The 91,015-nt window shown below is 74.0% G+C and carries 48 protein-coding genes and 1 pseudogene (1 of these 49 only partly in view); 12 read left to right on the plus strand and 37 right to left on the minus strand.

Going from position 1 to position 91,015, the window contains the following annotated elements; translation table 11 throughout:
• Positions 1–1,555 carry the 3' portion of an Orn/Lys/Arg family decarboxylase gene (locus tag Sri02f_RS19090; RefSeq protein ID WP_109002526.1) on the plus strand. Its footprint begins 863 nt before the window's first position, so the window shows 1,555 of its 2,418 coding nt (coding positions 864–2,418); the start codon falls outside the window, past its left edge; it ends in the stop codon at positions 1,553–1,555.
• A gap of 241 nt (positions 1,556–1,796) precedes the next feature.
• Positions 1,797–4,004, plus strand: coding sequence for an ATP-binding SpoIIE family protein phosphatase (locus tag Sri02f_RS19095; RefSeq protein ID WP_109002527.1), 2,208 nt, complete (start codon positions 1,797–1,799; stop codon positions 4,002–4,004).
• A gap of 54 nt (positions 4,005–4,058) precedes the next feature.
• Here the strand turns inward: Sri02f_RS19095 and Sri02f_RS19100 are convergent, their stop codons facing one another.
• The 7 genes from Sri02f_RS19100 to Sri02f_RS19130 all read right to left on the minus strand — a co-directional run bounded on the left by Sri02f_RS19100 (position 4,059) and on the right by Sri02f_RS19130 (position 12,516).
• Positions 4,059–5,243 carry a beta-ketoacyl-[acyl-carrier-protein] synthase family protein gene (locus Sri02f_RS19100; protein WP_109002528.1) on the minus strand — a complete coding sequence of 395 codons (1,185 nt, stop codon included), beginning with the start codon at positions 5,241–5,243 and terminating at the stop codon, positions 4,059–4,061.
• 347 nt (positions 5,244–5,590) lie between these two features.
• Entirely contained in the window at positions 5,591–5,890 is a 300-nt protein-coding gene (locus tag Sri02f_RS19105) for a hypothetical protein (RefSeq protein ID WP_109002529.1), read from the minus strand.
• A gap of 44 nt (positions 5,891–5,934) precedes the next feature.
• Positions 5,935–8,100, minus strand: a complete 2,166-nt coding sequence (locus tag Sri02f_RS19110; RefSeq protein WP_109002530.1) for an alpha-galactosidase — start codon at positions 8,098–8,100, stop codon at positions 5,935–5,937.
• Positions 8,101–8,228: 128 nt separating this feature from the next.
• Entirely contained in the window at positions 8,229–8,666 is a 438-nt protein-coding gene (locus Sri02f_RS19115; RefSeq protein ID WP_109002531.1) for a glutaredoxin domain-containing protein, read from the minus strand.
• Positions 8,667–8,764: 98 nt separating this feature from the next.
• Positions 8,765–9,391: a class I SAM-dependent methyltransferase gene (locus Sri02f_RS19120; protein WP_109002532.1), complete on the minus strand. Its 627-nt coding sequence runs from the start codon at positions 9,389–9,391 to the stop codon at positions 8,765–8,767.
• A 111-nt stretch (positions 9,392–9,502) separates the two neighbouring features.
• The gene (locus Sri02f_RS19125) at positions 9,503–11,575 is read right to left on the minus strand and encodes a SpoIIE family protein phosphatase (RefSeq protein WP_109002574.1); all 2,073 of its coding nucleotides are present in this window, start codon (positions 11,573–11,575) and stop codon (positions 9,503–9,505) included.
• Between the two features lie 377 nt (positions 11,576–11,952).
• Positions 11,953–12,516, minus strand: coding sequence for a hemerythrin domain-containing protein (locus Sri02f_RS19130; protein ID WP_109002533.1), 564 nt, complete (start codon positions 12,514–12,516; stop codon positions 11,953–11,955).
• Positions 12,517–12,952: 436 nt separating this feature from the next.
• On the opposite strand from Sri02f_RS19130, the gene Sri02f_RS19135 reads away from it, so the two are divergent.
• The gene (locus Sri02f_RS19135) at positions 12,953–14,545 is read left to right on the plus strand and encodes an FAD-dependent oxidoreductase (RefSeq protein WP_109002534.1); all 1,593 of its coding nucleotides are present in this window, start codon (positions 12,953–12,955) and stop codon (positions 14,543–14,545) included.
• Positions 14,546–14,621: 76 nt separating this feature from the next.
• Here the strand turns inward: Sri02f_RS19135 and Sri02f_RS19140 are convergent, their stop codons facing one another.
• Positions 14,622–15,248 (minus strand): TetR/AcrR family transcriptional regulator, encoded by a 627-nt coding sequence (locus Sri02f_RS19140; RefSeq protein WP_109002535.1) that lies wholly within the window; start codon positions 15,246–15,248, stop codon positions 14,622–14,624.
• 172 nt (positions 15,249–15,420) lie between these two features.
• A complete protein-coding gene (locus tag Sri02f_RS43645) occupies positions 15,421–15,546 on the minus strand; it encodes a hypothetical protein (protein ID WP_281261894.1) in 126 nt (41 codons plus the stop codon).
• Between the two features lie 86 nt (positions 15,547–15,632).
• On the opposite strand from Sri02f_RS43645, the pseudogene Sri02f_RS42920 reads away from it, so the two are divergent.
• A pseudogene (locus Sri02f_RS42920) lies at positions 15,633–15,929 on the plus strand (NADPH:quinone reductase); the annotation flags it as partial.
• 164 nt (positions 15,930–16,093) lie between these two features.
• On the opposite strand, the gene Sri02f_RS19150 reads toward Sri02f_RS42920, so the two are convergent.
• Positions 16,094–17,365, minus strand: coding sequence for an alpha/beta hydrolase family protein (locus Sri02f_RS19150; protein WP_109002536.1), 1,272 nt, complete (start codon positions 17,363–17,365; stop codon positions 16,094–16,096).
• A 625-nt stretch (positions 17,366–17,990) separates the two neighbouring features.
• Between Sri02f_RS19150 and Sri02f_RS19155 the strand changes: the two genes are divergently transcribed.
• Positions 17,991–18,680, plus strand: coding sequence for a Crp/Fnr family transcriptional regulator (locus tag Sri02f_RS19155; protein ID WP_109002537.1), 690 nt, complete (start codon positions 17,991–17,993; stop codon positions 18,678–18,680).
• Here Sri02f_RS19155 and Sri02f_RS19160 read toward each other — a convergent pair.
• The 8 genes from Sri02f_RS19160 to Sri02f_RS41265 all read right to left on the minus strand — a co-directional run bounded on the left by Sri02f_RS19160 (position 18,644) and on the right by Sri02f_RS41265 (position 47,757).
• The gene (locus tag Sri02f_RS19160) at positions 18,644–19,951 is read right to left on the minus strand and encodes a MalY/PatB family protein (protein WP_109002538.1); all 1,308 of its coding nucleotides are present in this window, start codon (positions 19,949–19,951) and stop codon (positions 18,644–18,646) included. The two genes, Sri02f_RS19155 and Sri02f_RS19160, sit on opposite strands and share 37 nt — an antisense overlap.
• Positions 19,952–20,031: 80 nt before the next feature.
• A complete protein-coding gene (locus Sri02f_RS19165) occupies positions 20,032–21,273 on the minus strand; it encodes a cytochrome P450 (RefSeq protein ID WP_109002539.1) in 1,242 nt (413 codons plus the stop codon).
• 117 nt (positions 21,274–21,390) lie between these two features.
• The gene (locus Sri02f_RS19170; protein WP_218029885.1) at positions 21,391–22,692 is read right to left on the minus strand and encodes a beta-ketoacyl synthase N-terminal-like domain-containing protein; all 1,302 of its coding nucleotides are present in this window, start codon (positions 22,690–22,692) and stop codon (positions 21,391–21,393) included.
• A complete protein-coding gene (locus Sri02f_RS19175; RefSeq protein ID WP_109002540.1) occupies positions 22,689–22,964 on the minus strand; it encodes a phosphopantetheine-binding protein in 276 nt (91 codons plus the stop codon). The genes Sri02f_RS19170 and Sri02f_RS19175 overlap by 4 nt, the downstream gene beginning before the upstream one ends.
• Positions 22,965–22,983: 19 nt before the next feature.
• Positions 22,984–24,234 carry a hydroxymethylglutaryl-CoA synthase family protein gene (locus tag Sri02f_RS19180; RefSeq protein ID WP_109002541.1) on the minus strand — a complete coding sequence of 417 codons (1,251 nt, stop codon included), beginning with the start codon at positions 24,232–24,234 and terminating at the stop codon, positions 22,984–22,986.
• A complete protein-coding gene (locus tag Sri02f_RS19185) occupies positions 24,231–45,881 on the minus strand; it encodes an SDR family NAD(P)-dependent oxidoreductase (RefSeq protein WP_109002542.1) in 21,651 nt (7,216 codons plus the stop codon). Before Sri02f_RS19185 ends, Sri02f_RS19180 begins: the two co-directional genes overlap by 4 nt.
• Entirely contained in the window at positions 45,878–47,506 is a 1,629-nt protein-coding gene (locus Sri02f_RS19190; RefSeq protein ID WP_109002543.1) for an AMP-binding protein, read from the minus strand. Before Sri02f_RS19190 ends, Sri02f_RS19185 begins: the two co-directional genes overlap by 4 nt.
• The gene (locus Sri02f_RS41265; RefSeq protein ID WP_159106744.1) at positions 47,503–47,757 is read right to left on the minus strand and encodes an acyl carrier protein; all 255 of its coding nucleotides are present in this window, start codon (positions 47,755–47,757) and stop codon (positions 47,503–47,505) included. Before Sri02f_RS41265 ends, Sri02f_RS19190 begins: the two co-directional genes overlap by 4 nt.
• A gap of 318 nt (positions 47,758–48,075) precedes the next feature.
• Here Sri02f_RS41265 and Sri02f_RS19200 point away from each other — a divergent pair, with 318 nt between their 5' ends.
• Complete coding sequence (locus tag Sri02f_RS19200) at positions 48,076–50,454, plus strand: alpha/beta fold hydrolase (RefSeq protein WP_109002545.1); 2,379 nt, start codon at positions 48,076–48,078, stop codon at positions 50,452–50,454.
• Entirely contained in the window at positions 50,451–51,197 is a 747-nt protein-coding gene (locus tag Sri02f_RS19205; RefSeq protein WP_109002546.1) for a class I SAM-dependent methyltransferase, read from the plus strand. The genes Sri02f_RS19200 and Sri02f_RS19205 overlap by 4 nt, the downstream gene beginning before the upstream one ends.
• A gap of 140 nt (positions 51,198–51,337) precedes the next feature.
• Here Sri02f_RS19205 and Sri02f_RS19210 read toward each other — a convergent pair whose 3' ends face one another.
• Complete coding sequence (locus Sri02f_RS19210) at positions 51,338–52,054, minus strand: PIG-L deacetylase family protein (protein WP_109002547.1); 717 nt, start codon at positions 52,052–52,054, stop codon at positions 51,338–51,340.
• 248 nt (positions 52,055–52,302) lie between these two features.
• Here Sri02f_RS19210 and Sri02f_RS19215 point away from each other — a divergent pair, with 248 nt between their 5' ends.
• Together Sri02f_RS19215 and Sri02f_RS19220 are read left to right on the plus strand one after the other, a co-directional pair.
• The gene (locus Sri02f_RS19215) at positions 52,303–52,710 is read left to right on the plus strand and encodes a DUF3224 domain-containing protein (RefSeq protein WP_109002548.1); all 408 of its coding nucleotides are present in this window, start codon (positions 52,303–52,305) and stop codon (positions 52,708–52,710) included.
• A gap of 114 nt (positions 52,711–52,824) precedes the next feature.
• Positions 52,825–53,190 (plus strand): VOC family protein, encoded by a 366-nt coding sequence (locus Sri02f_RS19220; protein WP_109002549.1) that lies wholly within the window; start codon positions 52,825–52,827, stop codon positions 53,188–53,190.
• 74 nt (positions 53,191–53,264) lie between these two features.
• On the opposite strand, the gene Sri02f_RS19225 is transcribed toward Sri02f_RS19220, so the two are convergent.
• The 8 genes from Sri02f_RS19225 to Sri02f_RS19260 form a co-directional block, all read right to left on the minus strand.
• Positions 53,265–54,197, minus strand: coding sequence for a DUF6039 family protein (locus Sri02f_RS19225; protein ID WP_109002550.1), 933 nt, complete (start codon positions 54,195–54,197; stop codon positions 53,265–53,267).
• A gap of 20 nt (positions 54,198–54,217) precedes the next feature.
• Positions 54,218–56,608 (minus strand): ACP S-malonyltransferase, encoded by a 2,391-nt coding sequence (fabD, locus tag Sri02f_RS19230; protein WP_109002551.1) that lies wholly within the window; start codon positions 56,606–56,608, stop codon positions 54,218–54,220.
• Positions 56,605–57,504 (minus strand): DUF6039 family protein, encoded by a 900-nt coding sequence (locus tag Sri02f_RS19235; RefSeq protein WP_109002552.1) that lies wholly within the window; start codon positions 57,502–57,504, stop codon positions 56,605–56,607. The genes fabD and Sri02f_RS19235 overlap by 4 nt, the downstream gene beginning before the upstream one ends.
• A gap of 137 nt (positions 57,505–57,641) precedes the next feature.
• On the minus strand, positions 57,642–59,201 hold the full coding sequence (locus Sri02f_RS19240) for an MDR family MFS transporter (RefSeq protein WP_245970687.1): 1,560 nt from the start codon (positions 59,199–59,201) through the stop codon (positions 57,642–57,644).
• Positions 59,202–59,245: 44 nt separating this feature from the next.
• The gene (locus Sri02f_RS19245) at positions 59,246–65,536 is read right to left on the minus strand and encodes a beta-ketoacyl synthase N-terminal-like domain-containing protein (protein ID WP_109002553.1); all 6,291 of its coding nucleotides are present in this window, start codon (positions 65,534–65,536) and stop codon (positions 59,246–59,248) included.
• Between the two features lie 136 nt (positions 65,537–65,672).
• Positions 65,673–68,084 (minus strand): acyltransferase domain-containing protein, encoded by a 2,412-nt coding sequence (locus Sri02f_RS19250; protein WP_109002554.1) that lies wholly within the window; start codon positions 68,082–68,084, stop codon positions 65,673–65,675.
• Positions 68,085–68,136: 52 nt separating this feature from the next.
• A complete protein-coding gene (locus Sri02f_RS19255; RefSeq protein ID WP_109002555.1) occupies positions 68,137–68,928 on the minus strand; it encodes an enoyl-CoA hydratase-related protein in 792 nt (263 codons plus the stop codon).
• Positions 68,929–68,935: 7 nt separating this feature from the next.
• Entirely contained in the window at positions 68,936–70,168 is a 1,233-nt protein-coding gene (locus Sri02f_RS19260; RefSeq protein ID WP_109002556.1) for a hydroxymethylglutaryl-CoA synthase family protein, read from the minus strand.
• A 171-nt stretch (positions 70,169–70,339) separates the two neighbouring features.
• On the opposite strand from Sri02f_RS19260, the gene Sri02f_RS19265 reads away from it, so the two are divergent.
• On the plus strand, positions 70,340–71,080 hold the full coding sequence (locus Sri02f_RS19265) for a 4'-phosphopantetheinyl transferase family protein (protein ID WP_159106745.1): 741 nt from the start codon (positions 70,340–70,342) through the stop codon (positions 71,078–71,080).
• 6 nt (positions 71,081–71,086) lie between these two features.
• On the opposite strand, the gene Sri02f_RS19270 is transcribed toward Sri02f_RS19265, so the two are convergent.
• The 3 genes from Sri02f_RS19270 to Sri02f_RS19280 all read right to left on the minus strand — a co-directional run bounded on the left by Sri02f_RS19270 (position 71,087) and on the right by Sri02f_RS19280 (position 79,447).
• Positions 71,087–71,845, minus strand: a complete 759-nt coding sequence (locus Sri02f_RS19270; protein ID WP_109002557.1) for a thioesterase II family protein — start codon at positions 71,843–71,845, stop codon at positions 71,087–71,089.
• A 43-nt stretch (positions 71,846–71,888) separates the two neighbouring features.
• Positions 71,889–78,944, minus strand: coding sequence for an amino acid adenylation domain-containing protein (locus tag Sri02f_RS19275; protein WP_218029886.1), 7,056 nt, complete (start codon positions 78,942–78,944; stop codon positions 71,889–71,891).
• A gap of 65 nt (positions 78,945–79,009) precedes the next feature.
• Positions 79,010–79,447 (minus strand): group II truncated hemoglobin, encoded by a 438-nt coding sequence (locus Sri02f_RS19280; protein WP_109002558.1) that lies wholly within the window; start codon positions 79,445–79,447, stop codon positions 79,010–79,012.
• Between the two features lie 271 nt (positions 79,448–79,718).
• Between Sri02f_RS19280 and Sri02f_RS19285 the strand changes: the two genes are divergently transcribed.
• Positions 79,719–80,306: a YdeI/OmpD-associated family protein gene (locus tag Sri02f_RS19285; RefSeq protein ID WP_109002559.1), complete on the plus strand. Its 588-nt coding sequence runs from the start codon at positions 79,719–79,721 to the stop codon at positions 80,304–80,306.
• A 187-nt stretch (positions 80,307–80,493) separates the two neighbouring features.
• Here the strand turns inward: Sri02f_RS19285 and Sri02f_RS42070 are convergent, their stop codons facing one another.
• Positions 80,494–81,207, minus strand: a complete 714-nt coding sequence (locus Sri02f_RS42070) for an Lsr2 family DNA-binding protein (RefSeq protein WP_174855667.1) — start codon at positions 81,205–81,207, stop codon at positions 80,494–80,496.
• A gap of 403 nt (positions 81,208–81,610) precedes the next feature.
• The gene (locus Sri02f_RS41270; RefSeq protein WP_159106746.1) at positions 81,611–81,817 is read right to left on the minus strand and encodes a hypothetical protein; all 207 of its coding nucleotides are present in this window, start codon (positions 81,815–81,817) and stop codon (positions 81,611–81,613) included.
• A gap of 806 nt (positions 81,818–82,623) precedes the next feature.
• On the opposite strand from Sri02f_RS41270, the gene modA reads away from it, so the two are divergent.
• Complete coding sequence (modA, locus tag Sri02f_RS19305) at positions 82,624–83,460, plus strand: molybdate ABC transporter substrate-binding protein (RefSeq protein WP_109002561.1); 837 nt, start codon at positions 82,624–82,626, stop codon at positions 83,458–83,460.
• A 100-nt stretch (positions 83,461–83,560) separates the two neighbouring features.
• On the opposite strand, the gene Sri02f_RS19310 is transcribed toward modA, so the two are convergent.
• The 5 genes from Sri02f_RS19310 to Sri02f_RS19330 form a co-directional block, all read right to left on the minus strand.
• Complete coding sequence (locus Sri02f_RS19310; protein WP_245970688.1) at positions 83,561–84,388, minus strand: shikimate dehydrogenase family protein; 828 nt, start codon at positions 84,386–84,388, stop codon at positions 83,561–83,563.
• Between the two features lie 144 nt (positions 84,389–84,532).
• A complete protein-coding gene (locus Sri02f_RS19315) occupies positions 84,533–85,483 on the minus strand; it encodes a class I SAM-dependent methyltransferase (RefSeq protein WP_109002562.1) in 951 nt (316 codons plus the stop codon).
• Between the two features lie 61 nt (positions 85,484–85,544).
• On the minus strand, positions 85,545–87,185 hold the full coding sequence (gene mhpA / locus Sri02f_RS19320) for a bifunctional 3-(3-hydroxy-phenyl)propionate/3-hydroxycinnamic acid hydroxylase MhpA (protein WP_109002563.1): 1,641 nt from the start codon (positions 87,183–87,185) through the stop codon (positions 85,545–85,547).
• 17 nt (positions 87,186–87,202) lie between these two features.
• Complete coding sequence (locus Sri02f_RS19325; protein WP_109002564.1) at positions 87,203–87,985, minus strand: arylamine N-acetyltransferase family protein; 783 nt, start codon at positions 87,983–87,985, stop codon at positions 87,203–87,205.
• A gap of 4 nt (positions 87,986–87,989) precedes the next feature.
• A partial coding sequence (locus Sri02f_RS19330) for an SDR family NAD(P)-dependent oxidoreductase (RefSeq protein WP_159106747.1) occupies positions 87,990–91,015 on the minus strand: 3,026 nt, incomplete at its 5' end.

Raw genomic sequence — 91,015 nt, forward strand, 5'->3', positions numbered from 1 at the left:
GCTGGCCGGGCCGCTGCCCCCGGCGGAGCTGGCGCCCGACTCGGTCGCCGCCCGGATCGCGGCGAACCCGCTGGCGGAACAGGCGCTGTCACCGGACGCCCAGTACGCCGTGTTCACCAACTCCACCTACGACGGCCTGTGTTACGACGCCCTGGCGGCGGCGCGGGCGCTCGCCGCGAGCACGCCCCGGGTGCACTTCGACGAGGCGTGGTTCGCGTACGCCCGCTTCCACCCGCTCTACGCGGGCCGGTACGGCATGTCGGTGGACGAGGACGCCTTCCCGGGCCCGGACCGGCCGACGGTCTTCTCGACGCAGTCCACGCACAAGCTGCTGGCGGCGCTGTCGCAGAGCGCCATGGTCCACGTCAGGCCCGCGCCCCGGGCGCCGGTCGGACACGACCGGTTCAACGAGGCGTTGATGATGCACGGCACCACGTCCCCGCTCTATCCGATGATCGCCTCCCTGGACGTGGCGACCGCGATGATGGACGGGCCGCAGGGCCGCTGGCTCGTCGACGAGGCGGTGACCGAGGCGGTCCGCTTCCGCCAGGAGATGGTCCGCATCCGGCGCCGGGTGGAGGACGCCGGCGACCGGCCGCCGTGGTTCTTCGGCGTGTGGCAGCCCGGGACGGTCACCGACCCGGGCACCGGCGCGCGGCTGCCGTTCGAGGAGGCTCCCGCAGACCTGCTGCGCACCGAGCCGTCGTGCTGGCATCTGGAACCCGGCGCCGACTGGCACGGGTTCCCCGAACTCACCGCCGGCTACTGCATGCTCGACCCGATCAAGGTCACCCTGACCTGCCCGGGGATCGACGCGACGGGACGGACGGCCGCGTGGGGCATCCCGGCACGGGTGCTCACCGCGTATCTGGCCACGCGGAACATCGTCGTGGAGAAGACGGACAGCTACACCACGCTCGTGCTGTTCTCCATGGGCATCACCAAGGGCAAGTGGGGGACGCTCCTCGACGCGCTGATGGACTTCAAGGCCCTCTACGACGAGGACGCCTCCCTCGACCGGGTGCTGCCCGCGCTGGTCGCCGAGCACCCGCGGCGCTACGCCGGGTCGACCCTGCGCGAGCTGTGCCAGGAGATGCACGACCATCTGCGTGCGGCCCGCCTCGTCGACCTGCTGGACACCGCGTTCCGCGAGCTGCCCGAGCCGGTCGCCCCGCCGCAGCTGTGCTACCAGCGGCTGGTGCGGGGCGGCACCCACCGGGTGCGGCCGGCCGACGCGTCCGGGCAGGTGGCCGCCGCCATGGTCACGGTCACCCCGCCCGGGATCCCCGTCCTCATGCCCGGCGAAGGCGTCGGCGGTTCCGACGGCCCGCTGCTGCGCTACCTCGGCGCCCTGGAGGCCTTCGACCGCCGTTTTCCCGGTTTCCGCAGCGAGACGCACGGGGTCACGGTCGACCCGGACACCGGCGACTACCTGATCGAGTGCCTGCGCCCGACGACGGACGGCACGACAGGCCCGGACGCGGGAGGAGGTCACGCCGCGCCACCGGTTCAGCGCGGTGAGACGTCGCAGGGCCCCGCCCTCACCGGTCGCTGAGGCCCGGCAAGGACCTCGCCGGGTCGGTCGCCGGCGGCTGCCTCGGCGCGGGGTTCCCCGGCGTCGTCCTGACGTCGGATGCCGCGCCCCTGCTGCCTCCGGGCACCGTGCGATCCGCTGGTGTGGGCGATGCGACCCCCGGTGTTATTCAATGAGGTGTGCGGTCAGGGATCTCGGGGCCCGGTCGCACGGGTCCGAGTAACGACCCCGGTGCTGTGCCGGGGATTGCCGAGAGAGCCGCATGGACTCCACGCCCTCCTCCTCGCCCTCGTCGCCGTTCGAACTGGTCAGCAGCGCTCTCGGGCGCTACGTCCCGGCCGGCGGATCGGCGGCGGCCGCCGGTCCCGGCGACGCGGGGGGAGACGACGCGCAGGGGGACGAGACGCGGGGAGACGACGCGCGAGGAGACCGCACGACCGGTCGGCCCGTGCCCGACGGCCCGGCAGCCGACCGTCAGGACCAGATCCTCGGCGTGGTCAACCTGGACAGGGATCTGAGGATCACCCGCAGCAATCTGGACGCAGCCGTCTTCGCGGGCCTGGACGCCGTGGCCGGCAGTCCTTTCGCCGATCTCCTGCCCCCCGGTGACGTGCCGACGGTCACCCGGCGGTTGCGGCAGGTCCTGGAGATGGGCGAGGCGCACGTCGCCCGGATCCAGCGCCTGCGGCGCGGCGACGGGTCGGAGCTGGTGGTCTCGATGAGCATCCTGCCGGCCGCGGCCCCCCAGGAGGGCCTGACCGTCTCCTTGATCGCGATGGCCAGAAGGCTGCATCTGTACGCGGCCGAGACCGCGATCGGCACCTCGCTGGACATCGGCGAGACCGCCCAGTCGCTGGCGGAGTCCCTGCTGGCCTGGGGAGACGTGGCCGCCGTCGACCTCGACTTCGCCGTGTGGACGGGCGAGGGAGTCACCGAGCGGGCGCAGGGACGCATCCGGCTGCGGCGGGCGGCCCTGGTCCCGGAGCGGGCGTGGCCCGAGGGCTACGTCACCCCGGGCGGCGACCTTCCGAGCGACGCGAGCCGTCTGCTGGCGCAGGCGGTGCGGCGCAACGACGCCCCGCAGGCCATCGTCATACCGGACCGGAAGTCGGTCGAGCGGCTGCTCGGCAGTCCGCGGGTGATCCGTGCCCTGGTGCCCGGCGACCGGTCGGCGAGCGTGGCGTGCATCCCCCTGGTCCTGGACGGCGAGCCGCCCGTCGTGCTGGGCGTGGCGGAGGTCTGGCGGAGAGCGGACCGCCCCTTCCACGACAGCGACCTGTTCGATCTCCAGGAGCTGGTGGCCAGGACCGCCCACCACGTCGACCTGGCCCGTCAGCACCAGCGCGAGCACACGCAGGTGCTGGCGTTGCAGCGTCGGCTGTTGCCCCGGACCGGCGGCCACACCATCGACATCGCCAGCGTCTACCAGCCCGCCACCCCCGACAGCGCGGGCGTCGGCGGCGACTGGGTGAACAGCTTTCCGCTGCCGGACGGCCGGACCGCCCTGGTGGTGGGCGACGTCGTCGGGCACGGCCTGGGAGCCGCCGCGACCATGGGCCAGCTGAGCATGGAGGCCCGCGCGCTGCTGTCCGCGGGGCTGGCCCCCGACGAGGTGCTGGAGCACCTGGACGAGACCGTCACCCTGCTGGACGACGCGGAGTCCGGGCTCGCGGCCGGATACAGCGCCCTGGGCTCGACCTGCTGCATCGCCCTCTACGACCCGGTCAGCCACCGTGTGACGCTCTCCAGCGCCGGCCACCTCCCTCCGGTCCTGGTGCTTCCGGACGGCGAGGCGGGCCCGCTCGCGCTCCGCCCTCATCCCGGCCTCGGCACCGAGTTCGCGCTGCGGGAGCCGTTCGACGTGCACACGTTCGGCGCGCCCCCGGGCTCCCTGCTCGCCCTCTACACCGACGGCCTGGTGGAGGATCCGGCCCTGTCGATCGACGAGGGCATCGGCAGGCTGGCGAACGTCGTGTCCACGGTGCACCCCTGGGACGCCCTCCAGCAGGCCGCACGGCACGTCGTCTCCACGCTGGCGCCCGCGCGCCAGCGCGACGACGTGACGCTGCTGCTCGCGCGCATGATCGGCTACCGCAAGGGCGACACCGCGACCTGGCGGCTGCCCGCCCGCGACGACGCTCCGGCCCGCGCCCGCGCGCACGTCTCCGCACTGCTGCGGCAATGGCACACCAGGGCCGACACCCGGGACGACGTGCCGCTGCTGGTCAGCGAGCTGGTCACCAACGCGGTGCGCTTCGCCGCCGGCCCCATCACGGTCCGGCTGATCAGGGCCGGTCACGGACTGCTGTGCGAGGTGGGCGACACGGGCAACGGCAGGCCGCGTCTGCGCGCGGGCGGCCTCCTCGACGACGGCGGGCGCGGCCTGCACATCGTGCACCGGCTCACCACCCGGTGGGGGGTGCGGTGGACGGACACCGGCAAGGTGGTGTGGGCGGAAGTCCCGGGGTGACGCCCACGGGACGCAGGGCGCCCCGCTCGCCCGCGGGAGTGGCATGGGCTCGCGCTACAGCCACTCCCCCGCCAGCGCGGTGGCGGTGAGGCCCGGCGCCGCGGCGTACAGGACGGCGCGATCGCCCGACTTCTGCCCGGCGTCGTGCGCCCGCCTCAGGATGTCGAACACGGCCGCGCCTCCGCGGTTGCCGCTCGTGTAGCTGTCCCGGCTGTACTCCAGCAGGCCCGAGGGCCAGGTGTCGGGCATCGTCTGCTCCATGTACTCCAGCACCCGGGTGCCGCCGGGGTGCGCGAGCAGCAGGTCGGGGTGCCAGGCGTCGGGGTCGTCCTGGTACCGGACGCGCAGCCACTCCCACATCGCGGTGACCGTCTCCTGCACGGCGCGCGGCCCGCGCCGGTCCATCACGAAGTGGGTGCCGTCCGCCCGCGTCTCCAGGCGGTGCAGGTCCTGGGTGCCGGGCAGGGTGTGGTGCCAGGCGGCGTCCAGCCGCAGCACCGACTCGCGCCTGGGACGCCCCGTGACCACCGCCGCGACCGCGGTGTCCGCGAACAGCAACCGGACGATCAGGGACTCCAGGGTGTCGTCGGCGGGCTGGTAGGTCGTGCTCAGCGCCTCCGCGATCACGACCAGGACCACCCGGTCGGGGTCCGCGGCCACGAGATCCGCCGCGAGGGCCAGGGAGCGGGTCCCCGCGACGCAGGCCCACTGCGTGGCCGGCAGCAGCATCACGTCGTTGCGCAGAGCGAGCCTGTTGGCGAGGGCGAGGTCCAGACCCGGCAGAGCCGGGGTCGTGGAGTGACTGGTGATCAGACAGTCGACGTCGGCGGCGTCCAGCCCGGCGATCTGCAGGGCCCCGCGCGCCGCACGCTCCCCGTAGGACTGCACGGCCTCCCAGGCCGGGGCGGTGCGCTCCTGCACGGTCTGCGGCGCGGGTATCGCCTCGAGGGCGGCGATGACGCGGTCCACGTCCTGCTGCGCGAACCCGTCGCGGGCCAGCGCCTCTTGGGCGGGCCCGACTCCGACCGCCTGCAGGCCGCCGCCGGCGCCGGGCGCGACGGCGGTCTCCAGCGGGAGCATCCAGCCACGGGTCTCGATGCCCGTGCTGGCCGCGATGCCGTCGACCCGCGACGCCCACGCCGCATGCGGATGCCGGTCGCGCACCTCCGCCACGATCTGGCTGGTCTCCACGGCGTGCTCACCGTGTATCACGGCGGGAGGGCAGAGGTAAGCGGCCATGATGGGCACCTTTCCAGGGGGAGGAAGAACGTCACGAGGGCTCCGCCACGGGCGCTGGGGAACTTCATGCCCGCGCCGACGGGCTCCGCGTCGGGAGCCGCTGTCCGTGGCGTGTCGAGCATGGCCGCCAAAGGGACATTTCCGCTGTGACTCAGACAACTTGGGCGGCACCCGAAAGGGGTGATACGGCACACACCGTCGGAGCGGAGGCCCGCAGAGCGGCTCCGCACGGTGCTGCCTGACGAGGCCTCAGGCGGCCCCGCCGTCGGGCATGCCGGCGGAGGCGGCGGCCGAGGTGTCCGAGGAGGCCTCGTCCATGGCTCCGGCCGAGGGGAGGGGCCGGTCCGTCACGAGGGGTGGAGCACCCGCACGACGATCGCGCCGACGGGCAGGCCGTCCGGGCAGGCGTGGAACATCCGGTCGTGGTCGGGGCCGCCGCCGTCCACCCAACGCCCGTCGAGGGTGAGCAGGGGTGAACCGCTTTTCCAGGGCCGGGTCGGCCCAGTCCCGACCATCCGCGCACAGCGGAGGCCCGCCGGGCCCGGGACGCCCGGCCGGCGTACCACGCCTTCGCCGACGGTCACCCGCCCGCGCTGCCGTTCCACCACGTCGCCGGGCGGTGGGGTGTCGGCGGTCGATGGGTTCATGCGACGGCGACGACGTCCTCGGCCGTGCTGTCGGCCGCGGACGCTCATCCTCTCCGTGACCGGCTCCGCCGCCCGACCGTGGGGGCGGCGGGGCTCAGTTGGAGGAGAACGGCCGTGTTGCCGCGAGGCAGCGAGACGGTGAGTTCTCCCGCCCCGGCGTCCCACTGCGCGCTGCCGTCGCTCGCGGCGGGGTACAGGACGACCGGCGTGAGATGCGTGCCGCGCAGGTGGGGCAGGAGGAGCGTGCGGCGGGTGGCGACGGCGCCGTCCGCCGCGGGGCCTCCGGCAGCGCCCTCCCGTCGCCAGACCGTGAGGAACGTGGAGCGCTCGCCCCGGAGCCCGTGGGCGATCCAGGCGTCCTCCCAGCCGGGCAGACCGATCGGCCAGAAGGGGCGCGCGCCTGGGATGTCCGGCCGGATGTCCTTGTACACGCGGATCGCCGAGCGGACGAGCTCCAGTTGACCGCGGCTCATACGGTCGAGGAAGCCGGAGAGGTGGACGCGGCCCAGCAGCGCTCCGGTGAGGGTGAACGCGATCTCGTCCGGGGCGTGGTGGGGCTGCGGGTAGGCCCACACGGCCGCCTGCTCGGGCGTGGCGGCGGTGGCGGCCGCCGCGGCGATGGGCGGGTAGCGCAGGAAGTCCTGCTGGTCGCTGGTGGACTGGATCTGGGCCACGGACAGTTGCGCGTAGTCCATGCGCAGGCCGCCGGAGCCGCAGTTCTCCAGGATCAGGTCGGGGTGGCGGTCGAGGAGGGCGGCCATCCAGTCGAGGTGGGCGCGGTGATGGCCGAGCAGTCCGGCGCCCGCGCTCTCCGGGCCGTTCTCCGTGCCGGGGCCGATGTTGATGTTGTAGTCGAGCTTGAGATAGCCGACGCCCCAGTCGCCGACGAGCCGGTCCACCACCCGGTCGAGGTGGGCGCGAGCGGCCGGATGGCGCAGGTCCAGGTGATGGCGTCCGTGTTCGGTGACGCGGAGGCCGCCCCGCCGGAAGAACGCCTCGGGCGGGAGGGTGTGCGCCAGCGGGCTGCGCACCCCGACGACTTCGGGTTCGAGCCAGAGTCCCGGGGTCATGCCGTGCCGCCTGATCGCTTGCAGGACCTCCTGGATGCCGCCCGGGAAACGGCGGGGAGCGGCCTCCCACGCGCCGACGGCGTCCCACCAGCCCCGGGCGTCGTCGTCGTACCAGCCCGCGTCGACGACGAACACTTCGGCGCCGGCCGTCCCCGCCGCCTCGACGAGGGGCAGCAGCTTCTCGGTCGTCGGATCGCCCATGAGGGTGTTCATGTAGTCGTTGTAGATCACCGGGAGCCTGCGGTGGTCGGGGTGGTCGCGGCGTATCGCACGGCGGTAGTCGGTGAGTTCGCCGAAGGCGGCGTCCAGACCGCCCGTACCGGTCCGGACGAGGACGGCGGGAACGGACCGGAACTCCTCGCCGGGCGCGAGGAGGTGGCGCCACTGGTGGTGGGCGTCGTCGGGGCCGAGCAGGGCGACGTAGGCCGCGCCCTCGCGTTCGCCCGTCTCGAAACGCCATCCCGCGCTGGACTCGATCTGCCAGAGCCAGGCGCGCCCCTCCCGGTCGGTGAGCGCGCCGACCGGGAGGTGGCGGCCGGTGGACCAGCCGCCCTGCGAGGAACGCTCGAAGCAGCCGCGTCCCTCGTGGCCGTGCGCGCCTCTGCTCAGCGGGACCACCTGCTCGCGCAGCGCGGCGGCACGCCAGCGGCATTCGGCGAGCCAGTCGTTGTCCGCCCAGTGCAGCGTCAGGCCGTCGAGGCCGCCGTCGGAGTCGGTGACGCCGCCGAGGGTGAGGCTGGTGACGCTCTCCAGCAGGAGGGGGGCGGCTCCCTCGTTGACCAGACGCACCGTCGCGCGCAGGAACGCGGCGCCCGGACGCGTCTCCAGGGTCACGCGGGCGGCCAGGCCGGAGACGGGGTCGGCCAGCCGGATCGTCGTCAGCTCCCGGCCGTCGCGCAGGACGGTGTCATGGTCGCGGTAGACCATGCGCTCGCCGACGGCGGTCTCGATGAAGCGTTCACCCGACCACAGACGTCCGTGTCCGGTGGCGGTGACCTCGACGAGGGGGACGAGAGCCGCCCAGTCCCGGTGAGGCTCGCCCAGCCGCACGGAGCCGGCGGCGTCCACCTCGGCGTGCAGCCCGAGCTCGGGGTGCGACCAGAGGCGGGATCTCCCGACCGTTCCGGCGGCAGCGGTCAACGGATTCCCCTTCCGGGACGGTTCGTGCGGCGGTGTTCCTCGCGGGTGCCGGGTTCCTCGTCGCAGCCGGAACGGCCGGAACGGCGGGCCGCCCTGCGCCCCGGAACCGGATACGCCGCCGCTCCCGGTCACGTGCGGCGGGAGAGCTGGCCACGCACCCACGCGGGGTCGGGGTTGGTGTGCGGCCGGCCCCCCACGACGACGGTCGGCACGGTCTCGTCGCCGTCGTTGACCGCTCGCACCGCCGCCGCGCCGGCCGGGTCCCGCCAGATGTCGACCCAGTACAGCTCACGGGCGCTGCGGCCCAGGCGGAGGCGCAGGCGCAGGCAGTACTGGCAGCCCGGCCGCCAGTAGACGACCGGCCGGCCGTCGGCCGTGCTGCGGCGTCGCGCCTCCAGCGCGTCGATCGATCTCGGGAAGACCAGAGGCGAGTTCACGCCGGCGAGCAGCACGAACACCACAAGGAGCGCTACGGCGGCGCCGGGGGCCCCGCCGGACGCCAGCCGGGCCGCGCCGGCCGAGCCGCAGAGCATCAGCAGTACCGGCAGGATCCAGGCGCGGGTCATGAGGACGGAGCCTACCGAGGGGCCGGGAGGCTGCTGGAAGCAGGGCCGCTCCCCACGGGGCGTGTCAGGCGCTGCGGCGTGTCAGGCGGTGGGGCGTGTCAGGCGGTGGGGCGGGCGTGCACGCTCACGGCGTAGCCGCCGCCAGGACGATAGGGCTCGCCGGACCAGGTGGCACAGCGTTGCCGCAACGTCAGTCCGGCCTCGGCGCACCAGTGGTCGAACTCCGGCAGCGTCACCGTCGGTTCCGGCAGCGGCAGATGTTCCGCGTCCAGTCCCATGCCGGTGACCAGCAGTCCGCCGGGGCGCAGTACGGCGGCGAGTTGCCGCACGACGGCCGGTTCGGTCCCGGGCGCCAGCAGGGGGACGACGTTCCCGGCGGCGAGGGCCAGGTCGAACCCGGGTTCCAGGCCGAGGCCGTCCAGGTGCGCCAGGTCCGCGTGGATCCATTCCTGCGTGGGGGTCTCGCGGCGCGCGACGGCCAGCATGGAGCGGTCGACGTCCACGCCCGTGCAGCGGTGCCCCAGTTCGGCGAGTCGGATCGCCACCCGCCCGGTGCCGCAGCCGGCGTCGAGGATCCGGGCGCCGGGCGTCACCAGCGCGTCGCAGAAGGCTGCTTCGCCGTGCACGTCGTGGCCCGACTCGGCGAGCTGCGCGAACCGCCGGGCGTACGCCTCTCCGTCCTGTCCGCCGGTCAGTTCGGCCCAGCGGTCGCGTCGGCTGTTCATGGTCTGCGTGCCTTCCGGTAGTCAGGACGAGGACGGTGCCCTCGGGCATTCTCCTTCCTGGCCGCCTCCGGCGAGGTGAATCGGATCGGACCGGGGCAACGCTCGGGTGGTCTACAGCAAGCGGATGAGGAGCAGTGCGATGTCGTCGCTGTGCGGCGCGGACGGTCCGGCGCGCTGGACCAGATGGTCGGCGAGGTCCTCGATGCCGGCGGTGTCGGCTCGGGCCAGTGTGTCGGCGAGGCGGTGGATGGCGTCCTCGAGGTCGACGCCGGGCGCCTCGACGAGTCCGTCGGTGTACAGCGCGAGCACGGCCCCGGGAGGCAGCACGATCTCGGTGGTGGGGTAGTCGGCCGTGGGGTCGAGGCCGAGCAGGAGCCCGGGCTCGAGGGGGAGGACTTCGGTGCGGCCGTCCGGGTGACGCAGGAGGGGCGGTGGATGGCCCGCGGTGGCCAGGCGGGCGTGGTCGCGGACCGTGTCGAGGGCGATGTAGGTGCAGCTGGTGAACAGGCCGGGGTCGAGGTCGGTGAGCAGGCGGTTGGTGCGGGCGAGGACTTCGCCGGGCGGCGCGCCCGCGGTGGCGTGGACGGCGGTGCGGACCTGCCCCATGAGGGTCGCGGCCTGGACGTTGTGGCCCTGTACGTCGCCGATGGCTGCGGCGGCGGTGGTCTCGTCGAGGCGGATGAAGTCGTAGAAGTCGCCGCCGATGCCCGTGCCGCGGCCGGCGGGGAGGTAGCGGGCCGCCACCTCCAGGCCCGGCACGTGGGGCAGGGCGTGGGGCAGCAGTCCGGCCTGGAGGTTGCGGGCGAGGTGGTGCTCGGCGTCGTAGAGATGGGCGCGGTCCAGGGCCTGGGCGATCAGTCCGGCCAGGGCTGTCAGGACGGAGCGTTCCTGCGGTGGGAACGGATGGGGCCGGTCGTAGGCGAGCACCATGGAGCCCACGGGGCGGCCGGTGGTGATCAGCGGAAGAAACGCCCAGGAGGCCATGCCGTCCTGGAGGACGGCCGGCGGGTGGACCCGTTTCAGCTCCGCGAAATCGGCGAAGAAGCACGGGTTGCCGGTGGTCAGGACGTGGACGGCCGGGGTGTCGGAGGTCAGGGGGACGGCGTCGAAGCGCTCCATGAGGTCGGCGCTGTAGCCGCGGTGGCCGACGATCCGCAGCCGTCCCTCCTGCGCGGTCATCAGGACGAGAGCACGGGCCCCGAACGCGGCCAGGACCTGGTCGGCGACCCGGTCCACCACGTCCGACACGCCCACGGCCTCCGTGAGCCCGACGGCCAGGTGCGTCAGGGCGTACAGCGCGGTGGCCCGGCCCGGTTCGGCGGGCGGCGCCGGGTGGACCAGCCGCGGAGGCCGCGAGGTGTGCGTCGGCTCGGCGGGGACGACGCGCACGCTGATGCCGGTGGCGTCCGGGTACAGGTGGAAGGACAGCCAGTGGTCCGGGGGACGCAGACCGGTGAAGGACGTGGCTTCACGGCTGAGCGCCGCGGACCGGTAGCGGTCCTCGGCGACGGGGGTGTCCAGCCAGGGCAGAGCCTCCCAGGGCCGTGCTCCCAGCAGCTCCGAGACCTCGACCCCCAGGAGGTCGGCGGCGGCGAGGGTGATGAAGGTGATCCGCCCGTCCACGTCCAGCGCGCAGCAGCCGCCGGGGAGACGCTCGGCGAAGCCGACCGCGGCCCGTGCCTCTCCCTCTCCGGCGGTACGGACCGGCCGCGGAGACGGCATCAGCGGCTCGGCGCCGGGCCGTACCCGGCGTCCGCTCTCGGCGGCCCGCCGCAGGATCCTGCCCAGGCGGTCGCAGACGTCCTCGATCGCCGCACGCTCCCGCGGGCTCAGGGCCGGCGGGTGCGAGGCGGGCCAGTGCAGCACGAGGCCGCCCCATACGGTCGGTCCCGTCGTGATCGGGGCGGCGGCCAGGGCGAAGGGGTGGGGCAGGACGAGCGCCATCTTGGGGTAGCGGCGCGCCCGTTCCTCCTCGCTGCCGATCCACACCAGCCGGCGCTCCCGCACGGCGTCGGCGACCGGGGTCGACTTGTCCAGGGCCACCGTCGCCCAGGGGACGGCGATCCGCCATGACACCCCGCTCAGCAGCGCCACCTGCATCACGGGTTCGTCCGGCGTCAGCAGATAGACGGCGATGACGCTGGCGCCGCTCTCCACCGCGAAGTCGAGCGCGACCGACTCCATCGCCTGTGGGCCGAGGCCCGCGGCGGAGTCGGCGGTCGCGCCGTCGGTCACCTTCCCCCCTTCCTCCGCGGGGGGACGACCGCTCGCCGCACGCCTCCACCGCGACACCGCTCGGTTCCGACGCCGGTGACCGCGCCGGCGCCCGTCTGCGCCCGAACGGCCCTGGCGTGCCGGACGGCAGAGGCCGCCTGGCGGATCGTCCGGACGGCCGGTACCGGCAGGTGCGGCGCGGCGGCGCTCGGGCCGCCTGTGCGGTCCTCGTCGGACCCTCGTCGTAGCGGGGCCGCCCTCCGGCACCGCCGAATTTCTCCCATATGCGGACAATATGCGCACCGGGCCGTGATGTCACACGGGTGCCGGCAGCGATTGCGTGCCTGTCAGTCCTGCTTTCCGCGCCCGGTGAGCATGTCGCGCAGGCGGTCGACCAGTCCGGCGCCGGGCGCCAGGAGCTTGTTCGCGGGCGGGGTGTCCGGCGCGGCCGGGTGCGGGCGCGTCGGAGCGTGCCGCTTGGCCGAGCGGACCTTCTCGCCGAGCTCGGCCAGGGCGTCGGCGGAGCAGACGTCGGCCAGCATCGGGAAGAGCCGGTTCTCCTCGTCGTCGACATGGGCCGTGACGGAGTTCTTCAGCCGCAGGATCAGCGCGTCGAAACGCGCGTCGCCGGGCTGGCAGCCTTCGAGCTCCTTGAGCATGTGCTCGACCTCGGCGTGGTCGGCGATCTCCTTGTCGGCGAGGTCGTCTCCGCCGTCGACGTACCGGCGCACCGTCGGGTACAGGTGCTCCTCCTCGGCCACCGAGTGCCGGATCAGCTCCATGGTGAGCCGGTCCGCCAGTTCGCGTCGCTGCCGGTCGGCCCCCGGCAGCGCCTCGATCTGCGCGAAGAGCTCGTCCACCTCCCTGTGGTCCGCGGTCAGTTCCTGGATGACGTTCCCGCCGTGTCCCATGTGTTCTCCACTCCTTGACGCTCCGAGGCCGCCGGGCGACCGGCCCCGTCCAGCGCTTCGCCGACGCGGCCGCCCAGCACCGATACCTGCCACGCGGGCACGGACGACCTCACGCGGGTCGGACACTTCACTCCGGTGGCGGACGGCTTCCGGCCTCTCGCGGGAGCGTCTGGCGCAGTGGCCGCCCGCGGCCGGAGCCGTCCGCCCTCGACGGTTCGTCTGCGCGCGGTCTCCTCGCCCTCGACGGCAGCCGTCGCGCGCCGGGGCCCCGGCGCGCGGACCACCCGGCCCACCCTGTTCCCTTGACACGACGCCTTATCGGTAACACTGTATCCAATATGAGTTCCCGGTCTGAGCCACCACCCGATTCCCGGTTCGTCGCGGCCGACACCACCACGCACGGAGGCCAGGAGGCCCGTTCCATGGAGCTCGACTCATGAGCAGTCCGCAGATCATCGACGTCCTGGTCGTCGGTGCGGGTCCCTCGGGCTCCGCCGCGGCGATCGACCTCGTACGCCGGGGACTCGACGTCCGGATCGTCGACCGGTCTCCCCATGCCTTCGACGGCTCGCGCGCCAAGGGCGTGCAACCCCGCAGCCTCGAAGTCCTCGAAGACCTCGGCGCCCTCGACGACGTGCTGGCCGGCGGCAGCGTCTACCCCAGGCTCGGGCTGCACGCGGGCCCCCTCGCCGTGCCGTGGAAGATGTTCCCCCACAAGGAGGCGACCCCGGACGTCCCCTACCCCAACACCTGGCTCATCCCCCAGTTCCGCACGGACCGCGCCCTGCACGCGCGCCTCGGCGAGCTCGGCCGCGAGATCGAGTTCGGCAGGGAGCTGACCGGGCTGACGCAGGACGAGGACACGGTCGTCGCCGAGGTGGCGGGCGCGGACGGCACGGAGAAGATCGTCGCCCGCTACGTGGTGGGCGCCGACGGCGGTTCCAGCGCCGTGCGCAAACAGCTCGGCGTCGGCTTCGCCGGGACGACGCACGAGAGCGACCGGACGCTCGTCGTCGACGCCTCGGTGACCGGTCTGGCCCGCGACCGGTGGCACATGTGGCCCGGCCGGGGCGGCAGGCTCATCGGCGCCTGTCCGCTGCCCGGCAGCGACATGTTCCAGTGGACGATCCGTCTCACGCCGGACGAGGAACCCCCGTCGGGGAAGGACGACATCCTCCGGCGGATCCACGACCACACCCACGACCGGCGCATCCGGCTGCACGACATCCGCTGGACGTCGGTGTTCCGGCCCAACATCCGCCTGGCGGAGAGTTACGGCCGGGGACGCGTCCTCCTCGCCGGTGACGCCGCGCACGTCCACCCCCCGGCCGGCGCCCAGGGCCTCAACACCGGCATCCAGGACGGCTACAACCTCGGCTGGAAGCTCGCCCAGGTGCTCGCCGGAGCGGATGCGGCCCTGCTGGACACCTACGAGGCCGAGCGGCAGCCGATCGCCGCAGGGGTTCTCGGCCTGTCCAGCGAGAAGTGGGACGGCATCGCCAAGCTCGACCCCTCGAGCATGAAGCGGGGCAAGGACGAGCAGCAGCTCGCCTTGACCTACTACGGCGGCCCGCTCGCACCCGCCGACGGCATGCGCACCGGGACGCTGCGTACGGGCGACCGCGCCCCGGACGCCGAGCTGCGCGGCCCCGACGGCGCCGGGACCCGACTCCTCGACGTCCTGCGCGGACCGCACTTCACCGCCGTCGCCTGTGGCCCCGGCGCCGCCCGGGCCCTCGACGGCCTCGTCTGGCCCACGGCGGGCGCCCGGCTGAAGCGGCTCACCGTGGGACCGGCCGGCGCCGTCGGCCCCGCCTTCTCCGACCCCGGGAACACGCTGCGGCGGGCCTACGGCCTGACCGGCGACACGCTGCTGCTGATCCGTCCCGACGGCTACGTCGGGCACATCGCCACCCGGGACTTCCTCACTTCCACGCAGACGGCCGTGCGGGCGATGACGCCGCAGGCAGGGAGCGACCCCATGTCCCGGCGGAGCCGCGTCCACCCCGGCCCGGGAGACGTAGAATGAGCCGCCTGCCGCTGCGCGGCGCGCAGGTCGTCACGACGGCGCCGGACCGGACCGCGGGCCCGCACCGCCTGCCCGGTCAGACGTCGTCGCGCAGGCGGGCGAGCCCGCTGAGAAGCAGGTCGAGGCCGAAGGAGAACTCGTCCTCGATCGGAACGGGCATCGACCCGGCAACGGCGAGGGTCGCCGGGTACAGGTTCGGATCCACGCTGTGGAAGACCGCGGACGGGTCCGCGTCGCCGAGTGGCCCCGCGCCGCCCTGTCCGTCGGCCTGGATGGCGAATCCGAGGACATAGCGGGCCAGCGTCGCGTACGCGTGCGCGGCCACCGGCGGCGGGAAGCCGCTGCCGAGCAGCACCGCGACGCAGTGCTCGCGCAGTGCCATCGCGTTCGGGCCCAGGGGGACCCGCTCGACCATCAGGCGCGCCGCGTTCCGGTGTCCGGCCAGGGCGTCGAACATGGTGTGCGCGACCGTCCGCAGCGCCTGTTCCCAGCCCGTCGCGAGGAGTTCGCCGTCGTTCAGCTGCACGGCGCCCAACATGCGGTCCACGACATGGGCGACCAGCGCCGCCCGGTTGTCGAAGTGCCGGTACAGCGTCGCCGTGCCCGAGCCCAGACGCTGGGCGAGCGTCCGCATCGAGAGGGCGTCGGCGCCCTCCTCGTCCACGATCCGCAGGGCGGTGGCGACGATGCGCTCCAACGGCACCGGCGGCCGTCCCGGAGAACGCCGAGCCGATCGCGCACCCGCTCGCGCAGGGTCGGCTGCTGCCACGGAACGTCCCACCTCCTCGGCCTGCACCTTGACAGCTACACCGTATCCGGAACGAAGGCCCCCGCCCGGGAAACCCCCGCGGCGCGAAGAGGCGCGAGCCGCACGTTCAGTCGCCCGGCGCCCTGCGCGGATACGGGTCGGTGAAGCGCCGGCCGGGGTCGAGCCGGTCGTGCAGTGCGGTGAACTCGCCGAAGCGGGGGCAGACGCCGGCGAGGCTCTGGACCCTGCCCACGTGTCCGCGTCAGCCGCAGTGCCGGCGGGCACGCAGAGCGGCCCAGTGGCGCAGGCGCTCGGTGATCTGGGCTTCGTAACCGTCAGAGGGCAGGGGCCCTGCGAGCCGCGGGCGTCGACCATCCCCGCGTCGACGACGGGACGATCGCCGACCAGGTGCGCGAGCTGATGCCGGACGGCGTCGACGCCGCACTGGAGCTGGTGGGCTGCTCGATCCTCGCCGACACCCTGCGCACCGTCCGCCGGCACGGCACGGTCTGCTTCACCGGTGCCCTGGCGGGCCAGTGGACGAGCCCCGGCTTCACCCCGTTCATGATCCCGGGCGGGGTGCGGCTGACCTCCTACCGCGGCCAGGCCGACGACCTCCCGGCCGACGTCCAGGCCGCGCACGTCGGACCGGGCGCGCTGCCCGACGCCCGGCTTCGGCGTCGCCGTGTTCCATGGGGCGCGTGGCGGACCGTTTCCATGGCCGTGCACCTTTCCGGGTCGGCCCGGCCGCCGGTCGTGGTCAGGATCCCGGACGGCCCGGGGCCCCTGGCGGGCGCGGGTTACCGGACGAAGGTGATCGGGTACTTCGACGCGCCGCCGTCCAGGAGATGGTCGTCGCGGCCCTTCAGGAACCGGTCGAAGAAGGAGGCCACCAGCGCCCGGTTCGCCGCCACCGCCCGGCGCGAGTCGACCGTCCCCACCGCCGCGGCCAGCGTCGCGGCCGGCACCCGGCCGGCCAGCTGCGGCAGCAGCGCCTCGGCATCGGTGAACGACGCGTGCGCGGAGTCGTCCAGCGTGACATCGGCCTTCCAGCCGCGCTGGTGCTGCCAGAACGACGCCCATGACGGCTCGCGGTGCACGTCGCTGCCGTCGGCCGCGGAGCTGCTGCCCATCAGCAGGAACGGCCGGTCCAGCCCGTGCAGCGCGACCTCGCTCAGGTTGCTGCCGTCGGGCTTGACGGAGTACTCCAGGGTGCCGTCCATGTTGACGCCGGCCTTGATCCGCGGATCGCCGTACATCACGTTCGCCGCCGTGAACCCGCCGCCGGAGTGCCCGAGCATGCCGATCCGGTTCAGGTCCATGACGCCGGTCAGCCGGTGCGGCAGGCTCGCCAGCCGGTCGAGCACGAGCTCGGTGTCGGCCACGCGTGCGCCCATCAGCTTCGTGAAGAACGCCAGGGTCGTGCCGTTCTCGAACGCCTGGGTCCAGGCCGCCGTCAGCGGCCCGTTGCCGACCAGGTGACCGTCCGGGAACTGCACCGCCGGCGCCTCCCCGGTGTGGTCGACGGTGACCACCACGAAGCCGCGCGAAGCGAGGTCCTCGACCAGCGACACGTTCCAGTCCCGCGGGTCCCCGGCGCCGGGCGAGTACAGGACGACCGGGAAACGGCCCGGCGCCGCCTCGGCGTCCTTCACCGAGTGCGTCCCGGTCGCGGCCCAGTCCACCAGACCCGCGGGCAGCTCATCGCCCTCCTCGACCGCCGCACCGACCGCCGCGGCCACCGCCGGCGGGAACTGCTTCGTGAACGGCCGGCCCCCGGTGTGCGCCGCCGGATAGAAGACGCTGATCATCAGCTCGCGGTAGGACCTGTCGGGCGCCCACGGGTCCGCCCGCTCGTCGTCGACGAGCCGGAAGACCGACTCACCGGTGGCATGGCGGCCGCGGGGCGCGGGGAGCGTGAGCGTCCGCCCCTTCGCGGGGTCCGACGACACGGACGGCTCGGGCGCGGCGTGCGAGGAGGGGCCGGCCGAAGCCGGGAGCGCGGTCGAGACGGCGAGACCGGCGACGACGACCCCGACCAGAGAAACGGCGACGAGACGAGAGCTGCGCATGGGAGGTTCCTTCAGGTGCGGCGCTGCGGTGTGCGGACCCGTCGACCTTCGCAACGCACTCCCCCGTGCGCCATCGTGCTGCCAGGCGTTTCACCCCTGGGGAAAGCCGTACCGCCACAGGGCGAAACCGCTTCCGGCCGACCGCGCCCGTCCGGCCGGAAGCGGTTTCGCCTCCGACCGGGGCGCGGATCCCATGTCGCGCGCACTCCACGGGACCGCGCGTCCACGGCGCGCCTCGAAGGATCTTTCCTGAACGATCGCATCGCGCCAGGGAGCCAAAAGTGACGCAAACTCGTGTACGCCTTTCGCGAATAATCTGACACAAAGCGACATCAACGCGACCGAGCGTCCCCGCGTGCACCCCCGACGCCACCGTGTTTACCAGTCATTTCAGCGGACGGCCCACCCCTTGCGCCCCACCGGACACAAATCGGAATTACTAATTCCAGCGAATCCACCGCGCCGCGCGGCAACGTCCCAACAGGTTACGGTCAATTGCAGCCAACATGGCCCGCAGCCCTACCACTGTCCGGGTCCCATGTCTTAGATTCGGCGCAGGAATTCGATCACGGCTGACGGTTTTCACCAGGAGCTTTGCCGACCGAAGTCGATCACCGGGAGCAGAATGGAATCCTTCTGTAACGCCGAACGCAGCCTGGCCGAAGCACTTCAGGAAGCGGCCAGGAGAGGAACCCTCAGAGGGACACGGATTCATGTCGGCCGACGAGAACACGTCTATAATCTGGGGCAGCCCGACGCGCACGTCTATCTCGTCGAGAGCGGCCAGATCAAAACACTGACGCACACCCGCGACGGCAAACAGTGCCTGCTGTCCATACACGGACCCGGTGACGTGTTCGGAGAGTCCAGCGTACTGGCCGCCAACCGCACCGAAACCGCACAGGCCATGCAGGTCACGGTCTTGATCCAGGTCCGCGTCGCGCAGATCGTGAACGACTGCGACCCGCCGCTGCGCGAGGCGTTGATCCGACACATGGCCAACCGCCTGCTGGAGCAGCAGCAGGTAATTGCGAATTTGGTGACGATGGACAGCGAACACCGGCTGGCGGCACTTCTGGTGAACCTCGGGAAAAAATTCGGGAGCCGCAGGGCCCAGACCGCACTGATTCGCGACCGAATAACCCAGGAGGAGCTGGCGGAAATGGTCGGGACGACTCGTTCCCGCGTCGGTTACTTCCTCAAGAGGTTTTCCGTGGCCGGTGTGGTGCATCGCACCGAGGACGCGCATCTATGCATTCACATAGCCGAGTTGACGGACTATCTGGAGAATTCCTCGCTGTCCGCCGGCCTATAGGAGCCGCACACCGGCGCGGGGTATCCCGGAACACTTCGCGGTGGCGCCCCACCGGCGCCACCTGGATCCGGGGCCTCCTCCCGCACCGCTTTCTCCATGCGGCGCACCATTTCCTCCAGCAAGCGCTGGGACGTGCCGAAGTTGAGCCGGATGAAGCCCTCGCTCCCGTACTCCCGGCCGTCACTGAGGGCGACCTTCCCCCGGGTGAGGAAGAACCCCGCGAGGTCGCCGCTGCCCAGCCGGTCCGCCAGCCGCCGGCCGTCGAGCCACGCCAGGTAGCTCGCCTCGGGCGGCACCAGCACCAGGTCGGGACCGAAGGACTCGAACAGCTCGACGAGCATGCGCGAGCTGCCGTGAAGATAGTGACGTACCGTGCGCAGCCAGGGATCGCCCCGGGTGAAGGCGGCCTCGCTCGCGCTCACGCCCAGGATGCCGACGCCGTCCCGTTCCCTGGGCCGCATCTCCATGAGCCGCTCGTGGTCCCGGGGCCGGCCGGCCACCGCCATCGCGCACTTCAGACCGGACAGGTTCCAGCCCTTGCTCGCCGAGGCGGCCGTCACCGTGGCCACCCGGGCCGCCTCGGGCAGCGAGCCGAGCGGCACATGCCGGCGCCCCGGGTGGGCGAGCGGGGCGTGCACCTCGTCGGAGATCACCGCGACGTCGAACTCGGCCGCCAGCGCCAGCACCTCGCGCAGCTCCTGGACGGTCAGGACGCGCCCGGTGGGATTGTGCGGATTGCACAGGAAGTACGCGGCGGCCCCGGACCGGAAGGAGCGGGCCAGCCCCTCCAGGTCGAGCCGCCAACGGCCCCCTCGCAGCCGCATCGGCTGGGCGACCACCTGGCGGCCGGCCGCGGAGATGGCCTCGAAGTAGGGCGGGTAGGCCGGCACGTCGACCACGACGCCGTCGCCCGGCTCGGTGAACCGCTCCAGCGCCACTTCCATCACCCGCATGGTGTCCGGGAACAGCACCACGTTCCGCGGTTCCACGCGCCAGCCGTGATGCGCCCACGCCCAGGCCGCGAACGCCCGCTGCACGCAGGCGTCGGTGGTGTAGGCGTAGGCGTAGCCGAGATCGCCGCCCTCGACGAGGTGCGCGCGGACGGCGTCGATCACCGGTTCGGCGACGGGGAAGTCCATCTCGGCGATGAAGGCCGGGAGGATGTCGGGCGGGTAGCGCCGCCACTTCTCGCTGCGCCGCGTGGACAGCGAGGCCGCGCGCAGCCCGTCGAACCGGTGGAGAAGCTCCTGCTGTGCCTGTACCTGCGACAACGACTCCTCCTGCGTCGGTTGGACGGGGCCCTCGGATGCGCCGTGGCCGCCCGGCGCAGCGGGCGGCGGACGACGCGGGTTCACCAGGTGACGGGCAGTTCCCTGACTCCGTGGATGCCGAACAGGTGATGCCAGAACGGGACGTCGGCGGCGGGGACGGCGAGTCGCAGGGCGGGCAGCCGGGTGAACAGCCGCGCCAGGGTGACCTGGAGCTCGACCCGGGCCAGGGACTGGCCGGGGCACTGGTGGGGGCCGTGGCCGAAGGCCAGGTGGCCGCGGGCGGTGCGGGTGACGTCGAAGCGGTCGGGGCCGGGGAAGACGTCGGCGTCCCGGTTGGCGGACGCCAGCTGGCACACCACGCCCTCCCCCGCGCGTACCGTCTCGTCACCGATGGCGACGTCCTCGGTCGCGATCCGGTTCATGCCGATCTGCATGGCCGTCTGATGCCTCAGCAGTTCGTCCACGGCGCCCGGGAGCAGTGCCGGGTCGGCGCGCAGGGCGGCCAGCTGCTCCGGGTTCTCCAGCAGCAGCATGGCGCCGGTGCCGATCATGGTCGCGGTGGTGTGGTGGCCGGCCGCGAGCAGCAGCCAGGCGATGACGGCGACCTCCCCGCGGTCCAGCAGTCCGGGAGCCACCTGGTCGACCAGCAGCCGGCTGATGAGGTCGTCGCCGGGCTGCTTCTCCTTGGCCGCCACCACCCCTTCGAGATGGTGGAGGATGTCGTCCTTGGCCCGCTGCGTCTCCTGCGGACCGCTGCGGCCGTTGATGAGGACCCGGGTGCGGGACTCGAACAGCGGGCTGTCCTCGGGCGGCACCCCGAGCAGCTCGCACACGACGGTGGACGGCACGGGGTAGGCGAGCGCCTCCATCAGGTCCAGCGGGCCGCCCGTCTCCTCCATCAGGTCCAGGCGCGCGTCGACGATCTGCTCGATCCGGGGCCGCAGTTCCTCGGCCCGCCGGCCGGTGAAGTCCCGGGCCAGCATCCGGCGGTAGCGCAGGTGCTCGGCGCCGTCGAGCCGGGGGAAGGTGCCCTGCAGGACCTGGGGCACGGGCCGGGGGAACATCCGGGGGAAGTCCGGGTGGGAGCTGTCGGCGCTGAAGCGCGGGTCGTCCAGCACGGCCCGTACGTCCCGGTGCCGGGTGACCAGGCGCGCCTGCTGTCCGCTGGGCAGGGTGACCCGGGCGAACGGGTCCTCGGCCTGGAGCCGGCGGTACGCGGGAGGCGGGTCGAAGGGACAGCCCGGCGCCTTTTCCTGCGGGAACACGGGAGGTTCGGCCTCGGGGTCCGGCAGCGGCCCGGTGGTCTCGGTCGTGTCCGTCATAGGAAGCCCTTCCTCGTCGCCCCGCGCGTCCGCACCCGGCACGGGCCCCGACGCTATGTCCCGGCGCCGCCCCGGTTCTGTTCACTTCTGAGCATCGGCGGGCTCGAACGGCCCGGTTCAGACCTGCGGATGGGCCAGGACGACCGCCGAGTTGATGCCGCCGAACCCGAATCCGTTCGACAGCACGAACCCGCCGCGCGCCCGCCTCGGCTCGTCGCCGGTGAAGCGCAGGCTCGCGTCGACGGGTTCGCGCCGCCCCGGATCGGGGTGCACGAAGCCGCCCCGCAGCTGCACCACGGCGGCCACGGCCTCGACCACGCCGGCCGCGCTGAGGCAGTGGCCGGTGAGGGACTTGGTGGCGTTGACCCAGGGCCCGTCGTCGCCCGTTCCGAAGACCTTGCGCAGGGCGTCGGCCTCGGTCCGGTCGCCCAGCGGCGATCCGGTGCCGTGGGTGCTGACCCAGCCGACGTCGGACGCGCTCACGCCCGCCTGCGCCAGCGCGCCCTCCATGGCCCGGACCTCGCCGTCCACGGACGGGTCGGCCAGATGGTTGCCGTCCAGGACGACGGCGGCGCCCACGAGCCCGGCCAGCGACCGCGCGCCGCGCAGGCGGGCCGACGCGACGGTCTCCAGGACCATGCAGGCCGCCGCCTGCCCGGGATGGAAACCGCGGTGGCCGGCGTCGAACGGCGCCGGCGGGCGCACGGGTGCGCCGTGCGCCGGGGCCATCGCGCCGAGGGTGAGGTAGCCGCGCGTCTGCAGCTGGGACAGCGGGGTCATGGCTCCCACGACGAGACACACGTCGGCCGCCCCGGCGGCGAGCATCCGGGCGCCGTGCGCGAGGGCCAGGTTGCCGCTCGCCGAGGCGCCGCCGACCGTGCAGCCCTCCCCGCGCACGCCCAGGACGCGGCTGAGCGTGGCGACGTGATCGGTGTCCTGGTGATGCAGGGCGTAACGCGCGGGCAGGTAGACCGGGTTGCGCTCCGCGCGGGTCCGGCCGTCCTCGGTGACCCGCTCCGTGAGGTTGTTCCCGGCCACCACGACGCCGATGCGCTCGGGCGGCGGCGCCGTGCGGTCGAGCCCGGCCTCCAGCCACGCCTGGAGGGCGGCGACGACGGCCGCGCACACCGGCGCCGGCGCCCGCAGCGCGGTCCGCCGCGCCGCGGTCCGCAGGTCTTCCGGCAGACCGGGCAGCGCGTCCAGGGCCCGCTTGGGGACGTCCTCCGAAGCCAGCTCGGCCGTGAACGCGGGCCAGGACACGCCCGGCCGGTCCGCGTCGGCGGGGGGCGCCGGCGCGGTGAGGGCGCAGCGTCCCGCGCGCAGCGCGACGCTCAGGTCTCCGGGGTCGGCCGCGACGGCGCCGAGCACACCGAGCCCGGTCACCACCACCGCGCGCCCGTCCGCGACGGGTCCGCTCACAGCTGCTTGCGCATGATCGCGGCCAGGGTGCCGAGGTCCATCCCCTGGTGGAACTCGTGCACGGGCACCGCGATGCCCAGCTCCTCCATGGCCAGGGTGACGATCTCGGCCCGGTCGATGCTGTTGCAGCCCAGGTCGGACAGGGTCCGGTCGGGCGTGAACAGGGCCGGTTCGACCTCCGGCACGATCTCCAGGGTGGTGCGGCGCAACACCGCCAGGACCCGTTCCTCGGCGCTGTCCGTGCCGGGAACGCTCTCGGCCGATCCGTTCACTGGGGGTACCTCCGGTTCGTCAGATCCATGCGTACTGGCGGTGGTGCTCGCGCACGCCGGTCAGCGCGAGCAGTTCGGGGCGGTCCACGGCCCGGCTGAGCAGGGCCTCGTAGCGGCCGGGGTCGACGTCGCGGTGCGATGCGGGGCGCAGGCACGCGGTGTTCTCCGCGAGCAGCGCCGTGTACTCCGCGAAGTCGAGGTCGGCGCGGGCCCGCAACCGGGCCCCGATGCGCGCCTCGCCGACGGCGGCGGCCGACTCCGGCCCGACGACGCCGCTGAAGAACTCCGAGGAGCAGCCGGAACCGTAGGAGAACAGCCCCACGCGGGCGGGCCCGTCGAGCTCGGCGTGGTCCAGCGCACTGGCCAGCGCCAGGTAGAGGGAGCCGGAGAAGAGGTTGCCGGTCTGGCCGGGGTGGACCAGCGACGGGGCGACCCGGCGTTCGAAGTCCTCGGCCACGGCGTCGGCGGGGCTGCGGTACAGCTCGCGCATGAGCCGGCGGTGTGCGGCCCTGACCATGCCGGAGAACGGGGTGTGCAGGGCGAGCAGGTCGAAGGTCGTGGCGAAGTCGGCGCCCTCCACGCGGGAGCGGTAGTCGGCGAAGCTGCGCGAGAAGCACTCCAGATAGGCCATGAGCGATCGGTCGGCGTCCGCGATGTCGAGGTCGGGCCGGGGCCGCGCGGAGTCCAGGGTCTCGAAGCTGTGCACGCCGAACGCCCCCAGGTCGGCGGTGAGGACGCGGGGACGGTCGCCGACGAGCAGCGCTACGGCTCCGGTGCCGGTGACCGGCTCGGCGTACTGGGCGCGCTCGTCGGCCAGGGACATGTCGGTGGAGACGATGAGCACCTTCGCGCCGGGCGAGAGCCCGGCGGCCAGGTAGGCGACGGCGAGCTGCAGCGCGGCGGTGGCCGCGTAGCAGGCCTGCTTCATCTCCACCAGCCGGCAGGTCGGCGGCAGGCCGAGGTGTTGGTGCACGTAGGAGGCGATGGACTTGCTGTAGTCGATGCCGGACTCGCTGCTGGTGACGAGGAGTTCGATCCTGTCGCGGTCGGCGGGGGCCAGCCGGTCCAGCAGCGGGCGGGCGGCGTTGACGGCGTGCGTGACGGGGTCCTCGAAGGGCAGCGCCACCGAGCGCCGGTCGGAGGCGACGTTGTCGAAGCGGCGCGCATCGAGGCTCCGGCCGTCGAACACCGCGCGGGCGCTGACGGCGGCGCTGCCCGCGTACACGTCCAGGGCTTCGATGCCGTACCCGGCCGGGGTGCTGCCGCTCATCGGGCCTCCCCGGCGGCGCCGAGGTCCGCGAGGAAGGCCGCCAGCGCCTCCGTCACCCCGTCGGGGTCGGTGACGGTCGGGAAGTGCCCGGCCAGCGGCAGTTCGTGGTAACGGGCGTCGGGGATGGCGCCGTGCATCAGGTGCGAGGTCTTGCGCGGTACGACGGCGTCGACGCCGCCGGCCACGACGAGGGTGGGCACGGCGATGTCGCCGAGCCGTCCCAGCAGATCGGGTTGTTGGGCGAAGACGTCGAGGTAGCGCAGCCCGATGTGCGGGGCCATGCTCTCGCAGCGCAGCAGCCGTTCGGTGTACCGGGCCCGGTGCCGGGCCACGTCCTCGGCGCCGGCCGCGACGATCCGGTCCAGGTCCTCGGCGACGAGGTCCTCCAGGCGGTTCACCTCGCCCGTACGGTTGGCGTACTTGTACGAGCTGCACACCAGCGCCAGCGACGCGGCGCGTTCGGGATGGGCGAGGACGAAGCTCTGTGCGAGGAGTCCGCCGAAGGAGGTGCCCATGACGTGCACCGGGCCGGTCACGCCCAGCCGGTCCAGGACGTCGCGGTACAGGTCGGCCATCCCGGGCAGCGAGATGTCGTCCGCGCCGGTGGTGGCGCCGACGCCGGGGTGGTGGACGACCAGCACCCGGTAGCGGTCCGACAGGCCCGCGACCTGGTCGGCGAAGACGCCGCCGCCGAGGTTGAAGGGCGGCAGCATCAGCACGACCGGGCCGCTGCCGCAGTCGAACACCTCCACCGCGCCGCCGGCCATCGGCAGCAGGTGCCGCCGCGTCCCGGGAGCCCGCTCCCGCAGCAGGTCGTGGTTGGCCGACACGGGGGCGGCCGGCGCGGGCTGTTCCTCGAAGGCCTCGCGGATGTCGGCGGGCAGCGCGTCCGCCGGGTGGTAGGAGCGCAGCGCGGCGGGGCCGGGGGCGCCGGGCACCTCGACGAGGTCCGGCACCGACGCCGGATCGGCGACGAGCTCCGCGAGCCGGTCGGCGGCCCGCTCCAGCGTCCCGCGGTCCATGCCCAGCGGTACGGCGAGCCGGATCAGGCCCCGCTCCGGCGGCGCGGAGCCGTCGCTGAGGCGCGCGCCCGGGCCGAGATGGGGGCCGCCGCGTACGCCGGTCGCCGCGTAGATCGCGGACAGGTAGGAGGCGACGGGGTGGCGCAGTGCGGCGCCGGCGGCGGCCTTGTCGACGTCGAGGAGCACGCAGTGCGCCGAAGGACCGGGCACCAGTGGCACACCGCCCAGCTCCAGGCGCTGCCGGAACGCGGCCACGTTCGCCACCCGTTCGGCCACCAGCCCCCTCGTGCGCTCCTGGTCCAGCAGGGCGGCGGACAGCAGTCGGCGCGCGGTCAGACCCGGTTCCCGGCCGCGTTCCAGCATCCGCTCCGTGAGCCGTTCGGCCAGCTGCTCGTCGCCGGTGGCGATCAGGCCTCCGCCGTCGACCGCGAAGTCCTTGGACAGGCTGAACGTCGCCGCCCGGGCGAGGCCCAGCATCTCCCCGGCCACCTCCCACGGGTCGCGGCCCGGCCGGCCCCGCTCCGTGCCGGCCACCAGTACCGCGTTGTCCAGCAGCCGGGTGGCGTCCAGCACCAGCGGCACACCACGGGCCCGCGTCCGCTCCGCGACGCCGCGCAGGTTCTCCAGGGACAGCGGGGCGCCGCCGTGGGCGTTGGCGGCGGTCTCCACCAGGACGAAGGAGACGTCCCCGGCGTGCCGTTCCAACGCGTCCTCCAGCGCCGCCAGATCGAGGTCCGCGGCGAAGGGGCCCTCGCCTGCCACGGGCAGCGCGACCGAGGGATCGAAGCCGTGCTCCACCAGGGCCGCCAGCCAGGTCGGGAAAGCCGAGCCGTGCAGGACCCGGCCGCGCGGTCCCGGCCAGGCCCGGCACAGCCGGTCCTCCGCCGTGCGCCCCGACGCCGCGAAGAACCGGTGGGCGAACGGCAGCCAGGACACGGCCGGCGGCTCCTCCCCGGTGACCCCGGCCGCGTCCGCGAGCTCGGCCAGGGCCCGGCCGCGCTCCCGCTGCCACGGGTCGGCACGGTCCGCCCAGGAGTCGGTGACGAGGTCCAGTTCGACGGCCATGTGCGGGAGCCGGACGGGATTGTGGCCGTGCGCCGACAGTTGGGCCAGACGCGGGGCGCGGTCGGGAGCGGGGGCCTTCGGCTCGGGGGCGACGGCGGTCGCGGGCGTCTCTGTTTCCTTCGGCTCGCGGGCGGCGGTCGTGGGCGTCGCGAAGTCCTTCGGCTCGGGGGCGGCGGCGGTCGCGGGCGTCGCGGGGTCGGCGATCATCAGGATGACGTCGCTGACCTCGCTGGCGGCCTCTCCCTCGGGCTGCACCAGGTACAGGGTCTGGTTGGCGGGCCGGAACTTGTTCTTGAACTGGTAGTTGCCCCCGCCGAAGACGCCGGCGTCACGGAGTTCCGCCAGGGCGCGTACGGCGGTCTCGGACGCGTTCGGGGACGTCCCCATCTCGCCGCCGAAACTGGCGCCGAAGCTGAAGACCTCGCAGCCCTCCTCCCGCAGTCGCTCCAGGATCCGCACGAGCGCGAACTCCAGGCCGCCGAGCGGCATGCGGTCCGGGTAGAACTCGACGTCGAGGAGATAGCCGTTCTCGGACGGGATCCGGGTGATCACGACAGCGTTCACCAGCACGTCGTCGAGGCTGGTCAGAAAGAGCCGGTGACGCTCGTCGAGTCTGCCGCCGGCCAGCTCCTCACGCACCCGCCGGACGTACGGGTTGACCATCTGCTTGGTCGCCGCCCAGCCGTCCACCAGGGCGGCCAGCTCCGCGTCCACGCCCGGGTCGTCGCCGCTGCGGTACTCGGCCGTACGGCACGCGCCGGCCTTCTCGAACCGCTTGACCATGTAGCGCAGCCGGCTCATCCGCCCGCCGGACAGCGTGAAGGATCCCAGGTCCTCGATGCGCTGGAGCGCGCCGAAGGGCGTCGCGGTGACCGGGGCGCCGCCCACCTCCTCCAGCCGGACCAGGGACAGGAGGTTGGGCCGCAGGCCGGTGCTGCGGGCGTGGTCGAAGTACTCGGCGGACAGCTCGGCGAAGTGGTCCTCGGGGCCGGTGTAGTTCCACACGAGCATGGCCCGGTCTCCCTTCGACAGTGCGAAGAAGCCGCGGCGTTCGGCGCCGACGAAGAGGTACGGGGCGATGTCACGGCCGCCGAGCCCGCTCTCCCTGCCGTGCTTCTGCTCCAACTCGGCTATGACCGGGCCCAGTTCCGGGTCTGCGGCGGCCTCGGCACGGGTGAGCGTGCCGGCCCGGCCGGCGGGGCCCGGGGTGGGAGCGGGAGCGGGGACCGGGGTGCGTTCCCGGGCCGGGGGCCGTACCCGCGCGACGACCTCCTCGCCATGCGTCCGGCAGAGGGCGTCGGTGAGCCGGTCCAGCGTGGGCCGCTCGAACAGCAGGGCCTTGGGCAGGGCGCCGAGGCCGGTCTCCAGCGCGCTGACGCCGCGGAGCATGTCGAAGGAGGTGAAACCGTTGTCCTCGAAGGTGGCCGTCGGGTCGAGCGGACGGCCGAGGACCTGCTCCAGGATCCGGCGCAGTGCGTCCCGGGCGTCGTCGCGGCCGGCCGGCGTCTCCGCGTTCGGCGTCTCCACGGCCGGCGTCTCCGCGTTCGGCGCCTGCTCGTGCGGTGTCGGGTCGTTCGGCGCCTGCTCGTGCGGCATCTCTTCGTGCGGTGTCGGGTCGTTCGGTGTCCGGTCGTTCGGTGTCCGGTCGTTCGGTGTCCGGTCGTTCGGTGTCCGGTCGTGCGGTGTCCGGTCGTGCGCGAGGGTCGTCGGCGGGATCTCGCGTGGCGCCGGCCGGGGCGTGCCGGTCCCGGCGGACGTCAGCACATGGGCCGCGAGTGCCGCGACGGAGTCGTGCTCGTAGAGGTCGGCGCCCTGCAGGTCGAGGCCGTGCAGGTCGTTCAGGGCGCGGGCCACGTCCATGCGGAAGATGGAGTCCAGGCCCAGGTCCGCGAAGGGGGTGTCGTCCGCGAGGTCGGCGGCGGGCAGGCCGAGGACTTCGGCGACCAGGCCCCGTACGGTGGCGCGGATCTCCGGCTCGGAGGGCCCGGAGCCGCCGGGCGTCCGCGCGGCCGGGGTTGTGGGGGCCGCCTCGTCCGCCACGGGCTCGCCGGGACCTGGTGGGGTCCACCGGGCGGGGGCGGTTTCTCCGGGAGCGTTCGGCTCGGCCGGTGCGGTCGTGCCGAGGGGCTGCAGCCGTACCCGGGGGCGAGGCGGGGAGGCCGGGATCGGGTCCGCCTCCGGGTGAGCGGTCGTGGCTGGCTGGTCGGTGTGCGACACGGGGGACTCCGTCTTCGCTGGCCTGGGTGCGGTCGGGGCGGTGAACCAGTGGCGGCGCGGTCGGAACTCGGCCCTCGGCACCTCGTGGGCACGCGCGGCGGCCGGGTGCGCGCCGTCGGGCGGTGTCCAGGCCTCCAGGACGACATGGGCGTTGGCGCCGCCGAACCCGAACGAGCTGACCCCGGCCCGCCAGGACGGTCGCCCGTGTTCGTCCTTCGCCCCCTCCCAAGGGGTGGCCGTGGTGCCGATGCGGAACGGGGTGCCGTCCAGCCGGAGGTAGGGGTTCGCCTCCCGCAGGTGCAGATGTGCGGGCAGCGTGCGGTGCCGCATGGCCAGCAGCACCTTGAGCAGCCCGGCGATCCCGGCCGCCGCCTCCAGGTGGCCGATGTTGGTCTTCACCGAGCCGAGGGTGATGTGCGGCTCGGTGGGTACGGGCTCGCCCGTGTCGCCGTACAGCCGGGCGAAGGCGTCCTTGAGGCCCTCGGCCTCGATCGGGTCGCCGAGCCGGGTGCCCGTGCCGTGGGTCTCGATGTAGGTGACGGTGGCCGGGGAGACGCCGGCGACCCGGTGGGCGCGGACGACGACGTCGGCCTGGGCGCGCGGGTTGGGCGCGGTCAGCGAGGGCGACCGGCCGCAGTGGTTGACGGCGCTGCCCCGGACGACGGCGAGGATACGGTCGCCGTCGGCCTCGGCCCGTTCCAGCGGCTTCAGCAGGACCGCGCCGACCCCCTCCCCGCGGACGTACCCGTCGGCGTCCTTGTCGAAGGTGCGGCAGCGTCCGGCGGGGCTGAGCATGCCGGACCGGTCGAACACCCGGAACAGACCGGGGCTCAGCGCCAGGCTGACGCCGCCCGCGATCGCGGTGTCGCACTCGCCGTCGGCCAGGGCGCCGACCGCACGGTGCAGGGCCACCAGGGAACTGGAACAGGCCGTGTCGACGGTCTCGCTGGGTCCGCGCAGGTCGAGCAGGTGGGAGACGCGGTTGGCGACCAGGGAGCGGGCGACTCCGGTCGCCATGTGGGCCTCGGTCTCCGCGCCGGACCGGGCGATCAGCTCGCCGTAGTCCGAGGTGGCCATGCCCACGAACACGCCGGTCGAGGTGCCCGCGCGGTCCTGCGGCCGGTATCCGGCGTCCTCGAAGGCGCGCCAGACCGTCTCCAGGAACAGCCGGTGCTGGGGGTCCATCAGCCGGGCCTCGGCCGGGGAGATCCGGAAGAACGCGGCGTCGAAGTCGGCCACGTCCGCGAGGAACCCGCCGCGCAGGCCGGCCGTGGCCGGGTCCGCCAGCAGGTCGGTGCGGTCCGGGGGCACCGGACCGACCAGGTCGTCGCCGGCGCTCAGGCGGCGCCAGAAGGCGTCCAGGTCCGGCGAACCGGGAAGCCGCCCCGCCATGCCGATCACGGCCACGTCCCGGCGACGGCGCACGGGGGCCGCGGACGTCGACGACGCCAAGGGCGTCGGGGCGACGGCGTTCCCCTCGTCCTGAGACTTCGCGGGCACGGATGCGGGCACGGAGGCGGGCGGGGGCGGGGTCGCGGGCGCTGCCGTAGCCGTCGTCGGCGGTGGCGGTGGCGGTGGCGGCAGGTGTGCGGCGTGCGCCTGCGCCGGGCGCTCCCCGACCGCCCGGTGTGCGGCACCGACCTCCGCCGGGTGCTCCCGGCTCAGACAAGCGGCCACGTCGTCCAGCGTGGGGTGTTCGAACAGGACCGTCGGCAGCAGTTCGAGTCCGTAGTGGTCGTTGACGCGGACGATCAGCTCGCTCAGCGAGATGGAGTCGAAGCCGAGGTCCATCAGCTCGACGGAGGTGTCCACCTCGCCCGGGTCGACCATCAGGAACTCGGCGGTGAAGACGCGCAGTTGACGACGGACCGCGGCGCTCAGGGCGTCGGCGTCCGGGTGCCGCGCGCCGGTCGTGGTGTCCGTACGTGCCTCCTCTTCGCCATCGGCGGACGGCGCGGGCGGGACCGTCGTCGGCGGGGCCGGGGACGCGGCCCGTTCCACCGGCAGCCACCGCGTGTCGGTTCCGGTCAGGGCCGCGCGAAAGACCGCGAGGCCGGTGTCGGTGCGCAGCGGCGCCATCGACCAGCGCTGGGCGAACAGCCGGCGGGTGGCGTCGTCGACGTCCATGCCGCCGTCCTCCCACAGGGGCCAGCCGATGGCCACGGTGCGGCCCGAGCGCTCGCCGCGTTCGCGCAGCCGCTCCCGGCCCTCGGCGAAGTCCAGCTGGAAGGCGTTGGCGTAGGCGTAGTCGGTCTGCCCCAGGTTGCCCGTCTCCCCCACCAGCGAGGCGCACAGGACGTAGAAGTCGAGGTCCTCGTCGCGTGTGGCGTGGTCCAGCAGTACCGTGCCGGCCACCTTGGGACCGAACACCTCGGCCGCCTCCCCGGCCGTCTTGAGCACGGCGCGGGCGTCGCGGTGCACGCCGGCCGCGTGCACGATGCCGTTCAGGGCGCCGTAGCGGGTGCGGACGTCGGCGATCAGGCCGTCGACGTCCGCCGCGGAGCCGAGGTCGGTCTGCCGGTACCAGACGGTGCTGCCGCCGCGCCACAGCTGTGCGGTGCGCCGTTCGATGTCCTCGTCGAGCGGCGACCGCCCGGCGAGGACCAGGTTGACGGGCTCGGCGTCGGCGAGGAACCCGCCGAGGATCCGGCCGAGGGCGCCCGCGCCGCCGGTGACGAGGTAGGTGCCGCCGGGGCGGACCGGCAGCGGCGCGTCCGGTGTCCACTCCGGTGCGGACCGCTCGGCCAGCAGCCGGAGGCGGCGTCGGCCGTCGCGGTCGTGGCGGAGTTCGGTGACGCCGTGGCCGGGGCGCTCCAGTTCGTCGGCGACGACGGCCGCGATCCGGGCCGCGGTGGCTCCTTCGCCCGCCGCGTCCACGTACGTCTCGAAGCCGATGGTCACCGCGGTGCAGCCGCTGTGCTCCAGCGCGAGCGACTTGAGCAGAGCCCCGGTCGCGGAGAACTGCGGCTGCCGTCGGGCGGGCCCGTGCGTCACGGCCGTGCGCAGCCGCACCCGCCGGTCGCGGGCGAGCAGAGCCGCCGCCGTCCACAGGAGCAGGTGCGGTCCGGCGTCGAGGTCGTCGGCGACGGTGTCCGGCTCGGGCGGTCCGGCGGCCGGCGGGCAGGCCAGGACGAGCGCGTCGGGCAGCCGGTCGCGTTCGGCGAGCCCGTCCACGAACCGGCGCAGGTCCTCGGGGGTGGCGGGCACGGCGCCGTCCGTGCCGGGCGCGCCCGCGCCCATCTGGAGGCAGTCGGCGCCCCTGCGGGCGAACTCGTCGGCCAGGGCGCGGCGCACCGGTGAGTCCGGCCCGAGCAGCAGGACCCGGCGCGGGGGATCGGCGGCCGTGGACGGGTCCAGGGGGCGCGGCTCCATGGTGGGGGCGAGGCGGTACAGGGTGCTGGAGTCGCTTTCCCGGGTGGGGAGTTGCGCGGCGGGGGCGCCCATGGTCGGGTCCGCCACCCCGGTCTCCAGCCAGTGCCGCGTCCGTTCGAAGGGATACGTCGGATACGGCACGCGCGGGACGGCGCGCCCCTCCCACAGAGCGGCCCAGTCGACGTCGTCGCCGACGGACCAGCGCCTGCCGAGCTGGGCGAGCGCCGACGCCGGGTCCGTTCCGCGGGCGTCCCGCAGCAGGGCGGAGTCGGGACCGTGGCGCCGGCCGCCCTGGCCGGGGGCGGCCCTGCCGACGACGAGGCCGGGGATCGCGGCGCGGCCGGTGTCGGCGTAGGAGCGGAGCAGGACGGCGAGCCGCTCGGTGTCGGCGCAGACCACCGCGAGCCGTTCCGGGAAGTGGCGCCGGCCGGTCTGACTGGTCCGGGCGAGCGAGGCCGGCGCGGTCGCGGCGCCATCCGGGGTGGCGAGGTGGTCGGCGACCCGGCGGGCGTAGGCCCGCAGGCGTTCCGCGGACCGCGCCGACAGCAGGAAGACCTGCGGTCCGAAGGTCTGCGGAGCGGACTCGTCCGGCCCGGTGTACTCCTCCAGGATCAGATGGGTGTTGGCGCCGCCCGCGCCGAAGGAGCTGACGCCGGCCCGGCGGGGGCCGCCGTCGGGCCGGGCGGGCCACTCGGTGAGCGCCCGGACCGGTTCCAGTGCCGTCGAGTCGAAGTCGATCCTGGGGTTGAGCCGGTCGAGGTTGGCGCAGGGCGCGAGCCGGCGGTGCCGCAGCTGCAGCAGCAGTTTGGTCAGTCCGGCGATGCCCGCCGCGCCTTCGAGGTGCCCGATGTTGGACTTGACGGAGCCCACCGCGCAGGGGTGCGTCCGGCCTGCTCCGCCGAGCGCCTTGCCGAGGGCCGCGATCTCGATCGGGTCGCCCAGTGCGGTGCCGGTGCCGTGGCACTCGACGTACGACACGGTCTCGGGCGGCACGCAGGAGTTCTCCAGGACGCGGCGGACCAGGGCGGCCTGCGCGTTGGGGTTGGGCACGGTGTACCCGCCGGTCTTTCCGCCGGCGTTCATGGCACCGCCCTTGATCACCGCCCAGATCCGGTCCCCGTCGGCAACCGCGCGGTCGAGCGGTTTGAGCAGCACGGCGCCGACGCCCTCGCCGGGCACGAACCCGTCGGCGTCGGCGTCGAACACCTTGCACCGGCCGTCGGCGGACAGCATGTTGAGGGCGCTCAGCGACACATGGTGGGCCGGGTGCAGGATCAGGCTCACGCCGCCGGCCACGGCGGTACGGCACTCGCCGCGCCGCAGGCTCTCGCAGGCCAGGTGGACGGCGGTGAGCGAGGACGAGCAGGCGCTGTCCACGGAGATGCTGGGGCCCTGGAAGTCGAAGAAGTACGACACCCGGTTGGCGACCGACCAGTGCGCCGAGTGCGCGCCGGACAGCCGGCCCTGCGGCCAGCCGGTGGCCGCGAGCTGCCCGTAGGTGCCGTACATGACGCCGACGAAGACGCCGGTGTCCGGCTCGTGGGTCTGCGGGCCGAGATGGCCGTTCTCCTCCAGCAGGTTCCACGCGGTCTCCAGGAACAGCCGCTCCTGCGGGTCGATGTGCGCGGCGTCGCGGCCCAGGATGCCGAAGAACGCGGGGTCGAACCGGTCGATGCCGTCCAGGAAGGCTCCCCAACGGCTGTACGTGCGCTGGGGTGTGCCGCGGCGGGCGTCGAACGTCGGCCGCCAGTCCCAGCGTTCGGCCGGCACCTCGGTGAACGTCGCGGCGCCGGAGGCGAGGTTGCGCCAGAAGGCGTCCAGGTCGGGCGCGCCCGGGTAGCGGCCGCTGACCCCGATGACGGCGATGTCGCGGGAGGCGGCCGGCTCCGTCGGCGGAGACACGGGATCAGGGCGCGGCGTCACAGCGGACGTCATCCCGGCGGAGGGTCCCACGGCGGACGGCCCGGACGGCCCCACGGCGGACGGCATCCCGGCGGACGGCGCCTCCACGGCCGGAGTTCCGGCGGCCGGGCTCTCGGCGGGCGGCGTCCCCGGACGAGCGGGCGGCGGGTCGAGCAACGCCGCTACGGCGGGACCGTGTTCCTCGGCGAAGTGGTCCGCCAGCTGCGCGATCGTCAGCTTCTCGAACAGCAGTGTCGCGGGCAGCTCCCCGAAGTCCTCCTCGAAACGGTTGATGATGCGCAGGCTGACCAGCGAGTCGACCCCGTAGTTCTCGAAGGTGACCTCGTCCGCGAGCGCGCCGGGATCGAACTTCAGCACCTCGGCGAAGACCTCGCGCACATACGCGCGCACCCGGGCGCCGTCGGGTGCGGCGGCCGCCGGGAGCGGCCCCGGGGCCGTCCCGGCCACGAACACGCACTGGTCCAGGCGCTCGACGGGAGTGCCCGGCGCGCCCAGCGTCCGCACCGGCCCGAAGCCGCTCTCGGTCAGCGCCCGGCGCCACTGGTCCGGTCCCAGCAGGGGCGCGTGCGGCAGCCTGCGCTCGGCATCCCGGAACGCCCACCAGCCGGGCGTCAGCCCGAAGGTGAGGGTGAGGAAGTCGGAGGCCCGGGTGACCTCGTTGACCAGCACACTGCCCCCGGGCGCCACCAGCTCGCGCACATGGGCCAGGGTCCGCCCGACGTCGGCCGTGGCGTGCAGCACGTTGGTGGCGAGGACCAGGTCGAATCCGTGCGGGGTGAAGTGCTGCGCTCCGGAAGGGCGCTCGATGTCGAGGACGCGGAAGGACAGATAAGGACGGCCCGGCCCGAACTCCCGCTCGCCGTGCGCCAGGAAGGCGGGCGAGACGTCCGTGTAGGTGTACGACACCGGCGGGACGCCCTCGGCGTCGCGCAGGGCCTCGTCGAGGGCGTCGAGGACGAACGTCGTACCCGCACCCGTTCCCGCGCCGATCTCCAGGATCCGCAGCGGCCGCGCGGGGCCGTCGGCCGGCATGTGGCGCTTCAGGGCGGCCACTGCTTCGGCTGCCATGAGCCGGTGGTGGTGGTCGGACACCGGCTGTCCCCGGTACACGGATTCGACCAGTTCCACGGATCCGCCCGGGAAGAGCACGTCCGTGGGCGGACGGGTGCCGTCGAGCACCTCGGGCAGGGCTTCGACACAGCGTTGCAGCAAGGTGACGTGCGGGTGCATGGCCGGATGGCGGGCGACGAGTTCCTGCGCGGAGACGCCGTCGTGTCCGGTCCTTCGCAGCAGGTCCGCCACGGCCTGGAGCAGCCGCTCACCGGCGCTTCCCTCGGCATGCCGGCCCGTCCACCGCGCCAGCGCGGCGTCGGGAGCGCCGTCCGTGCCGGGCAGCCGTGCGCGCAGCAGGCCCGCGGCGAGCCGCTCCAGCTCGGCGAATCCGGCGCGGGACCGCGCCAGGGGGTCGGCGGAGTCGGCCGGTTCGGCGCCGAGGAGGGCGAGTCCGCGGGGGACGCCCTTCACGACCACCGCCTGGGCGAGCCCGGCCCCGAGCACGCCGGTGAGGGCGCCGATGCCCTCGGCGGGCTCCAGCGACCCGATGCCCAGCTCGGCGAACCGCTCGACGCGGTGCTCCTCGGCGACCGCGCCGACACTGCCCCAGAAGCCCCAGTTGACGACGACGGCGGGGAAGGACCGCTCCCGCAGGTGTCCGGCGAAGGCGTCCTCGAACGTGCTGGCCGCCGCGTAGTTGGCCTGTCCCGGTGCGTCGGCGAAGGAGATCGCCGAGGAGAAGCAGACCAGGAGGCCGGGCGGCTCGTCCTCGAGCGCGGCGGCCAGCGCCACCAGCCCGTTCGTCTTCACCGCCAGGACGTTCAGGAAGGCGTCCTCGTCCATGGTCGCGAGCGTGCGGTCACGCAGCACCAGCGCACTGTGGAAGACGCAGTCGACGCGGCCCACCCGGTCGCGTGCCTCGGCGACGATCCGCCGGGCGTCGGCCGGATCGGCGACATCGCCGCGCACGTAGACGGCCTGCCCGCCCAGCGCGTCGAGTTCGGCCAGCCGCGTGCGCACGGCGTCGTCCAGCGGACGGCGGCCGACCAGCACCAGACGCGCCCGGTGGGCTCGGGCCAGGTGGCGGGCGAGCGCCGTGCCGACACCCCCGGTGCCGCCGATCACGACGTACGCGCCGCCCTCGCGGAACGCGAAGCCCGTGGCGGCCGCCTGCGGCGCCGGCGCCGGCGCCAGCGTGCGCACCAGCCGACGGGCGCCGCGCAGGACGACGAGGGGTTCCGTGCAGGGTTCGGCCGCCAGCCGGTTCGCCGACTCCGCCGGCGCGGACGGCTGCGCAGGCAGGTCGACGCAGCCCGCACGCCACTTGGGGTACTCGGCGGCGGCCGACCGGGTCAGCCCGATCAGACCGGCGCTGTGCGGCTGTGCGGGCCCCCGCTCGTCGTCGGCGACCGCGCCGCACAGGGCCACCTTCAAGGTGAGCCGCCGACTGCCGGCGCCTCGGGCGAGCAGCGTCCTCAGCAACCGGTACAGGCCCAGCGTGGCCGCGTCGGGGGCCTGTGCGGACACGGGCTCGGCGGGATCGTGCAGGGCGAGCCAGTAGACCGTGTCGGGCACACCGTCGGGCGCCTCGAAGGGCGCGGGGCCGTCGGCGGCCGGAAGGGCGATCGTGGTCACCGTCTCCCCGGCGCCCGCCAGGGCCTCGGCGAGGGGCCGCGCGGCGGAGGTGTGGAACACCCAGGTCGTCCGCCCGTCCGGGAGCGTCGCCCGGTCCACCGGGCCGGCGTCTCTCAGCCGCGGGACGAGGACTTCGGTCTTCGGCACCTCGGACGCCGGAGCTCGCTCGTCGTCCGTTGCCCGCAAGGGCCGCAGCGCCAGCCCCACGAAGGACGCGCACACGCGGCCCCCGGGGTCCGTCACCCGTACGGTGAACGTGGCGCCGTCCCGTGTCGCGTGGGCGAAGCCGCGCCCCGGCAGCGGGGCCCGCACCTCCAGCGCCCGCAACGCGAAGGGGACGAGCGGGGCGCCGCCGGAGTCGGGGGTCAGCGTGGTGAGCGTCTGCAGGGCCGCGTCCAGCACGGCCGGATCGAGCGGCCACGACGCCTCCTCGCCCACCGGCGTGTCCGGGGCGCGCAGCACTCCGAGCGCCTCGTCGACGCCGGCCCACACCCCCTCCAGCGCCTGGTAGGCGGGCCCGTAGGCGAGGCCTCCGGCGGCGAAGGCGGCGTACAGGTCGTCCCCCGGACGCCAGGAGGGACAGCGGTCGCGCACCTCCTCGACGGCGAGGGAGTCCTCCGTCCCGCCGTCGTCGGTGAAGGCCTGTACGCGGCCCCGGGTGCACGGCGCCCGCTCTGCGCCGTCGGCCGTGAGTTCGAAGGTCAACCCGGCCGCCGGGTGCTCCTTCGTCGTGACCCGGACGTCACGGGCGACGGCCACCTCGACCGGGCGCAGCCACTGCACCTGCGAGACGCGGACGGCTCCGGTGATCCCGTGCCGGGCGGCGGCGCGTACGGCGAGCGACAGCCCGGCGACTCCCGGCAGGACGGCGCGGCCGCCCAGCCGGTGATCGGCCACGACGCGGTCGCGCGGGTCGAGGGCCTGGGTCAGCGTGCCGTGACCCGCGGGCGGAGGCGGCGAGCCGTGACCCGCGGGCGGAGACGGCGTGCCGGCGTCCGGTCGGACGCCGGACACCCAGTGCCGGTCCGCGGCGAAGGGATAGGCGGGCAGCGGCACCCGGCGGGCACTGCCGGGCGGGTGGAGGGCCGTCCAGTCGACGGCCGCGCCGTGCGCGTACGACTCGGCCAGGCTCCGGAGCTCTGACTCGCCGGTCGCCGGTGTGTGCGCGTACGGCGCCTCGCGGTGTGCGGAGGCGCGCAGTGCCCGGACGAGCTCGGCGCGGTCCCGTACGACGAACGCGGCGCGCAGCGGGAAGTGGGTGCGGCCGACGCTCAGGGTGAGGGCGACGTCTGCGAGGGCGGGCGCCGTCGCGTCCTCGGTGTCGAGGGCGTCGGCGAGCCGGGTGAGGACCTGTCCCAGGGCGTCCTGGGTGCGTGCCGAGACGGGGATCAGAAGGGCCCGGCCGGTCTCGGCGGGGGCGGACTTCCGGGCCGGGGCCTCGGCGATGACGGCGTGCGCGTTGGTGCCGCTGAACCCGAAGCTGCTGAGCGTGGCGATCCGGGCGCCCGCGGGACCGGGTCGCCAGGCGTCGGTGCGGGCGAGTACGCGGAAGGGACCCCGGGAGAGGTCGATCTCGGGGTTGCTCTCGGTGAAGTGCGGGGTGGCCGGGAGCCGGCGGTGCCGCAGCGCCAGGAGGATCTTCAGCAGCCCGGCGATGCCGGCCGCCATGGTGGTGTGGCCGATGTTGGCCTTCACCGAACCGAGCACGGCCGGTTCCGCGGGGACGTCGCCGTCGGTGCGGAACGCGTCCTGGAGTGCTTTCACCTCGATCGGGTCGCCGAGCGGGGTGCCGGTGCCGTGCGCCTCGACGAGCCCGACGTCCGCGCCGGTGATGCCGGCCGCGCGGTGTACGCGGCGCAGCAGTTCGCTCTGGGCGGCGGCGCTGGGCGCGGTCATGCCGTTGGTGCGGCCGTCGCCGTTGACGCCGGTGGCCTTGATCACGCCGTGGATGTGGTCACCGTCCGCCAACGCCTGGGCCAGCGGCTTCAGTACGACGACGCCGACGCCCTCGCCGAGCACGATGCCGTCGGCGCGCGCGTCGAAGGGGGCGCTGGTGCCGGTCGGGGACAGCATTCCGGCGTTGCTGCACCGGATGTGCAGGCGCGGGGTGAGCATCAGGGCGACGCCGCCCGCGAGGGCCGTGCGGCACTCTCCGCGGCGCAGGCTCTCGCAGGCCAGGTGCACGGCGGTGAGCGAGGAGGAGCAGGCGGTGTCGACGGCCAGGGTGGGGCCGGTCAGGTCGAGGAAGTAGGAGATGCGCGCGGCCAGCACGGACGGCGAGGAGCCGAGGAAGGCGTGCCCGGTGTCGGCCTGTCCGGCCGCCGCCAGGAGGTCCTGGTAGTCGCCGGCGCCGCAGCCCACGAACACCCCGCAGTCGCGGGTGCCGCGCTCGTTCGGCCGGTCGGTGCCGCCCGCGCCGTGACCGGCGTCCTCCAGCGCCTTCCATGCCTCCTGGAGGAAGAGCCGCTGCTGCGGGTCCATGGCCTCCGCCTCCAGCGGCGAGAGCCGGAAGAATCCCGGGTCGAACTCGTCCACCCCGCGGATCAGCGCGGCCCACTTGCTGTCGGTGCGGTCGGCGACGGACCGGTCCGGGTCGTACCAGCGGCGGACGTCCCAGCGCTCCGGCGGCACCTCGGCGATCTCACTGCGTCCGGCCTCCAAGTTGCGCCAGAAGGCGTCGAGGTCGTCGGCGCCGGGGAAGCGACCGGACATGCCGATCACCGCGATGTCGGCGGAGGCGGCGGAGGCGACTTCCGGTTCGCCCGGCGAACCGGCCGGATCGGGATCGGGATCGAGGTCGGGGCTCTGCTCCTCTTCGCCGTGTGCGGTCTTCGGCGCGGCCGGGGCGCGGCGCGGCACCGGCCGCAGGGTCACCGTGCCGGCCGGGGCGTGGGGCCCGGAGTCGCCGGCCGGGGCCGGGGGGCGGGAGGCCGGCTTGCTCGCCGGGGCGGGCACAGGGGCGGGTTCCGGCGCGGGGGCCGCAGCGGGAGCGGTGCGCGGGGCGCCGGAGTCGCCGAACGCTCCGGGGCTCGCCTCGGCGGCGCCACGCGCGCCGGCGCCGGCGGAAGCGTCCGTGCCCGCGGTGACGGTGTCCCGGCGGGGGCCGACGTCGGCCGGCGCGCCCCTGTCGGGGACGTGCGGGGCGAGGGCCGCCCGGTGCAGGGCCGCGGTCCGGTGGCGGGCCGTCATGAGGGCGGCGGCCATCGCGGGCACGGTCGGGTGGTCGTAGACCGCGACGGCCTCCAGACCGGCGCCGTGCCGCTCGTTGAGGCCACGGACGACCTCGACGGCGCCGATCGAGTCCAGCCCCATCTCGGCGAAGGTGCGCTCGTCGTCGATCTCCTCCGGCCGCAGGTAGAGCACCTGGGCCAGCGAAGCGACGACGTCCGCCCGCACCTGCGCCTCGGAGGGCCCTTCTTCGGCTTCCCGTACCGGCGTCGCCCTGGGCGGGAGCGCGGGCTCGGGCTCCTTCTCCGTGGTGCTCCCGGTCCCCCGGAACGCCTCCACCCGGGCGAAGTGGCCCCTGACCCGGTCGCGGGCCTCGGCGCCGAGCACCTCCTCGTGCATCCGGACCTCGCGCCCGACCACCTCGTCCAGCCGGGCCAGGACCCGACCGGCCAGCTCCTGCTTGAGACGGCGTACGGCGCCCTGCGGGCGGGTCGCGAGCGCGCGGGCGCGGTCCAGCGCGGCCGGCAGCACCTCGTGGCCCGGCAGGACCGTCACCATGGCGCCGTGGCGCTGCAGTTCGGCACCGGTCAGTGACCTGCCCGTGAGCATCATCTCGTCCGCGAGCGCCGAGCCGAACCGGCGTTCCAGGACATAGGTCGCCCCCATGCCGGGGGTGAAGCCGTAGGCGACGAAGTTGGCGCTGAAGACGCTCTCCTCGGCGAGCAGCACCACGTCGGCGTACAGCCCGAAGGCGAGTCCGCCGCCGGAGGCGTGCCCGTCGATCGCGGCGATCACGGGCCGGTCGCAGCGCAGCAGTCCCTCGTACACGAACGCCTGGTCGGTGAAGCGCCCGTCGCCCTCGGCCAGCGACTCCAGGGCCTCGGCCGTGCCGCCCATGCTGAACACGCCGTCGGAGCCCGTGACGATCACGGCCTTGACGTCGGTGCGCGCGGCGACCGTGTCGAAGGCCGCGCGCAGGTCGTGCAGCAACCGCTCGGTGAACATGGGCGAGTGCATGCGGATCAGACCGATCCCGCCGTCCAGGACGACGAGTTCGGCGCCCTCGTCGCGGGCGAGGGCCGTGAGGACGGGCGCGGCGGCGGATGTGCCCGGGACCGGAGCCGGGACCGAGGCCGGGGCCGGGACCCGAACCGAGGCCGAGGCCGGGACCGGAGCCGGGACCGGGGCGGGGCCCGAGACCGGGACCGAGGCCGTTACCGAGGCCGGTTCGCCGACGCCGAGGACGACTGGGGCGGGGGCGGCACCGGGGACGCGGGCGGGGGCGGCGACGGGTTCGGCTTGCCGGTCCGTGGCCGTCCTCGCGGCCCATCCGCCGGGCCAGCAGCGCTCCTCGCGGAAGGGGTAGCCCGGCAGCGGGACACGGCGGGGACGTGTGCCGTCGCCCGTGCCCGGCTCGGGTCCGTCGGCGTCGTCGGTCTCGCCCGTGACCCAGCGGCGCGCCCGGTCCTCCAAGTCTCCGGTGGCCCTCGCCGCACGGGCGGGCAGGGCCTCGGTCGACGCGGTCCCCCGGTACTCGCGGGGTCCCGGTTCGGCGCCCTTCACCAGGCGCTCCAGCGCCGCCCGCAGCTCCGGGAGGCTGTCGGCGACGACCGCGAACCGGGCCTGCATCGCGGTGCGGCCCGACCGCAGCGTGTGGGCGAGGTCGTCGAGTCTCGGCAGCCCGTGGCCGCCCCTGCGGGCCGCCGCCGCGGCCAGACCGGCCCAGGTCCCGGCGGCCTCGTCCAGCGTGGTCCCGGAGTGCACCTCCGCCGCGAACTCCTCGGCCGCGGGCGTCTGTTCGGGCTCCGAGTGCGCGGCCAGGTCGTGGGCCAGGGCGAGGAGGGCGGCGGGATCCATGCCGAGGTCCTCGAAGGTCTCGCCGCCGCCGAGGGACGTCTCGGGCACCGCGAGACGCCGGGCGACGAGGGACCGCATCAGCGCGGGCACACCCGTGACGGCGCCGCAGGGCCGACCTTCCTCCGGCGTCAGAAGGGCGAGCAGGGCCGACGCCCGCTCCCGCAGGGCCTCGTCGTCCTTGGCGGACAGCACGAACAGCCGGGATCCGCGCGGCGCGGGCCGGGCCGGGACCTCCGGCGCCTCCTCCAGCACCAGATGGGCGTTGGAGCCGCCCGCGCCGAACGAACTGAGCCCGGCCAGGCGGCGGCCGCCGGACGGACGCGGCCAGGGCGCGGCACTGCGCTGCACCGCCAGCCGGCCGTCCCCGAAGTCGAGGTGCCGGTTGAGGGTGTCGGCGTGCAGCGAGGGCGCCAGGGCGGCGTGCCGGAACTGCAGGAGCACCTTGGTGAGCCCGGCGATGCCGGCCGCGCTCTCCAGATGACCGATGTTGGTCTTCACCGACCCGATGGCCACCTGCTCGGGGCCGGGTGTGAAGGCGGCCAACGCCGTGCGCAGTCCCTCCAGTTCGATCGGATCGCCGAGCGAGGTGCCGGTGCCGTGGGCCTCGACGTAGCCGAGGGCGCGCACGTCGGCGCCGGACTCGCGGACCGCGTCGGCGATGAGCGCGGCCTGCGCTGTGGGGCTGGGCACGGTGAAACCGCTGGTGCGGCCGCTGTGGTTGAGGCGGGCGGAACGGATGACGCCGTGGACGTGGTCGCCGTCGGCGAGGGCCCGGTCCAGGGGCTTGAGGAGTACCGCGCCGACCCCCTCTCCGGGCACGTACCCGGTGCCGCCCTCGCCGAAGGCGCGGCACCGGCCGTCGCGTGACAGCCAGCGTCCCCGGGCGAGTTGGAGGTACTTCTGCGGGTGCGGCATGACGTTGACGCCGCCGGCCAGCGCGAAGGTGCTCTCGCCCCGGCGCAGGCTCTCCACCGCGAGCTGCACCGCCGTCAGCGACGAGGAGCAGGCGGTGTCGACGGCGATGCTGGGGCCGTGGAAGTCGAAGGTGTAGGAGACGCGGTTGGCGACGGAGGAGTGGAGGGCCACGGGGGCGGTCTCGTCGTCGGGGTCCGACACGAACTGGAAGTGGTTCCACATGACGCCGGCGAAGACGCCGACCTGTTCGGCGGTGAGGGACCCCGGCGGATACCCGGCGTCCTCCAGCGTCTGCCAGGCGATGGTCAGGAACAGCCGTTCCTGGGGGTCCATGCGCTCGGCCTCCCGGCGGGAGATGCCGAAGAACAGCGGGTCGAAGCGGTCCATGCCGGCCAGGAAGCCGCCCCAGCGGCCGTAGGTGCGGCCGGGCCGGCCGGGCTCGGGGTCGAAGAGCGCTTCGTGGTCCCAGCGGTCGGGCGGCACCTCGGTGACGCAGTCCCGGCCGGCGGCCAGGTTGGTCCAGAAGGCGTCCAGGTCGGCGGCCCCGGGGTAGCGCCCGGCGACGCCGACGATCGCGATGGGTTCGGGGCTCGTACGGGCGCGCCGCCCGACCGCTGCGGCCGCAGCCGCGGCTTCGGCTTCGGCTTCGGCTTCGGCTTCGGCTTCGGCTTCGGCTTCGGCTTCGGCTTCGGCGGTCGCATGGTCCGCCACGGGAGCGAACAGTCCCGTCGTCAGCGGTCCGGCCACGCTCCCCTCGGTGTGCACGGCCACCAGCCGGGCCGGGGCGTCCGGCCGCGCCAGGCAGCGGTCCAGCAGGTCCAGCGCGGCCCGGGTGGGCAGGGGCCGCATTCCGGACTCGGCGGAGCGGGCGAGTGCGGCGGCGTCGGCGCGCATGCCGCCCTCGGCCCAGTAGGGCCAGGCGAGGGACAGGGTGCGTCCGGTGCGGGCGGGGTCGGCGGCGCGGTGGCCGGCGAAGGCGTCGAGGAAGGCGTTGGCGTAGCCGTACGCGCACTGGCCGGTGTTGGGGAGCACCCCGGACAACGAGGAGAACAGCACGAACAGGGCCGGGTCGCTGGGGGCGGTGGCCCGGTCGAGGTGCAGGGTGCCGGCCAGCTTCGGGGCCAGCACGGCGCGCGTCCCGGCCGGGTCACGGCGGAAGTGCAGGGCGTCGTCGGTGCGGCCGGCGCAGTGCAGGACCGCGTCGATGCGGCCGTACAGCTCGTGGCACCGGGCGGCGACGGCCTCGGCGTCCTGGCGGAGGGAGATGTCCGCCTGCACGTAGTGCGCCTCGCCGCCCCGTGCGGCACAACGGTCGAGGAGGGCGGTGACCGCGGCGTCGGGCGGCCGGGTCCCGCACAGCACCAGGCGGGCCTCGCGGGCGCCGGCGAGGTGCTCGGCGAGGAGCGAGCCGATTCCGCCCGCTCCGCCGGTGACCAGGCAGACGGCGCCCCGGGGCAGAGCGGGCGAGTCGGGGCCGTCGAGGGTGTGGGGGGCGAGGCGGCGCACGTGGCGCTCGCCGTCGCGGTGCCTGCTCTCGCTGTCCTCGCCGCCGTCGGCCGCCTCCGACAGCAGGACGCCGGCGAGTTCGGCGGCGTCCGGCGCGCCGACGACGAGCGTGCTGCGGCAGCGCAGGGCCGGGTTCTCCGCGGTGATGCCGCGCGCCAGGGCGCCGACCGCGCTGTGCTGCGGGGCCGCGTCCTCGTGCTCGGCGCGGTACAGGAAGCGGAGCTCGCGGGGGACGTCGGCGGGTCGGCCGGCCAGTGCGCCGGCGAGCGCCCAGACGACGTCGTAGCCGTCGGCGGCGTCGGCGGAGGGGCCGGGCGCGGGCGCGGGGCAGACGGCCAGGACCGTCGGTATGGCGCCCTCGGCGGCGAGTTCGTCCAGCAGGCGGGCGAAGTCGGCGCGGCTGCCGGTGGGCAGGTGCCAGGTGTCGGGCCCGGTCCGTTCGTAGGCGAAGGCCGGCAGGACGTGCACCGTGCGCCGTCCCGGGGCCGCGCGGCGGCGCAGCGCGTCGGGCAGCGCGGGGTCGCCGGTGACGACGAGCAGGTCGCCCGGCGCTTGCGGGGCGCCGGTCGCGGCCCGGCGGACCCAGCGGGGGGTGTAGAGGCGGGGCCGGGGGTCCGACGCGGGCGGTGTCGCCGGCGGGGCCGCCGACCGCGCCGGCGGATCGCCGGCGGCGGCTGCCGGAGAGCCCGGCTCCGCTGGCGCCGGGTCGCCGGACGGCAGCGTGATCGTGTGCCGCTGGGCCAGGTGGCGGGCGACGGAGGCGACGTCCGGGTGCTCGAAGAGCAGCGTCGGGTAGAGGCGGCCTTCCACGACCCCCTCCAGTTCGGCGCTCAGGGAGAGCAACGCGACCGAGTCGAGGCCGAGTTCGTAGAAGCCCCGGCGGGGGTCGACGGCGTCCGGGGCCCGGCCCAGCAGGCCGCCGATCAGGGTGCGGATGTGCGCGACGAGCCGTTGCTCGGTGTCGCCGTCGGCCGTGCCCGCGGTAGCCGGTCCGTGGTCGGCGAGGAGGGCCGCCCGGGTCGGCTCCTCCGGCGCGGCCGGGGTGTCCAGCAGCCGAGTGATGAGTCCGGCGTGTCGTACCCGTTTGCAGCTGAGCTTGGTGAACTTGGCGACGAAGCGGCCCTGTTCGTCGTGGATCAGGCAGTCGTTGTGCATCAGGTCGCCGGAGGCGGCGACGGTCTCCGGCGTGGGCACGTGCACCCAGCAGGGGCCGGTCACCGCGCGCGGGGCGCGGAACTCGGCGATGTGGACGGGGATGAACGGGTCGGGGCCGGGCGGGGTGCGGTGGCCGAAGGCGACGAGGGTGGCGGCGTCGAGCTTCGCCGGGTGCACGTGGAAGGCGCTCTCCTGGTCCCGGGAGCCGGGGTCCAGTTCCAGGCGGGCCAGCAGACCGCCCGTGTCGAGGCGGTGGAGCCGGCCGAAGCCCATCATGGGCGGCCCGTGCTCGATGTCCTCGGCCCGGGCCTGCCGGTACAGCTCGTCCATGTCCCGGGCCGGCTCGGCGCGGGTGAGCAGGGCGCGCGGGTCGATGGGAGGAGGCGGGGGTTCGTCGGTGAACTCCAGGCGGGCCGAGAAGTGCGGCCGCCACCGGACGCCCCCGGGCGCCGCCGCCGGGTCCGTGCCGGGCGCCGTGACCGCGCCGGCCGCCTCGACGGGGCGGGCGCCGGTGGCGTCGGGGGCGCCGATCGTGATGCGGACGGTGAGGTCGCGTCCCGGCGCGGTGGCGATGGGCTCGGCGAAGAGCACGTCCCGCAGCACCGCGCGCTCGACGTCCAGCTCCTGCGCGCGCAGGATCCGGTACACGATGTCGAGGAAGGTCGCGCCCGGCATCACCGACACCTGGTGGATGCGGTGGTTCTGCATGATGAAGTCGTCGTGCGGCAGCGAGAGGTGACACTCGATCGGGTCGTTCACGGCGTGGCTTCCCCCTCGTGTCCGAGCCGGCGGACGGCGTCTTCGCGCAGCCGGGTCCGGTCCGTCTTCCCATGGGCGTTCAGCGGTGCGTCGGGCAGCCACCACAGGTGGCGGGGCAGCATGTAGGGCGGCAGACGGTCGGCCAGCAGTTCGGCCAGCCGTGCGGTGTCGGGTTCGGTGCCGCCGATCAGACAGGCGACGAGACGGGCGCCGCCGGGCGCGTCGAGGGCGAACGCGACGGCCTCGGCGCCGGAGGCGTCGCGCAGGGCGGCCTCCACCTCCCCGATCTCCACCCGATAGCCGTTGATCTTCACCTGGGCGTCCTTGCGGCCGAGGTGGACCCAGCCGTGCGCGGTGGCGCGCACCTGGTCCCCGGTGCGGTACCAGCGCCGACCGCCGTGGTGCAGGAACCGGCCCGCGTCCTGCTCCGGGTCGAGGTAGCCGCGGAACATCTGGGGCCCGGTCATGACGAGTTCGCCGGCGCCGTCGCAGGGTGAGCCGTCCGGGGCGAGGAGCATCGCCTCCATGCCGGCGTTCGGCTCGCCGATGGGCACGGTGGCGCCGTACCCCGGATCGGACAGGTCCTGGTCCGGACGCCAGCGGAACGCGGTGCAGGCGATGGTCAGTTCGGTGGGGCCGTAGATGTTGTCGAGGACGCCGTCGGGCGCGGCGCGCTGCCAGTAGCGTGCGGTGTCCACCAGCAGGGGCTCGCCGGCGAACACGGACTGGCGCAGGCCGGTGAGGCTGCCGGGAGCGAGCCGGTCGGCGCGTTGCAGGCCGCGCGCGAGGCTGGGGGTGCTGTGCCAGACGGTCAGCGCGTACCGGCGGACCCAGCGTGCCGGGTCCAGGGCCTGCAGACGGGACAGCACGCACACACAGGCGCCACCGGCCCAGGCCGGGAAGATGTCGCACATCGCCAGGTCGAAGGTGGTCTCGTGGACCTGGCTGAACCGGTCCTCGGGGCGCACGGCGTAGCGGGAGAGCGAGGCGGCCAGGAACGCCGACACGTTGCCGTGGCTGACCGGGACTCCCTTGGGGGCGCCGGTGGAGCCGGAGGTGAACAGGATGTAGGCGATGTCGTCGGGCGCCCCGGCGGGTGGCTGCCAGGCGCTCGCGCCGCCGGGCTCGGACAGTTCGCCCGCCGTCAGGACGCGGGCGCCGCCGACGGAGCTGGGCAGTTTCGCGGGCAGGGCCGCACGGTCCGTGCTCGGAGCCAGGACGACGTGGACGGGCGCGGACTGCAGGAGCCGCGCCACCTGGCCGACGGCGTGCGGGGCCGCGATGACGGCGCCGCAGCCCGCGGCCCGCAGCACGGCGGCGTTGCGGGCCACCGGGTTCTCCGGGTTCAGCGGCACGGCGGGGGCGCCCGCGTAGAGGGCTGCGAGCAGGCCGATGTACGCCTCGGAGGTCTTGGAGGCGAGCACGGCGACGGGAGCGGCGGGTTCACCGGCCGTACCGACGGCGGCGGCCCAGGTGCGGGCGGCGGCGTCCACCTCGGTGTAGGTCCAGCTGCGGTCGAGGATGCGCAGGGCAGGGCCGTCGGGGTTGCGGGCGAGGCCGTCGGCGAACCACTCGTGCAGCATCCGGGCGGCGCCCGGCCGGGCGCCCGGCTCGCGGGCCGTCACCGGTTCGCCAGACAGCCGCTGACCACACGCCACAGGTCGGCCGGGGTGGCGAAGCTGGCCGGGACGAGGGCTCCGTCGGGGAACTCGATGCCGTAGGCGTCCTCCAGGCGGGCGGAGAGGCCGACCATGCCGAGGGAGTCCAGACCGTGCGCGGGCAGCGGGAGGTCGGCGCGCAGCGGGGCGGTCGGGGGGTAGTCGGTGAGTGCGGCCCTGACCAGCTTCTCGTAGGTCTCGTCCCAGTTCGTCGCCACGGTGCGCCTCGTCCTTCTCGTCGTCGCCGGGATGGTGCCGGTATGCCGGGTGAGCCGTGTCGGAGTGCACGCGCTCGGAGGGTTCCGGGGAACGTCGCGGAATGAGCGTGCGGGCCCGGTCGAGAGAAAATCCGGCCGCGGGGATGCTAACGACGGAATTTCCGCCGCCGCAAGGGCCTCCGGGTACTTTTTCGACGTGCGCACTATTGAGCAGAATTACGGCCCGTAAAGAGCGGAACATCTGAGGTCTTCAATTTCGTTTCGAGTCCCCGGGAATCACCCGCCGGCGGCGCCCGCCGGCACGGGAGGACGTTACGCATGCCGCAGCGTGTGCTGATCGCCGGTACGTCACCGCTCCTCGCCGGCCGGCTGGCCGCCCGCTGCCTGGCGGCCACGGACTCCGCCGCCGGCGCCGACGTGGTGTTGCTGTCCGCGCCGGGGTCCCGCCCGGGGGCGCCGGCGCCGGACCGGCACGAGCTGGCCGCGTTCGTGGCACGGTGCCGCACCGGTGCGCCGACGCCGTCCGGCCACGGGCCTCGCCCGGGCGGCGCTCCGGCCGGTCCGCCGCACGATGCCCTCGACGAGGGGCGGCTCACGGTGGTGTGCGTCGAGCCGGACGCCGTCGCCCGCGAGCTGAAGGCCTGGACGGCGGACCAGGTGTGGTGCGTGACGCCGGGCTGGGACCCGTCGCCGGCCCGCGGGACGCGCGCGGACTCCGCGCTGGCCGGGACGCTGCTCGCCGCGCTGCCGGGCCTCGGGGCCCGCCGGTACGTGCACGTGGGCCCGGAGACGACGCCGGACGAGGGCCGGGCGCACCGCTCGTACCGGGACCTCGAACGGCTCGCGGTGGAGACGTGCCTGGACGCCGGAGTGTCCTGGCGGGTGCTGCGCACGGCGCCGGCGATGGACGACCGGGCCCCGGTTCTGGGCGAGTGCCCGCCGGGTGCGCACCGGCTCCTGTGGGCGCTGCACTCGGTGCGGACCGAGGTCGAGGACCGCGTGCCGGACTGGTTCGAGCGGCATCCGCTGCGGGTGGCCGGTGTGGCGGGGCTGGGCCTGACCCTGCTGACCGCGGAGCAGGCCGCCGGGGAACTGTGGCGGGCCGGCGCGCCCGGCGAACTGCCCGACGGCTTCGCGACGGTGCCCCGGCCCGCCCCGGTCCCGCTGGCCGACGTGCTCGCCCGGGCCGGGGCGGTGCACGGCATCGACGTACGCCCGGTACCGGACCGCGAGGACTTCGGCGCCGCCGACCGGCTGCTGGACCTGCGGCTGGCCGACGTACGCCGCCAGGCGGTACGTCTGCGGGACGCGGCGCCGGCGCACACTGACTCGCGCCCGGCGAGGGCGGCGGGGGCGGCGGGCTCGGCGGGGCCTGCGAGGCCGACGGGGTCCGACTCCGACGCGGAACGGTCCGCGACGACCGGGATCGACGCTGCCGGGATCGACGCTGCCGGGACCGATGCTGCCGAGGTCGCGTCACCGGCGGCCCCCTCGGTGTCCGCCGGCGCGGCGCCATGCTCCCCGCAACGCTCCGCGACGCCTTCGGCAGCCGCGCCGCAAGGCGGCCCCGCGGCGGACGCCGCCCCGCCCCCGCACTCACCCACCAGCACGAACACGCCCGCCACCGGGACTCCGCGGTCCCCGGCAGGCCCTGCGGCAGTCCCCGCGCACGCGGCGGACGCCGCGCCCGCTCCCCTCTCCGCCGCCGGCCAGTGGGAGCTGTTCGGCGCGGTCCGGGCCCACCAGGCGCTGCCGGAGAGGACCCAGGGCGGGACGGCTCTGCGGCACCGCGTCCTGGAGGTGGCCGGACGACCGCTCGTGCTGTTCGAGGGCGGGGCCGGTGAGGGGCCGCCCCTGCTGGTGCTGAACGCGCTCGGGCAGGGCCCCGGCTTCCTGACGCGCCTGTGCGCGCACCTGGCCCCGTACCACCGCGTCGTCACCTGGCAGGTGCGCGGCACCGAGCGGGAGGATCCGGCCTGGGGGATCCGGCACCAGCTCGACGACATGACCGCGGTGCTGGAGGCCGTCGGCGCCGAGCGCGCCCATGTGCTCGGCTGGTGCACCGGCGCCAAGATCGCCACGGCGTTCCAGCAGCACAGCCCCCTGAGCGTCGCCTCCCTCGTGTTCCTGAACGCCACGTTCCGGCAGAACGGCCGCTGGGACGGCATGGACACCAAGTACGAGTCCGACCTCGCGGCGGTGTGCCGCGCGCTGGACCGCAGGCCCGACAAGGCCGCCCGGATGCTGGATTTGCTGGCGCCGGGCGCGGCGGGCGGCAAGGGCAGCCCCGGAGCCCAGGACGCGGGGGTGCTCGGGGTGCTGAGCGGGGCGCTCGCCGACGAGGTGCGACGGCCCTTCCGGGACGCCGAGGTGCTCGTGCGCTACGCCCGTCAGCTCGTGGACCTCTGGCGGCTCGACTCGGCGGCCCAGGCGCCGCGGGTGGCCGTGCCGGCGCTGTTCGTCTGTTCGGAGTTCGACGGCATCTCCTCCCCCGCCCGGGCCCGCGAGGCGGCCCGGTGCTTCCCGCACGCGCGGTACGCCGAGCTGGCCGTCGCCGGTCACTACGCGCCGCACGACCGCCCCGCACTGGTGGCGGAGCTGATCACGGAGTTCGTCCGCGCACCGGAGGAGGTCGCCGACCTCGTGCGGTACGCGGAGATCACCTGGCACATCGACATGGAAGGGACTGCGCGGTGACCGAGGCCAAGGCCTTCGACCGGGTCGCGGACGACTACGACCGGATGCGGGGCGGAATGGAACGCGGCAGACAGGCCGCGGCACAGCTGGCCGGGGACCTGACTCCGGGCCCGGTGCTGGAGGTGGGCGTCGGCACGGGCGTCGTGGCGGCCGGGCTGGCCGAGCTCGGCCACGAGGTGTACGGCGTCGACATGTCCCTGCCGATGTTGACGCGGGCCGCCGAACGGCTCCCGGGGCGGGTCACCGCCGGGGACGCGCGGGCGCTGCCGTTCGCCGACGGCACGTTCGACAACCTGGTGTTCACGCACGTCCTGCACCTGGTCGGCGACATGCCCCGGGCGCTGCGTGAGGCGGCGCGGGTGCTGCGTCCCGGAGGACGGCTGCTCGCGGTGCACGGGGACCCCGAGGCCGACCCGGACGAACTGGTCGCCGTGCTGGACCGGCTGGCCGTGCTGCAACCGCCGCGCCCCGACACCCCCGAGCGCCTCGACGCGGCCGCGCGGGAGACGGGCCTGGAGCGACTGCGGCACGAGTTCGCCCCGGACTACGAACGGGCGACGACTCCCCGTCAGCTCCTGGAGAGCCTGGAACGCCGTCTCCCGCCCTACCTGTGGAACGTGGACGACGAGACCTGGGCCCGGGTCGTCGAGCCCGCGCTGGCCGCTCTGCGCACCCTGCCCGACCCGGATCGCCCCCGGCTGCAGCAGTGGCGCGTGCACCGCAGCGTGTACGTCAGGATCTGAGCCCCGGAGACCGTGCGGGGGCCGGCACGACGCCGGGGACGGGACGAGGCCGGGGACGGACGACGCCGGGGACGACGGGGCAGGCGCCCGTCGTCCCCGGCTCGCCGCGCTCGGCCCGGTACCGGACCGGCCGGGCCGGGTCAGCGCGGTATCAGCTCGAAGGCGATCGCCGGCCGGCCGCCGAAGCGGGCCCCCATCGCCTGGGCCAGGCCCAGCAGCGGGCCGCGCACGTCGGTGACGGGCGGCTGCATGGCCGCCAGATAGCTCGCGTGGGCTTCGAGGGAGGCCACCGCCCGGTCGATGTGGTCGGTGACGTCCACGGCGTGGGTGGGCCGGGGCGAGTTGGAGACCGCCACGTACCGGACGCCCTGCCAGGGACCCAGGCCGTCCTCGGGGAAGATCCACCGGTTGGCCGCGTCGCCGACCGCGTCGAGCAGGGCGCGGCCGGTGTTGCGGTGGTCCGGCGAGTTCCAGCGCCCCGTCGAGGTGTGGTCGTGGTGGCAGAAGCCGAGAACCAGTTCGGGGCGGTGGCGGCGGATCGCGGCGGCGAACTCGCGGCGCAGCTCGGCGGAGTACTCGATGCGCCCGTCGGGATGGTCGAGGAACTCCACTCCGCTCGCCCCCACGACCGCCGCACTGGCCCGCTGCTCCGCCTCACGGACCTCGGCGGCCTTCTCCGGCGCCATCGAGTCGATGCCGGCCTCGCCCCGGCTGGCCACGAGGTAGGCGACCGACTTCCCGGCCGCGGTCCAGCGTGCCACGGCGCCCGCGGCGCCGAATTCCATGTCGTCGGGATGCGCCACCACGGCGAGGGCGCGGGTCCAGTCCTCGGGCATTTCCTGGAATTCATCGCTCATGGCCCGAAGATAACAGCACCCTTTCTCGTCCCGATAGGCTGGGAATGCATTTGGCCGGTCCTGTCCGGCAGCTATCTGACCGAGCGCGGGACCGGTTATCGGCTCCTTTGGGAAAATACCTCTTGCCGCGGCCGGTGAACGCTCAAAAGTGAGCAGAGCCGACGGTGTCGAGGCGCGAGGATCCGGCTGATCACCGTCGGCAGTCCGGCCACCGGTTCGCCGAGGTCCAGCGAGCGAGAGGACAACGCATGCAGACGCAGTCGACCAGCACCATGACCTGGGATCCCTGGCAGCCGGCCCCCTACGAGGCGACGGAGGGCGCTCCCGTGCTGATGCACGGCCAGGTGGCCAACCACTACCGGGGACAGCTCGAGGGCGAGGGCGTGCAACAGGTCCTCATCGCCCTGTCCCCCGGCGGGGCGAGCGCGTTCACGGCGCTGGAGCGGGTGACGGGCCGGATCGGCGACCGCAGCGGCAGCTTCGTCCTCCAGATCACCGGCACCACCGGCGGCGGCGCGGCCAAGGCCACCCTGGAGGTGCTGGAGGGCTCCGGAACAGGCGGGTTGACCGGTTTGCGGGGCACCGGCACCTACTTCTGCGACAATCCCGGCCCCGACGGCCATGCGACGGTCACGCTGGACCACTCCTTCCAGTAAGTCCCGGCGATCCGCGTGCACACGGACAGGCCAGGGCCTAGGCTCGCGAACGCCGGAGGTGCACAAGGAAGTTGCACGCCGAGACGACCATCGTCCTGAGGAAGGAAACCTTTCATGTCCCCCATTGGGCAGCTGGCAGCGGTCACTCTCGACGCACCGGACCCGAAGGCGCTGGCCGAGTTCTACAGCGCCGTGACCGGCTGGGAGACGCTCTACTCGAGCGAGGACTTCGCCTACATCGGCACCCCGGACGGGGCCAGCCGCATCGGTTTCCAGCGGGCCGAGAGCCTGAAGCAGCCCTCCTGGCCCGGTGACGACAAGCAGATGCACCTCGACTTCAGTGTCAGTGATCTGGGCGAAGCCGTGGAGCGGCTGACCTCCCTGGGAGCGACCCGGCCGGAGCACCAGCCGGGCGGCGAGAAGTGGGTCGTCCTGATCGACCCGGCCGGTCACCCGTTCTGCGTGACCACCATGGCCTGACACCGGCTCCGCCGGGCACGGCGCGAGGAGGCCGCGGCACTCGTCACGAGTGCCGCGGCCTCCTCGCGCCGGTCTCAGTCGCCCCAGTACTGCGGCGTCAGGCAGCCGTCGTGGCCACTGCCCTCCAGCATCAGGCTGTCCCAGCGCCCGCCGCCCTGCTCCTTGGACACCCAGTCCTGCATGTACGTGGCGCGCGGCGCCCTGGGGTCGGTGCGGGCGTCGATGCCCATCAGCTTGTACATCGTGCCCAGCGATTTCATGTGGATGAGGAAGTGCATCCGCTCCATGGTCCCGAACAGTTCCTCGAACACCAGCGCCGTGGCGTCGCCGCCCGAGTTGAGGTTGGTGTTCTCGGCGACCGTACGGGCGAACAGGCGTGCCTCGGCCCGGTACTTGTAGCTGAAGTCGACCACCCGGTGCATGATCACACCGGCCGTGGCCGTGTTGAGCAGCTGGTCGGCGGGGACGGAGGTCTGGTGCCTCGCGGGCAGCACCTCGAACCAGGGCTCGTCCCGGTCGGCGGCGAGCGGGCTCATCGACGGGTCCTGTGCCATGGTCTGGGTGGCCGTGCCGAACATGCCCCAGCGGTGCGGGAACATCATCGTCTCCCGCACCGTGCCGGGTACGAACGCGGCCTGCCACTGCTCCGCCTGGCGGTCGGAGACATGGCCGCCGAGCACGCCGTCCCGGAAGTCGCGGGCGCCCCCCATGTGCAGCAGCCGTTCGTAGTCCTCCAGGGACCGGAAGTGGATCAGCCAGTGCAGGCGGTCCTTGACGCCGAAGGTCTCCTCGTAGACGAACACGGTCGCGAGGCCCGGATGCTTGGCGTTGACGAACTCCGCGGCCTCGCGGGCCATGCGGCGCGCGCTGTCGCCCTGGCCGGCGGCGATCTGCGCGACCCGCTCCACGACGACGCCGGCGTTCGCGGAGTGCAGGATCCGGTCCGCGGGCTGCGTGGTCTGGTGCCGGGCGGGCGGGACACTGGGCGTGCCGCTGTCCACGGTCATGTTGGCTCTCCTCGCATGTGTCATGGGTGGTGAGGGATGTCGCCCGGGCCGGGCCGGACGTAGGCGGCCAGGCGCTCGCCGAGGACCCGCGCCGCGCCGGTCATCAGCAGATCGGCGATGCGTTCGACGTGCCGCTCCGGCCAGGGCTCCAGGGCGGTGCCGCGGACGCAGCGGTTGAAGGCGCCCGCCGCGGGCCCGCAGTGCACCTGGTAGTTGGCGCGCTCGGTGGGATCGCCGTCCTGTGCGGCCCGGTTGGTGCGGGCGAAGTACGACTTGAACAGGAGCGCCATCCGGTGCCGGGGATCCCGCTCGGCCCGCTCGATCTCATGGACGCGGCCGGTGTCCCGGTAGTGGTCGCACGTCTGCTTCCACACCTGGTCGAGCGGGGCGCGCAGACAGTCGCGTTCCAGCCAGGTGCAGGTGGCCTCGTCGAGGTCGTCCAGTCCGCCGTGGGCGCGGTAGAGCTGGTACAGCTTGTTGGCGCGGGCCGCGAAGAGGGTGCCCTTGCGGACCACCTGGACCCGGGAGCCCAGTTCGAACAGGTCGCCGGCGGGCGCGTACGCGGTGTCCTGGACGTCCAGGGCGGCCAGCAGGTCCTTCACAGCGTCCGAGGTGCCCGCCTGCGGTGAGCACTGGTTGACGGAGCCGGTGACGACGAAGTCGGCGCCGAGGACGAAGGCCGCCGCGACCGCCTCGGGGGTGCCCAGCCCTCCGCAGGCCCCGACCCGCAGCCGGCGGGCGTAGCCGTGCCGTGCCGTCAACTGCTCCGCCAGCGCGGCCGTCGTCGGCACGAGGGCGAGGCTGACACCGCCGTCCGTGTGGCCGGCCGAGTCGCCCTCCACGCAGATGTCCTGCGCCACCGGCAGCCCGCGTGCCGCGTCGGCCTCCTGCGCGGTCAGCGCGCCCTCGGCGACCAGGCGCCGCAGCAGTTCCCCGGCGGGCGGCGCCATGAAGTGCGCGGCCACCTCGGGACGTGAGCACTTCGCGACCAGGGTGCGTACGGCGATGGGGGCGCCGTCGGGGGTGCGGTGGGCGCCGGTGAACCGGTAGCGGACGATCGCCGGGGTGACGGTGGTGAAGGCGGCGGCCTCCACGTGCCGGACGTCGTGGCGCAGCAGCAGGTCGGTCAGGGCGTCCTCGGCGCCGGGACGGGTGAGGTCGTGCAGCAGGTTCACTCCGTAGCGGCCGTCGAGGCCGGGGGTGCGGGCGAGTTCGGCGAGCGCCTTCTCGACGGCGCCGAGGTCCAGTCCGCCGGCGCCGAAGTAGCCGCGCAGGCCCGCCCGCCCGAGCCGGGCGACCAGTTCGACGGAGGACACCCCCCGGAACATGCTGCCCGCGAGGTAGGCGTAGCGCACCCCGTGGTCCTCCCGGAACTCCGCGCTGCCGAGCCGGGCGGCGGCCGGGTCACGGACGGGTTCCGGCTCGGGGGCGGCGGGGGCGGCGGGGGCGTCCCGTCGTACAGCCACCGCCACGGGCACAGGCACAGGCACAGGCGTTGGTTCCGGTTCCCGTTTCAGTTGCGGCTGCGGCTGCGGCTGCGGCTGCGGCTGCGGCTGCGGCACGGTTTCCGGCTCGGCCAGCACCGAATCCCACATGGGCCGCAGTGTGGGGCGTGGGCCGAACTCGCGGGCCTCGGTCACACCCCGCCGGACCAGTTCGCGCAGGGTCTCGTGCCAGCGCACCGGGGCCGCGATCTGCCGGGCGAGCAGGTCCGCCACACCGTCGGCGGGGTAGGGCCGGCCGGTCACGTTGGCGATCACAGGGATGCGCGGCGGCCGGAAGCCGACGGTGTCGAGGAACGCGGCGAAACGTTCCTGGGCAGGGCGCATGTGCCGGGAGTGGAAGGCGCCGCTGGTGGCCAGCGGGACACAGCGGACACCCTGGGTCGCCCGTACCGCGGCGCGTACCGCCCGCACGGACTCGGCTGGCCCCGACACCACCACCTGGGTGGCGGTGTTGAGGTTGGCGAGGTCGACGTCGGCGGCCCCGCAGCGGTCGAGCAGGGCGCGGACGGCGTCGGGCGTGAGGCCGACGACGGCCAGCATGGCGCCGCCGTCCGCCTCCCCCATCAGCTCCCCGCGCCGCCGCACGATCCGCAGACCGGTCTCGAAGTCGAAGCAGCCCGCGGCGAGCAGCGCGTTGTACTCGCCGAGGCTGTGTCCCGCCAGGACGTCGGGGGCGGGGCCCTCCGCCAGCGCCTCCGCGCACGCGAGCGCGTTGACGACGTACAGCGCGGGCTGGGTCCACCGGGTGCGGTTCAGCCGGCCGTCGGGGTCGTCCAGGCACAGCGCGCGCACGGACTCGCCGAGGATGCGGTCGGCTGCCGTCACGTACTCGGGGAAGCGGTCGAAGAGCGCCTCCCCCATCCCGGCGCGCTGCGCCCCCTGTCCGGCGAAGAGCCAGGCCTTCACGCGCCCGGGTGGAGCTGGTGCGGCAGCAGCAGGGTGTCCTCGATGGTGCCGGGCACGAAGGAGCGGCCCCAGTTGCCGCCGCCCTTGCCGCCGGCGATGAACTGCCGCTCGGCGAGCGCCCCGAAGTCGGCGTCGGTGCGCTCGAGTCGGAGCAGTTCCTGGTAGGCGTCGAAGTCCTTGAGGTGGACGAGCCAGTGCAGCCGGTCCATCACGCCGAACGTCTCCTCGTAGAGGTAGGAGGTGGCGCGGCCGGGCAGCTTGCGGTTGACCTCGTTCTGCCAGGCGAAGGCGTACAGCCGGGCCTCCTTGCGGAACTCGTGCGAGGCCTGGCCGGTGCGGTGCAGGGTGAGGAGCGCGTTCGCGGAGTGCAGCAGTTCGGCGTCGGACTGCCTGGTCTGCAACCGGGCCGGGTCGACCCAGAGATCGCCGCTGTCGTGCTCGTCCTCCTCGTGCACGAGCCCGTGCTGCGGGACGAGGATGCGTTCGCGCACGGAGCCCTCGACGACGGCACGGCCCCACACACCGGCGCTCGCGTCCTCGACCGTGCGGTCGCTCTCCAGCAGGTCGATCATCTTCTCGTCGTGGTCGACCATGTGCAGGCTGATGGCGTAGTCGTTCGGGGTCTTCCAATGGATCAGCCAGTGCACCCGGTCCTGCTTGCCGAACGCCTCCTCGTAGAAGTAGAAGGAGGCCCCGTTGAGGTCGGACTGGTTCATGTAGGCGATCACGTCGGCGAAGAGCTTGCGGCCCTCGACCCGGTGCTCGTACTTCAGCTGGGCGCTGCGGGCGATGGTGAAGCCCGAGTTGCCGGAGTGCAGCAGCTTGTCGGCGGGCACGGGGCTCTGGGCCGACGCCGGGCTGAGACCGGCCGCGCTCCGGGCTGTCCGCTGTTCCATGGAATGGCCGTCCTTCCGATGCGCAGAATGCGTGGCTCGTGCCGGGCCTGGAAGGCCGGCGCGAGCCACGCTAGGCGGACCGGGGTGCGGGGGCTGCACAACTTTGAGCAGGCGGGGGCGGTCCCGCCGGCCCGGGGTCAGCCGGCCGCGGGCGCCTCCTGCACCGGCTGCTCGGCGGCCGGCTCGGCCTTGCGGGGCATCTCCTTGAGGAACAGGGACACCACGAGGGCGATGCCCACCAGCAGGACGCACACCAGGAACATGTCGCCCATGGCGTGCGCGTACCCGTCCAGGGCGTCCCCGCGCGCCGGTTCGGGCAGCCGGTGCAGGGCCTCGACGCCCTGGCCGGCGGCGCGTGCCGCGTCCTGGCCGACGTCGGTCAGCCGGTCGGTCACCCGGCTGGTGAGGACGGTGCCGAGGACCGCGACCCCGACGGCGGACCCCATCCGCTGGAAGAAGTTCGCGGCGCTGGTGGCCGCGCCGACGTCCTGCGGGGGCACGGAGTTCTGCACGGCGGTGATGACGGGCTGCATCACCAGACCGACGCCTGCGCCGAACAGGAAGGCGTACAGGCCGATCTGCCAGTAGGGGGTGTCGGCGGTGAGCCGGGACAGCAGCAGCATGGTGACGACCAGCAGCGCGGACCCGGAGACGGGGAACACCTTGTAGCGGCCGTTCTTGCTGATCAGCTGTCCCGAGGCGATCGAGGTGAGGGTCAGCCCGAACATCGCGGGGAGCATGGCGAGTCCGGAGCGGGTGGAGGACATGCCCATCACGGTCTGGAAGTACAGCGGCAGGAACACGATGCCGGCGAACATGGCGGCGCCGGAGAGCAGTCCGAACAGGGCGCCGACGCCGAAGACCGGGTTGCGGAACAGGTTCATGGGGATGACCGGTTCGGCCGCCCGGGTCTCCGCCCACACGAACAGGACACCGAGGGCGACGGCGCCCGCGACCAGCAGCAGCGAACCGGGTGCGGCCCAACCGTAGGCGTCCCCGGCCCAGTTGAGGTACAGCAGGGCGCACACGACGGCGCCGGCGACCAGGGCGGCGCCGGCGAAGTCGATGGTGTGGCGGCGCTGAGGGCTGCGGATGCGCAGGCCGACGGCGGTCGCCACCAGGGCCAGCGCGCCGACCGGCACGTTGATCAGGAAGATCCAGCGCCAGCCCGGACCGTCCGTGAACCAGCCGCCGACCAGCGGTCCGACCACGCTCGACAGTCCGAACACGGCCCCGAACATGCCTTGGTAGCGGCCCCTGCGCTCCGGCGGCACCACGTCGGCGATCACGGCGAGCGCCAGCACGAACAGTCCGCCCGCGCCGAGCCCCTGGATCCCGCGGAAGACGATGAGCTGCCAGATGCTCTGCGCGACGCCGCACAGCACGGACCCCAGGACGAAGACGCCGATGGCGCACTGCACCACGGTCCGGCGGCCGTAGAGGTCGGACACCTTGCCCCAGAGCGGGGTGACCGCCATGGAGGTGACCAGGTAGATCGTCACCACCCAGGGCAGGCGTTCCAGGCCGCCCAGTTCGCCGACGATGCTGGGCAGGGCGACGCTGACGACGGTCTGGTCCAGTGCCGACAGCAGCATTCCCGCCATCACACCGACGATGGCCAGCGCGGCCTGACGAGGGGTGGGCAGGGCCGGTGCCGCGTCCGCGGGCCGGGAGGCCGCCTCTGCGGAGTTGTCCATGACGGGTGTTTCCTTCCGTGGGATGACGGGCGGCGGGCCGGGTGCTACGGCACCCTCTCCGCCGGGCTGGACGGGGGACTGCCCCCCGTCACCCGGCGGGTGACGAAGCGCAGATCGAGGATGGCGGCGCGGGCGGGCGCCGGCCGGGCTTCCGCCTGCGGCCGGGGTTCCGCCTGCGACCAGGGTTCGGCCTGCGGGCGGGGTTCCGGGGCGGGGCCGCCGTCCGGCTTTCGCTCCAGCCACAGCCGCCGTCGTGTGTAGGCGGGCGCGGGCAGGGGCTCGCGCACCGCGACGCCGGACGGCCGCTCGGCGGGGTCGAGGGCGGAGGCGACGAGATGGGCGTTGGTGCCGCCGAGCCCGAAGGAGCTGAGCCCGGCCACCCTCCGCCCGGGCGGCGCCGTCCACTGCTCGGCCGAGGTCACGGGCCGGAACGGCGAGTGGGCGAAGTCGAAGCGCGGATTGGGCGTCTCGCAGAACAGGGTGGGCGGCACCACCCCGTGCTCCAGGCTCAGCGCGACCTTGACCAGCCCCGCCACACCGGCCGCGCTCAGCAGATGGCCGACGTTGGCCTTCAGGCTGCCGATGGCGCAACGGCCGTACGGCTCCTCCGCGCCGGCGAACGCGTCGGTGAGGGCCTTGAGTTCCATGGGGTCGCCGATCCTGGTGGCGGTCCCGTGCGCTTCCACCAGCCCGATCTCCTCGGCCCGGCGGCCGGCCGCGGCCAGCGCCTTGCGGACGACGTCGGTCTGGGCGGCCGGGTTCGGCGTGGTCGTCCCCATGGTGTGGCCGTCGTTGTTGACGGCGACCGCCTCGATCACCGCGTGGACGCGGTCGCCGTCGCGCAGGGCGGCGGCCAGCGGTTTCAGCAGGACGGCGCCGCAGGCCTCCCCCGGCACGATCCCGTCCGCCTTCTCGTCGAACGGCCGGCAGCGACCCGTGGGCGACAGCACCCGCGCGGCGCTGAACTCCAGGTAGGGCCGCTCGTCCAGGAGGATCTCCACCCCGCCCGCCAGGGCAAGTTCCGCCTCTCCGGACAGCACGCTGCGGCACGCCAGCTGCACGCTCACCAGGGAGGACGAACAGGCGCTGTCCACCACCAGGCTGGGCCCCCGGAAGTCGAAGCGGTGGGCCACCTGGGCGGCCAGGAAGTTCTGGTCGGACTGGAGCACGTCCGGGCGCAGGGGCGCGCGCAGCGGGTAGGAGGAGATCCGCCCGCCGACGAAGACGCCCACGTCCCGGCCGCGCAGTTCCTCGCCCCGGTAGCCGGCGTCGGCGAGACAGTCCCGGGTGGCCTCCAGGAACAGCCGGATCCCCGGGTCCAGCACGGTCGCCTCGTCGTCGGTGAGCTGGAAGGGCTCCGGGTCGAACAGGTCCAGCCCGTCCAGGAACCCGCCCCATTTCCCGGTGCTGCGGCCCAGTTCGTGGTCGGGGCGGTAGTAGGCCCGGGTGTCCCAGCGTCCGGCCGGCACCTCGGTCACGGAACAGCGGCCTTCGAGCAGGTTGCGCCAGAAGGCGGCGACGTCGGGGGCGCCGGGGAACCGTCCGGCCATGCCGATGACGGCGACCCTGCCGTCGGTACCGCGGCCGGCCGAGCCGGCCGAGGAGACGGTGGCGGGGGCTGCCGTCGGCGCCGGGACCGCCGGCCCGGTCCGCGGCGCGGGCCCCCGGGTCGCGGACTCCGCCGTCGTGGCGACCGGTTCGGCGTGTGGGGCGAGGCCCACGGAGGTCAGGTGGTCGTGCAGTTGCTCGACCGAGGGGTGTTCCAGCAGCAGCGACGGGGGAAGGCGCTTGCCTACGGCCTCCTCGACGTGCTCCAGCAGTTCGCCCAGCATCACGGACTCCACGCCGAGATCGGTGAAGTCCGCAGTGATGTCGAGGTCCGTCTCCGGGGTGCCGAGCACCGCGCACACCAGCGGGACCAGCCATCCGGGACCGCTGTCGGCGGGCGGGGCCTCCTGCGCCGGGGGCGCGTCCGCCACCGGTCCGGCCGGCGCCTCACCCGTCCGGGTGACCAGCAACGTCTCGGTGTCCAGGGAGGAGTCCAGGGGGACGGCCGGCAGGACCGTGCCGCCCCAGGGCATGGCGATCGCCTGCTCCAGGATGCGCAGCCCCGCCGCGTCGTCGACGGTGTCCAGACCGACCGGGGCGCAGACGTTGTCCTTGCCGCGTGCCGCTCCGCTCTGCGTCCACATCGGCCAGGCCACGGAACGGAAGTGGCCGGCGCCGCGGCGTACCCGGTGGGACAGCAGCAGGTCCATCGCCGCGTTGGCCGCCGCGTAGTCGGTGACGCCGACGGCGAGGCGCGGGATCAGGGCGCAGGCCGAGGAGAACGCCACGAAGAAGTCGAGCCGGTCGCCCGCGCACAGGCCGGCCAGTGTCTCCAGACCCTCGGGCTTGGGCGCGAACGTGGCGCGGACGGTGGCGGTGTCCTTGCCGACGAAAGCGGGCCGGCCGTCGCCGGGACCGCCCGCGCAGTGCACCACGCCCGCGAGGGGACCGAGTTCGGACCGCACCCGCTCCAGAAAGGCGCCGAGGGCGGCCCGGTCGGTGAGCGGACCGGTGTGGACCAGGACGCGCGCGCCGAGCTGTTCCAGTCGCCGTACGCCGACGACGGCCTCCGCCTCGGCGGCGCCGAGCGCCCCGGCGGCGTCCCACCGGTCACGGGGCGGCAGCGGCCGGGCTCCGAGCACCGCGATCGCCCGCGCTCCGCGCTGGACGAGATGTGCGGCGATCCGGGCGCCGATGCCCCGGGTGCCGCCGGTGACGACGTAGGCGCGGCCGGGGTCCGGTTCGAGCGGGGCGTGCCGGGCCAGGGTGGGGCGCAGGACGGGTTCGTAGCGCAGTCCGTGCCGATGGCAGACCTCGGCCCGGTCGCCCGGCCGGTGCCATTCGCCCCACAGCGAGGCGGCCAGCCGTTCCGGGTCGGCGGTGGGCAGGTCGGTGTCGAGGACGGTGGTGTCCAGTCGCCGGTACTCGGCGCCGAGGCAGCGCAGGAACCCGGCCATGCGGGCGCCGGACGGGCAGGGGTCGGGCCCGTCGAGGTCCTGAAGGCCGCGTACCGCCTGGACGCCGCGCAACCGGGCGCCCGGCCGGGCGCCGACGAGCCGGCGGATCATCAGCAGGCGGGCGGTCCACGGGCCGGGGTCGTCGGGGTCGGGCCGGTCGAGGTCGGTGAGGTCGATCCAGCCGGCGATCACCGGGTGGCGGGCGAGCAGGTCGTCGGTGACGGCGTCGGCCTGGCCGTCGTCGCCGAACTCCCCTGCGTCGCCTGGACAGTTGCCGTCGTGGACGAGGACCGGGACGAGGGTGCCGGGCGGCGCCGTGCGCGCGAGCGCGTCGGCCAGGGCCCGGGTCGCGGCGCCGAACAGGCACACCACGACGCCCTCGGCGGGACCGTTCCCGGCGGTCGCCTCGCCGGTGGGCAGCCACTCGCGGCGCAGCAGCACGGTGTCGTCGCCGTCCTGTCGAGGGGCCGGTGTGTCACGCGGGGACCCGGTGGCGGGCGAGGCAGGGGGCCCGCCGGCGTCGTCCTCCTCGCGGATCCAGCACCGCATCCCGGCGAAGGGGTAGGTCGGCAGGGTGGTGACGCGCGGCACGGCGCCGGTGTACAGCCGGGCCCAGTCGACGGGTCCGCCGCTCACCCAGTGCCGGGCGACCGCGGCGAGGTCGGGGTCGGGACCGTCCGGCAGCAGACGCCCCTGGGGCCGGCCACCGTGCGGCGCCCGGCCGCGCAGGACGCCCGCGGCGTCCGTGTGCCGGCCTGCCGCGAACTCCGTCAGGCGGTCGGCCGCCTCCGCCGCGTCGGTGGCGAGGAGCGCGAGCCGCACGCGCAGCGGCTCGCGGCCGATCTGGAGGGTCCAGGCGATGTCGGCGAGTGCGACAGGCTCCGGGCGGCGCAGCCAGGCGGCGAGGCGGGACGCGGAGTCCTTCAGCCGCTCCTCGTCGTGTGCGGAGAGCACGAGCAGCCGGGGCGCCGGGGCGGTGTCCGTGCGGGGCTGCGCGGGGAACTCCTCCAGCACGACGTGGGCGATGGTTCCGCCGGCGCCGAAGGAGCTGATGCCCGCGCGCCGGGGCCGCGGTGCGCCGTCGGGTCCGGTCGGCCGCTGCCAGGGGGCGGCGGTGTCCTGGGCGCGGAACGGCACGGCGTCCCAGTCGATGTTCGGGTTGAGCCGGTCCACGTGCAGGGTCGGGGCCAGCGTGCCGTGTTCCAGCTGGAGCAGGCTCTTGGTGAGCGCGGCGATGCCGGCCGCGGCCTCGGCGTGCCCGATGGCGGACTTCACCGAGCCGATGGGCAGCGAGCCCGGCGGACGGTCGTCGCCGCCGAAGACGCGGGTGAGACCGTCGATCTCGACCGGGTCGCCGAGTGCGGTGCCGGCGCCGTGGGCCTCCACGTAGTCGATGTCGGCGGGTCGCAGTCCCGCGTCCGCGAGGGCGTCCCGGACGACCTCGCTCTGCGCGACGGGGGACGGCACGATGTAGCCGTTGGTGCGTCCCGCGTGCACCACTGCGGTGCCCCGGATCACCGCGCGCACCCGGTCGCCGTCGGCCAGGGCCCGGGCCAGCGGCTTCAGCACCAGCACGCCGACCGCCTCGGCCGGCACGAATCCGTCGCCGCCCGCGCCGAAGCTGCGGCAGCGCCGGGAGCTGGAGGTCAGGGACATGAGCCGCTGCTGGACGAACTTGTTCGGGTGCAGGGAGAGGTTGACGGCCCCGGCGAGCGCGATCTCGCAGTCTCCGGCCCGCAGTGCGCGCACGGCCAGGTGCAGGGCGGACAGCGAGGAGGAGCACATGGTGTCGACGGCGAGGCTGGGACCGTGCAGGTCGAGGACGTAGGAGACGCGGTTGGCGATGTTGCCGAGCGCGCCGCCGCTGTAGGCGGAGCGTCCGCGCAGGGTCTCCTCCACGCCGAAGAAGGCGTAGTCGGCGTACATGGCGCCCGCGTAGACGCCGACGCGCGACCGGTGCTGTTCGCGCAGTCGTTGCCGGGGGTAGGCGGCGTTCTCCAGAGCGGCCCAGGCCGTCTCCAGGAAGAGCCGCTCGTGCGGGTCCATGAGGGCGGCGTCGCGGGGGGTGATGCCGAACAGCAGCGGGTCGAAGCGGTCGACGCCGTCGAGGAAGCCGCCGGTCATGTCCTCGACGGGCCAGCCGGGCCGGTGCCGGTGGGCGGGCAGGCCGGTGACGCAGTCGTGTCCGGATCTCAGGTTGGCCCAGAACGTCTCCAGGTCCGGGGCCTGCGGGTAGCGGCCGGCGACGCCGATGACGGCTATCGCGCCGTTGCTCCCCCCGGCCGGGGCCGGAGCAGGGGCAGGGGTGGGGACAGGGGGCGGGGGCGGGGGCGGGGCAGGGTCCAGGGCCGCGGCCGATAAGGGAGCGGGGTCCGTCCGTACGGTCTCCGACTGTCCGGGGTCCGTCCGTACGGTCTCCGACTGTCCGGGGTCCGTCCGTACGGTCTCCGACTGTCTGGATTCCGACTGTCCGGTGTCCGTCCGTCCGGTCTCCGTCCGTCCGGTCTCGGGCGTACGGCGCGGGGCGGCTCCGCAGCGGCGTACGGCGTCCTCGGCGACGTGTGCCATGTCGCGGTGCTCGAAGAACAGGGTGCGGGCGCCGACCCCCCAGTCCTCCTCCAGCAGCCGGTTGAGTTCGCCGATCTGCAGCGAGGTGAGCCCGTACTCCACGAAGGGCGTGTGGGCGTCGAGTTCGCTCCGGGGTATCCCGGACACCTCGGCGTACCGGTCCAGGAGGGCCGTCTCCAGGTCGGCCACGCACGGATCTGCCCCCGCGTCCGATGCGGTGGCGACGGCGAGTGCCGAAGGGGACCGCGGCACGGGCGCGTCGGCGGCGGTGAAGGGGTACACCGGCAGGGCGACGCGGGCGCGTGGCGTGTGCCAGTAGGTCTCCCAGGTCAGGTCGGCACCCTCGGCCCACAGCCGGGCCGCCTCGGCGGCGGTGCCGGGCGGGCCGGCCGGCGCCCGGCCGGCCCGCCCGGTGTGGACGGCCGGGTCGGCCCGCCCGGCGAGGAAGGCGCCGAGCGCGGCGACGACCCCGGCGAGATCGTGGTGGACGACCGCCAGCCGGTGCCGCATGGGCACCCTGCCGGTCTGGGTCGTCCAGGCCACGTCGGCGACGGCGGGCGCCCGCTCCTGGCGCAGCAGCCGGGCGAGCCGGTCGCGCAGGCCGTGGGCGGCGCGGGCGAGCCGCTCCGGGTCGCCCGCCGACACGAGGACGACGCACGGGTCGACCGGCGCCGTCCCGTTGCCGCCGGACGGGGTGTCCGGGGGGACGCGCGTACCGCCGTGGGGTCGGGTGTCGATGTCGGTGCGCTCCATAGGGTTCATGCCGTCTCACTCCACGGGTGTCGACCTCGGCTCGGTCCGTGTCGGTCCGGGCACGCCGCGTGCCCGTGGGGTCCCGTGGGCGGGACGCCGTCGTCCGTCGCAGACCGTATCGGCGATTGCTTGCTGTGCCACTGGTTCATGGGCGCGTTTCGGCCCGGTTCGGGGCCCTCGCGGTCAGCAGTTCCGCCGCGTTTGTCAGGAGATGTCCGACGACCGCGTCCGGGGTGCGGGCGGTCCACGCGGCCAGCGCGGTGCCGGACGTGACGCGGTTGAAGTGGGTCAGATCCGGGTCGCACGGCAGCTGGTGGTCCAGGGGCCGTACGGGGTCGCCGCCCGGCGTGCGGCGGGCGGTCTCACGCGCGTACCAGCGGAACACGTCGGCCGTGCGCAGGCGGCCGTCGGCGCTGGCGGCCGCCGGCAGCGCCGTGGCGGGTCCGCCCAGCAGATGTTCCTCGATGTGCCGGCGCCGGTGCTCGGGGACGTCGGCGAAATACCGGTGTGCGCGCAGTAGCCGGTGCAGCAGGCCGGCCCTGGCAGGGAACAGGGTGCCCCGGCGGACGACCCGTGCGGGAACGCCGAGAGTGGCGTGCCGTTCGGTGGGGGCCCAGGTGACGTCGTCGTCGCCGGCCCCCGCGAGGGTGTGCTTGAGGGCGACGGCGAGCCGGGCGGCCGGTGAGCAGGCGGTGAGCGAGGTGGAGACGAGGAAGGCGGCGCCGAGCGCGAAGGCCGTGGCGGCCTGTTCGGGCGTGCCGACGACACCGCACAGACCCACGTGCACGGGCTCGGGCCCGGGGCTTCGGGCGGCGAGCGCGGCGACGGCGGGCAGGAGCTGGTAGGCGTCGGCGCCGTCGTCGTGCCAGCCCCCCGGCGCCTGGACGGCCAGGTCGGAGGCGACGGGCAGCACGCGGGCGGCGTCGGCCTCCGCGGCCGACAGGCCTTCGGTGCGCACGAGTTCGGCGAGCAGGGCCGCGGAGGGCGGGCGCAGGAAGGCCGCGGCCTGGTCGAGGCCGGTGACGCGGGCGATGACGTGCCGTACGGCGACGGCAGCGCCGGCCGGACCGCGGCGGGCGCCGGTGAAGCGGAAGCGGACGAGCGCCGCGTCGGGACCGTGCGGGTGGTGGGCCTCGACGTGTCGCACCCCGTGGGCGAGCAGCGCGGTGACCTGTTCGTGCGCGTCCGGTCCGGGGCGCAGTCCGATCCCCCACCCCTGTCGTCCCGCGCCGCCGAGGGACAGGCGGTCCGGGTCGCCGAGGGCGGGATCGGCGAAGGCCGCGAGACCGGCGGCCCGTGCGGCCCGGCAGACCTCGTCGCCCACGGCCCCGTCCCCGGTCCCGGACACGACCCACGCCAGTTCGGCGCCGTACCGCTCCCGGAACCGCGCCGAGCCGAGCCGCTCCTTGGCCACCGGGACGCGGCGCGGCACAGGGGGCGGCACGCGGCGCGGCACGGGGGGCGGCGCGGAGGGCCGTCCCGTCCCACCCGTGGACCCCCGCGTCCGCGGCGCCGCCGCGCTGTCACCGCCCGGCTGCGGACCGGGGGTCGCGTCCGTCTCCGGCCGGGCCCCGGCGTTCTGTCCGGTTCGCGTCGCCGAGACCGCTCCGGCACCGGCATCCGTGCCCGCTCCGGCACGAGTATCCGCGCTCGTGCCGTCCCTGGCCGCCCCGCCGCCGCCGTCCGGCGGCCCCTGCGGGCCGGCCGCGCCCGGCGCCAGTTCCGTGCGGGCCGTCGCCCACAGCTTCGTCAGCACGCTTCCCGGGCCCAGCTCGACCAGCTCCGTGACCCCGTGGTCGACGAGGTGGGCCAGGCTGTCCCACCAGCGCACCTCCCGGCACATGTGTTCGCGCAGCCGGAGAGCGATCTCGCCGGCGCGGTGGGGGCGGGCGGTGACGTTGCAGATCACGGGAACGCGGGGCTCGTGGAAGGTGACGGCGTCGAGGACGGTTCCCAGTTCGTCGGCCGCCTCGGCCATGTAGCGGGAGTGGGCGGCGACGCTGATGTGCAGCAGCACGCACTTGCCCGCCCCTTCCCGGCGCAGTACGGGCGCGAGGGCGCGGACGGACTCCTCGGGGCCCGAGAGGACGGTCTGCACGGGCGAGTTGTGGTTGGCGACGTCGATGTCGTCCGCGCCCTCACGGCGCATGACCTCCCGCAGCCGGTCGATGCCGAGTCCCACGACCGCGAGCATGCCGCCCCCGCTCGCCCGGCTCATGATCTCGGCGCGGGCCACGACGAGTCGCAGTCCGGTCTCGAAGTCGAGGGCGCCGGACGCGTAGAGGGCGGTGTACTCGCCGAGGCTGTGGCCGATCATGCAGTCGGGCTGCGGCTCGCGGGCGGCGCGGTCGAGGTACGTCAGCGCGCCGACGGTGTAGAGCACGGGCTGCAGGACGCGGGTGTCGCGCAACGCGGCCTGGTCCGAGCAGAGTTCGGGCACCGAGCGGCCGAGTACGGCCTCCGCCCGCGCGAGCGTCCCGGGGTGGCGGTCGAAGAGGCCGGCTCCCATGTTCTTGCGCTGGGAGCCCTGGCCGGGAAACGCCCACACGACTCTCATCGGCCCTCTTCCCCGTGCGGCGTTCGGCGGGGGGCGGGCCCGGGCCCGGCGCTCACCGCTCCCACGGATAGCGCCCTTCGGCGGCGAACCGTGCCATGCCCTCGCGGACGCCCGGCGCCGCGGCGAGCCGGGCGAACTCGGTGACCGCGCGCCGCTCGGTCTCGGCGGTGACGGGGTGCAGCGCGGACAGGTACTGCTTGGCCTCTCCGATCATCCGGGCGTCGACCTTGGTCAGCCGCGACAGCAGTCGGCGCACCAACGGGGCGGCATCCGGGGACAGTTCGTCGGCGAGCCCCCGGTCCACGGCCTCCCGGGCGGTGAGCGGCAGGGTGGTGAGGGTCATGGAGCCGGCGGTGCGGAAGCCGGTGCGGCGGACCAGGAACGGGAGCACGCTGCACGGCAGCAGGCCCCACAGTGCCTCGGGGAGGCTGAACACGCCGCGCTCGGTGGTGTGGACGAGATCGCAGGCCGCGGCGAGTCCCACGCCGCCGCCGGTCACCCGCCCGTCCACGCAGGCGAGGGTCAGTCTCGGCGTCTCGGTCAGCCGGCGCAGCAGTCCGAAGAACGCGGACCCGGCCGCCCCCCGGCCCGGGTCGCCGTCGTGGTCGGACGCCGCGGGAAACTCCGCCGCCGACTCGGCCATGTCCAGCCCGTTGCAGAACACCTGCCCTGGCGAGTCGAGCACGACCAGCCGGCAGGCGTCGGACTTCTCGGCGCCGTCCAGGGCCTCGTGCAGGTCCGCGATCAGGGCGGAGTCGACGGTGTTGCCGCGCTCGGGCCGGCTCAGGGTGATGCGCAGGACGGCGGGGTCCTGGCGCCCGACGCGGACGGTGCCGTGGCTCATCGGTCGGTCAGCTCCAGGAGTAGAGGCGGTGGAAGTTCTCGATACGGTCGAGCGTCAGCAGCCCGGCGCCGTCGAAGAGGTCGCCGTACAGGTCCGCGTAGGGCTTGGTGTCGACGTCCAGGTCCCGCACGCCGAACGCGCGGTCGCCGCCGAGTTCGGTGACGGCGTCGTACTCCTCCATGGTCAGCGCCCGCCGGGCGTCGAGGGCGGCGCCGATCCGCATCCGGCCGGCGGTGGCCACCGCCTCCTCGCCGAGCACGCCGCTGAAGAACTCCGAACCGCACCCCGAGCCGTAGGAGAACAGCCCGATGCGGCACGGTGTCTCGGGAGCGCCGTGGTCGAGGAGGGAGCACAGGGCGAGGTAGAGCGAGGCGGAGAAGAGGTTCCCGACCCGGGAGCCGTAGTGCAGGGTGGGCGCGACCCGGCGGGCGAAGTCCTCGGCCGCCTCGCGCGGTCCGAGGCCCTTGTGGGTGCGCAGCAGCTTGCGGTGCGCACCCTTGACCATGCCGGCGAACGGGGTGTGCAGGACCAGGTGGGCGAAGCTGTCCACCACGTCGGCGCCGGCCACCCGTTCCCGGTAGGCGGCGAAGCTGCGTTCCAGGCAGGTCAGGTACGACAGCAGGGAGACGTCGGAGTCGACGAAGTCCAGGTCGGGGCGGGGCCGCAGGGTGTCCATCACCTCGAAGGTGTGCAGGCCGCTGGCCCCGGGGTCGAGGTCCAGGACGTGCGGTCGGCGGCCGACCAGGAGGGCGACGGCGCCGGCGCCCTCGGAGGGTTCCCAATAGGTGCCGCGGGCCGCCGCGCTCGGCGCGTCGGCGGCGATCACCAGGGCCTTGGCGGTGTCCACGGGTGAGGCGCCGATGATGCCGGCGGCGGTCTGGAGGGCGGCCGTGCCGCCGTAGCAGGCGTGTTTGACCTCGAAGGAACGGCAGCGCGGGCTGAGGCCGAGGTGGTGGTGGATGTAGGTGGAGATGGGTTTGCCGAGGTCGAGGCCCGACTCGGTGCCGACGACGAGGAGTTCGACGGCGTCGCGTTCCCCGGGGGTGAGCCGGTCGACGAGGGGCCTGGCCGCGTTGACCGCGTTGGTGACCGCGTCCTCACAGGGCAGGTTGACCGACTTCTGACGCATCATCAGGTTGTCGAACCGGGTCATGTCCAGGCCTCGGCCGCGGAAGAGCTCCGCCACGTCGAAACAGGCGCGTGCCACATAGGCGTTGATCGCCTCGATGCCGACAGCCATGGTCGCTCCCGCGGTCGGGGGCCTGCCACCGGGCCCCGGCTCTCGGTTGTAACCTTCGCGGGCGTCGCGGCTCTGCTCACTTTTGCACGGCAGGGCACTTCGGTGCGCCGCAGGCTCGGTACATCGCCACCGCACGTCCGACGGCCGTGGGCCGGAACCGGGGAGGCCGCCGTGCCCGAGGAGACCCCGCCGCCCCCTCGTGTCGCCCTGCACCATGCGGTCACCGGCGTCCCCTTCGCCCACGTGTGGGCCGCCGCCCCGGACGCCTACGGCGACCACGCCCTGCTGTCGGAGGAGGAACGGCGGCGCTCCGGCGCCTTCCGCAGGGAGGGGGACCGTCGTCTGTACGTCGCGGCCCGCACCCTGCTGCGGACCGCGCTCAGCCGCTGCGTTCCCGAAGTCCCGCCCGTCGGCTGGCGTTTCACGACGGGTCCGCACGGGCGTCCCGAGACCGCGGGGCCGCCCACCGTGCCGCCGCTGCGTTTCAGCGTCGCCCACGCTCCGGGCCTGGCCGTGTGTCTCGTCTGTCCCGAGCTGGACTGCGGCGTCGACGTCGAGACGGCCGACCGCTCGGTGGACCCGGTGCGCGTGGCGCGCACGATGTTCCATCCCCGGGAGAGCGCGCGGGTGCTCGCGGCTCCGCCCGCCGAGCGGAGCGCCGTGTTCCTGCGGCACTGGACGCTGAAGGAGGCGTACGGCAAGGCGCGGGGCCTGGGCTTCCTGCTGCCCCCGGACTCCTACGCCGTGACCCCGGACGCGGCGGGCGCGCCCCGCCTGGCCGCAGCCGACGACGACGGCCTGCTGTGGCAGTTCGCCCAGTGGCCCCGGGGCGACCGGCACGTCGTCGCGGTGGCGCTGCGGCGGGGCCACGGGCCGGACGTGACGGTGGTCCGGCACCCCGGCCCGCCGTGACGTGCGTCAGGACACCGTCTGCCGGATGTCCTCGCGCAGATCCTGCCGCAGGTCCGAGCACAGCGGCTCGGGCAGCCCGGCCAGGTAGAAGTGGCCGCCCTCGTAGACCCGCATCCGGAACGGGCCGTCGCTCATGGTCTCCCACAGCCGCAGTTCCAGCGGGGTGACCTCCGGGTCGTGGTCGCCGGTGAAACCGGACAGCGGGCAGCGCAGCCGGGGGCCGGGCAGCGGCCGGTAGCTCTCGTTGAGGTGGAAGTCGGCACGCAGCGCGGGCAGGAACATCCGCATCAGGTCGCGCTGGCTCATCACCTCCTGGGGGGTGCCGCCCAGCTCGGCGACGACCCGCAGGAAGTCGTCGTCGGCGAGTCCCGCGAACGGGGGACGGCGGGCCGCCAGATGCGGGGCGCGCCGTCCGGACACCAGCAGCCGGCGGGGGGCGCGCGCCGGATCGTCCTGGAAGCGGCGGGCGACCTCGTAGGCGATGGCCGCCCCGGTGCTGTGGCCGAACAGGGCATACGGCCGGTCCAGGTGGGGAGCGAGGCCCGCGCAGAGCGGGTCGATGAGATCCTCCATGCTCCGGTGGGCCGGTTCGGCGACGCGGGTCTCGCGGCCCGGCAGGATCACCGGGCACACCTCGATCTCCGGCAGCAGTTTCTCCCGCCACGGCCGGTAGAAGCCGCCGCCGCCACCGGCGTGGGCGAAGCAGAACAGGCGCAGCGGTGCGTCCTGGGTGGCGTCGCCGCTCTTCAGCCAGGTACCGGTCACCGCTGTCCTTCCGTTCGGTGGGAGCCGGGGCGGGCGGCCCCGGTCATCGGTCGTCGCCGTCCGCGCCGTCCGCGCCGTCCGCGCCGTCCGCCGAGCGGAGCACGGCGTGTCCGTACGCGCCCGTCGCGGAGACGGCGTTGACGAGGGCCCGCAGGGGTGCGCCCGGTGCGACGGGCGTCCAGGGCCGGGCCGTGTCGGCGACCGTGAGCCGGGTCCAGTCGGGCAGCCCGGTGCGCCGGGGCGCCACGGCGGTCGGCGCCAGCGTGCGCTCGCGCAGTTGCAGGAGCACCTTGGTGAGCTGGGACAGCCCGGAGGCCGCCTCCAGATGGCCGATGTGCGGTTTGACGGTGCCGACGAGCAGGTCCCCGGCGCTGCCGGGCGGGCGCAACGCGGTGAGCAGGGCGTCCAGTTCGGCGGCGTCGGCGAGCAGCGCGCCGGAGGCGGCGCACTCGGCGTAGCCGATGTCCGCCCCGCCGAGCCCGTGCCGGTGCAGCATGCGGGTGAGGGAGCGGGCGAGCGGGTCGGCGGCGGGCATCGCGAACGGTCCGGGCCGCCCGGCCGACCCGGTGCCGGTCGCCTCGACGACCGCGTGCAGGACGTCGCGGCGCTCCACGGCGTCCCGCAGCGGGCGCAGCAGCAGCGCGCCCGCGCCCTCGCCGGGCGGCCAGCCGCCGTCCTCGGCGCCGAAGGCGCCGGCCGACGGACGCTCCGCCGCCAGGCCGAGGTCGCTCAGCAGCGCCAGGTGGTAGGGGTGGGCCACCACGTTGACGCCCGTCACCAGGGCCGCGTCGCACTCCCCCTGGTGCAGGCTGGTCACGGCCAGGTGCAGGGCGGTCAGCGAGGAGGAGCAGGCGGTGTCCACCGCGACGGCCGGGCCCTCGAACCCGAGGCAGTGCGCGATGCGCGCCGGGAGGTCCGAGGCGGCGCCCGCCTGGCGGGCCGCCGCGCCCTGCCGCCACCGGGCCTCGCCCAGCTGCCGGTGGTCGTGCCACATGGTCGCCGTGAACACCCCGACCCGCTCGCCGTCCCGGGTGAGACCATCGGGTGTGTGGCCGGCGTCCTCCAGGCACTGCCACACCACCGGCAGCAGCAGCCGCAGTTGCGGATCCAGGCCTTCGGCCTCCTGGGGCGAGATGCGGAACAGGCGGCCGTCGAATCCGTCGTCACCGCGCAGATAGCCGCCGTACGGCCAGGTCCGCGCCCGGTCCGGCGCGGCGCCGGCGGCAGCGGCGAACGCGGCCAGCCGTTCGGCGGGCAGCGGGCCGAGCGCGCGGCGACCGGAGCGCAGGATCTCCCAGAACTCCTCCAGGCCGTCCGCGCCCGGATAGCGTCCGGCGGCGCCGATGACGGCCACGTCCGCCGGAGCCGGCCGGACGGTCGTCCTGGCCTCGGCGGCGGCGTGCCGCTCCCGGACCGGCCGGACGCGCGCCGGGGACTCCTCGGACTCCTGGGACTCCTGGAGCACCTGCGGCTCCCGCGGCTCCTGCGGCAGCGGGCCGGCGAGGAAGGCGTGCAGCAGCCGCTGACCGGGGTGCAGCCGGAAGGCGTCCCGGACGCGGTCGAAGGCGAGGCTTCCCACCGCGCACAGCCCGACGCCGCTCTCCCGCTGCCCGCCCATCAGCAACTGCCCCATGTAGCCGGCCTCGACCGCCAGGTACAGCTCCGACTCCTCGCCGTACAGCGGCTCGATGCCGCGCGGCTCGGAGATCAGGAACACCCCGAACGCCGCACGGTCGAAGACGGGCCGGTTGTAGGAGAAGTGGACGGTGCGGTCGATCCCGGGCTCGGCGCTGACGCGTTGCAGGACGTGGTCGTCCGGGCGGTGGTAGTACAGGCCGCCGGGGACGCCCTCGACCGCGCCCGGTTTGATGTGCAGGTAGGTCTGTACGGCGTAGGTGTCACCGGCGGACGCGTACAGCCGGCGCGGGCCGGCGCCGGCCGGACGGGAGCGCAGGGCGGCCATGAAGCGCAGGAAGCCGTCGTGCGCGAGCGGGCCGTCGGCGAAGTCCCGCCGGGTGGCGCGCTCCAGGTACCGCTCGGCCGGCGGGAGCGGGCCGTCGAGCACCAGGAGCGGTTCGTCGTCGGAGTGCCGCCGCAGGTGCCAGGCACCCGACTTGAAGCGGTCACGGTCCTCGGCGGAGAAGAACTCCACGCTGTCCGGGGCGCTGCGGGCGTCCGGTGCTGCGGGCTCGGGGAGGCGCTCCTCCTCGGCCGCCGGCTCCGAGGCGGACTCGGCCCGGCCGCCGCCGCCCGCGAGATGGCGGGCCATCCCGGCGACGGTCGGCTCGGCCAGCAGGGCCGAGACGGGGACACGGCGGCCGTAACGCGCTCGCAGCGCCGAGGACAGCTGGGCCAGGGTGAAGGAGGTCGCGCCCTGGTCCCACAGGTCGAGCGTGGGGTCGAGTCCGGGCACGTCGATCAGTTCGGCGAGCAACGAGCCTATTTCCTCGGCCAGTCGCTCGGCGGGCGGAAAAGCGGAGCCGGGTCCGGACCCGGGACGCTCCGTCGCCGCCTGCACGGACGGAGAGACCGCCGTCGCTGATTCCGCCGTCGATGATTTCGCCGTCAGTCGTTCCGCGGTCGGTGATCCCACCGTCAGTCGTTCCGCAGTCGGTGATTCCGCAGTCAGTCGTTCCGGCGTCGGCGGTTCCGGCTCGCCGGGCGCGGGCAACGGCCACGGCAGGGCGTCCCGGTCCAGCTTGCCGTTGCCGGTGGCCGGGAAGGACGGCAGGAACGCCGCGAAGTTCGGGACCATGTAGTCGGGCAGGGTCCGGGCGGCGTGGGCGCGCAGTTCGGACACGGACGGCCGGGCGGCCCCCGGTTCGGCGAGCAGGTACGCGACCAGACGCCGGTCCCCCGCGCCGTCGGCCCGGGCCACCACCACCGCGTCGTGCACGGCCGGATGGTTGCGCAACCGGTGCTCGATCTCGCCGAGTTCGACGCGGAAGCCCCGGATCTTCACCTGGTGGTCGCGGCGTCCCAGGAAGACCATGACTCCGTCGTCGCGGAAGGCCGCCCGGTCCCCGGTGGCGTACATGCGGGAGTCCGGGCCGCCCGCGAACGGCTCGGGTACGAACCGCTCCCGGGTCAGTTCCGGCTGTCCGTGGTAGCCGAGGCTGAGGCAGTCGCCGGCGATGTAGAGGTCGCCCTCCTCACCGACCGGGCAGGGCTCCAGACGCTCGTCCAGGACGTAGTAGCGGGCGTTGTCGATCGGCCTGCCGTACGGGATGCTGCGCCACTCCGGATCGATGGCGCCGACGGCGTACCAGTTGGACCAGACGGTGGCCTCGGTGGCGCCGCCGAGACTGATCACCCGAGCCCCGCCGAACACCGCGCGCACGTCGTCGGGCAGGGACAGCGGGATCCAGTCGCCGCTGAGGAAGACCAGCCGCAGATCGGCGGTGCCGGGGTGTCCGCGATGTTCCCGAAGGAGCGGCGCGAGCCGGGCAAGGGTGGTGGGCGCGGAGTTCCAGAAGGTGATCGGCTCCCGCAGCAGGGCCGCTGTCAGCAGCTCGGGGTCACGCTGCTCGGCCTCGTCGGCGACGTACAGGCCGGCGCCGTAGGCGAGGAGTCCGAGGATGTCGAAGACGGACAGGTCGAAACCGAGGGAGGTGACGCACAGCCCGGTGTCGTGCGGACCGAAGTCGAAGGTGCGCCGGCACCAGTCGAAGAGGTTGTGCAGGGAACGGTGCGCCACCGTCACGCACTTGGGCCGCCCGGTGCTGCCGGAGGTGAACAGCCGGTACGCCACCGAGTCCGGGCCGGTGACGGGCTCGGGGTCGCCCGGGTCGGGCAGATCGGAGCCGGTGATCCCGGGTGCGTCCAGGTCGAGGACGCTCATGCCGTCCGGCGCCTGCGGGCCGGGGTCGTCCGCCGTGACCAGCAGGTGCCGGGCGCCGGTGTCCCGGAGCATGCCGTGGGCGCGTTCGCGGGGCAGCGAGGGGTCGACGGGGACGTAGGCGCCGCCCGCCTTGAGGACCGCGAACACGGACACGGCGAGCGCCGGCCCGCGCCGCACGGAGATGCCCACGGAGTCGCCTTCGCCGACGCCCGCCCGCCGGAGCCGGTGCGCGACCAGGTTGGCCCGGCGGTTCAGTTCGCCGTACGTCATGGCGCCCTCGCGCCAGCGCAGCGCCACCGCGTCGGGGCGGCTGTGCGCCTGCCGCTCGAAGAGCAGGTGGACGGGGCCCTCGGCCGGGTAGGGGCGGACGGTGTCGTTGAAGGCGTACAGGAGCCGGTCGCGCTCGGCGGGGCCGACGGCGCCGGCCGTGGCGGCGCTCTCCCACGGCCCGCCCCGCGCACCGTCGGCGTCCGGGTCGCGTTCCGCGGCCAGCGCCGTGAGCAGGGCGACGTAGTGCTCGAACGCCCGGTCCAGCACGCCGTCCTCGAACCGCTCGTCCAGCGCGTCCCAGGCCAGGTGCAGGGCGGCTCCGTCGTCGACCGTCACGCAGTCGAGGGCCACGTCGGTGGTGGCCGTGCCGGCGGGGCCCGGACGCATGCCGGCCGGCAGTGGACGGGCGGACACGTCGAGCACCGTCGTGAACACCACGGGATGGTCGAAGTCCGTGTCCCGGCGGCGCCGCACGACGAGCGAGCGCATCTCGGCGAGACCGGCGCCGCCGCCCCGCTCCAGATCGGCGGTCAGCTGCCGGTGGCAGGCGCGGGCGAGGGCGGCCGGGTCGGTGCCGGGCTGCGGTGAGCGCGTCCAGGTCAGCTCGGTGAACTCCGCGGGACGCCGCTCGTCCGAGCCGGTGAAGCAGACCACGGGCAGCGCGAACGGCTCGTCGTACAGGGTGCCGAGGACGGTGCAGTAGGCGGCCAGCACAGTGGCGTCGAGGCTCACTCCGTGCCGGTCGGCCCATGCCGTGAGGGCCGTGCGGTCGGTGAGGAGGTGTTCGCGGCGCCGGGGGCGGGAGGGGCCCTGCGCCTCCCGCAGCGGCGGCCCGGCCGGGAGGTCGGCGAGCCGGTCCCGCCAGTGGGCGCGCGCGGCGTCGGACACCTGCCGGGGCGCCCGGGTCAGCCGGGTCGGCACGGGCGGGGCGCCCGCGGGGTCGGCGTACCGGCGCAGCAGATCACGGGCCAGGAGCACGATGCTGCGGGCGTCCCCGACCAGCAGGTCGACGGACAGGTGGACGGTGGCGGGTCGTCCGGGCGCCCGGACGACCCTGAGGTCGGTGTGCCCTCCCCGGCCGAGCCCGAAGGGCCGGTGGGTCATGTCGGCGCGTACGGCACGGTCGACGGCGTCGGCGTCGGCGCCCCTGGGGACGTCCAGGACCGGGATCCAGGCGTCCGCCGGGGCGGTGGGCAGCACGCCGAGCGTGCCGTCGGCGCCGGTGCGCAGACGCAACGCCTCGTGTGCGGTGACGAGTTCGTGCCAGGCGTCGCGCAGCCGTGCGACGTCCAGGTCGTCCACATGGAAGCTCTGGTGGTACTGGCAGCCGCGGTCGGTCCGTCCGTCGAGCCGGGCCACGAGGTACGCCTGCTGGAGGTCCCGGGCGGCCGGGGCGGTGTCTGGCGCCGGTTCGCACAGTCCTTGCAGCAGCCGGCAGAAGCGGCCGAACAGGGCGTCGGGCGTGCCCGGCGGGAAGAGGGCGTCGGCGGTGTCCCAGCGGAAGTCCAGTCCGTCCTCGCGCTCCCGCATCTGGTGGTCGAGCGCGATGCCGGAGGTCTGACCGACGACGTACCGCTCGTGGTCGGTCATGCTGCCCCGCCCGGCGCCCTCGAACGTCAGGTCCAGCAGGCTGGTGAAGACGACGGGCAGCGCGGGCGCCTCGGTGCCGTGCGCGCGCAGCTCGCGCAGCACCTCGACGCTGCCGACGGCCGAGTGGGACAGCGCCTCCCACACCCGCTGGTGGGTGGCGCGCGCGGCGTCGTCGAGGGGCGGAGCCGGGGTGTGCGCGTCGATGACGAGCAGACATCCGGAGGTGTAGGGGCCGACGAGGCCCTCGGCGGCGGACGGCAGCCGGGGCCGGTCCGTCGTGGTCAGGACGAGGGTGAAGGGATCGTCCGCACCGGCCGGCGCCAGGGCTTCGGCGAAGGCGGTCAGCACGAGCGAGGTGGGTGAGACGCGCAGTGCGGCGGCCCGCGCGCGCAGGCCCGCCCACTGGACGGCGGTGAGCCGGGCACGGCGCGGGGTGCGCAGATGGCCGTCGAGGCCGGGCGGCGGCGGGGGTGGTTCGGCGAGCAGCAGTGCGGGGCCGCCGGGCAGGCCCTTGAGGCGTTCGGCGGCCCGCGACAGGGCGGCCCGGTGGGCGGCGCAGTCGCGGTGGCGGGCGAGCGCGTCCAGGGTGTCGCGGAGGCTGAACGGGACGTCGGGCAGCCGGTGGCCGTCGTCCGTGTAGGCCTGCCACCAGTGGTGCAGGAGCAGCTCGGTGCCGTGGGCGTCGGTGACCGTGCCGTCGAGGCTGAGGTGGACCACGGCGCGTCCGGCGGGCTCCCGGCAGATCTCGACCTGGAACGGCGGCCAGTGGCCCGGCGGGTACCGGTGGTGGGACAGCCGGCGGCGCACGGCGCTCGCCTCGGTCTCCAGCGCGTCCGCGTCCGCCGTCTCGTGGACGACCGGTCCGGGTACCCGCACGCTCTCCTGGACCCGCTGGTTGCGTCCGACGCCGGTGAGCCTGAGGGCGTCGAAGTGCTCCACGAGCCGCAGCCAGGCCCGCGCCAACCGGTCGGCGTCCAGCCCGTCGACGGCGAACTCGTGGTAGTGGTGGCAGCCGAAGGCGTCCGGATCGAGCTCCGGGTACTTGCCGACGACGTACGCCTCCTGCATGGGGGTCGCCGGGACGGGGTCGTGACGTGATCCGGGGTCCGCCACCACGTCCACCGGGCCGGCGGCGCCGGCGCCGTCCTCGCCGTCACCACGGTCGATCCGGTCGGCGAGGTCGCGCGGGGTGCGGCACTCCAGGAGCCCCGAGAGGGGCACCTCCGTGCCGAACTCCGTCTCGATCTCCAGCATCAGCCGCACGGCGGCGAGCGAGGAGAGTCCGGCGTCGGCCAGTTCGGTGTCCGGGCCCACCGGGCCGTCCTGGCCGACCAGGGGCTCCAGGATGCCGAGCAGTCGTTCACAGGTGGTGCCGGCGGTCAACTCGGCGGATGACACGGGGACGGGCTCCGCGGGCTTCAACGATCCCCCTCGTCTCGGTGTTCGGTCTCAGCGGTGCCGGTTCACCACTGCCAGCGGCCCAGCACCGGATACGGCGGCTGGAGCATGGGGTGGCTGTCGTCGTGCGAGGCCTTGGTGGTGAATCCGGCCGCCTTCTCGACGTTGCTGGTGAACGCCTTGCGGAAGCGGTCGTCGTCGGGCAGCCCGACCTCGTCGGCCGCCCGGAGCATCAGGGTGACGAACCGGTCGCTCTGCTCCGGCGTGATCCGCATGCCGACGTGGGCCCTCAACAGCGCGATGAATCCGCCGAGTTCGTCGGTGTAGCGGGCGGGCCCGCCGAGCATCTCGGCGAGGAAGGCGGTGAGGTGGTCGGCGTGGTACGGCGATCCGGCACGGAACAGGTCGCCCAGCAGCGGGTCCTCCAGCACCATGTGGTGGAAGTGCTCCGCCAGCCGCCGCAGTTGCTCTTCACCGCCGACGTGCTCGTACATCGTCGTCATGCGTCCGCCCTTCCGTGTGCCGCTCCGCCAGCGGGGACGGTACGCGGGAGCGCCGGAGACCGGCTGCTCAACTTTGTGCACGCCGGGTGCGGCCCGACACGGCAGCCGGGCGCGGCAGCCCGACACCGACCCAGCGGCCGGGCACGACGGCCGGCAGCGGCAGCGCGGGCGGCTCGCCGTCCCGGAGCCATCGCCGCGGGGAGCGGATCGGGTGCCGCCCCCGCGCGTGCGGTTGTTGACCCGGTACCGAGGCTGGGATTTCATGACGTCCATGTCTGAGGGAGCGCGGAAATCGCCGGATCCGGTCCTGTTCGTCGCCACGCAGGAAGAGTGGGAGAAGTGGCTGGAGAAGAACCACGAGGACGTACCGGGGATCTGGTTCCAGATCCCGAAGAACGGCTCGGGAGTCGACGGCGTGGACTACGCGCACGCCCTGGAGTCGGCCCTGTGCTACGGCTGGATCGACGGGCAGAAGAAGAAGCTGGACGAGGAGCACTGGCTGCAGCGCTTCACCCCGCGGCGGCCCGACAGCAAGTGGTCGAAGGTGAACCGGGAGAAGGCCGCCGAGCTGATCAAGAGCGGGCGGATGCGACCCTCCGGTCTGCGTGAGGTCGAGAAGGCCAAGGCGGACGGCCGCTGGGAGGCGGCGTACGCGTCGCAGAGCAAGGCGACGGTGCCCGACGACCTCCAGGCCGCGCTGGACGCGGAGCCCGGGGCCCGCGACTTCTTCGCCACCCTGGACAGCCGCAACCGGTACGCGATCCTGCACCGGGTCGAGGACGCCAAGAAGCCGGAGACCCGGGCGGCCCGCATCGAGAAGTTCGTCGCCATGCTGGCACAGGAAAAAAAGCTGTACTGAACCACCGCGGCTCCCCGACGCCACTCCCGGCCTGCCCACCGCTGAGCGCGGATTCAACCGTGTGAGGCGGACCGGGCGGTGGTTTGTCGTCTCGACAGACTTGCGGGTCCGCTTCGCGGTCACCATCCCTGTTGCTGCGACCGACGAACGGCCATGACCGACCGACAGACAGAGCGGGATGCGGCGCTCACCTCTGTGAGGCCTCGAAAGCCTCGCGAATGGCCGCAGGGATACGACCGCCATCACTTACGAGGTAACCATTGGTGCGTGCCCAGTGGCGTATCGGATCGTCTTCCGGACGGGGATCGAGATCACGGGGTCCGGCGGCCGTGCCAGGTCCCCTCGAGTCACCCGAGGAGACCCCCTCCAGCCGGTCCGCTGTCTCTTGGAAATAGGCGAACAACGAGGCGTAGACCCCTTCCTCCGGGCCCTCTGCCTCGGCCCATGTTCCGATGGTTCCGCTGAGCGTGTCCAGAAACGTCCCGTAGAGACCGTCGCGCTCCGCGGCGATCGGAACCCACTCACGACGCCAGAACGGATGGCCGGGGTCTGAGGAAGACTCCATTTCCTCCCATCCCGTCCGGCTGAGGTAGACCCGCTGAATGTCCGTCAGGCCGAGAAGGAGGTGGCCCCCGGGTAGGGGTATCTCGCACCCCAGGGTCACCAGGCCCGATGAGGCGGCGGGGCGCCTGCCGGCATCGATGTCGTTCGCCAGCAGCCACTGCCGCATCTCCCCCGGCAGCTCCAGACCCATGCGCATTTCGGCTTCCCTGACGGCCCGCTGGCTCCCCGGGCCGCCGAACGCGGCGAGAGTTTCCGGGTCGTTCCGCTCAAGCCACGCGGTGACCCGGCCCCAGGCGTCCCGCACGTCACCTGCTTCGTGCGTCGGAGCGTTGCTCACGTGCGGTCTCCCATCCGGCAGGGTGCGCCCATTCCTGGAGCACGCTCACCCACGTCTTCGACCGTTGAGGCTAGTTGCCCGATCGTGACGAGGGGCCGCCGGAACACGATCTGCCGGCAACCGGTCAAGATCCCCGTGATGTTGACATCCTCCTCAGAGGTCGTGTCATGTGGTGCGCCGATATTCGTCCCAGTGGGCGTGGGCGTTGCCGACTTCGACGACGGCCCCACTGCGGGCGGAAGCCGGATGCCCGGACTCCGAGGGTGTGGCGGTCGACCACGTGGAGAGGAAGGCGCCGGCGGGGACTGCTACTGCTGGGGAGGTTCCATGGCTGTGAGCCGCCGCCGCGTACGTTCTGCGTCCTCGGTGCGCCCGAGCTGCTCCAGGATGTCGACAGGCGTCCTCAGTGAGGCCGCGAGCATTCCGGCGAATGCCCGGGGGTGGTTTCTGCCAGCCGGCTGAACAGCTCTGCCGCTTCCTGCGCCGCCGGAAGCGCTCCGGGCAGCACCTGATCGCCGTCCGTTCCCAGACATGCCAGGAACAGAAGCAGGGCGGTCACCGCTTCGGCCTGCCTCCCCACCTCGGAGAGGCCGACACCGAGCTTGGTCAAGGCCGCGGCCTCGCCGGGTCGGTCGCCGACCGTGTGGTCGGCGGCCCGGGTGAGGAAGCCGACGGCCTCCCCGCACCGACCCGCCCCCCGTGAGGACGCCGCCGATATTGCCCAGCACCACGGCTTCGCCGTTGCGGTCGCCGTCGGCGCGGAAGAGAGGCCGTGAGGATCACGACGGTCGGCCCCGGCTGTACGTCGAGCCGGCTTTGCATGGCCCGCGACGTGGCCGTCGCGGGCTTCGACCCGTCGTCAGGTAAAGCTCGGTGCTCGACCAGTTCGTCCACCCCTACCGGCAATCGCCCCACGAACAGGCATATTGCCGGACAGAACAGAACGGCACAGCCGAAAGCCGTAAATGATCGCCGGCGTCTTCGACTCGCGCCCCGGATCACGGGACGCAGCTGCGAGGGTCCGGCCCACGGGCTACCACCTCCCGGACGACCGTACCCGGACCCCCCTCACGTACGAACGCACATGCCAACCTGACAGATCAAGGTTCCGGCTGATGCGATCTGACAGCAGACCATCCCCTTGCATCTGCGGCACTATGATCGGTGCATGCACACCTACCGGGCAGGGCAGGGCAGGGCCGCCGGATCATCCCCGGGCCGGCTCTCGCGGTCTGCGCCCGCGGGACGCACCGGGCGGAACGGGAGTCCACCGACTCCTCGGCCCGCAACCGGTTCCCGAGCCCGGTGTTCCGGCGATGGCCGTGATCAAGTCGACCGACGTCGTCGTCGAGAGACCGTGGACAAGGTCGCAAGACCGAAGCCGAGTCCGTCAGGACCAGAGGGAGTTCACCCGTGATGACCCGTTCCGTGCGCCGGACCCGCCGGACCCGCCGGATGCTGCAGGCGACCGGCGTGAGCGCCGCCGCGCTCCTGGCCCTGAGCGCCTGCTCGTCCTCCGACGACTCCTCGTCGACGAAGTCGGACTCCTCCGCTTCGGCGTCCTCCTCACCGAAGCTGTCCGGGACGGTGACGGTCTTCGCCGCCGCCTCGCTCAAGGAGAGCTTCACGACGCTGGGCAAGGAGTTCGAGAAGGCCCACCCCGGCACCGAGGTCACCTTCAACTTCAGCGGCAGCGACACTCTCGCGGCGAGCATCACCGGCGGCGCCCCCGCCGACGTCTTCGCCTCCGCCAGTCCCAAGACGATGGCGATCGTGACCGACAAGAAGGACGCTGTCGGCACCCCCGCCACCTTCGTCCGCAACCAGTTGGAGATCGCCACCCTGCCGGGCAACCCCGACAAGATCTCCTCTCTCAAGGATCTGACCGGGTCCGGTCTGAAGGTCGTGCTGTGCGACAGGAAGGTGCCCTGCGGCGCCGCCGCCCAGAAGGCGCTGGACGCCGGGAAGCTGAAGCTCACCCCGGTCTCCTACGAGGAGGACGTCAAGTCCGCCCTCAACAAGGTGGTGCTGAAGGAGGCCGACGCCGCCGTCGTCTACAAGACCGATGTGAAGGCGGCGGGCAGCAAGGTGGAGGGTGTGGAGTTCCCCGAGTCCGCGAGCGCCGTCAACGCCTACCCGATCACCCTGCTCAAGGACGCGCCCAACGCCGAGGCGGCCAAGGCGTTCATCGCGCTGGTGCAGTCCGACGAGGGCCAGAAGGTCCTGACCGAGGCCGGATTCCTCAAGCCGTGACCGTGGCCGACGGGTCCGTCGGGGTCGTGCAGGACGCTGCGGGTGAGCCCGATCAGGAGCCGCGGGTCCCGGCGGCGCCCACCGCGGGGGCTCAGGCTCGTCAGTCGGCGGTCCGGGGCACGCCCAGCCCGAAGAACGTGCGGTAGGAATCCACCTGACCGGTGAGCATGTGCATTCCGTGGTGCACCTGGTGGCCCTGCGCGGCAGCCTCCCGCAGGAGGGGTGTTTCTCTCGGCTTCATGATGATGTCCGCCACCACGCTGCCGGGAGGCAGGGCCTGGGGCGCGAACGGCAACGGGTCGTCGGGACGCAGCCCGAGCGGCGTGGCGTTGACGGCGATGTCCGTGTCGTGCAACGTCGGTTCGGAAGTGGCACGGACGCGGCCCGGCCAGTGTTCCGCCAGCCGCTCGACGAGCGCGGTCAGGCGAGGCTCGTCCGGATCGGAGACGGACAGACTCTTCACCCCCGCGGTGAGCAGGGCCGCCGCGATGGCGCTGCCCGCTCCGCCCGCGCCGGCCAGCGCCACCTTCCTTCCCCGAGGAGAGTGGCCGGACCCGACCAGGCCCGCCACGAACCCCGAACCGTCGAAGTTCGCGGCGAGCCATGCGCCGTCGGGCTCACGCCGCAGGGCGTTCGCGCTGCCGGTTATCTCCACCGTGCGGCTGCGACGGTCCGCCAGGTGCGCGGCGGCCGTCTTGTGCGGGACGGTGACGAACAGGCCGTCCAGATTGCCGACACGCTGCAGACCACGGACCACGTCGACGAGGTCGTCGCGCCGCACATGCACGGGCACCAGCACCGCGTCGATGCCCAGCCCGGCGAAGACCGGGTTGAGCAGCCCGGGCGACTGGACCTGGGTGACCGGGTCGCCCAGAACGGCGTACAGACGGGTGGTTCCGCTGATGGGGCGCGGGTGATCGGTCATCATGACCCTTCCTCGTGCTGGACGGTGCTGCGCGGGCGGCAGTTCTCGGCGGCCGGCGGACGTCCGCGGCGTGGGCGGCGATCGGCGGACGTCCGCGGCGGTCGGCGGGAGAGCCCCGACACGGATGAGGAGCTCAGCCGACGAAGATCAGATCTTCTTGGCCACGTAGTGCCGGTAGCTGTCCACCGGCGGCATGAACTGCGACGGCAGCACGCCCATCCTCTTCAGCAGCCGGGTGGAGCCGCTGTCGGTGTAGCCGGCGAAGGAGCCGCCCACGGCCTCCGGGCCGACCCGCTTGGCCATGTGCCGCTGGATGGCGCCGACCCGCTGCTCCCGCAGCGCCTTGTGGAAGGAGCCCTCGGGGGACAGCCGCCCGTGGATCGCGGCCCGCACCTGGGGCGAGATGTCACGGTCGAGCACCCACTCCAGACCGAGGTCCTGCTCCTGGAGCTCCTTCAGGAAGGTGTGGCGCTGCGTGGTGTAGAGGTCGACGTGGGTGAAGTAGCCGCCCGGCTTGAGCACGCGCGCCACCTCCTTCAGGAACTTCTCCAGGCTCGGGTAGTTGTGCGCGCTCTCGATGTTGACCAGGACGTCGACCTCGCCGTCCTCGAACGGCAGGTTCTCCGCGTCGCCCTGGACGTAGCGCAGGCCCTTGCGGGACAGCGAGGCGTTGGCCCGCCTGATGGCCTGCTCCGACAGGTCGAGGCCGATCATGCTCTTCGCGTCGACGACGCGGGAGAGGAAGTTCAGCCCCTCACCCAGTCCGCAGCCGACCTCGAGAACGGACTTGTCCGCGTAGTCGTCCAGGTCGAGCGGCACCTCCCTGAGGGCGGCGAAGTACAGCTCCTCGGAGAAGCCGTCCGTGTCGTAGTCGAGGAAGCCCGGAATACGGGCGCTGATCTCCTTGGCCACCTGGTCGTCGTGGTAGCCCCAGTTCCACAGGATGCCCTTCTTCGACATCCGGGCCTGCAGGTCGTAACTGGTGGAGATGTTCTTCTTGTGTGCGCCCTCCTTGGCGCTCTGACCGCCCTGATCATTCGTCAGGTTGATCTCGTTGACGCTCGTGAACAGGCCGTACATATCTTCGCGCGCACCCATGTGCGTGTCCTTTCTCGTGGTGCTTCCCACAGAGCGGGAAATTCTTCTGGGCCTGGGTTTCTCAGTCGGCGGCCGGGACCGGCGCCCCCAGCGTGCGGGCGAGTTCGTCCACCAGTGCGCCCAGCTCCCCGGGCCCGTCCGCCGCGCCGAAGACCGTGAAGTCGGGGCGCACCAGCACGGCCGTCGCGCCGTTCTCGGCCAGGTACGGCAGATAGCGGTCCTCGATGTCGACCACGGCGCCGGGACCGGGCGCTCCCGGTTCCGTTCCCGCGGGCAGCACGTGGGCGCAGCGCGTGCCGAGGCCGTCGAGGAAGGCCCGCCGCCGGTCGTCGAGCAGCGCCGCCGGATCGTCGGCGGCCAGCAGGACGAAGCCCAGGCCGACGATCTCGTCGAGCAGCCCCTCCCCTTCGGCGTCCGCCACCCTGGCCTGTGGGAACAGGGTGCCGGCGGGCCTGACCGGTGTGCCGTCGCCGGTCTGCCGGAACAGGCCTTCGTCGAGGGGGATCACGGTCGACATGGGCAGTGCGGCGGCGCCCTCGCGGTCGCGGGCGGCCAGCATGATCGCGTCCCGGTCGGCGGCTGCCGCGGGATCGGTCACACAGATGACCTTGCCGAGTCTGACCGACGTGGTGATGGCGTTTTGGACGTGCGCCCGTCGCTCGGCGGTGTAGGTGTCGAGCACGGACTCATCGGCGAGACCGCGCAGGGCCAGGTCGAGCTTCCACGACAGGTTGGCCACGTCCCGGAAGCCCGAGCACATGCCCTGCCCGGCGAAGGGCGGCATGAGGTGTGCGGCGTCCCCCGCGATCAGCAGCCGGCCCTTGCGCCACTCCCCCGCCCAGCGGGCCTGGAAGGTGTACACGGCGTGCCGTTCGAGCGTCGCGTTGTCCGGACGGACGGCGAACATCTCCAGCATGCGCCACAGGGTGTCGGCGCGCTTGAGCTCCTCGATGTTCTCACCGGGCAGCCGCATGAACTCGAAGCGGCGGTGCCCCGGTCCGGCCGACACGGCGGTCCGCGGCCGCCCCGGGTCGCAGATCTGCAGGTTGTTGGGGCGGAAGTCGCGCGGCTCGTCCAGTACGACGTCGCAGATCAGCCAGTCGTAGAAGAACCCGAGGTCGGTGAGGGAACTCTCCATGGACTCCCGGACGAAGCTGTTGGCCCCGTCGCACCCGACGACGTACCGCGCGGTGAAGGTGTGCTCCCGCTCGTCGGCGTCCTCGGAGATCACCTCGACCAGGTCGCCGCGGTCGTCGAGTTCGACGACCTCCTGTCCGCGGACGACCCGCAGGTTCGGGAATTCGGCGCCCCGCTCGATGAGCGTCGCCTCGAGTCCCGGCTGGTACATGGCCGTCGCCTGCGGCCAGCCGCAGTGACCTTTCGCGGCGCTCTCCATGTGCAGCAGGGTGTCGCCCGCGGCGTTGCGCCAGGCGTAGTCCCGTGAGTTCTCCCCGAACTTGTCGAGGAAGGGCCCGATGCCGGCGGCCGCCAGGATACGGGCGGCCTCGTCGTCGAAGCCGACGGCACGCGGCATGGGGTAGGGCTGCGCCCAGCGCTCCACGACCGTGACCCGCCAGCCGTGCCGGGCCAGCAGGATCGCCAGCAGCTGGCCCACCGGTCCGTAGCCGACGACGGCCACGTCCGTGTCGGTGACGGCGTCCGCCCCGGTTCCGGCATCCGCCGTCCGTGTCTCCACTGTCATCTCCGTCCGGTCCCGTCTCAGCCGTTGCCCGTGCCGGCGAGGATGTCCTTCACCACGCGTTCGAACTCGGCCTTGTCGATCAGGGTGCGGACCGTCTCGTGACCGTTCTCCACGGTCAGCAGCCGCCTGCCGGTGAGGACGAGCTGCCCGTTGTCGGTGGCACGTCCGCGCAGCACGGTCCCGGCGAACAGCGAGTCCTTCACGATCTGTTCGGCGGCGGAGTCCCGCGGGCTGTCCCAGTCGGAGACGGCGCGGGCGGTCAGCTCGAACCGGTACACCGACCGCCAGTCGCCGGTGGCGGCCCTGCGTTCCAGCACGTGATGGGCGCCGTCCGCCGTGAGCCGGTAGGAGCAGCCGAACTGGTGCTGCACCTCGTCGGTCACCCGCAGCGGCTCCAGATACGACGGCCCGGCGAAGCCCACGTCGACCAGCCAGGTCTCCCCGTCCAGCCGCACACTGGCGAAGGTGTGCTCGAAGTCCGGTCCGAACTGCCCGTTCGGCCAGCGCTGGGACGCGGCCAGGATCGAGACGTCGTAACCGAGTTCGGTCAGGAGCCTGCGGAACAGGCCGCTCAGGTCGTGGCACACACCGCCCGCGCCCTCGACGACGATCGCTTGGAACGTGTCGTCGACGTCGATGTCGACGACGTTGCGGAAACCCGTGAAGCTCTTGATGAAGTGGCTGCTGTCGTAGGCCAGCGACATCAGGTGCCTCTTGTGCAGCAGGCGGAGCGTCTCGGCACTCGGCGCGGGCACCTCCGTGACACCCAGACGGCGCAAGTAGGTCTCGACCTCGAACATCCGGTTACTTCCCCTTCTCGATGTGGTCCCACTTGGCCAGCAGCTCGCGCAGCCGCGAGACGGCCCGCGCGCGCGACGCGTCGTCGTGCAGTGCCGGAGCCAGCGCCGACTCCAACTTGTCCATCTCCTCGGCGACTTCCTCCGGTGTGACGGCGAGTCCGGGTTCGAGGGCCTCGAGCAACAGCTCGGCGATCATGCCCGCGGTGGGGAAGTCGAAGATCAGGCCCTGCGGCAGGTCGAGTCCCGACACACGGCGCAGACGGTTGCGCAGTTCGAGACCGGTCAGCGAGTCGAAGCCGATGTCGAGGAAGGCGACCCCGTCCTCGACCGCCGTCGAGCCGGTGGCGTGACCGAGCACCCGTCCGGCTTCCACCAGCACCAGGTCGGTCAGCGCCGTCAGCCGCTCCGGTGGCGACAGCGGCAGCAGGCGCGCCCGCAGCGCCTCCCCGTCGTCCCCCGGCTTGGCGCCCCTGTCACCACCGGTACCTGTGCCGGTACCAGTGCCGGCGCCGCTGCCGCTGCCGCTGCCGCTGCCGGGGGCCGTGAGAGCGGCGACCTCGGGCAGTTCCCGCAGCAGCGGGCGCTCCCTGGCCACCGTGTAGGCCGGCACGAACCGCGACCAGTCGATACCCGCGACCACGAGGTGCCCCTCGCCACGCGCGATCGCCTGGCCCAGGGCCTCGACCGCCAGGTCGGGCCGCATCAGCTCGACGCCGACCTCCGCGAACTCCTCGGCCACCGTCTCGTCGACCATGCCGCCGCCGGCCCAGGCGCCCCAGGCCACGGCAGTCGCCGACCGGCCCTGGGCGCGCCTGCGAAGCGCGAGGCCCTCGACGAAGGCATTGGCGGCTGCGTAGGCGCTCTGCCCCGCACCGCCCCAGACGGCGGCGCCCGAGGAGAACATCACGAAGGCGTCCAGCGGACGGTCGGCGAGCAGGGCGTCCAGGTGGACCGCACCGGCGATCTTCGCCCGGCCCACCTCCGCGAACTCCGCGACGCTGCTGTCCGGCAGCTGCACAGGTTCCTGTGCGGCGCCCGCCGTGTGGAAGACGGCGGAGACGGGCACGTCGGACGGGACCGCCGCGATGACCTCGGCGAGCGCGGCCCGGTCGGTGACGTCGCAGGCCGCGACGGTGACACGGGCGCCGAGCGCGGTCAGCTCCGCCTCCAACGCGTCCGCCCCCTCGGCGGCCGGGCCGCGGCGGCTGAGCAGCAGCAGGTGTTCGGCGCCCCGGCCCGCGGCCCACCGCGCCAAGTGTGCGCCGATGCCCCCGGTACCGCCGGTGACCAGGACCGTACCGCGGGGCGTCCAGGGCTCCCCGGACACCGCGCCACCGCCACCGGCACCGGCACCGGCACCGGCGGACTCGGCACGGACCATACGGCACGCGTACGCACCCGTGGCCCGGATCGCCACCTGGTCCTCGCCGTGCTCTCCGCAGAGCACGGCGACCAGCCGGTCCAACGCCGTCCCGTCGGGCTCGGCGGCCACATCGACGAGTCCGCCCCAGGACCTGGGGTGGTCGAGGGCCAGGACCGTGCCGAGTCCCCAGACCATGGGCTGCGTCGCGCTGTCCGCCTCCCCGTCCTCCCGGACCGCGACGGCCCCGGAGGTCAGGCACCACAGCGGGGCGCTGACGTCCAGATCCTTGAGCGACTGGACGAGGGTGACGGTGGCGGACGTTCCCCGTGACAGCGTGGGGTGGTCGGCGTCCGGCCGCTCGTCCAGGGGCAGCAGGGACACCACTGCGACCGGTGCGGCCCCCGCAGTGTCCAGACCGGCCCGGACGAGTTCCGCCCTGATCAGTTCCGCCAGGCCGTTCCGGTCCTCACCGTCCACGTCCACCCGTACGACGCGACCGCCGTGGGCGGTCAGCGCGCCGCCCGTGGCCTCCGCCATCGCGTCGGCCTGCCCCGCGGGCACCAGCATCAGCCAAGTGCCGTCGGCGACGACCGTATCCGGCGACGACGCGTCGGTTATCGGCCGCCAGTCGATCCGGTACCGCCAGCCGTCCAGCACAGCCTGGTCACGGTGACGGCGGCGCCACGAGGACAGGGCGGGCAGGACGCCGTCCAGGACGGACGCGTCGAGCCGCAGGGAGTGGGCCAGCGAGTTCGCGTCGCCACTGTCCACGATGTCCCAGAAAGCCGCGTCGACCGGATCGGCCACGGTCTCGGCGACGGCCGGTCCGTCGCCCGCGATCCAGTACCGCTGGTGTTGGAAGGCGTAGGTGGGCAGGTCCACCCGCCGGGCTCCGGTCCCGGCGAACACCTTCTCCCAGTCCACCCGCACACCCCGGGCATGCAACTGCCCCAAGCTGCTCATCAGCGCCCGGTCCTCCGGCATGTCCCGCCGCAGAGAAGGCACGCAATCCCCGGCCACCATCCCCGACAGCACACCGTCAGGACCCAACTCCAAGAACGTCGACACCTTCTGCTTTCGCAGCGCCTCGACACCGTCGTGGAACCGGACCGTGCCCCGCACGTGCTCCACCCAGTACTCCGGCGTGCACAACCGGCCCGCCTCCGCCACTTCACCGGTCAGATTCGACACCACCGGCACAACCGGCTCGTGATAGGCGAGTGCGGCCGCGACCTGGCGGAATTCCTCCAACATCGGATCCATCAACGCCGAATGGAACGCGTGCGAGACCCGCAACCGCTTGACCCGACGATCCCCCAAGCGGGCCACCACCTCCGCGACGGCGTCCTCGGCGCCCGACAGCACCAACGACGTCGGCCCGTTCACCGCCGCGACACTCACACCCTCGCCCAGCAAAGGCCCGACCTCGTCCTCCGCCGCCTCGACCGCGAACATCACCCCACCCGACGGCAGAGCCTGCATCAACCGACCCCGCGCCACCACCAGAGCCGCCGCATCCTCCAACGACCACACACCCGCAACGAACGCAGCCGTCACCTCACCGACCGAATGACCCGTCACATAGTCGGGACGCACACCCCACGACTCCGCCAACCGGAACAACGCCACCTCGACGGCGAACAGCGCCGGCTGCGCAAACCGCGTCT

Origin of the sequence: Streptomyces rishiriensis, assembly GCF_003112535.1 — a bacterium.
Classification (GTDB): Bacteria; Actinomycetota; Actinomycetes; order Streptomycetales; family Streptomycetaceae; genus Streptomyces; species Streptomyces rishiriensis.

Bases quoted from the DNA above. Each gene is read 5' to 3' on its own strand.
- modA (WP_109002561.1), top strand. From the start codon at position 82,624: ATGACCCGTTCCGTGCGCCGGACCCGCCGGACCCGCCGGATGCTGCAG.
- Sri02f_RS19250 (WP_109002554.1), bottom strand. From the start codon at position 68,084: ATGAGAGTCGTGTGGGCGTTTCCCGGCCAGGGCTCCCAGCGCAAGAAC.
- Sri02f_RS19285 (WP_109002559.1), top strand. From the start codon at position 79,719: ATGTCTGAGGGAGCGCGGAAATCGCCGGATCCGGTCCTGTTCGTCGCC.
- Sri02f_RS19095 (WP_109002527.1), top strand. From the start codon at position 1,797: ATGGACTCCACGCCCTCCTCCTCGCCCTCGTCGCCGTTCGAACTGGTC.
- Sri02f_RS19210 (WP_109002547.1), bottom strand. From the start codon at position 52,054: ATGAGCGATGAATTCCAGGAAATGCCCGAGGACTGGACCCGCGCCCTC.
- Sri02f_RS19100 (WP_109002528.1), bottom strand. From the start codon at position 5,243: ATGGCCGCTTACCTCTGCCCTCCCGCCGTGATACACGGTGAGCACGCC.
- Sri02f_RS19115 (WP_109002531.1), bottom strand. From the start codon at position 8,666: ATGACCCGCGCCTGGATCCTGCCGGTACTGCTGATGCTCTGCGGCTCG.
- Sri02f_RS19200 (WP_109002545.1), top strand. From the start codon at position 48,076: ATGCCGCAGCGTGTGCTGATCGCCGGTACGTCACCGCTCCTCGCCGGC.
- Sri02f_RS19180 (WP_109002541.1), bottom strand. From the start codon at position 24,234: ATGAGCGGCAGCACCCCGGCCGGGTACGGCATCGAAGCCCTGGACGTG.
- Sri02f_RS19280 (WP_109002558.1), bottom strand. From the start codon at position 79,447: ATGACGACGATGTACGAGCACGTCGGCGGTGAAGAGCAACTGCGGCGG.
- Sri02f_RS19255 (WP_109002555.1), bottom strand. From the start codon at position 68,928: ATGAGCCACGGCACCGTCCGCGTCGGGCGCCAGGACCCCGCCGTCCTG.
- Sri02f_RS19125 (WP_109002574.1), bottom strand. From the start codon at position 11,575: ATGGAGTCGGTCGCGCTCGACTTCGCGGTGGAGAGCGGCGCCAGCGTC.
- mhpA (WP_109002563.1), bottom strand. From the start codon at position 87,185: ATGACAGTGGAGACACGGACGGCGGATGCCGGAACCGGGGCGGACGCC.
- Sri02f_RS19130 (WP_109002533.1), bottom strand. From the start codon at position 12,516: ATGGGACACGGCGGGAACGTCATCCAGGAACTGACCGCGGACCACAGG.
- Sri02f_RS19135 (WP_109002534.1), top strand. From the start codon at position 12,953: ATGAGCAGTCCGCAGATCATCGACGTCCTGGTCGTCGGTGCGGGTCCC.
- Sri02f_RS19155 (WP_109002537.1), top strand. From the start codon at position 17,991: ATGGAATCCTTCTGTAACGCCGAACGCAGCCTGGCCGAAGCACTTCAG.
- Sri02f_RS19215 (WP_109002548.1), top strand. From the start codon at position 52,303: ATGCAGACGCAGTCGACCAGCACCATGACCTGGGATCCCTGGCAGCCG.
- Sri02f_RS19235 (WP_109002552.1), bottom strand. From the start codon at position 57,504: ATGGAACAGCGGACAGCCCGGAGCGCGGCCGGTCTCAGCCCGGCGTCG.
- Sri02f_RS19220 (WP_109002549.1), top strand. From the start codon at position 52,825: ATGTCCCCCATTGGGCAGCTGGCAGCGGTCACTCTCGACGCACCGGAC.
- Sri02f_RS19260 (WP_109002556.1), bottom strand. From the start codon at position 70,168: ATGGCTGTCGGCATCGAGGCGATCAACGCCTATGTGGCACGCGCCTGT.
- Sri02f_RS19225 (WP_109002550.1), bottom strand. From the start codon at position 54,197: ATGACCGTGGACAGCGGCACGCCCAGTGTCCCGCCCGCCCGGCACCAG.
- Sri02f_RS19310 (WP_245970688.1), bottom strand. From the start codon at position 84,388: ATGATGACCGATCACCCGCGCCCCATCAGCGGAACCACCCGTCTGTAC.
- Sri02f_RS19120 (WP_109002532.1), bottom strand. From the start codon at position 9,391: ATGAACAGCCGACGCGACCGCTGGGCCGAACTGACCGGCGGACAGGAC.
- Sri02f_RS19165 (WP_109002539.1), bottom strand. From the start codon at position 21,273: ATGACGGACACGACCGAGACCACCGGGCCGCTGCCGGACCCCGAGGCC.
- Sri02f_RS19315 (WP_109002562.1), bottom strand. From the start codon at position 85,483: ATGGGTGCGCGCGAAGATATGTACGGCCTGTTCACGAGCGTCAACGAG.
- Sri02f_RS19240 (WP_245970687.1), bottom strand. From the start codon at position 59,201: ATGGACAACTCCGCAGAGGCGGCCTCCCGGCCCGCGGACGCGGCACCG.
- Sri02f_RS19150 (WP_109002536.1), bottom strand. From the start codon at position 17,365: ATGCGCAGCTCTCGTCTCGTCGCCGTTTCTCTGGTCGGGGTCGTCGTC.
- Sri02f_RS19105 (WP_109002529.1), bottom strand. From the start codon at position 5,890: ATGAACCCATCGACCGCCGACACCCCACCGCCCGGCGACGTGGTGGAA.
- Sri02f_RS19325 (WP_109002564.1), bottom strand. From the start codon at position 87,985: ATGTTCGAGGTCGAGACCTACTTGCGCCGTCTGGGTGTCACGGAGGTG.
- Sri02f_RS19245 (WP_109002553.1), bottom strand. From the start codon at position 65,536: ATGAACCCTATGGAGCGCACCGACATCGACACCCGACCCCACGGCGGT.